The organism is Brevibacterium sp. NPDC049920 (genome assembly GCF_040656435.1).
In the GTDB taxonomy this organism is placed as follows: Bacteria; Actinomycetota; Actinomycetes; order Actinomycetales; family Brevibacteriaceae; genus Brevibacterium; species Brevibacterium pityocampae.
In genome coordinates this window covers 1-115,343 of sequence record NZ_JBFAMF010000009.1, presented here as the reverse complement: position 1 = coordinate 115,343, position 115,343 = coordinate 1, and the positions used below count along the sequence as shown (strand labels likewise).

Below are 115,343 nucleotides of genomic sequence, written 5' to 3'. Positions count from 1 at the left end.
CCGCTGGTGGAGCTTCATCGCCGCCCCGGTGCCGCGGCCCACCTGCTCGTGGCGCACGCCGGCGATGTGCGAATGCATCATCTTGCCCAGCGGCTCGCCGAAGAACCCGACCGTGACGCCGATCATCGAGCCGTCCTCGGAGTCGAAAGCCCCGGCCACGTAATTCCCGGAGTGGGCGAGCGCGATGAGCAGCCCCGGCTCGAGCTGCGTGGTGCCGGCGCGGCCGACGTTCCACACCTCGTCGAGGAGGAGGGACGCCTCGGCGGCCTCCTGCGCGGAGTGCAGTGCCCGCATGGTGATCCCGGCGGACTCCTGGGCGGCGGCAAGTTCGTCCTCGGCGATCGCGAGGACCTTCGAATCTACAGAGCTCATGGCCTCATTCTGCCACTCGTCGGCCGGTCGAGGTACCGCCCGGCCCGACGGCGGTTCCGACAACGGCTCGGTGGCGGACGGCGAGCGAGCGAGTACCCTGCTCGCATGAGCGATTCGGATCTCGATCTGACCAACGTCGACGTGCCCGCCGCCGGTGGTGCCCCGCCCTCCGGTGGATCCGATCGGCCCGCCGCCGGGAATCAGGAGGCCCGTGCCGGGCAGCCCCGGCTCGGCCCGGTGGCCGTGGTGGGCGCCGGCACGATCGGACTGTCATGGGCGCGGCTGTTCGCCTCCTGCGGGGCGCCCGTGCGGATCTTCGACCCGCGCCCCGACCTCGCCGAGGTGTGCGCCGGGATCGTCGCCGAGGCACCCGAGTGCGAGGATCTGCTCATCGTGGCCAAGTGCCTCGGCGAGGCGGTCGACGGGGTGCGCCTGGTCCAGGAGAGCGGGCCGGAGGACCCGGCGGCCAAGACCCAGCTGTTCGCCGACCTCGCCGAGTACGCCCCGGACGAGGCGCTCCTCGTGTCCTCGTCCTCGGCGATCACCGCGTCCACGATCGCAGCCCGGATGACCGATGCGGACGCCGCCCGCGTGCTCATCGCCCACCCTTTCAACCCGCCCCATGTCATGCCGCTCGTCGAGATCGTGCCGGGGGAGCGGACCGCACCGGAGTCGGTGGAGCGCGCGCTCGCGATCTACCGGCGCTGCGGCAAGGAACCCGTCGTGCTGCGGGCCGAGGCGGCCGGCTTCGTGGGGAACCGGCTGCAGAACGCGGTGCTGCGGGAGGCGGCCGGGCTCGTGCAGCGCGGCGTCGTGTCCCCGGCAGACGTCGACGCGGTGGTGCGGAACTCGCTCGGTCTGCGCTGGGCGGCCGTCGGCCCGTTCGAGGGCATGCACATGGGCGGCGGCGGGCAGGGGTTCCGCGGATTCATGGAGCACATCGGACCGTCGTTCGCCGCCATCGACATCCATGAGCCGGACATGTCGCCGGACGGGATGGCGCCGGTCGTCGAGCAGGTCGAGGAGGCCTACGGCCCGTACGCCTCGGCCGAGGCGATCCGGCGCCGGGACGCGATCCAGGCCGGCGTGCTCCGGGTGCGGGAGGAACTCGATGCGGGTCCTCCCCGCCGCTCCGGTCCCGGTGCTCAGACAGCGGCGCGGAAGAAGTAGCTCGTGCGCTTCGCGATGAGGCCGGCGTCGTCGAAGACGAAGAAGTCGGCGAACCCCTCGTGCGCCTCGGCGCCGGACTTGAGCACGCCGTCGAACCGGCCGCGGACTGCCGCCCGGTTGCCGTCGGTGATGATCTCGTCGAGCGTGTGCGCGCCGGACTCGATGACCCGCGCGTCGTGGTAGAAGTCGCTGATCTGCGCGCCGGTGAGGGTGTCGTACCCCGGCCGGTCGTAGGTGCCGTCGGGTGCGAACAGCGCCGCGGTGGCGGCCGGGTCCCCGGCATCGACGGTGTCGTAGTAGGTGCGGGCGAGCGCCTCGGCGGCGGCCATGTGAACTCCTTCGTCCGGATGCGGCGGGACTGCCGGCGCATGGTGCGCGCGAGCCGTCGTCAGCAGTCTACTCATCCGCCTCTCCCCGCGATCGCTGTGACTTGTCTCACCAGGCGGGCGTCGGTGGCTTCGCGGTTGCCAGGCCTGGAATGCGGGGCATAGCGTGGGGTCAGGACTTTCAACGCAGAGGAGCGTGCACATGTCGCAGTACCAGGTCGTCAATCCTGCCACCGGCGAGGTGGTCGAGGAGTACCCCACCGCCACCGATGCGCAGATCACCGATGCGCTCGAGCGCTCGCACCAGGCCTACGCCTCATGGCGTGAGACCCCGATCGAGGAGCGCACCAAGGTGCTGGCCCGCGTCGCGGAGATCTACAACGAGCGCTCCGAGGAGCTCGCGAAGATCATCCAGCTCGAGATGGGCAAGGCGGTTCCGGAGGGCCAGGGCGAGATCGCGCTCGTCGGCCTCATCTACAACTACTTCGCCGACAACGCGAAGGCCTTCATCGAGGAGGAGAAGCTCAAGGGCCCCAAGAACGCCGAGGCCTACATCCTCCGCCGTCCGGTGGGCTCGCTGCTCGGCATCATGCCGTGGAACTTCCCCTACTACCAGGTCGCCCGCTTCGCCGCTCCGAACCTGGCGCTGGGCAACACGATCATCCTCAAGCACGCGCCGCAGTGCCCCAAGTCCGCGGCCGTGATGGAGCAGATCTTCCAGGACGCCGGCCTCCCCGCCGACGCCTACATCAATGTCTACGCGACCAACGAGCAGGTCTCCGACGTCATCCTGCCCGACCCGCGCAACCAGGGCGTGTCGCTGACCGGCTCCGAGCGCGCCGGTTCGGCCGTCGCCGCGGCGGCGGGCAAGAACCTCAAGAAAGTCGTGCTCGAGCTCGGCGGGTCCGATCCGTACATCCTGCTCGACTCGCCGGACCTCGACGCGACAGTGAAGACCTTCTTCGGCACCCGCATGGGCAACACCGGCCAGGCGTGCAACTCGCCCAAGCGCATGATCGTCATGGACGACATGTACGACGAGTTCGTCGAGAAGCTCACCGCCGTCGCCAAGGAGGCGACGCCGGAGGACCCGACCGCGGAGGGCTCGAAGCTCTCGCCGCTGTCGAGCCTCGCGGCCAAGGAGCGCTTCATGGAGCAGGTCCAGGCCACGATCGCCGACGGTGCGACCATTCACGCCGGCGAGGGCGACTACGACACCCCCGGTGCCTTCGTGAAGCCGGTCGTGCTCACCGACGTCAAGCCCGGCAAGCGCGGCTACCACGAGGAGCTGTTCGGCCCGGCGTTCATGGTGTTCAAGGCATCGAGCGAGGAAGAGGCCATCGAGCTCGCCAACGACACCCCGTTCGGGCTCGGTTCGGCCGTGTTCTCCGCCGACGTCGACAAGGCCGCGAAGGTCGGTTCGCAGATCGACGCGGGCATGGTCTTCATCAACAGCCCCGAGCAGTCGCGTGAGTTCCTGCCCTTCGGCGGGGTCAAGCGCTCCGGCGTCGGCCGCGAGCTCGGACCGCTCGCGATGGACGAGTTCTGTAACAAGCAGCTGTTCTACAAGCAGCAGTGATCGCGCAGCTCCTCGCGCGGGCCTGATCGGGTGGACCGATCGGTTCGGGTGAGGTGCGAACCGCTCCCGAGGCGCCCGCCGGCATCGTGCCGGCGGGCGCCTTGTGCGTGGGGCGGGAATGCCTGATCGCGGGGTGCTGGGCGCTGGGACATGTCGGTGTGCCGGACGTGCTGGGCCGGGACATGTCGGGGCACCGGGCATGTTGGGGCAGCAGGCGTGCCGGGGCGCTGGGCGCGCTGGGTGCCGGGTCATGCACTACCGTGATGCCGTGACCCGAAGCGCTGACTCGCCGGCCTGGACCGCTGGAGCCTCCCGATGACCGCGGGGGCGTGGGCCGTGCTGCTCGGCACCTGGGCGGTGGCGGTCGCCTCGCCCGGGCCCGACTTCGTCGCGGTGCTGCGCGGCTCGATGGCCGGCGGCACGGCGCGCGGACTCCGCGTGGCAGCAGGTGTGGTGGCCGGGATCGCGGTGTGGATCGCCGCCGCGCTCATCGGGATCGTCGCACTGATCTCCTCGCACCCGACGGTGTTCCTCGCGGTGCGCTGGGCGGGCGCGGTGTTCCTCGTGCTCTACGGCGGGTACATCCTCAACTCGCTCGCTCGAGCGAGGAAGCAGAAGAGCGGTCACGTGGGGGACCCCGAAGCGGACCCTGCGGGGGATCGAGGCGAGAGTGCGAGCGCTGGCTCGTCGGGCTCGGATTCGGCTACCGGGTCGGCAACTGGTTCGACGGCGACATCGGTGGCCGCTTCGATTCAGATGCCCACCTCGACTCAGGTGCCTGCCTCGTCTCCGGCAACCACCCCGACTTCGGCACCCGCCTCGGCCCCGGGAACAACCCCGGCTCCGGCACCCGCCCCCGCATCCACCTCGACTCCGGCGCGGTCGGGCTGGGCCGATGTGCGCCTCGGCTTCCTCACGAACACCGTGGGCAACCCGAAGGCCGTCGTGTTCTTCGGGGCGCTGTTCGCCGGCATCCTGCCCGCCGGGATCGAGGCGGGGGAGTCCGTGGCGGTGGGCCTGGCGATGGCGGGGATCGCGCTCGTGTTCTTCGCCGCGCTCGCCTTCGCTACCGGCCGGCCGCTCGTCATCCGCGCCTACGAGCGGGCGCAGACCGCGATCGACACGGTCGTGGGTCTTGTGTTCATCGTGCTCGGCCTCGCTCTGCTGCCGTGGGGCGGAGTGTGAGAGGGTCGGCCTCCACCATCGGACCGCGCCCGTAGACTCGCATCCATGAGTGCACCGCAGGAACCCCGTCGGACGGATGAGGCGGCAGAGCCGGCCGCGACAGGGCCGGCCGACAGCCCCGGTGCGGCACCGACCCAGCTGCCGACCTCCGCAGGAGAACCCGCCTCGGGGCCGGTGAGCCGGCAGGTTGCCGATGAACCCGGCGGGCCGGTTGTCGGCGAGGACGGGAAGGCGCGGACGCCATGGGCGTACGGGCACCCGCTGCTGCTCGACTACTACGACACCGAGTGGGGGCTGCCGGTCACCTCGGAGGCGGGGATGTTCGAACGGCTGAGCCTCGAGGGGTTCCAGGCGGGGCTGTCGTGGCTGACGATCCTCCGCAAGCGCCCGCGGTTCCGCGAGGTGTTCGCCGGCTTCGACGTCGACGCGGTCGCCGAGTTCGGGAGCGGGGACGTCGCGCGGCTGCTCGAGGACCCGGGAATCATCCGGCACCGCGGCAAGATCGAGGCCTGCCTCCGGAATGCTCGCGCCACGATCGCACTGCGTGACGGAGGCGGTCTCGTGGCGTTCATCGAGTCATTCGCTCCGGAGACGACGCCGCAGCCGCGGACCATGACGGAGGTGCCCACGGTGAGCGCGGAGTCGACGGCGCTGTCGAAGGCGCTGAAGAAGCGCGGCTTCGCGTTCGTCGGTCCGACGACCATGTACGCGCTGTTCGAGGCGGTCGGGATCGTCGACACGCACCTGCTCGGTTCGCACCGACGAGGGGTGTCAGGGCGGTGGCCTGCATGAGGGCAGCTGCGCGGGCCTGGGCCGGGGCCGGGACGATCCCCGTGGATGGTGCAGCGGTTCCGAGGCGGTGGCCGGAATGAACATCGTCGTGTCCGCGCTCGTCGTCGTGCACCCGGACGGGCAAAGCCTGCTCATGGTGCGGAAGTCCGGGACGACGTCCTTCATGCTGCCCGGCGGCAAGCCGGAACCGGGAGAGACCGCAGTGCAGGCGATCGTACGGGAGATCGCCGAGGAGCTCGGGCCCGCGCTCGACCCGGTCGATCTCGAGGAGCTCGGGACGTGGACGGCGCAGGCGGCCAACGAGGCGGGGTTCTCCGTCACCGGCACGGTGTTCCTCCACGACGGGATCCCGGACGGGCTCGACGTCGAGGAACCGCAGGTGCTCGAGGAGATCGAGGAGGCCGGCTGGTTCCCCTGGGACGCGCTGCCGGCGGACACCCCGGCGCGGCAGTTCGCTTCTCTCACCCGCGACCACGTGATCCCGCACCTGCGCAAACGGCTGCGCGCTCGATCGGTGCAGGCACCACGGGATTCGACGCCGGTTTACTGGGCGTCGGACCAGGCGTAGAGGGCGCGGTAGAGCTCGACGGGTGCGCAGCCGCAGGCATCGGCGAGGGTTATGAGCGTGGAGATGTAGTCGAGGTAGTCGATCCGGGCCGGGTTGTCCGAATCGAGGTGACCGGCGGCGTGGAGTGCTCCCACGGCTCGGGCGTCCATGATCGCGAAGCGCTTGGGGTACACCGCGGACAGGAGCGAGCTGGCGAGCGGCACACCGACGCCGTCGAGGGTACGGAGGATGTCGATGCGGAACTTGTCCGGGGTGTCGTCGTCGAGCGCGACCGAGGTGATGAACCGGATGTCGTGCTTCGCGTGGTGCTCGAGGAGGTTGAGCACGGCGAGGCCCTTCCACTGACCCACGCGGAGGAAGCCCTTGCGCTTCATCCGGCCCTTCTTGCGGGCCTTCGGCCCGTCCTTCTCCAGGACGCGCTGCTCGATCCCGGTGATCTCGTAGCGCGGCGCGAACTCCGCGACGAAGGAGCTGTCGATGACGGGCGCGGCAGAGCCCCGGCCCGTGCTCGTCGCCGGCGCCGATGCGGATGTCGATGCAGACGAGCTCGGCTTCTCGGCTGCGACCGGTGCCGCGGTGGCCGGGGACTTCGATCTCGTCGGCGGCTTTGACTTCGCAGGTGCCTGCGAGGGCGGGCCGGACTTCGTCTGCGACGACGTCGCTGACGGTGTGGAGGGGGTCGACTGCGCGGTCGACTCGGCGGTCGACTTCGCCGAGGACTTCGGCTTCTTCACCGACTTCTTCGCTGACGACTTCGGCTTCGCGCTCGTCGACTTCGCACCTGCCTTCGGGCTGGACTTGGCGGTAGCGGTCTTCTTCGCGCCGGCCTTCTTCGTTCCGGCCTTCTTCGCGCCGGTCTTCTTCGCGCCGGTCTTCTTCGATGTCGAGGTCGATGTGTCCTTCTGGGGCGACTTCGCCTGCGAGGTCGTCGCCGATGCGGACGAGGCGGAACCCGACTTCGCCGATCCGGACGAGGCGGATGCAGAGGTGGGCTTCGCGGATGCGCTCGCGGTCGAGTCGGGGGTGTCAGACATGGATCAAGTCTACGCGGGCGTAGGAGCTGGTGGTCAGGCCGACGCTGGGCGAATCAGAGCATCCCGAATGCCGATGCCGCGACCGGCACCCCGAGCCCGAGGCCGCCGAGCACGGCCACGAGCAGGAAGGTGCGGATCTTCCGCGAGGGGCGCCTGCCGGCAGCGGCAGGAGTCGGCACCGAGGTGGAGCCGGGGATGACGGGAATGCCGTAGAGGTCGCGAGGGATGTCGCGCGATGTGGGGGAGTGCCGATAGTGCTGCACGGGGTCTCCTCGGTGTGGCGGCGGGTGCTGGGACCAGTCAACCCCTCGGCGCGCTTTCGAACGTGGCGAACCTGTGCCGGTTCCGACACACGGGCCGCATCGACCTGCCGATCCCGCCGACCTGCCGCTCGGGCTCGAACTCCCAGGCAGAAATCGTGCGCACATGGCAGCTCGAAGAGCCGACCGAGCATGAGTGACACCTCGACGAGCTGAGTAAGTCCTGGAATCAGCGCGCTGCTCCGCCCGAGTCCCGGGTTCGGCGAGTCGGACCGGCTGGGCACAAGTGTCAGCACTTCGGGCGGACTGACTGCCAGACTTGGCTCGCTGAGCTTCCATCAGCCCAGCACTGCATACCCGCCATCTCTGAATCACCACCAACACGCCAGCTCACGCACCCCCTGAAACCGCAATTTCCTGCGGTTTCGTTCACAGAAACCGCAGGAAATTGAGTGGTGAGTAGTGGGCCGTCGGGTCAGCTCGGGCGGGTGTCGGGGGAGACGGTCTTCGCCGGATCGGTGACTGCGAGGTTCCCGACGACCGCGTCGATGCGGGACAGGACCTCGGGCTCGAGCTTCACCCCGGCGGCGCCGACGTTGTCGGCCACCTGCTCCGGCTTCGACGCACCGACGAGCGCAGAGGCGACGTTGTCGTTCGCGAGCACCCACGCCACGGCGAGCTGCGCCATGGACAGCCCCAGATCCGCGGCGATCGGCTTGAGCTGTTCGACCCCGGCGAGCACCTCGTCGGTGAGATAGCGCTTGATGCTCTGGGCACCACCGCCCTTCTCGTCGGTCGCTCGCGATCCGGCGGGCAGCTCCCCGCCGGGAGCGTACTTGCCGGTGAGCACGCCCTGCGCGATCGGCGACCACACGATCTGGGAGATGCCGAGCTCCTCGCACGCGGGGATGACCTCGGCCTCGATGACGCGCCACAGCATGTTGTACTGCGGCTGCGAGGAGATCAGCTGCACGCCGAGGTCCTCCGCGAGCGCATGCCCGGCGCGGATCTGCTCCGCCGTCCATTCGCTCACCCCGATGTAGAGGGCCTTGCCCTGCCGGACCACGTCGGCGAAGGCCTGCATGGTCTCCTCGAGCGGGGTCTCGTAGTCGAAGCGGTGCGCCTGGTAGAGGTCGACGTAGTCGGTGCCCAGCCGCCTGAGCGAACCGTTGATCGACTCGAGGATGTGCTTGCGCGACAGGCCGGAGTCGTTGTGGCCGCGGGGCCCGGTGGGCCAGTAGACCTTGGTGAAGATCTCCAGGGACTCGCGCCGCTGCCCGGCGAGCGCGTCGCCGAGCACCTGCTCGGCACGGGTGTTGGCGTAGACGTCGGCGGTGTCGAAGGTGGTGATGCCGGCGTCGAGCGCGGCGTGCACGCACTGTGTGGCGATGTCGTTCTCCACCTGGGAGCCGTGGGTGAGCCAGTTGCCGTAGGTGATCTCCGAGATCTTGAGACCGCTGTTGCCGAGATACCGAAATTCCATGTGTTCCTCCTGCTGGTGAGGGTGGGTGCTCACGGGTGCGCGAGCGCATGCGTGCCATGTGCGAGCCTACCGAGGCGACGGCACCGCGGAAAGGGTGCCGGGCCTCAGCCGTGGTCGGGGCGCTGGGCCAGAATGACGCCGGTGCCGGTCCGGAATCCGGGGAAGAGTCCGGGCAGCGGCGGTGCCGTTCGGCCTCGGGCAGGCTCGCGCGCCATTCACCTCGGCGACTGCTGCCGGTCATCGCCGCTCGTATACTCGCTCACTGTGGACACCTCACGAACCCTCACCCCACAGATCACGCTCGAGGCGACGAGCGTGCGCCGGCCCGAGGTGCAGGCGCAGTACCAGCACGACGTGCTCGAGGAGAAGGCGATCTTCCCCGAGCGGCGCCCCTGCGCGATGGGCAAGATGATCCGCAAGGCGCGCGCCGCCGGCCTCACCGACCCGAGCGAGCCGATCCTCGGCGAGAACATCTACCCTTACGCGCACTTCGCCGACCAGGAGGTGCTCCACCACCAGCTCCTCACCCCGAGCTACCACGTGCCCGACATCGACGACCTCCGCGAGATCGACCCGGTGGCGTGGGAGAAGTTCTACCTCGAGCAGGGCGAGCTGCGCCGGGCTGGGCGCGCAATCTTCATCCACGGCCTGGGATCCTCGGCGATGTCGGTCGCCGCCCACGTGCACGCCCACGTGTTCACGCTGGGCGTGAAGATCTCCGTCTTCGACTACGACCAGGAGGAGCAACGGGTGCGGATCCGCGCCGGCGACTGCTGGCTCGTCGACACCGAATCGGGAGAGCCGCTGCCTGCGCCCGAGCCCTGGGAGCCGGAGGCCAGCGTGTGCGACCACGTCTACCAGGACCGATTCGGCTGGGCCTGAACCGCGCTCCGTCCGAGGCGCCCCGCGTGAGCTGAGACGTGCCGTGCCGCCGTCGGTGCCCGCGGTCGAGCCGGGTGGAGGGGAGGCGTCCGAGACTGTGCCCGTCGCCGGAGCGCTGTGGCCGGGCTGGCCGGGAAGCACTCTGCGAAACGAGCGCATCGCTCATCTGTGTTCGATGGGGTGGTCCGGGCATACTGGGCTCATGTCGACTGATATCGAGATCGCGTCCCGCGCCGAGCTCAAGCCGATCGGTGAGATCGCCGCGTCGATCGGGCTGAGCTATGAGGACATCGTGCCCCATGGTCACCACGCGGCGAAGCTGCCGCTGGGCGTGCTCGCGACCGGGGCCGAGGCGGTCGCCGCACCCGGCAGGCTCGTCCTCGTCACCGCGATGAGCCCGACGCCTGCCGGTGAGGGCAAGACGACGACGAGCATCGGGCTTGCCGATGCGTTCGGACACCTTGCGCGCGAGGAGAACTGGCCCCAGGTGCACGGCAAGGCGCCGGCGGTGCTCGCGCTGCGTGAGCCGAGCCTCGGCCCGGTGTTCGGGATGAAGGGCGGAGCAGCCGGCGGCGGCTGGGCTCAGGTGCTGCCGATGGAGGACATCAATCTCCACTTCACCGGGGACTTCGCCGCGATCGCGCTCGCGAACAACCTCGCGTGCACGATGCTCGACAACCACATGCACTTCGGCAACGAGCTCGACATCGACCCGCGGCGCATCACGATCCGGCGCGTCGTCGATCTCAACGACCGTGCCCTGCGGCAGATCGCGATCGGGCTCGGCGGCTACAACGGTGGGATCCCGCGCGAGGACGCCTTCGACATCGTCGTCGCGAGCGAGGTCATGGCGATCTTCTGCCTGGCGACCTCGCTCGAGGACCTCAAGGAGCGCCTGGGCCGGATCGTCGTCGCGCGCACCCGTTCGAAGAAGGCTGTGACCGTCGACGACCTCGGCGCGGCCGGGGCGATGACTGCGCTGCTGCGCAATGCACTGCGACCGAATCTCGTGCAGACGATCGAGCATACGCCGGCGTTCATCCATGGCGGGCCGTTCGCGAACATCGCCCACGGCTGCAACAGTGTGCTCGCCACGGCCGCCGCTCGCCGGTTCGGCCAGTGGGCCGTGACAGAGGCGGGATTCGGCGCCGACCTGGGTGCGGAGAAGTTCCTCGATATCACCATGCGGGCCATGGACTCGTGGCCGGATGCGGCGGTGGTCGTCGCGACGGTGCGCGCGCTGAAGTATCACGGCGGGGTGCCGCGGGCCGACCTCGAGCTGGAGAATCTCGAGGCGCTCGAGGCGGGGCTGCCGAACCTCCGGCGGCACCTGTCGAACCTGAGCGAGGTGTTCGGCGTGGCCACGGTGGTGAGCATCAATCGGTTTCCCTCGGATACCGACGCCGAGGTGGACCGCCTCGTCGAGCTGCTCGCCGCCGAGGGGATCGCGGCGGTGCCGGCGACGCACTGGGCCGATGGCGGCGCGGGCGCGGTCGACCTGGCGCGGGCTGTCGTCGGCGCGGTGGAGGGTGGCGCTGCGGCCGGGGGTGCTGCCGCCGGTGCCAGCACGGGTGCCTCTGCCGGTGCCGCGGGAGCCACTGAATCCGAATCGAATGCACCCACGTCGATTGCTCCCGCACCGAATGCTCCCACGCCGCAGTACTGCTACGACCTCGACGAGTCCCTGGAGGACAAGATCGAGGCGATCGCGGTGCGGACCTACGGGGCATTGGGCATCGAGATCCTCGCCGCCGTGCGGAAGAAGCTCGACATGTTCACCGAGGAGGGTTTCGGCGGGCTGCCGGTGTGCATCGCGAAGACGCAGTACTCGTTCTCGACGGATGCCGCGCAGCTGGGCGCGCCGACCGGCCACACGCTCACGGTGCGCGATGTCCGGCTGTCCGCAGGCGCGGGATTCGTCGTCGTCATCTGTGGTGAGATCATGACGATGCCGGGGCTTCCACGCAATCCGGCGGCGCTGAAGATCGATGTGGACGGCGACGGGCGGATCACCGGATTGTTCTGACACTGCCCGGGTGTCCCGACCGATGACGATGACGACATGAACGCACAGAGACGGAATCCACCGGGGTGCCTGGTGGCCTAGGGAGCCGTGGCCGTAGGCGGGATCATCGTGCTCCTCGTCGGGCCGCAATCTGGATCATGCTGGGGTCGTCGCCGATGTTCTACGACTCCGAAGATCCGTGGTTCGACAACCCGGTCACCTTCGACCTGGGTGGCGGCGCGGACGAGGACGGCGAATCCGACGGTGATTCCGACGGCGAGGATCCCGATGGTGACGGTTCAGGTGGTGAGGATTCCGAGGACCGCGGCCAGGGCACTGGTGATGGCGAGCAGAACCCCGGCGATGGCGACTCCGATGGTGAGGATGACAACGGTTGATGCGGTTGCACCGAAGCCACGGCTGACGAACCCGCCGCGGATCGACGTTTCCGCAGTCGTCTCCCAGGAAAACATGGGGTGGTCACGGATGGTGATCGTCGAACCCTGGGCAGGTCGGGGTTGCACCTCCCGCGCCGGGTCGGCCCGGTTCCCGGGCCCCGGCATAATAGGTCGCATGAATCGCCCCGAGCCGTCCCCCTCCTCGCGTCTGCGTCTGGCGGCCGGAATTGCCCGCTCCGCCGCCCGCGCCGGCTCCCGCCTCCTCGCCGAGCGCACCGCTGCGGCCCGGCTCCCCGCCGCCTGCCGCCCGCAGCCCGCGGATACCTTCATCGCTGCCGCCCACCATGCCGGGGACGACGGCTCGCTCTACCAGCTCGAGCAGTGGCTGTGGCCCTTCGAGCGCCTCGCCGAAAGGCTGCGGGAGGAGACCGGGATCGCCGAGCCCTTCGGGATCCTCACCCGCTCGGCCCCCCATGCCCAGCGCTTCACCGAGCGCACGGACCTGCCAGTGCGCTACTCCCGGCACTCCTCCGGGCTCGACGCCTTCATGTCCGCGCCGGGTCTGCGGGTGGTCTACTACGCCAACCAGGCGACCCAGAACTTCCAGGCCCTGCGGTACCCGCGGCCGGCCCACGTCCATCTGAGCCACGGGGAGAGCGAGAAGATCTCGATGATCTCCAACCAGCTCAAGGCCTACGACCGCGTGTTCACCGCCGGCCCCGCGGCGCGGGAGCGGCTGCTCCACACGCTCATCGAACTCCCTGCTGAGCACCTCGTCGACGTCGGCCGTCCCCAGCTCGATGCGCCGCGCGCGGTGCCGGCGGACGTGCTCACGGGGGCGAGCACCGCGGAAGGGCCAGCCACGGTCGGCGCGTCGTCGGGCACAGGCGACAGCTCCGCGATCGACCCCCGCCCCCTCGTGTTCCTCGCCCCCACCTGGGAGGGTGATTCGCCGGCGATGGCCTACGGCACCCTCCCGGAAGCGGGGGAAGCGCTCGTGACGGCGCTCCACGCGGCCGGGATGCGAGTCCTTTACCGGCCGCACCCGCGCACCGGCCGGATCGATCCGCGTTTCGCCCGCGCGCACGAGCGGGTGTCCGCCCTCGTCTCCGCCGCACCGGGCTCGCGTGTCGACGACTCCCCGAACGTGGGCTGGCAGTTCGATGCCGCGGACGCGTGCATCGCGGAGATGTCCTCGGTCGCCTTCGACTGGCTCGCGACGGGCAAGCCGCTCGTCATGCTCCGCCCCGTCCATCCCGGGGCCGAGGTGCTCGCCGGCGGGCTGTTCGACCGGGTCCCCGCCGTGCGGCCGAACATGCCCGGTGCCGCCGCCGAGGTAGTGGCGGCGCTGTCCGTTGAGCTCACCGGGGGCACCGGCCGGGAGGAGCGCCTCGCCGCCGGTCGCCACTACCTGGGCGACACGAGCCCCGGTGCCCAGCAGGCGCGCTTCGAGGACCGCAGCCTCGAGCTCCTCCGCCTGCGGGACGCGCAGCTCGCAGAGTCTTGAGGGGTGACCGCCCGGCCCCGCGGATCGGACGGTGTTCGGCCTCTCGCGGCGGCCCAGGGGAGGCCCCTGCCGCCCAGGTGAACGCACGGTGACGAAACAGGAACTATACTGCGACGTAACCATGAACGACTGAGCTCCCTCGACCGGCCGATGAAGCCGGTGCGGAGCCAGTGGAACACCACCACCGCGGAGGCACGTATGCGCCGGGTCATCACCTACGGCACCTTCGACCTGCTCCACTACGGCCACATCCGGCTGCTCCAGCGCTGCAAGGAGCAGGGCGACTACCTCGTCGTCGCGCTGTCGACCGACGAATTCAACGCCGGCAAGGGCAAGGAGTCCTTCTTCTCCTACACCGACCGCAAGAACATGCTCGAGGCCATCCGCTACGTCGACCTCGTGATCCCGGAGGAGACCTGGGACCAGAAGGAGGCCGATGTCGACCGATTCCACATCGACACCTTCGTCATGGGCGACGACTGGACGGGCGAGTTCGATTTCCTCAAGGGCCGCTGCGAGGTCGTGTACCTGCCGCGCACCCCGGAGATCTCCACGACACGGATCAAGAACGACCTCGCGAGCCAGCCGCGCTGATCGATGGCGGCAGTACAACGGACGGGAGAGGGGGACGCGATGACCATGCAGCAGGAGCTCAGCACCGCTGCGTCGCGCCCTGCCCGCCCCACGCTCGAGCAGCTCCGCGCCGTCGCCCAGCCGCCCGAGGTCCGCAGCCGGAAGAACGCCGAGCACTGGACCGCTCAGCTGTACCTGCGCCACATCTCGATCTACTGCACCGCACTCCTCGTGCGGACCCGGATCTCCGCCAACGGCGTCACCGCGCTCATGATCCTCGCGGGCTGGTGCATCGCCGCCTCCCTCCTCATCCCGGGGATCTGGGGTGCGGTGCTCGCACTTCTGTTCTCCCAGGTGCAGCTCTACCTCGACTGCTGCGACGGCGAGGTGGCACGCTGGCGGGGCACCTCGGGCGCGGCCGGAGTCTTCCTCGACAAGGTCGGGCACTACACCACCGAGGGGCTCGTCGCGCTCGCGCTCGGCGTCCGGGCCGTCGGTGAGCTCGGCGTGCTGCGCACCGACCCCGGCACCGCCTACCCGTACCTGCTCGCCGGTGCCCTGCTCGCCGCTCTCGTCCTGTTCAACAAGGCGCTCAACGACATGGTGCACGTATCGCGCGCCTTCGCCGGCTTCGGCCGCCTGGCCGACACCGCTCAGGCGACCGCCGTGCACGGGGGAGTCCTCGGTGCGGCCCGGCACGCGGTGCGGTTCGTGCCCTTCCACCGGATCTACCACTCCGTCGAGCTCTCGATGCTCGCCGTCGTGGCCGCCCTCGTCACCGCCGGCGCCGCGGTCGTGGGTGCCACCGGGCCCGTACCCGTCGTCGGCGACCCCGGCCTGCTCGGCGAGCGGTGGCTCGTGCTCCTGCTCGTGCCGCTGTGTCTGCTGTCGGTGATCGGCCACTTCGTGGCGATCATGGCCTCGAGGAGGCTGCGCGCATGAGTCCTGATAGCGCCTATCCGCTGTCCCCGGACGACCTCGGGGGCTCGCGCACCTCGCGCCAGCACGACATCGCCCGTGCGCGGCGGGCGCGCGAGCGCGCGGTGCGCGGAACCCACGAGGCCCCGGGCGCGACCCCGCGCCGAACCCCGGTGCTGCGGCCCCCGCGTTCACGGAAGTACCGGTTCGGGGTCGTCATCCTCACCCAGGGGAAGCGTCGCGGCGAGCTGTGCCGTGCCGTCGACTCCGTGCTCGCCCAGCGCGGCGTCGAGCTCGACGTCGTGTGCGTGGGCAACGGCTGGAAGCCCACCGGGCTGCCCGACGGCGTCAAGACCCTCGAGCTGCCGGAGAACATCGGGATCCCCGCCGGGCGCAATGAGGGCGTGCCGCACGTGTCCGGCGAGTTCATCTTCTTCCTCGACGACGACGCCTGGCTGTCCGACGACACGACGTTGATGAAGATGGCCCAGCTCATAAGGACGAAGCCGGGGATCGGCCTGATCCAGCCCCGCGTCCTCGACCCGGACGCGGCCACCGCGCCGCGCCGCTGGATCCCGCGCCTCTACAAGCGCTCTGCCGCGCACTCCTCCAACGTGTTCTCCGTGTGGGAGGGCGCGGTGTGCCTGCAGCGCGCAGCGTTCGATCGGGCCGGCGGCTGGCCCGCCCCCTTCTGGTACGCCCACGAGGGCATCGAGCTCGCCTGGCGGATCTGGGATGCCGGCTACCAGGTCTGGTACATGGGGGAGGTCTCCGTCGCCCACCCCGTCATCGATCAGCGACGCCACGACGAGTACTTCTACATGAACGCCCGGAACCGGGTGTGGCTGGCCCGCCGTAACCTCCCGTGGCCGATCGGACTGGCATACGTGGGCTCCTGGACGGTGATGCAGACGCTCGCCTGGTCCGGCAAGCCCGATCAGCTGCGCCCGTGGTTCGAGGGCTGGCGGGACGGCTGGAAGGACGACCCCTGGGCCGAGGGCGAAGCGCGCACCAAGCTCACCGGCATGGGCGTGATGAGAATGGCCATGCACGGCCGTCCACCGATCGTCTGACGCGGTGTGGCTGAGGCGGCTCAATTGGTTGAAGGCACGGGCGAGCTCATTCCCCCGCCTCCATGCTGATGTTCGTTCCTGCACTATCGGTCAGGATGCGCGATCGTTCGGCGATCAGCGTGTCCACCGCGGTGATGAACTGCTCGAGTGAGCTACCGGGTGCACCACTCCCGAAGTAGTATTCCTTCATCGTCCGCCGTTCGGTCGCGAGCGCGTTGCTCCGAGCGTTTTCGAGAAGACGGTGGATCCCATCGATCGAGTCCGCGTCGATGATCGGGCAGGCCGATGCGATCGGGGACTCAAAATTCATCTGATCGCGATCCGAGCGTCGGTCGGTGAGCACGAGGGGCCGCTCCGGGTGCAGGTATAGAAAGTCCAGGCCGACACTGGACACGTCGGTGATCATCATGTCGACGCCGGAGAACATCCCCAGGATGTCACCGTCCATGTGCACTTGGTGCAGGTTGGTCTGCCGAACTGAGCCTTCGGCGTTCGCCTCGGCAATGAGACGATGGATCTCTTCGTTGCCGCTGACGACGGCCGGGTCGTCGGAATCCACCACTCGCGGGTGCGGTTTGTAGATGAGACGGACGTCATTGAGTTCCAGCACCGCGCGTACAATCTCCGGACCGTACACGTCGACCGAGGTGTAGTTGTTCGACTCGTTCTCGCCCTCCCATGTGGGTGCATACATCACGGTGCGGAAGCCTGGAGGCGCCGGGGGCAGGGGGTTGTGCCGTGGAATGTCCAGCTGAGGCCGCCCTACCCGGACGAGCGCCGAGTCGTCGAAATCGAAGAGTGCTCGGTGGTGGCGGTCCACGGCAGCCTGGCCCGCTACGAACACCTTGTCGTAAGCCTTGACCTGATTGGACACCATGCTGAGCTTGTCGCTCTCCCCGTGGTTGACATGGACGTGGACCATTGGGGCGTAGCTGAGCGCCTGGAAATTGCGGACACCGTTGTTGACATAGAGCGCGAGCCGGTAGTCATTGCGGAAGAACAGCGTCGCAAGGTCGTCGAACCGGCGCACGAAGATCTTCGGCAGGTCCGTGGAGTCCTTGATCTCCCGAAGCGCTGCGAGTCGTCTGAACACGAGAAGCACGCGATGCGAACGGTGCAGCTCTTCCAAGACGGGGAGCCACTGGCTGACCTGGTAGAGCTTCGCGGCAGGATCTCCGAAGTACACGATGACCTCGGCGGGAACGTCGACCTGATCGATCTCGTGCCCGGCGGGAGCGCCGCGCGCGCTTGCACCGCGGATCCACCGGCTTGTTGCCTGCCATGCTTTCGACTGGAGGATGCCCTGTGCACGTTCTCGAAGTAAGTCCCTCACTCGGTGTCCTTCCTTGCCATGCATGTCCACGATGCCGAGACCCCTCGAGTGTAGAACAGAGACCAGTGCGCGCCGTGCGCCGGGATCCACTGACTGTCGGCCGTGACGTAGGATCGATGGCACTCCACCGAGCCGGGGGAGTCGGATTCGCGGCCCAAGGAGGGATGGCTATCACAGCCTCAGATCTTGGCGACACAAAGGCACCCGGAACGCCCGACGTCACAGTGGTGGTTCCGGCCTACAACGCCGAATCCACACTGACCCGGTGCATCGAATCCGTGTGTGAGCGGCAGGACACGAATTTTCGAATCGAAGTCCTCGTCATCGACGACGGATCGACAGACAGCACTCCGGCGGTCCTGCATGAGCTGTCCGGTCGGTTCCCCACGCTGCGCTCGGTTCGACAGGAGAATTATGGGTGGGCTGGATCCCCGCGGAATCGCGGGCTGGATGCAGCTACTGGCCGGTATGTGTTCTTCCTCGATGCCGACGACCGTCTCGCCGAGGGAGCGTTGGAGTCGCTCGTAGAATTCGCCGATCGGAACTCGTGCGACATCATTGCTCCCCGGGTCGAAGGGCTTAACAGGCCCATTCACCAGGACGTCTACGCGGAGACTCAGCTCGATGGTGATATTAGAAGGCTGATCAGGTCGAACTCAGTCCTCAAACTGTTCCGTACCGGCTTCCTCAGGGCGCATGGCCTGCGCTTCCCGGAAGAGAAGGTTCGACTCGAGGACGCCATCTTCACCTTCACCGCTTATGCGCTGTCTGCACGCACCTCGATCCTGGCGGATAGGACTTATTATTTCGCATATTTGCATGAGGGCGCATCGCACATCTTGCGCTCCTCGATCGACCCCGTCGGCTACAGCGAATCCGTGGACCGCAGTCTCGCGGCTCTGCGATTCGGGCCGTGGTCCGCGAACGAACTTGCCGAGGCCGAGGCGGACTTCTTCCGGCGAACCGTGCTGACCCGGTACAACGTCAAATTCCCTGAGCGGAACGTACAGAAGCAGCGCGCGTGGATCCGATCCAACTCCCACTTGGCCGACAAGTACGTGAGCACTCGGACCGCTCTCGACCACTACGGGCCGGTGAACCGTTCCCGCCTCTGGGGACTGCGTGCAGGAGATCCGCAGGCGATGCTGGCGGTGAGCCGCAAGAGTACGAAGCAGAAACCGCTGGTGTTCGCTCGCGCCATTGCGGTGTCGGTTGTTCCTGGGTTGATAAGGATCGTAGGTACGGTGACCCCAGCATGGGGCATCGACACCGTCGCTTCCGTCCACCTCGAGGCGAGGGCACCCTCCAGACACGTCGTCCGACGAGTCGACGCGTCTACTCGCACAGGCGAGACAGATGAACTGCTGGGGCATGGAGTCGTCGAGTTCACGGCCCATTTCCCTCTCCGCACGCTGATGGGGCGGGGGACACTGCGTCTCTACGCCATCGCCGTCAACGAGGAAGGACGCGAGGTGAGCGCCCGGTTGTCGACCGGCTCGGCCAGGTTGCCGCGGCCGAACGGGCTGCTGGGAACAGTGACGTGGTCGTCGACCCGCTTCGATGGCCTGTCGATCCGTGTTCACTTGCCCGGAGCGGACGTGCGCCGAGTAACCGGAAAAGCACTGGACGCGGCAGCGCACGTGCTGCGCGGCGCCCGAGAGTCGGAGCCACTGCGGCGGTTGACAGGTCTTCGACCGCCGGGTGACGGAATGCTGCCCGAGGGCAGGATCCTTGCGATGACATGGTCGATTCCGCGGGAGTTCGGCGGCCTGACGAACGTCCTGCTGCACCGCAGCCGGTTGTTCGTCGAGCACGGAGCCCGTGAGATCGATATCCTCACGCTCGCCGCAGGGTTCGACATCGAGGCCGCGACGAAGCAGCTGGAGGCGGACGGGAAGCTCGTTCCCGGTATGCGGCTGCGCAACCTCTGGCACGAGCTGCGCGGCATGGGGGATGATGAGCTGCTGCGGCTGGACGGAGCAGACCCGTCAGCACCCCCTGGCCCGGTTCCGCATGACCTCGAAGCCGTCGAAGCGGACCACCGGGTCGAATACCGGTCGCCCGACGGATCCCGGGTCGTCCGTACCGAACACTTCAGGGATGACGGCACGCTGCTGCTCGTCGACATGAGGGACGGTGCGACACGGCGGCTTACCCTGTTCGACCGGTCCAGAACGCCTGTCCGCGAATGGTCGGCCCCACGGGGTCTCTATTTCGCGTGGCTGGACTCCATCATTGGGCGTGAACTGACGTTCCTCATCAGCGATTCGAAGGCCGTCGGGCGATTCCTGTTCGAGTACCGTCGCGATCATGTAGTTGTCGTGCAGGCATTCCACTCGACGCACATCGACGCAAGGGCCTCAACGGTCTATGGCCCGCTCACCCCATACCATTACGGCATGCTGCGCAGCCTCGCGCAGTTCGACCTGGTCGTCTCGCTCACCGAGGCACAGCGCCGTGACATGGAGCGTGCGCTGGGTCCGGGGGCGAACCTTGCTGCGATCCCCAACTCACGCACCGCGCCACCGGTGGATCTCGGCCGTGCCCGCGACACTGGCAAGGGCATCGTTGTCGGTAGGCTGGATGAGGCGAAGCGCGTCGACCATGCGATGAAGGCGGCGATGGACCCATCGCTTACTCGCGAGGTGCACCTCGACGTGATCGGCTCCGGCCCCGACGAGGAACGACTGCTGTCAGTGCGTGAGGAAATCGGTGCTGGAGACAGGATCGCACTGCGTGGATATGTGCCCAATGCGGGGCACGAGTTCCTCAATGCCTCGTTCTCCGTGCTGTGCAGTCGATACGAGGGTATGGGCTTGGTTCTGGTTGAGAGCATGGCCGCAGGGTGCATTCCGATCTCCTACGACATCAGATACGGGCCGTCTGACATCATCACCGATGGAGTCGATGGCTTCCTCGTGCCGGATGGAGACATCGCCGCACTGGCCGCCGTGATCGAGCGCGTGACGACGATGCCGGATGCTGAACTCGACCGGATGCGCATCGCGGCGATCCGGCGCGCGGAGGACTTCAGCGATGATGTGCTCACCCGCCGCTGGGGACAAGCGCTGCGCCGTGCGCAGAAGCGCAAGCAGATTCTGTCGAGGACCGCGGTGCCTCCCCGCTCGGAAAACGTCGTCGCGGATATCCGCCTCGACCGGGACCGCGGTTCTGTCGTCTCCGGCACGCTGAAGATGGAATCGTCCCCGCGCACTGTGCAGCTTGCGCTGTCGGCTGTTGCCAGGAAGAAGAAGCCGATCGCGTTCCGTGTGCCGCTGAAGCTCTCCGGTCCTCACGGCGGTCCAGTCGCGTTCCGGGCGGAGCTCCCGCCGCTCGACGAGCTCGAGAAGCTCCCCGGGGCGGTGCTGGACCTTTATATCGACGGGATCCACGAGCGGACAGGCACCGGTACTCGGGTTCCGGCACCTGTCTCGCTCGTGGAGGAGCACGCCGGCAGGATTCGCGTCTACGCGACGGTGAAGGGAAATCTCAGTATCGAGATCCTCCCGGAGCCGACCGAGTAGCGCACCTGTCAGAAGGCGGGGATGACCTCGCCCTTGGGCCAGGTCTCCTCGATGAAGGACCGCACCGAGTCGTCGTGGGCGATCTCGTTGAGCTTTTGGATCGCCTCGTTCTCCTCGTCCCCGGCGCGCACCACGAGCACGTTCTGGTACGGGTTGCCCTCGGGCGACTCGACGAGCAGGCCGTCCTCCTTCGAGGACAGGCCGGCGTTGAGCGCGTTGTTGCCGTTGATCACCGAGGCATCGGTGTCGGCCAGAGTGCGGGCGAGCTGCGCGGCCTCGGCCTCGACGAACTCGAGGTTCTTCGGGTTCTCCGCGACGTCGTGGATCGTCGCGGTGATCGGGTCGACGCCGTCGGCCAGCTCGATCAACCCGTTGTCGGCGAGCAGCTTGAGCGCACGCCCCTGGTTCGCCGGGTCGTTGTTGATGCCGATCGTCGCGCCGTCGGGCAGCTCCGCGACGTCGGTGTGCTTCTCCGAGTAGAGCGCGAACGGCTCGATGTGGAGGCCCTGCTCGAAGTTGTAGAGCTCGTAGCCCTGGTTCTCCCGCTCGGAGTCGAGGAACGGCAGGTGCTGGAAGTAGTTCGCGTCGAGCTCGCCGTCGACGAGCGCCCGGTTGGGAAGCGAGTAGTCGGTGAACTCCTTGATCTCGAGGTCGAGGCCGGCGTCGGCGGCGAGGTTCTCGTCGATGTAGCGCCAGATGTCGCCGTGTGGGGTGACCGAGGTGCCGATGGTCAGCGTTGTGACGCCGTTCGACTCGGTGCCGACCTCGCCCGAGCCGCCGCCGGTGAGGCCGCAGCCGGTGAGGGCGAGGACGGTGGTCGCGGCGAGTGCTGCGTATGTGATCTTCATGGGTCTCCTTGGATGAGGACGGGGTGGATGAGGACGGTGGATCGGAAGGACTGTGCGCCTCAGCGGTGGTCGACGAGGCGGGCGAGGCGGTCGCCGACGAGCTGGATGATCCCGACGAAAGCGACGAGGAGCACCACGCAGGCGAGCATGACGTCGGCCTGGTAGCGGTTGTAGCCGTAGGAGATCGCGAGGTCACCCAGGCCGCCGCCGCCCACCGCACCGGCCATCGCGGTGTAGTTGACGAGCGCGACCGCGGTCACCGTGGCGCCGCTGATGAGCGCCGGCAGCGCCTCGGGGACGAGCACCTGGCGGATGATCTGCCCGCGTGAGGCACCCATCATCTGGGCGGCCTCGACCTTGCCGCTCGCCACCTCGTGGAGGGCGATCTCAACGAGCCGGGCGTAGAACGGGATCGCGCTGATGGTGAGTGCGACGACCGCCGCCTGCCAGCCGAGCGCGGTGCCCACGACGAACCGGGTGAACGGGATGAGCGCGATGATGAGGATGATGAACGGAATCGAGCGCCCGATGTTGACGATCGCGCCGAGCACCTGGTGCACGACGACGTTGGGGGCCAGGGAATCCCGGGTGGTGACGTACAGCCAGATCCCCAGCGGCAGGCCGAGCAGGATCGCGAGCGCGGTCGACCAGGCGGTCATCGCGATCGTCTCCCCGAGCGAGGGGAGGAGCTCGACGGTGATCGCGGGGTTGTCGAACCAGGTCGGTGCGTTCATCGTGTTACCTCCGCGTGGATGCCTGCCGTGGCGAGGTCCGCGACGAGCGCCTGGGCGGCGCCGGGGTCGTCCACGGTGAACTGGAGCCGGCCCACCTGGGAGCCGGTGATGGTCTCGATCGCCCCGGAGTCCACGCGCGCATCCACAGCGTGGCGGTCGACGATCTCGAGCAGCGTGCGCAGCGGCACGTCCGTCAGCAGCACCTCGATCACGGTGCCCTCGCCGGGCTGCCGGGGCGGCAGGGGGAGGAGCTCGCGGCCGAGGGGGGAATCGGTGTCCCGGATGACCTCGAGCAGGGTGCCGGTGCGGGCGATCCGGCCGTTCTGCAACAGGGTCACCGAATCGCACACCTCGCGCACCACCGACATCTCGTGGGTGATGATGAGCACGGTGATGCCCAGGCGCTCGCGCAGCGAGCGGATGAGGCCGAGGATCTGCCGGGTGGTGCCGGAGTCGAGCGCGGAGGTGGGCTCGTCGCACAGCAGGATCTTGGGGTCCGCGGCGAGCGCCCGGGCGATCCCGACGCGCTGCTGCTGGCCGCCGGACAGCTGGGAGGGGTGGTTGCCGGCCCGGTCGGAGAGCCCGACGAGCTCGAGGAGCTCCCGGGCGCGCTCGCGGCGCTCCCGCTTGCCGACCCCGGCGATCTCGAGCGGGTGCTCGACGTTGCTCAGTGCGGTGCGCGAGTCGAGCAGGTTGGCGTGCTGGAACACCATGCCGATGCTCCGGCGGGCCCGGCGCAGCTCCTCGCCGCGGCGGCCGCTGATCTCCACACCGTCGATCGCGACGGTTCCGGCGCTCGGCCTCTCCAGCCCGGTGAGGCAGCGGATGAGGGTCGACTTGCCAGCGCCGGAGCGGCCGACGATGCCGTGGATCTCGCCGGCGGGCACGGACAGGTCGATGTCCTCGAGTGCCACGACGCCGGCGAACTCCTTGCGCAGGCTGCGCAGTTCGATCACGGGGTTCTCCTGGGTCAGGTGTCGGGGTGGTCCGTGTGCCGCGTCCGTGTCGGCCCGGTGGGGGCAGGCGCCGCGAGGCGGGGACCATCGTCCATGATGCGCCGCGCGTGGGGGAGGGGAGGGCCGGAATGACACGGAACGACGCATTCGGGGGCGAACGTCGGCTAGATCACACCGATGCCAGCGACCGAGATGGGATGACACGGGTCGGCCGGTCGGTCCCGGCGCGTCCGGACGCGGTACCGTGGAGACCTATGCAGGATGAAGAGGCCCGGAGCGCCGCTGAGGACTTGGCGGACACGGCTGGACGCAATGCCGCACGCTTCGGCCGATGGCGTCGCCTGCTCACCGAGATCCTCCAGTTCCTCGCAGTCGGCGGTGCTGCCTATCTCGTCGACGTGGGGCTCTCGAACCTCCTGGTCTACGGCTTCCTCGGATTCCCCGCCGTGCTCCACGACGGGCCGCTCAAGGCGAAGATCGTCTCCACGGTTGTGTCCGTCGGCGTCGCCTGGATCGGCAACAAATTCTGGACCTATGGCAAGCGGAGCACGGGTTCGTCGACGACCGGCCTGTGGTCGTTCCTCGTCGTCAACGCGCTCGGCATGGTCATCGTCATCGCACCGCTGGGCCTCACCTGGTACGTCCTCGGGCTGCGCGACCCCATCAGCTACAACATCTCGACGAACATCGTGGGCATCGGGCTGGCAATGGTGTTCCGGTTCTGGGCCTACCGCACCTTTGTCTTCCGCGATCGCCCACGGGTGGAGAAGCTCGATCTCGACACCAGCGCGGGCGTCGAGGCGCACTCTCACTGACCAGGGCTCTGCGGAGTCGGTGGCGGCCCGTGCAGTACGGAGCATGTCCGGCCTGCGGTGTCCGGAACGCGGCTTCTTCGACTAAGAGGTCCGCGAGCTCCCTGTGACTTCGGTTACGATTAGCCGAATATCGGTGCATGACGATCAGGCACATGCCCGCCCCACCGAACTGCGGGCTCGTAACCCGCCGCGAGGAGATCTCATGCAGCGGCAGCTCGTCATCCCCCTGCTCATCACAGGCCTGGTGTTCGCGCCAGCCACCGCATCCGCGGCGACGGGCCTGCCGGAACTCGGCAGCACCGATCCCGGCGAACGCGGTACCCCTGAGGCCCCGGCCGAATCGGCCCCTCCGGAGAGCGGGTCGTCCTCGGAACCCTCGCCGGGTGCAGGCCCGCAGGAGGCGGAGGCCCGCACGGATTCTCGGGCCGTCGACGGCGATGACTCCTCGGTCATCGAACTCGACGGCGACGCCGGGGGAGGGGCGGGCGAAGACTCCGTCACCGTGATGGGAGCGGTGTGGGACGGTGCGCACACCCCGGATTCCATCAGCTACCGTACGCAGGACCCCGAAGGTGCGTGGAGTTCATGGGAGCAGTTCGAGGTAAGCGATGGTGCCGGCCCCGATGCCGGCACTTCGGAGTCCGGCGGCGCCACCGCCGGCACGGAACCGGTCGTGGTCGCCGTGGGCGTAGCCGTGGAGGTGAAGGTCGATGGTCCGGCCGACGCGGAGGTGAGCGTCGAGACCGTGACCACTCCCACCACGGGCGCAGACGAACAGATCGCGCAGAATTCGTCCTTCACCGGCGGAGCCTGGGACACCGGGATGGGTCTTGTGCCACGCAGTGAAGCTGCTGCCGCGGTGGTCGACAGCGATGCGCACCGCTTCGGCGCCGCCACGGTCGCGGTCAACGCCGGCCTGACATATGTCTCCCGTGCTGAATGGGGTGCGAACGAGAGCCTCAAGAAGTGCCGAAGCGGACACGACGTCCACGAACCGGGCGATGGTCGTGCACCACACCGCGGGTGCGACGAGCTATACCCGTGCTCAGGTGCCCGGCATCCTGCGCGGAATCCTGACTTACCACACGCAGAGCCGCGGCTGGTGCGACATGGGGTACAACATGCTCGTCGACCGCTACGGCACGATCTACGAGGGCCGATCCGGCGGGCTCGACCGGGCCGTCGTGGGAGCGCACGCCTCCGGCTTCAACTCCGGGACATTCGGGGTGTCGGTCATGGGCACCTACTCGTCGCCCGCTCCTGGGGCGGTAGTGAACGCCCTCGGCAGGGTCGGCGCATGGCAGGCGAACAAGTGGGGATGGGACCCGACCAGCCGGGTGACCCTGACCTCGGGAGGCGGCGACACCTCACGCTATCCGGCAGGTCGGAAGGTCACGCTGCCGCGGATCTTCGGTCATCGCGATACCTCCCATACGTCCTGCCCGGGTAACGGCCTCTACGGCCAGCTCCGCCAGGTGCGCACCAAGTCCCTTGCCGGGTTCACCCCGCCGACGAACGCCTCGGCCATCACGAAGTTCTACTACGCCAACACTGCGAAGACCGGCTCCCCGACCACGGACGAGCGGTGCGGCCTGAAGAACAAGGGGTGCTACCGGAAGTTCCAGAATGGCTCCGTCCACTGGAGCTCTGTATCAGGTGCTCACTTCACGAAGGCCGGCGGTCCGATCCAGCGGCAGTGGCGCGTCCAGTCGTACGAGCGCGGGAAATTGGGGTATCCCAAGAGTGAAGAGGAGCCATTCAAGTTCCGCTCCGGTGCGAATGTTCAATCTTTCATGAGCGGCATCATCTCTTACTCGGCGGGGACCGGCGCGTGGTCGATCTACGGTCCGATCGGAAGGGCTTGGAAGGCCGATGGATGGGAGCGCAGTGCGGCTAGGCTGCCGACCTCGAATCAGGATTGTGGCCTGATTCGTGGCGGGTGCTACCAGAAGTTCGAAGGCGGGTCGATGCACTGGACCCAGAGCACGGGTGCCCACTTCACTCAGGGGAGAATCCAACGTGCGTGGCGCACCCAGGGTTATGAGCGCGGTCGTCTGGGTTACCCGACGAGCGACGAATACAGTTCCGGTGCGACAAGCGCCAGAACTACGAGGGCGGCTACATCCTCTGGTCCTCGAAGGCCGGGGCGCGGATCTTCTACTCCTGAGCCGACTGATCGGGGCGGTGTCGACGCATGCGCGAACTCTCGTCGGCACTACCCCGATCTGCCTCAGGAGTCGGTGATCCTCCTGCCGATCTGCCGGGCACGGTTGGCAACAGCGCGGTAGCCGCGCACCACCGGGTCCGGGGCCAAGGTTCGGAGTTCGGCTCGGATCCGGCGGAAGTCCTGCACCCGTGCGGCGGTACGGATGTCGGGCAGCTGGCGCTCGCGGGAGCGCACCGCCAGCAGCGCGATCGAATCCGCGAGCTCGGTGCTGGGCGGGTGGAAGTAGTTCGCGAGCAGCCACTCGCGATTCGGGAATCCGATATTCCCGGCCACCAGGTCCTGCAGGGTGCCGATCGCCCCGGAACCGGCGAACGCGAGGTTGAGCATCTCCTCGCCCACCCCGAAATCTCCGAGCACGAGCGTCGGCAGGCCGTGGTCGATCGCTTCGAGCGCCGCGGTCGACGAGACCGTGACGAGCGCCGTGCCGGGGGAGAGGAACGTCGACATCGCTCCGACGCCGACGGTGAGCTCGCCGGGCTGCATTCGCCCGTCGGCGACGAGCTCGTCGATGAGGGACATGTACGTGTGTTCCTCGCGATGCGTCTCCTGCTCACCCGGGCGCGAACGCACCTTGACGATGACTTCGCTCCCAGGGTGGCGTCTGCGGTACTCCGCGAGCGCCAGCAGGATCCGCACTCGGTCCTCTTTTCCGTGCGGCACCTTCGCTTGGGTGGCGAAGACGATCCGTTCCGGGGGACGACCGAGATCGGATGCAGGAGTCGGCGGTTCAGCGGACGCCAGCAGGGGCAACCGGCTGACGATCACCTCGGCGGGAATCCGAAGCTCCCGGGTGATGCGCAGGTACTCCTCGCGCTCTCGTGAAGAGTGGGTGATGAACGTATCGCCGATCCGCCGATAGCGCATCCCCTTCGACGTGGCTGGGAGACCCACTCCGGGGAGACCGGACACGAGCCCGGGCCGCCGGGGCAGCCGTGCGGCGCTCGCGTAGATCTGCTGCACCACGGGGCCGGTGGCCGCCGCCAGGACGACATCGGGGGTGAGATTCAGGAAACCGTCCGCGAGATCGCCGCGCTTGACCACAGGAATCGTGCGTCCTGCCCACGACGATCCGAGAAGAGCATTCCGAGTCTGCTCCGCGGTGGGCAGGATGGGAGTGTCGATCAACCAGAGATGGCTGTCGGCATCAGGTCCGAGCGCGTCCATCGTGCGTGCAGCCCACTTGAGATAGGACTCGCTGTCGCACACTGCGACGATAGTGAATGGATCCACGCGCTCATCGTACTGCCGTATGTTGAATGACCTGTTCAGAGCTCGGCGGAGGCCGTCGGGAGCCGCATCTGTCCACCACGACGGCGGGATAGGTGTCACCTCGATCTGTGGGGAGTCCATGGTGAGCCGCAAGGTGCTCGCCGCCGTGGTCGGAAGGCTGAGGAGTCGTGCACCGCGCGGGGCAGATGCGAGCCGCAGCTCGACCGGCAGCCCGGGTGCAAGGACAGTGACCCCGGGCAGTGCTGCGATCCGTGCGAGATCCTCGGGCTTCTCTCTGCGGTGGGGGAGGTAGGCGCAGGTGCGGCCGGCCGTCGCCGTCTCCACCCAGGACATGTACGCGTCGTCATGGATCAGGCCGTCGACGGCCAGCGACGAGCCGAGCACGATCTCGCCGTGCAGATCCGGTGCAGGCAGATCCAACGATCGGAGACGTTCGAAATCGTGCCGGGCAACGGTTCCGCCGAGCGCGGTGAAAGCGGCGATGAGGTATCCGGGGAGCGGTAGGGCGGTGGTCCAGCTCATGCGGCCCGAGCGCAGCGCTGAACGCAGATTGAGCGCAGTGCTGTACGCCAGAGCCGCTCGAGTGGGAGACAGCTGCTGCCGCGCTCGGCGAAGCGGTGTGGGATAGGTCGTGGTGAGCAGACGAACTGCATGCTCAGTGGCCAAACCGTCATCGATGAGAGTGATGTGCTCCGGCCGCCCGAGGGATCCGTTCGCCAGCGCAGACTGGAACCGTCCCGAGCAGGGATCCCCGACGAGAAGACGCACAGGATGCCGCGCCCGGGTGACGGTGGCCTGGGGCGGTCGGGCAGGGACCTCCGGCCGGGCCATTGCTGTGCGCAAGGTCACCTCCGCGGGGAGCCACCTGGTCTCGAACGACTTGAGGAAGGATTGCATTCCACTCGCGTCGCCTCTCACCTGCAGTTCCATGAACTCACCCTCAGCGCGTGCTTCGAGTGCCGAGAGGAACTGCAGCGGTGACTCGATCCACGCGAACGACTGCATCGCTCCTGTCTCCTTCCTCGCCGTGGGGCGAATGCTCGTGGCCCGGTCGCCGGGCTGCACGCTTTCCATCGGTGTTCGGTCACATGGTCGGGCTGCTGCTGGTTCAGAAGCGGAGTGCCTTCCGTGCCTTCCGGTAGCTCCGCAGAACAGGTCGCGGTGCAGATGCGCGGATCTGCTGACGAAACCGTCGCAGTTTGTATATCTCAATCGCCCAGGGCACTGATCTCAGACGGCCTGCCGAGGCGAGTTTCGCGAGCCCGGACAGCTCTGCGTGGACTTCCTCGGTGCGCGGTTGGAAGTAGTTGTCGAGCAGCCACTCCTCACGGGCGAACTGAAACCTCCCGGCGGCCACGTCGAACAGTGATCCGATGATCCCGGACCCGATGAAAACCTTGTTCAGGTTGCGGAGGGTCACGCCGAAATCACCGATGATCAGAGTCGGCAGCCCGCGGTCCAAGGATTCGAGTGCGGCTGTAGAACTCACCGTGACGAGGGCGGTGCCCGGTTGCAGGAAGTCGGTCATCGGACCGGCCATGACGTCGATCGCGGATTCGGGGACCACCCCGTCGCAGACGAGTTCGTCGAGGATCTCGATGAAGCTGTGCTTCTCCCGGTGGGTCTCATGCTCTCCTGGGAGGCTGCGCACTTTGAGAATCGCGCGATGGTCAGGGTCTCGGCGGGCGAACTCTGCGAGCGCCAGAAGGATCTGTCGGCGCTGTCCCCTTTGGACGGGTACTTTCGCCTGGGTGGCGAAGACCACCGTCGTCACTGGGTGATCATGCTGCGACACGATGTGGGGGAGACCCGCGGACTTGAGCATCGGTAGGCGCGCCACAGCCTGTCTGGTGCCGATCCCTGCCCGTTCGGCGGCAATGGCGTACGCTTCCCGTTCGACCTCAGAATGCGCGATGAAGAGATCGCCGAGTCGGCGGTACTTCTGGCCTTTGACCGTGGCCGGCAGCCCCATCCCGGGCAGCCCCGAGACGAGGGCAGGTCGTTGCGGCCTCGAGGCTGCAACGGAGAAGATCCGTTCGACGACCGGGCCGGTCGCCGCGGCGAGGATGACGTTCGGCTGCGATTCGTCGAGTTCCTGTGTGAGCTGCTCGCCGTCGAGTACGCGCACGCGGCCGTGCGCCCACTGTGTTCCCGCGACCGCATGCTGAACCTGGGCGGCAGTCGGACGGATCGGCGAATCGATGATCGCCACGTCCACGGAAGCGTCGGCGTGGTTGTCGGTGAGCGCCTGGAGCAGGTGCGCCGCCCACTTGAGGTAGGACTCACTGTCCGCAATGGCGAGAAGACGGATCGAGGACATGTTCTCCTTCAGGGTTCTGTCGGATTCACGACTGATCTCGGGGTTCCGGGAAGATCTGGTAGGGTCCCGGCCGATGAGCGAGGTGGGGGTGTCGGCGTCCGGTCTAGCCGGATTCGGCGGCCCCATCACTGCCGCCGGCCGAACAGTCGCCGTCCGATGGACGCGAGGGGGGACCGCTCGGCGCGCTGCGCGACGGAGTTCTCACTGGGCCGGTCGAGGCCGGCGTCGGTGGGCGGTCGCGGAGATGAAGCGCTGCTCAGCAGGTCACGAGCTTCTGGGGTGAAATATCGGGTGAGAATGTCATCGTCGGCTGCATCCGCAGCTGCCGTGGCAGCCGTTCTCAGTGCTCTTCGATCCTGCGGAGACATTGCGTAGACGACCGCATCGAGAATTTCCGAAGCGCCGGAGCGCTCGATGCCCGGACGTCCTGGATCCGTGCTCGGGCCGTACAGGATGTCGAGGACCGTCAATGGCACACGGTGCGCGTCATTCATCTGTGTCAGGCCGGACAGGAGTTTCCCGGCCTCGGGCGCATCGATCCGCCGAGCGCCGGCGGATCGCGCCTCCGCCAACCCCCGCCCTGTCATGCAGATGGTGATCTCAGGTTCTGCGATCCTGTTGAGGAATGACAGTGGAACCGACGGGGATGCCACGAACAGGTCCAGACCCCGTTCTTCCGCTCTGCTGTGCATGGTCGTGGCCGGGCCCGTCGATGAGGGCGGGTCGCAGAGGATCACCTCATCTGCGCCCGCGTCTGCGGCGTATGCGAGCATCCTGTCGAGCTGGGCGCGTTCTTCGGATTCGGTAGCCAGTTTCATGCCGATGAGGTCGGCTCGCTCGATCAGGGCTCGTCGGCGTCCCGGGCGGAGTGCCGGGACGACGTCGGCATCGGGGTTCTTGCGTACCGCCTCGTCGATCACCGTTCCTATCGAATCGATGCTCCTCACCTGCCATGCAGGCGATCCCCCGCGCGGCGTGCGCGGCTCGAGCCGGGGAACGAGATCCCACGTAATGCATGCCTGCACAGGTCGCGAGAACGACCGGTTCTCAGCCGTGAGCGGGCCGTAGACCTCGGGACCGTTCATGTAGACGGTCAGCTGAGAGGAGGACCAGATGCGCGCGATCGTCTGCGCTGGTCGGTCGGAGAAGCTGTTGAGCACGAGCGCAGTGGGAGAACCGTCCAGTTGCCACGCGCGCTCGATCAAGCCTCGCAGTTGGGCAGCTCGGTTCTCGTCGTCGACGTTGAAGTGAGCTGGATGGGATGGCCAGCAGACGGCGTTCCAGTCGACGACCGCATCGAAGTGCGTGAGCATCGATTGCGCGAAAGGAGAATCCTGGAGCGGGACATTGAGCTCCGGGGCGTAGGTGCTGTCGTATGCCACCAGGACTTTCTCATCGTCGGGCGGAAGCGCAGAGCCGTTGCGCAGGAGCTCTGTCAGACAGACGAGGTCGTAGATTCCGGAAGCCAGATACAGAGTGGTCATCGGTCTGCCTTCGCGCTTTCGAGGATCGGAGAGATGGTGTCGAGCCGATCGCGACCGAAACGGAGGAGGGCCCGGTCGAGGACTTCCTCGCCGAACATCCCGATCGGGACGGGCGCGTCTTCGAACATCTTCGTGCGGAGGACGTCAGGCAGCTTCGCGACCCTCTTCTCAATATGGTTGTTCACCAATGCGAGGTAGGACCGCAGGGCCTTCGGATAGAACTCCTCCAGCTCAGGGTGCTCGATCAGGAGCTGGAAAATATGGGTGAAAGCCGGGATGAAGTCGAGCTGCCGATCATCGATGACGCTCACCAGGCTCGACTCCAGGTCTCGTCGGTGGAAGACATCTGGGCAATCGACTACAGCGAACGATTCCGCAGCAATGTGGTGGTGCCATGTCCAGGCGCGGTCCTCGCAGGTCCGGAGGTCCGGGCGCATGTGCAACAGGCCCTTCTCCTTCATCGCTCGCGAGTACAGACCGTTCCACACCTGCGGATAGTCGACCATGGTCGGAACTGTGAGCGGGTTGATGAAGTCCCGAGGGTCCAGTGCCTCGCAGCGCCGCCGCAGCGGAGCGGCGGAGAGCAACCGCTGGAACCCGCGAACACGGACGTAATCAGTCCGAATGAATTCCACGTCGAGGCGCGTGATCTCGTCGACCAGTGTTCGCAGCCGATCAGGGCCGAACCAGTCGTCGGAATCGAGGAACGCGATGTGCTCGCCACCGGCGATGTCGAGACCCTGATTGCGTGCGGTCGAGACACCGCGGGGCTCGGCATTGTCGATCACGGTGAGGTTCAGGCGCTCCGAGAACTCCGCGACGATCTCCGGTGTCCAGTCCGTGGACCCGTCATTGATGACGACGACCTCGAACGCGTCGGTGCCGATGGTTTGAATTTCAAGACTGTAGAGTGCCATTCCCAGCAGATTTCCGGCGTTCCTCTGCGGGACGATGACACTGACGAGCGGGTCGGTCATGTCAGCCCTTCTGCGCCAGGGCAGTGCCGAATGTCGCATCGGCACTGCCCTGGACCGGAGTGTTCATTTCACGACGCGGAGAGATTCGATCTTCGACTCCTCACCGGGCATGACGCGCTTCTTGCCGTCGCCCAGTGCGGTCTCCACGGTGCGGATGTCCGCCACGAGCCGGATGAACTCCTCGGGCTCCATCGAGGCCTTCTGGTCCGAGCCCCACATCGAGGTGTCCAGGGTGATGTGGCGCTCGACGGTGACCGCGCCCAGGGCCACGGCGGCGACGGAGATCGCGGTGCCGATCTCGTGTCCCGAGTAGCCGACCGGCACGTTGTAGCGCTCGCGCAGGGCCGGGATCGCCAGGAGGTTGACCTCCTCCGGGGGCAGCGGGTAGGTCGAGGTCGCGTGCATCATCACGAGGTTCTCGGTGCCGAGGGTCTCCACGGCCTTGTCGATCTGCTCGAGCGTCGACATGCCGGTGGACAGGATGACGGGCTTGCCGGTGGCCTTGACGGCCTCGAGCAGCGGGATGTCGGTGACCGAGGCGGAGGCGATCTTGTAGGTCACGGCGTCGAAGCGGTCGAGGAAGTTCACCGAGTCGATGTCCCACGGCGAGGCGAACCACTGGATCCCGAGCTCACGGGCGTAGCGGTCGATCTCCGTGTACTCCTCGTCCTCGAACTCCACCCGGAACTTGTACTCGAGGTAGGTCATCTCGCCCCAGGGGGTGTCGCGCGGCTTGGACTTCTGGTCCTCCGGGACCGCGACGTCGGGGTTCCGCTTCTGGAACTTCACCGCCTGCGCGCCGGCCTTGGCAGCCACGTCCATGAGCTGCTTCGCGATCTCGACGTCGCCGTTGTGGTTGATGCCGATCTCACCGATCATGTAGACCGGCTGGCCGGGACCGACGAGGATGTCGCCGATGGCGACCGGCTTGATCTCGTTCACAGACATGAGACCTTCTTTCTGGTGGTTGAGCGGGCTGGGTGATTCGGGTGCTGGATCATTCAGTTGTCCGGGATGAGGTCGCATACTTCGCGCACCGCCCCGTGGCCTCCGCGTTGCGACAATACCAGCCGCGCGGCGAGGAGGACCTGTGGATGGGCGTCGGCGACCGCGATCGGCCAGCCGACCACGGAGAACGCCTCGAGATCGTTGATGTCGTTGCCGACGTAGGCCACGCGGGAGGGGTCGAGGTCCTTCTCGCGCATCCATTCCAGGAGCGCGTCGGCCTTGTTGTCGATGCCCTGCGCGACCTCCACGCGGAGCTTCTCCGCCCGCCGGGTGACGACGGGATTGCGCTCCTTGGACAGGATGAGGAATGGCAGGCCGCTGCGGACCAGCCGGCTCACGCCCATCCCGTCGCCGCGGTGCACGCGGACCATCTCGTCGCCGTGCTCGTTGACGTAGCCGGCGTCATCGGTGTGGACCCCGTCGAAGTCGGTGACGAGGGCGTCGACGTCGAGGACGGTGGGCTGCCCGCCGGCCGCGGCGACCGCGCGGACGAGGGTGAGGTCGGCCATCGTGTCGATCTCACGCGCCTGCTCGAGCGGCACCTCTTCGATCTCGATGCGGCCGAAGAACCGGTGGCGGTGCTCCTGCAGACCGGAGGTGCGCATGATGTAGAACGCGCCGGTCTCGTTGTAGTGGATCTTGCGGTCCTGCCGGCGCGGGCGGTACGCGGCGTCGTGGCCGACGGCCTGCGCGTGGCCCTCGTCGTCGAGCGTCCACAGGAAGCTGTGGTCCTCGACGGCGGAGAACACGACGTCCGCGGCATCGGCGGCGACGCGCTCGATCGCGTTGTCGATCGACTGCGGGTCGATGAATGGCGAGGTGCACTGGAGGAACGCGGTGATCGCGTACTGCTCCGGCAGCTGCTCGAGGGTGTAGAGGAGGGCGTCCTCGCTGCTCGCGAGGTCCCCGGAGATCTCGTCGGGGCGGCGCACCACCGTGGCGCCTGCACGCTCGGCCTCGTCGGCGATGCCGTCGTGATCGGTGGAGACGACGACGAGGTCGACGCCGGTCGCCTCGGAGGCGGCCTCGACGGCGCGGGCGAGGAGCGTCTTGCCGGCGACCTTCTGGAGGTTCTTGAGGGGGATGCCCTTCGATCCACCTCGGGCGGGGATGATCGCGACGGTGCGCGGGAGCTCATTCTGGACAGTCACAAGGCCTCCAGGATACCTGTTCGGGTGTCAGTCGGGTGTCCGGGAGGTGGACTGCAGGTGACGTCGCCGGGTCCCACCGGGGCCGGAGGGAGACGGCCGCGGAGTCGGAGTGGGGAGGGTCACACCCAGGTGGGGTTCCACATGCGGGCGCGCCAGGCGTCGTGGGGGATGAGCTGGCCGGTGTAGATCGGGTAGAACCACGCGAAGGCGAGGATCGCCGCGGCGACGATCCCGGCGACCGCGAGCCGGCGACCGAGCAGGCGCCCGTCCGGCCGGGACCGGTCTCCGGAGGTCTCGCCCCACAGCAGACCCAGGCAGTAGGCGACGGCGAGCACGACGAACGGCGCCATGACGATGGTGTAGAAGGTGAAGATCGTGCGGTCCTGGTAGAAGAACCATGGTCCCCAGGTGGCGGCGAGTCCGGCGAGGATGCCGCCGGCGCGCCAGTCGCGGCGCAGCAGCCAGGCGCCGAGCAGGATGATGATCGCGACCGGTGCGAGGCCCCAGATCACCGGGTTGCCGAGCGAGGTGATCGCCTGGGAGCACTTCTCCACCGTGCAGCCGGCCTGCCCGTTCTCCACCGATTCGTAGAAGAACGAGGTGGGCCGCCACTGGACGATCCAGCCCCAGGGGTTCGACATGTAGGGGTGCTCGGAGTCGAGGCCCACATGGAAGGTGTAGGCGGTGTAGTGGTAGTGGCCGAGGCCGGCGAGCCAGTCGGGGAGGAACGACCACCAGCCCTCGTTGTCCGCGGCCCACTCCCGGTCCCAGCCGCCGGGGTTGAGGATCCAGCCGAGCCAGCACAGTACGTAGACGACGAACGCCACGGGCACGAGGGAGAGGAACGCCGGCACCGCGTCCTTGACGAGGACGGCGCGCCACGGACGCGCGATGCCGGCCTGCCGGCGGGCGGCGACATCCCACAGCACGGTGAGGATCCCGAACACGGCGAGCGCGTAGAGACCGGACCACTTGACGCCCATCGCCAGGCCCAGGCTGACACCGGCGGCCAGCCGCCAGGGGCGCCAACCGAGCCCGGGGCCGTGCTGGGCGGAGACGAGCCAGCGGCGGGCGGCGGCGAGCTGGCCGGCGAGGCCGCGCAGCTTCCGGGGGGAGAGGAGGTGGAGCGGATCCGTGGCGGCGGGGGTGCCGCCGTGCCGGGCGTCTGCGCGGTCCGCAGATCCCGTCGAGGACTGTCGGCGGTGCGCGGCGAGGACCGCGGGGTGGTCCTTCATCCGTTCGGCGAGGCGGCGTCGGGCCCACGCCCGGTCGCGGACCAGGCATCCGAAGCCCAGGAGGATGAAGAACATGAGGAAGATGTCGAGCAGGCCGGTGCGCGAGTGCACGAAGTGCTCGCCGTCGACGGCGAGGAGCAGGCCGGCGATCGACCCGATCCACACCGAGGAGAACAGGAGGATCGCGATCCGGGCGAGGAGGAAGATCGAGAGCGCGCCGACGAGCGCGGCGCCGAACCGCCAGCCGAACGAGGAGTCGGCGCCGAACAGCTCGATGCCCGCGCCCAGGATCCACTTGCCCAGCGGCGGATGGACGACGTAGGAGGGGGAGTCGAGGATGATCGAGGTGTCGCCGGACTCGAACGCGGGGTTGGGCTCGTCCGGCCAGTCCTTCTCGTAGCCGAACCGGGTGAGCGAGTAGGCGTCCTTGACGTAGTAGGTCTCGTCGAACACGAGGCGGTGCGGGAAGTCGAGGCGGATGAACCGCATCACCCCGCCGAGCACTGCGAGCAGCGCCGGGATCAGCCACGCGAGCGGCCCGCGCGGGGAGCGCAGGGGCAGCAGGCGGGACTCGAGGGTGGAGAAGCTCACACGGCACAGTGTAGACAGGCGCGCGGCATCCGCCGGAGGCGCGGCGGTGCGCGAGCCGCTGGTCCGCGGTCCGGACGGCACCTACGCTGGGATACAACATCCCCTTCACGAAAGAAGCTGACGCGACGATGTCGTTCAACCCGCAGGACCCGTACGCTTCGCAGGATCCCTCCGCCGGCGGCGTGAGGCAGCCGTACCCCGGTCCCCCGCAGGATCCCTCCGCGGGCGGCCCGCCGCAGCCGTACCCCGGTGCGCAGCAATCCCCGTTCGGCGCTGCGCCGCAGCCGTATCCCGGCGCCGCCCAGCCGGATCCCTACCCGGCCGCACCATCGTCGTACCCCGGGCAGCCGGGAAGCACGCCTGGACCGCAGTACGGATCGCCGCAGTACGGGGCACCGCAGTACGCATCGCCGCAGTACGCTGCGGCTACGGGAGGCATCGCCGGGCAGCAGCAGTCGAACCCGCTTGCGCTGACCTCGCTGATCCTCGGCGGCGTCGCCGCGTTCCTCATGCTCGTCGGTCTCCTGATCGGGATCCTCATCATCCCGGCCTTCCTCGCCGGGGCCGGAGCGGTCGTCACCGGCCACATCGCGCGGTCCCAGATCTCGCGGACCGGTCAGAGCGGCAGCGGCTTGGCGCTCGCCGGCATGATCACCGGTTACGTGGTCGTCGGCTTCTGCGTGCTGTTCACCGTGGTCGCGTTCATCATCGGGTTCGCCTACGGCTTCGCCGGAGCCCTCTGAGTCGCACTGCGAACGATCCGGAACGACTCGTCCTCGCCCCGGCTCCGGACAATCACCGGCGGACCGGTTCCGGCCGCACCTCGGCTCCGGGTCCATGCGGGCGCCTGCGTCAGGATCGGCGCGAGTATGGCCGATCCGTGACATCCGCCGATTGCCGCGGGACCGGTGAAGTCCTACCGTTGATCGCAGACGCCCGCAGAGAAGAAGGTCACCACCATGTCGAGCTACGGCTACCAGTCCGATCCCTACGCCACCTCCGGCGGCGGCCAGTACGACCCCTACGCCGCGCAGAGCGACCCGTACGCCGCGGACCCCTATGCCGCGCAGGCGGCCTACTCCGCACCCCAGCACTACCCGGTCGGCGGGGGATACGTGCAGCCGCCCCCGACGAACACCATGGCGCTGCTGTCCCTCATCATGTCGCTCGTCGGCATCGCGACCGGCGGCATGACCTCGATCCTCGGCATCATCTTCGGCCACATCGGCCGCAAGCAGATCAAGCGCACCGGCGAGGGCGGCGACCAGATGGCGCTGTGGGGCCTCATCGTCGGCTACGTCGTGCTCGGCCTGTGGATCCTGTTCTGGATCGTCTACATCCTGATCATCGTCGGAATGTTCGGACTCGCCATCTGGGGCTCCCAGGCCACCACCTACTGACCCGACACCGTGAACCCATGACCCCCACCCCCACCGCGCCCGAGGTGCCCGCTCCCTATCCCGGGGAGGGGCGCCTCGTCCTCGTCGGCACCCCGATCGGCAACCTCGGCGACGCCTCGGAGCGGATGCGCGCCGAGATCGCCGCCGCTGACCTCATCGCCGCCGAGGACACCCGTCGCTTCCTCGGGGTCGCCGACCGGCTCGGGATCACCCACACGGGGTCGGTCGTCAGCCTGTTCGACCACAACGAGCAGGCGAAGGCCGGCGAGCTCGCCGATGCCGTGGCCCGAGGGCAGCGTGTCGTTCTCCTCACCGACGCCGGCATGCCCGCCGTGTCCGACCCCGGCTACCGCGTGGTGCGCGAGGTCGCCGAGCGCGGGCTGCCCGTCACCTCGGCCCCGGGCCCGTCCGCGGTGCTCACCGCGCTCGCCCTGTCCGGTCTGCCCTCGGACCGGTTCGCGTTCGAGGGGTTCCTGCCGCGCAAGGCCGGGGAGCGCGCCCGGGTGCTCGCCGCGCTCGCCCGCGAGGAGCGCACGCTCGTGCTGTTCGAGAGCCCCCACCGGATCGCCGACGCCCTGGCCGACATCGTCGCGGCGTTCGGCCCCGAGCGGCGGATGACGATCTCGCGCGAGCTCACCAAGACCTACGAGGAGGTGCTGCGCGGCACCGCGGCCGAGCTCCGCGAGCGCGCCGCCGACGGCCTGCGCGGGGAGCTCACCCTCGTCATCGCCGGGCACTCCGGAGAAGCCGAGGCGCCGGCGGACCACCTGGAGGAGATGCAGCGGCTCGTCGACGCCGGGATGCGCGCGAAGACCGCTGCTGCCGAGGTCGCCGCCCGCCACGGGATGTCGACCCGCGCGATGTACGAGGAGCACCTCCGGGCCAAGGGCTGAGCGCCCGCGGACCGGGGCCCGAGGATCCCTGCGAGGTCAGTAGACTGGGTGCCCATGAGCTTCTACATCACCACCGCCATCGCGTACCCGAACGGCACCCCGCACATCGGGCATGCCTACGAGTACATCGCCGCGGACACCATCGCACGGTTCCAACGGCTCGCCGGCGAGGACGTCTTCTTCATGACGGGCACCGACGAGCACGGCCTCAAGATGCAGCAGACGGCGCAGAAGCTCGGCGTGAGCACCCAGGAGCTCGCGGACACGAACTCCGCGGCGTTCAAGGCGCTCGATGACATGCTCGGCATCTCCTACGACCGCTTCATCCGCACCACCGACGCGGACCACACCGCCGCCAGCCAGGAGCTGTGGCGGCGGATGGAGGCCGCCGGCGACATCTACCTCGACTCCTACTCCGGCTGGTACTCGGTGCGCGACGAGGCGTACTTCACCGAGGACGAGACCGAGCTCGTCGACGGCGTGCGGGTCGCGCAGTCCTCCGGCGCGGAGGTCACGTGGACGGAGGAGGAGTCCTACTTCTTCCGCCTGTCGAAGTACCAGGAGCCGCTCCTCGAGCTCTACCGCGAGCACCCCGAGTTCGTCGGCCCCGACGTGCGCCGCAACGAGGTGGCCTCCTTCGTCGCCTCCGGGCTCAAGGACCTGTCGATCTCGCGCACGACCTTCGACTGGGGCATCCCGGTGCCCGGCGATGAGAAGCACGTGATGTACGTGTGGGTCGACGCGCTCACCAACTACCTCACCGGTGCCGGCTTCCCCCACGACGCGGAGGCGTTCGAGCGCTGGTGGCCGGCCGACGTCCACATCATCGGCAAGGACATCGCGCGCTTCCACGCGATCTACTGGCCGGCGTTCCTCATGAGCGCCGGGATCGCACTGCCCCGCCGCGTGCACGTCCACGGCTTCCTCTTCAACAAGGGCGAGAAGATGTCGAAGTCCGTGGGCAACGTCGTCGACCCCTACGACCTCGTCGACGGCTACGGGCTCGACACCGTGCGCTTCTTCCTGCTCCGCGAGATCTCCTACGGCCAGGACGGCTCCTACTCCCACGATGGGATCGTCACCCGCAAGAACACCGACCTCGCCAACGAGTACGGCAACCTCGCGCAGCGCTCGCTGTCGATGGTCGCGAAGAACTGCGACGGCGCGGTGCCCACCCCGGGGCTGCTCACCGCCGAGGACGAGGCGCTGCTCGCCGCCGCCCGCGGCGCCTACATGCAGGCCCGGAAGCACATCGGCACGCAGAGCCTCCACCTCTACCTCGAGGCGTGCTGGAAGGTGCTTGCGGCGGCGAACAAGTACTTCAGCGCGCAGGAGCCGTGGAAGCTCAAGAAGACCGACGAGGCGCGCATGGCCACCGTGCTGTGGGTGACGATCGAGGTCGTGCGGATCATCACCCTGCTCGTGCAGCCGGTGATGCCGCAGTCCACCGCGCAGCTCCTCGACCTGCTCGCGGTGCCGGCCGACGCCCGCGACTTCGCCGCCCTCGACACCCCGCTCGTCGCCGGTACGCCTTTGCCCAAGCCCGTGCCGGTGTTCCCCAAGTTCCAGGAGGACTGATGGCATCCCGCGCCGCCGGAGCCTACCCTGAGGTGCCCGAACCGCTCCCGCACCCCGGCGTCGACACCCACACCCACCTCGACATCTGCACCGGGGCCCGCGGGCCGATCAAGTCCGGGGAGCCGGACCCGGAGGTCGAACCCGGCGAGGACGAGGAGTTCCCGCCGCTGTCGTTCTTCCACGACACCGCGATGCAGGCCGGGATCACCCGGATCATGCAGATCGGCTGCGACATGCGCTCGGCGCGCTGGACCGCCGAGCTCGTCGCCTCGGAGGCCGCCGCCGGTCGGGACTGGATGCTCGGCGGAGTGGCGATCCACCCCAACGAGGCCCCGCGCCTGGCCGCGGTGGGCCTCCTCGAGGAGTCGCTCACCGAGATCGAATCGCTGACCGCCGGCCCGCGGATGCGGGTGGTGGGGGAGACCGGCCTCGACTACTTCCGCACCGAGGGCGAGGGCGTGATCGCGCAGCAGGAGTCGTTCCGCGCCCACATCGAGATCGCCAAGCGGCGCGGCCTCGCCCTGCAGATCCACGACCGCAACGCCCACGCCGACGTGCTGCGGATCCTCGCCGAGGAGGGTGCGCCGGATGTCACGGTGTTCCACTGCTTCTCCGGGGATGCCGCCTTCGCCCGGGAGTGCGCCGAGCGCGGCTACTACATGTCCTTCGCCGGGAACATCACCTTCAAGAACGCCGCTGACCTGCGGCACGCAGCGGCAGTGGTGCCCGCGCACCTGCTGCTGAGCGAGACCGACGCCCCGTTCCTCACCCCGCATCCGCACCGCGGCCGGCCGGGCGGGCCGTACCTCACCGCAGTGACGTTGCGGAAGCTCGCCGAGGTGCGCGAGGCCCCGCTCGCCGAGCTCTGCGCGCAGATCACCGCCAACGCCGAGCAGGCCTTCGGCGCCTGGGAGCTGTGAGGCCGGGATCTGTGAGGCGGGGGCGCCGACTGGTGGCGCACCGACGGCAGTGACCGGGAAACGGTGAACAGGCAGCTGGGAGCGGACAGCTGGGAGCGGGCTGCGACACCCTTTCGTGACCTGCGCTGTGACCCGGTGCGAGGTCGGTAACGCGGCCCTGACCTCGGGCGTTGTCTTGCGCATGTAACAGGATTGCCATTTTGATAACGAACCGGTTACGCTTGGTGCAGTCTTTTTCCTGCCCTCAGACTCCCTCGGAGGAACACGCGTGCACTCGATTCTGCGCAATCGCAAGGTCCAGATCGCCGGCCAGGCCGTGGTCATCACGGCGCTCGTCGGCGGTGCCGGTGCGTTCGTCGCGCTGAACAAGTCGGTCAACCTCACGGTCGACGGGCAGTCCGAGCAGGTGCGCACCTTCGGGTCGACCGTGGGCGACGTGCTCGCCGCGCAGGGCCTCGAGGTCGATGAGCGCGACGCCGTGCAGCCGGGTGCCGACACCCGGATCGAGCGCGACATGAACATCGTGCTCAACACCGCCAAGGACCTCGACCTCACCGTCGACGGCATCGCCCTCGAGGAGTGGACCACCGCCAACACCGTCGGCCAGGCGCTGGCCGACCTGGGCGTCGAGGCCGAGGGCGCCGAGGTGTCCCTGCCGCTCGACGAGACCCTCACCGAGGACGGAGCCACCGTCGACGTCGTCACCCCCAAGGGTGTGACCGTGGTGGCCGACGGTGAGCAGAAGATCGTCGAGGCGACCGCCGCCACCGTGTCCGAAGTCCTCTCCGAGGCCGGCATCGAGGTGGCCGGCGAGGACATCGTGTCCGCGCCGCTCACCTCCCCGGTCACCGACGGGCAGGTGCTCGACGTGCTCCGCGTGAAGTCGGAGACCAAGTCCGTCGAGGAGAAGATCGAGAAGAAGACCACCGTCAAGGAGTCCGCATCGCTCGACCGCGGTGAGACCAAGGTCGAGGAGAAGGGCAAGGACGGCGTCCGCGAGGTCGTGTACGACATCCGCACCGTCGACGGCGCCGAGGTCAAGAAGGAGAAGGTCTCGGAGAAGGTCGTCGCCGAGCCCGTCGACGCGGTCGTCGTCAAGGGCACCCGCGCACCGGCCCCCGCCCCGGCCCCGGCCCCCGAGCGGGATTCGGGCTCGGACTCGAAGAAGGACTCCCAGGGCTCGACCGGCGGTTCGGAGAAGAAGAAGGACTCCTCGAAGAAGAAGGACTCCTCGAAGAAGACGGACTCCGACGAGGGCGGCAACTCCGGCAAGAAGGCCCCGGACGTCGATGACGGCAGCGTGTGGGACCGCCTCGCGCAGTGCGAGTCCGGCGGCAACTGGTCGATCAACACCGGCAACAGCTACTACGGCGGCCTGCAGTTCAGCTCGCAGACCTGGAAGGGATTCGGCGGTGGGAAGTACGCCCCCAACGCCCACCAGGCCACCCGCGAGCAGCAGATCGACATCGCCAAGAAGGTCCAGAAGCAGCAGGGCTGGGGCGCCTGGCCGGCCTGCACCCGCAAACTCGGGATCCGCTGAGCGGACCCGGAACACTTCCCCGCAGCCCGGAGCTGCTGAGCGCCACGGCACGACTGCACCACCGAGCACAACAGCACCACCGAGCACCACCGCACCACTGAGCACGACGACGGAACACGAACGCACCGCCCGCGGGCACCTCGGCAGGGGCCGCGCGGAGCACGGAAGCGCGACCCGGTGAGCGATCCTCACCGAGCGCATCTGGAGGAGACACATGGACATGCTGCGCAACCGCAAGGTTCAGATCGCCGGACAGGCAGTGATCATCACCGCCCTCGTCGGCGGCACCGGTGCGTTCGTCGCGCTGAACAAGTCGGTCAACCTCACCGTCGACGGGCAGTCCGAGCAGGTGCGCACCTTCGGCTCCTCGGTGGGCGACGTGCTCGCCGCGCAGGGCCTCGAGGTCGATGAGCGCGACGCCGTGCAGCCGGGTGCCGACACCCGGATCGAGCGCGACATGAACATCGTGCTCAACACCGCCAAGGACCTCGACCTCACCATCGACGGCGTGCCCGTCGAGGAGTGGACCACCGCCAACACCGTCGGCCAGGCACTGGCCGACCTGGGTGTCGAGGCCGAGGGCGCCGAGGTGTCCCTGCCGCTCGACGAGACCCTCACCGAGGACGGCGCCGCGTTCGAGGTCGTCACCCCCAAGGGTGTGACCGTGGTGGCCGACGGCGAGCAGAAGGTCGTCAACGCCACGACGACGACCGTCTCCGAAGTGCTCGCCGAGGCCGGCGTCGAGGTCTCCGGTGAGGACATCGTGTCCGCGCCGCTCACCTCCCCGGTCACCGATGGGCAGGTGCTCGACGTGCTCCGCGTGAAGTCGGAGACGAAGGCGGTCGAGGAGAAGATCGAGAAGAAGACCACCGTCAAGGAGTCCGCATCGCTCGACCGCGGTGAGACGAAGGTCGAGGAGAAGGGCAAGGACGGCGTCCGCGAGGTCGTCTACGACATCCGCACCGTCGACGGCGCCGAGGTCAAGAAGGAGAAGGTCTCGGAGAAGGTCGTCGCCGAGCCCGTCGACGCGGTCGTCGTCAAGGGCACCCGCGCGCCCGAGCCCACACCGGCCGAGGACTCCTCCACCGGCGGCGGCTCCGATTCCGGGTCGTCCGAAGACTCCGGCTCCAGCGGCTCCGGCTCCAGCGGCTCCGGCTCCGGGGATTCCGGCGGCACGATGAGCAAGCAGGAGATCATCGACATGCTCGGCGGCCCCGGCACCCGCTGGTACAAGATCGTCAAGTGCGAGTCGGAGTTCAACCCGCGCGCCGTCAACCAGCAGAACCGGGCGCACTTCGGGCTCTTCCAGTTCAAGCTCGCCACCTGGCAGTCGGTGGGCGGCAAGGGCAACCCGGTCGACGCCAGCCCGCAGGAGCAGTTCAAGCGCGCCAAGATCCTCCAGGAGAAGGCCGGCTGGGGACAGTGGGCCTGCGCCTGAGCGACTGACCCCGCGATCCGCGGCATGTGCTGCGGACTCCCGACTCCCTCGGCCCGGCACGCATGTGCCGGGCCGATAGTCTGTGCCCATGGTGGATCAGCAGGCACAGCGCGAACGGATGGGCGACACCGACCTCGACATCGAGGAGGAGCTGCTCGGCGAAGCGGCATTCACGGTGACCGAGGGCACCGAGCGTCTCAACCGGACGTGGATCGAGCTCGTCGTCACCGGGCTGTTCGGCGGCATCGACATCGGCCTCGGCATTCTCGCGATGATCCTCGTCAAGCAGGCCACCGATTCCGACATCCTCGCCGGGATGGCGTTCGGCGTCGGTCTGCTCGCGCTGAAGATGGCCCACTCGGAGCTCTTCACCGAGGAGTTCCTGCTGCCGATCAACGCGATCGTCGCCGGGCAGGGGACGTGGACCCAGCTGTTCCGGCTGTGGTCGGTCACCCTCGTGTGCAATCTGGCCGGCGGTTTCGTCTTCGCCTGGCTCACCGTGCTCGCGCTGCCGGACTACCACGACACCCTCATCGACACCGCCTACGGCTACCTCTACCCCGAATCCGTGGGGACGATGATCGGGCTCTCCCTGCTCGCCGGCGCGACGATCACGCTCTCGACGCGCATGCAGCAGGGGACCTCGAACGACGTCGTCGTCGCGCTCATCTGCATGATCTCCGGGCTGCTCGTGATCGGCCTCGGCATGCTCCACGGCGCGCTCAACGCGATCGTGATCTTCGGCGCGATGCTCGCCGGCGCATCCGTCACCGTGGGGGACTTCCTGTCGTGGTTCGTCGTCGTCATCCCTCTCAACATGCTCGGCGGGCTGCTGATCATCACCCTGCCGCGCCTGCTGCGCACCCGCCGCATCCTCTCCGCGGTGCGCCGCGGTGACCTCTCGCTCGAGGACCTCGAGAAGGAAGCGAGCTGAGGGGCCGGGCGGGGCTGCCCAGGGGCGGATCGAGCGGCCCGGAGATCCGGTAGGCCCGACCCGCCCAGCCGTCCGGTCAGCCGATCGAGCGGTCGCGGCCCTCCCAGTGCGGGGCGCGCAGCGCCTTCTTGTCGATCTTGCCGAACGGCGTCTGCGGCAGCTCGGCGACGAACTCGACGGTCTTGGGGCGGGCGTAGTTCGCGAGCTTGTCCCGGCTGAACTCGATGAGGGCGGCATCGGTGAGGGGCGCCTCGGGCACGGTGCGGGCGACGATGATGGCGTGGACGGCCTCGCCCCAGTCCGGGTGAGGGACCCCGATCACCGCGGCCTGCGCCACCTGCGGGTGGCCGGCGAGCACGTCCTCGACCTCGCGGGAGTAGACGTTGAAGCCGCCGGAGATGATCATGTCATTGCGGCGGTCCTTGAGGTAGACGTAGCCGTCGGCGTCCATCACGCCCATGTCGCCGGTGCGGACCCACCCGTCCCAGAACTTCTCCGCCGTGGCCTCCGGGTTGCCGACGTACTCGGTGAGCGCGAACGGCGTCTTCACCGTGATCTCGCCGAGCTCGCCGAGCGGCAGCTCCGCACCGGTGTCGTCGGTGACCTTGACGAAGGTGAAGAGCGTCGGGTTGCCGCACGAGGCGAGGAGGTGCGGGCGCGCGGGGTCGTGGTCGAGCTTGGACAGGCGGGTGCAGAACTGCGGCGCCTCGGTCTGGCCGAACAGCTGGATGAACACCTGACCGAAGATCCGCAGGCCGTGCTCCAGGCGGGTGGGCGACATCGGGGCGGCGCCGTAGACGATCGTGCGCAGGCGCAGATCGGGGAGCTCGTCGAGGGCGTCGATGATGTCGAGCACCCGATAGATCATCGTCGGGACCATGAAGGTCCAGGTGATGCCCTCCTCGATGAGGAGATCGACGACGCGCTGGGCGTCGAAGGCCGCGAGGATGCGCACGGTGGCGCCGCGGCCGATCCCGGCGAGCGCGAGGGCGCCGGCGGCGTGGGCGAGCGGGGACATGACGAGCATCTGCTCGCCGACGGCGATGTCCGCCTCGATCATCTGGATGTAGAACGCGGCGGCCGCCGAGCGGCGGGTGTGGGCGACCGCCTTGGGCCGACCGGTGGTGCCGCCGGTGAAGTTGAGCTGGGATCGGACGTCCGGGTCGGCCGGGATCTCGCCGGCCCGCGGGGTGTAGTCGGCTCCCGGGACCTCGGGGAAGGGGATCGCGCCGGGGATCGTGCGGCCGGCCGGATCGGAGAGCTGGACGATCCGCGGGCGGCCGGGGGTGGTGGTGCCGGCGGGGGCCTCGGGGTTGCTGGCGAGGCGCTCGGCGAGCGCGCTGCCGAGCTCGTAGTCGGTGATGACGACGGAGGCGCCGGCGAACTCGAGCTGGTAGAGCACGGTGTCGAGCGCGGACATGTAGTTCGCCGGGGTCTTCACCGCGCCGAGCCGGGCGACGGCGGAGTCGAAGACGATCCATTCGGCGCGGTTGCCCGCGTACATCGCGACGACGTCACCGGGGCCGACGCCGAGCTCGCGGAGCAGATCGATCGTGGCGTCCGACCAGGCCCAGATGTCGCGATAGGTGAACTCGCGGTCGTCCTCGCGGACGGCGGGGCGGGTGGCGTGGATCCGGAACGAGTGCTCGTAGATCTCGGCGGGCGTGGTGAACATGGGGCCTCCAAACGACTGTGTTCAGCGGTGACGGGTGGTGCGTGCGGCGGTGCGGGTGCTCGTGGACGGGGGCTCCGCCCGGCGGGCGAGCGCGAGCTGAGGCGACGTGCCCGGTGACCGGGCCGGCACCTCGGCGACAGAATCAGTGAATGATCGCTAGGGTGATTTTAGACCAGGTGTCAAGAACGCGCACTATGGTGTCCACGCGCAGGAGAGCGGTTCGCGCCACCGGGTCCTCGGCTCCATCACGCTTCTCGCTGCCTCGCGGTTCTGCCTGCATCGCGGTTCTGCCTGCATCGCGCTTCTGGACGCATGACGACCTCCGAAGGGCCCATTCGCGGGCGGTGGGTGATAGAACTCCTGCCGGAACTGCAAACTCCCGCGAAAACAGGTCTGTTCGAGTGGGCGGCAGCAGGAATCGCGGGAGTCTCCAGCCCCAGACTCGTTCCGGTCGCGCTTTCAGGTCAGGCGTGCGACGGAGTCTGCAGTGCCGGCTGCAGCCTTGACGGGCAGGGCAAAGGCCCCCATCGTCTCAGGCCCCGCCGGCCCGACCGCAGGTCCTCGCGACCCTGTTCCCTGTGGGCCGACTCAAAATCCGACACTCGATCTGGCACTCGAGTTGACCGAGTGCCAACCCCGTCCTAGAGTCGAATTAGCACAGCACACCAGTGAGTGCTAACAGGACTCAGAAACGGCTCCGGCCACTCGGCACCCGCGACGACGAGAGGTCGACCGGACGTCCACCGGTCACGCGCGCACCGTGCGCGTGCCCGTCGGACGCCCCCGGATCTGAGAATTCGGAACGACTACACACGAAGGAGAGTGCCGAACATGTCGGTCTCCATCAAGCCGCTCGAAGATCGGCTCGTCATCCGTCAGGTCGAGGCCGAGCAGACCACTGCTTCCGGTCTCGTCATCCCCGACACCGCCAAGGAGAAGCCCCAGGAGGGCGAGGTCGTCGCTGTGGGCCCCGGCCGCGTCGCCGACAATGGCAACCGCGTCCCGCTCGACGTCAACGTCGGCGACAAGGTCATCTACTCCAAGTACGGCGGCACCGAGGTCAAGTACCAGGGCGAGGAGTACCTCGTCCTCTCGGCGCGCGACGTGCTCGCCGTCATCGGCTGAACCGCTTCCGACCGGATTCCATCCGCTCACCGGATTCCACCAATCTCTAAGGAAGTGACGTATGCCCAAGACTCTGCAGTTCGATGATGACGCCCGCAAGGCGCTCGAGCGCGGCGTGGACGTCCTCGCCAACACCGTCAAGGTGACGCTCGGCCCGCGCGGCCGCAACGTCGTGCTCGACAAGCAGTGGGGTGCGCCCACCATCACCAACGATGGTGTGACCATCGCCCGCGAGGTCGAGCTCGACGACCCGTACGAGAACCTCGGCGCCCAGCTCGCCAAGGAAGTCGCCACCAAGACCAACGACGTCGCCGGCGACGGCACCACCACCGCGACCGTGCTCGCCCAGGCCCTCGTCCACGAGGGACTGCGCAACGTGGCCGCCGGTGCCGCCCCCGGCCAGCTCAAGATCGGCATCGAGAAGGCCGTCGACGCCGTCGAGGAGCAGCTGAAGAAGATCGCCCGCGAGGTGGCCGACTCCCAGGAGATCGCCCACGTCGCAGCCCTGTCCGCCCAGTCGCAGGAGATCGGCGAGCTCATCGCCGAGGCCTTCGACAAGGTCGGCAAGGACGGCGTCATCACGATCGACGAGAGCCAGGCCTCCTCGGTCGAGCTCGAGTTCACCGAAGGCATGCAGTTCGACAAAGGCTTCCTGTCTCCGTACTTCGTGACCGACGCCGACCGCCAGGAAGCCGTCCTCAGCGATCCCTACATCCTCATCAACCAGGGCAAGATCTCGAACATCCAGGACCTGCTCCCGGTGCTCGAGAAGGTGCAGCAGGCCGGCAAGCCGCTGTTCATCGTGGCCGAGGACATCGAGGGCGAGGCCCTGTCCACCCTCGTGGTCAACAAGATCCGCGGCATCCTCAACGTCGCCGCGGTCAAGGCCCCGGGCTTCGGCGATCGCCGCAAGGCGATCCTCGAGGACCTCGCCGTCCTCACCGGCGGCCAGGTCATCACCGCGGACATGGGCATGAAGCTCGACCAGGTGACCCTGGAGCAGCTCGGCAGCGCCCGCACCGTGACGATCACCAAGGACAACACCACCGTCATCGACGGTGCGGGGTCCGATGACGACGTCGCCGGCCGGGTCGCCCAGATCCGCGCCGAGGTGGCCAACACCGATTCCGACTGGGATCGGGAGAAGCTGCAGGAGCGCCTGGCGAAGCTCGCCGGCGGAGTCGCCGTCATCAAGGTCGGCGCCGCCACCGAGGTGGAGCTCAAGGAGCGCAAGCACCGCGTCGAGGACGCCGTGTCCGCGACCCGTGCCGCCATCGAGGAGGGCGTCGTGGCAGGCGGCGGTTCCGCTCTCGTCCACGCCGTCAAGGCGATCGAGGGCACCGACCTCGGACTGAGCGATGACGCCGCCACCGGTGTCGCCATCCTCCGCAAGGCCGTCGTCGAGCCGCTCCGCTGGATCGCCGAGAACGCCGGCCAGGACGGCTACGTCGTGGCCTCCAAGGTCGCCGAGCTCGAGTCCGGCCAGGGCTACAACGCCGCGACCGGCGAGTACGGCGACCTCATCGGCGCCGGCATCATCGACCCGGTCAAGGTGACCCGTTCGGCGCTGCGCAATGCGGCCTCGATCGCGGCCCTCGTACTCACCACCGAGACCCTCGTGGTCGAGAAGAAGGAAGAGGAGGACGACGACTGATCGTCGCCCCCGACACCCTTCGGTGAATCACCTGCCGAGGTGATGCCCCTGCGGGCCCGGAACTGCGGTTCCGGGCCCGCAGTGCATTTACCGGCGGGCGGCCGGCGGGCGGCGGGCAAAGGCGGCGGTCGGCGGCGGCCGGCTGGCGGGCAAGGGCGGACCGTGTGCATGGGCGGGCCGTGTGCATGGGCGGCAGGAGGGCGCCGTTTCCCGGTCGCTCCGGCGCTCTCGACTGCGTTCCGCAGCCACTTCGGCGCGGTTTGCGGAGCTTCCGCGGCCACTCCACTACGGTTGGTTCGTTCCGTGGTCTCTCCAGTGCGGTTGGTTCGTTCCGTGGTCACTCCAGTGCGGTCGTGGAGCTTCCCTGGTCATCGTGGTGCGCTTACCGGCGGGTAATCGCACTGCAGTGCCTCACGAACCGGTTGTCCCCACGCACCGTCCGTCCCCACGAACCGGCTGCCTAAGTGCCCCACGCGCCAGGTGTCCCCCGAACCGACTGCCCCCGAACCGGTTGTCTCCATGACCCGGCTGCTTCCACACACCGGCGTGAGTGAACCGAGGCCTCGTGCGGCCCTATCCTCGGGATTCCGGCGTCAGGCGGCCCGGCTCACCGTGCCGCGCCGCCGCTCGAGCGCCGAGCGGATCAGCCGGATGATCGTCTCCGGGCGCGTGGACTGCGTGACCCGGATGTATTCCCAGCCGGCCTCCCGGAACACGCGCTCCCGCACGATATCGATGTCCCATTGGCGAGGGTCGGTCCGGTGATGCTCGCCTTCGTACTCGATGGCGATGCGCAGCTCCGGGTACGACAGGTCGGGGTGCAGGGTCTCGTCGTCGAACCGCACGGGGTGCGCCACCACCGGTTCCGGAAGCCCGGCTGCCACGATGAGTAGGCGGAGGTCGGTCTCCCGCGGAGAATCCACACCTGCCCGTGCAGAGGCGAGGGCGGTGCGGAGAGCTTCGCTGCCACGGAACCGAGGGGAGTCCTCGATCATCTTTCTGATGTCGTCCGGGTGAGCTGCCGGCGGGCCGTGCCATCTGCCGCAGATCGTATCGAGCACCGTGATGAGCTGACGAGGAGTGGACGAGGCGCTGATCCCGCGCAGCACCTCGGACTGCCGGGCCATCATCACTCCGCGGTGCACCGCTGCCGCCACGTCGCGAGGTCCGTGCCCCCGCACCCCCGCCCGGCGCATCTGTGACCTCGGCGTCGTCACGTCGATCGGGCCGTGGACGGCATACGGGATGGGCCACCCGAGCAGGAACGCGGCGGTCGCGTGGGAGACCACGGCGTCCGGTCTCTGCAGCTGCAGCGCGCGAACGCGGGTGTGGACGTCGAGCCAGTGGTCGTCGACCCAGCTCGGCACGCGCAGAGGCTCGGTTGCGGACGGGTGGATGTAGACGCCCGGGAACGGCTGGGCTGTGCCGCCGCGTCCGGACAATGCGTACTCGGACAGGCCGAGGCGCTTCGCATCCTGCCGTCGTGCCAGTACCGGGATCCGAATGAGGATCTCCTTGTCGTGTCTCATCTGTCCAGGGTGCGGCTCCGAGCCCTGCGTGTCCGGTGCGGCCTGCTGCCTGTGGAAGGAGCGGTCCCGTTCCACAGCCCGACAGTGCACCGGAACGGTCGCCTGTGACCAGCGGTCGGATGTAGCCAGCCGGCTCCGGCGGTGCCGCGCCCGGGCGCAGGATGGTTCCAGGCGCAGTGGGCGTTGGGCTGTCCGTGGCCGAGGTGCGGCTCGGCTCCGGACGGCGACGTTCGTGGACCTCGGGGGCGCCCGGGATTTCGTGCTTCGAGGCCTCGGGGTTTCGGAGGCGCCAAGGTGCCGGGGTTCTGGGGGCGCCAGGATGCTGGAGTTCGGGGAGTGCCGGGGTTCCGGGGGCGCCAGGATGCTGGGACCGAGGGGCACCCGGGTGCTGGGTGCTGACTGGGTGCCGGAGATTCGGTGCGTCAGGGCGCCAGGATGATGGAGTTTCGGCTCGCGATGACCGACTGCGCCTGGGGTTCCGGTGAGTTCTGCTGAACCACGGCGGCATCTGCGATCCTGGGGGTATGTGGATGGGATGGATCGAGATGGACCTCCGCCTGGGCGATGTGCATTCCCTCAAGGACAAGCGCTCGGTCGTCCGGCCGATCATCGCCGAGGTGCGCAAGCGCTTCCAGGTCAGCGTCGCCGAGGTCGACCACCTCGACCTGCACCGGCGGGCGGCGATCGGGGCGGCGGTGGTGAGCGCAGACCATCAGCACACCGTCGAGATTCTCGATGCCGTCGAGCGTCTGGTCGCAGCCCGGCCCGAGATCGAGCTGCTGTCGGCCCGACGCGGACTGCGCACGAGCGACGACGAGTAACAGCAGGAGCCGAGCGCCGGAACCTCAGCGCCAGGCGCCCAGTGCCGAGCGCCCGAACAGTCTCTGCATCCTCGCTCAAGCCGTCCGGTACCCGGCACCAACGGTTTCGAAGAGCAGTTCAGTGCGGATACCCGCGAGTATTCGCACTGGATTGACCGCGGAACCGGGGAACCGCACTCTGGTGGCTGCGGAACCGGGGAACCGCACTGGATTGGCCGGGGAACTTCGAGCCACTGAGTTGGCGTACCGACCCGGCCGGAGACGCAGCGCAGGATGCGGGATGGGATTCCAGGTGCAGTTCAGTGCGGATACCCGTGAGTATCCGCACTGGATTGGCTGGGGAACCGGCGAACCGCACTGGATTGACCACGGAGCTCGGGGGCCGCACCGCGGCGGCTGGGGAGCCTCTGAAGCTTGGCACCTCTAGCAGCCCGGTCAGCGGACCTTCGCCCCTCCGACCTCTACTTCGCCTTGGTCTCGAAGTCTCCGAACCGAGGATTCTTTCCGAAGTAGAGCAGGCCTGCGAGGATCGCGACGACGAGCAGGACGCTCATGCCGATGAGGAACGGGATCGGCCCGAACTGCACGATAACCGGGATCGCCGCGGCGGTGATGATGCCGCCGCCGAAGAACGGCTCGAACACGAGCTGCTTGTAGCCGAACGATTCGTAGGCCGGGCTCTTCCGGTTGGGGTCCGCCATCCGCATGAGGAGCAGGCCGGTGGCGGTGACGCCCATGGACTGGCCGAAGTCGCCGATTCCGCGCTCGAACCAGTAGCGGGAGATGAAGCGCGGGGCGAGCACGAAGAGGACGAACACGTTCCACGCGATGCCGGCGACGGCGAGGATCGCGAACGGGCCGAAATTGTTCGCGATCGTGTCGAGGGACAGGGTGGCGAGCGCGGCGATGATGAGGAGGTCGAGCGAGGCACCCTGGATGCGCTCCATCGTGCCGCGGTCGAGCAGATCGCCCCGGCCGGTCCTGTCGACCACGAGCTGGATGATCACGCCGCCGAGCATGGCGAGCGGGAACAGCGGCACGTAGCTGAAGATCTCGACGACGTCGGCCCAGAGCGCACCCTCGATCGCCTGCAGGGCCATGAGGAGCAGCTGGCCGATGACGATCGCGAGCCCCACGATGCCGAGGTGGAGGGTGAGGGATTCGAGCGAGGAGGCGCGCACGGTGAGCCTGCCGCCGGAGGGCCGGTCGTCGCCGACGTAGAGTCCGCGCAGCTCGTCCTCGGGCAGCTCCGCCTTCGAGTCGAGGAACTCGGAGTGCCCGGTGCGCGCGGCCCAGTTCACCGCGACGACACCGATGAGGATCCCGCTGACGATGCCGACGGTGGCCATCGCGAGAGCGAGGTCGCCGCCCTCCACGAATCCGAGCTCGGTCAGCACCGGGGCCATGCCGGCGGCGGTGCCGTGGCCGCCCTCGAACCCGATCTCGATGAGCGCGCCGACCATCGGGCTGATCCCGAACAGCGGGGCGAGGAGCACGACCGCCAGCAGGACGCCGATGACGTACTGACCGGCGCCGAACGTCACGCCGAGCGACAGCTGCGGGCCGAGCAGGGTGACCGCACGCTTGGGGGAGGGGATCGCCTCGCCGAGGAACAGGGTCGCGAACACCACGGAGATGAGGAGCCCGGGGAGCTCCGACCACACGCTGAGCACATCGGCGCCGAACACGCCGCCTTCGGCGAGCGCATCGAGCCCGACGAGTCCCGCGAGCCGCCCGAGCACCTCGGGCCCGAGGATGAGGGCGACGAACCCGGCGATGATCGACACCGGGAGGAAGAGCTTCTGGGTGATGCGGGTCCGCACCCGGATCACCGTGCCGACGAGCGCGACGATGCCGAGGAGGATGAGGGCCAGTCCGACGATCGACGGTGACATCACAGGAACCTTTCAGCTGACGGTCCGGGTGCACACAGACTACAGGGCGGGTTGCGGACTGCATCAGGCGGCGGCCCGGTCCGGTTCGACCCGCTGATCCCTCCGGCCGGTTCGATCCGCTGGTCCCTCCGCCCGCCGCCCCTGTCCTCGCCGCCCCCGGCGCCCCTCGGGCACCAGCCTGGTTCGGTGCTGTGATCGTGATTACACTGGTCCCACCTGCACCCACCGGGACATCGCCGTCCGCCGGGTGCACGCCTCGACCGAGGCGCGGATCCAGACCCCTGTGAGGTGCCGACGATGGCGAACCAGTCGAACGTGCTCAGAGCCCACGAGCAGCTCGACACCGGAGAGCTGACCGCGGTCAGCGGCCTGCGTGAGATCGTGCGCTCCTCCTGGCAGCGCTCGCTCGAGCACCGGCGCGACCCCGACCGCAGCAGCCCTGCCCATGCCCTCGACGCCCGGGCGCTCGCCGAGGCGCGCAGCGCCCACCCGCTGCGCCTCGTGCTGCCGGTGTTTGAGCAGCTCCTCTCCGCCCCCGCCGCCGGCACCGGCCTGCTCGTCGCGATCGCCGACGAGCACGGCCGCATGCTCTGGGTGCTCGGCGACGACGACGCGCTGCGTCGCGCCTCGGGCATGGGGTTCGAGGCGGGGATGGACTGGTCGGAGGAGTCGATCGGCACGAGCGCCCCCGGCACTGCGCTCGTCACGGGGGAGTCGGTCCAGATCACCGGGCCGGAGCACTTCGCGCGGTCCGTCCACCCGTGGAGCTGCACCGCGGTGCCGATCCGCGATCCGCGCACCCGCCGGCTGCTCGGCGTCGTCGACCTCACCGGTGACGAGAAGGCCGTCGCCCGCCACAGCCAGCCGCTCGTCGAGGCCGCCGTCGCCGCCGCCCAGGCGGAGATGCGGGTGCTGCTCCACGACAGCGCGCCGGCACCTGAGCCCGGATGGCCGCCGAGGTCGGTGCGGGACCCAAGCTCGGTGCCGGTCGCGAGGCCGGGGCCGGATGCGAGGCCGGTGCGGGTCGGTCCGTCCACCTCGCCGCGCCATGCAGGATCCCTGCATGCGGTCGCCCCGGAGAACTCGCCCGCCCCGGAAGCCCCGCTCGCCCCGATGCCCTCGCTCACCCCGGATCCCCTCGCCGCACCCCGTGACCAGGCCCCATCCGGCGACCCGGCCCCATCCGGCCACCAGACCGCACCCCACCGCCGAGGCGCGCAGGACTCTCCCCGGACCGTCGCGGTGCTGCGGGCGACCGGGCTGCAGGTGCCGCTCCTCGACGTCGAGGGCGGGCCGGTGCAGCTGCGCCTGCGCCATGCGGAGATCCTCTCCATCCTCGCGCTCCACCCGGGCGGGGTGTCGAGCGCCGAGCTCGCCGCGCTGCTCGCCACCGACGGGGAGCCGCTGGCGGCAGTGACCCTGCGCGCGGAGATGACGCGCCTGCGCAAGGTGCTCGAGCGCTGGTGCCCCGAGCTGCCGCTGCTGTCCCGGCCCTACCGGCTGCCGGCCGGGATGAGCGCGGACTTCCTCCGCGTCACCCGCGCGATCGCCGCAGGCGAGCTCGGCGCCGCGCTCGCCGACTACCGCGGCGAGCTGCTCCCGGGATCCGATTCCGCCGCGATCGACGCCGAGCGGCGCCGGCTCAGCACCGCGCTCCGCAGCGCCGTGCTGGAATCCGGCAGCGCCGAGGAGCTGTGGGAGTACCTCCAGCTCCCGGAGGCGGCCGCGGACGAGGAGGCCTGGCGGCTGGGCCTGCGGATCCTGCCCGCCCGCTCGCCCAAGCGCAGCCTCGTCGTGTCCCACCTCGAGGAGCTCCTCGCCGGCGCCTGACCCGGCCTGACCTCGCCGGGGCGTGACCCGGCCGGCGCGCACCTCGGCCCCGGCCCCCGCCTCGGCGCCCGTGCCCCTTCTGCGGGCGTGCGCACCGCTCCCACCTCGCCTGCAACCTTGAGGCAACCCCCGTCGCATTAGCGTGGACGCATCTCCCGGCAACGAGGCCGGACGAGTACACGATGACGACGAAGGAGTTGGCATGGTCGTATACGCACAGCCCGGCACCGAGGGTTCGAAGGTCACATTCAAGTCCCGCTACGACAACTGGATCGGCGGCGAATGGGTCGCCCCGGTCAAGGGGAACTACTTCGAGAACATCAGCCCGGTCACCGGCAAGCCGTTCTGCGAGGTCGCCCAATCCACCGCCGAGGACATCGAGGTCGCCCTCGATGCCGCGCACGGCGCCGCACCCGCCTGGGGGAGGACCTCGCCGGCGGAGCGCGCGGTGATCCTCACCCGGATCGCCGACCGCATCGAGGAGAACCTCGAGATGATCGCCGTCGCCGAGACCTGGGACAACGGCAAGGCGATCCGGGAGCCGCTCAACGCGGACCTGCCGCTCGCCGTCGACCACTTCCGGTACTTCGCCGGGGCGATCCGCGCGCAGGAGGGGACGCTGTCGCAGATCGACGAGGACACCGTCGCCTACCACTACCACGAGCCCTTGGGCGTCGTCGGCCAGATCATCCCGTGGAACTTCCCGATCCTCATGGCGGTGTGGAAGATCGCCCCCGCGCTCGCCGCCGGCAACGCGATCGTCCTCAAGCCCGCCGAGCAGACCCCGGCCTCGATCCTCGTGCTCGTCGAGCTCATCGGCGACCTGCTGCCCCCGGGCGTGCTCAACATCGTCAACGGATTCGGCGTCGAGTGCGGCAAGCCGCTCGCCTCGAACAAGCGGATCCGCAAGATCGCGTTCACCGGTGAGACGACCACCGGCCGGCTCATCATGCAGTACGCCTCGCAGAACCTCATCCCGGTCACCCTCGAGCTCGGCGGCAAGAGCCCGAACATCTTCTTCGCCGACGTCGCGCAGGAGAAGGACGCCTTCTACGACAAGGCGCTCGAGGGCTTCGCAATGTTCGGCCTCAACCAGGGCGAGGTGTGCACCTGCCCGTCCCGCGCGCTCGTCCAGAAGTCGATCTTCGACGACTTCGTCGCCGCCGGTATCGAGCGCGTCAAGTCCGTCAAACAGGGCAACCCGCTCGACACCGACACCCAGGTGGGCGCGCAGGCCTCGAACGACCAGCTCGAGAAGATCAAGTCCTACCTCGACATCGGCAAGCAGGAGGGCGCGAAGGTGCTCGTCGGCGGTGAGCAGGCGCAGCTCGACGGCGACCTCGCCGACGGCTACTACGTCGCCCCGACGGTGTTCCAGGGCGACAACTCGATGCGGATCTTCCAGGAGGAGATCTTCGGCCCGGTCCTCGCGCTCACCTCGTTCGAGGACTACGACGAGGCAATCTCCGTGGCCAACGACACCCTGTACGGCCTCGGCGCCGGCGTGTGGAGCCGCAACGGCAACATCGCCTACCGGGCCGGGCGGGCGATCCAGGCCGGGCGCGTGTGGGTGAACAACTACCACAGCTACCCGGCGCACGCGGCGTTCGGCGGGTACAAGAGCTCGGGCATCGGCCGCGAGAACCACCTGATGATGCTCGACCACTACCAGCAGACGAAGAACCTGCTGGTGAGCTACTCGGACAACGCGCTCGGCTTCTTCTGAGCCGCGTCCTCCGAGCCTCCGGCCGGGCTGCGTGACGCCTGCGCGGCGCGGCCGGAGGGCACCGGTACCACCCCTCGGTCCCGGGCGCGTCCCCGGACCGCCCCCGGACGGGGCCACCCGTCCCACCCCGATCCACCTGTCCCCGGGCGGCTCCGCCGTCCCCGACGTGACCCCTTTCCATCCCTGAAGTGAACCGCTACGAGAAGGATTCAGTGACATGTCCACCATGAGAGCAGCAGTAGTCGAGCAGTTCGGCGACTCCATCACCGTCGAAGAGAACGTCGAGACGCCCACCCCCGGGCGCGGGCAGGCACTGGTGAAGCTCATCGCCAGCGGCGTCTGCCACACCGACCTCCACGCCCTCCACGGCGACTGGCCGGTCAAGCCCGAGCCGCCCTTCATCCCCGGCCACGAGGGCGTGGGAGTCGTCGAGGCCGTCGGTGAGGGCGTGACCTCACTCGCGGTCGGCGACATGGTCGGCAACGCCTGGCTCGCCTCGGGCTGCGGGCAGTGCGAGTACTGCCGCACCGGCTGGGAGACCCTGTGCGAGCAGCAGACCAACGGCGGCTACTCCGTCGACGGCTCGTTCGGCGAGTACATGCTCGTCGAGGCGGACTACGCCGCGAAGATCCCCGAGGGCGCCGACCCCTACGAGATCGCCCCCGTGCTGTGCGCCGGCGTCACCGTGTACAAGGGCCTCAAGCGCACCGAGGTGCGGCCCGGCCAGTGGGTCGTGATCTCCGGGATCGGCGGCCTCGGGCACATCGCGGTGCAGTACGCGGTGGCGATGGGCATGCGTGTGATCGCCGTCGACGTCGCCGACGACAAGCTCGCGCTGGCGAAGAAGCACGGCGCGGAGATTACCGTCAACGCCTTCGCCGTCGACCCGGCCGAGGAGATCCAGTCGAAGACCGGGGGCGCGCACGGCGTGCTCGTCACCGCCGTCCACCCGGCGGCGTTCCGCCAGGCGATCGACATGACCCGCCGCGGCGGCACGATCGTGTTCAACGGGCTGCCCCCGGGCGAGTTCCCGGCGCCGATCTTCGACATCGTCCTCAAGGGACTGACGATCCGCGGCTCGATCGTCGGCACCCGCCAGGACATGGAGGAGGCGCTCGAGTTCTACGCTGCCGGAAAGATCAAGCCGACGTACAGCAAGCGCCCGCTCGGCGACATCAATGCGATCTTCGACGAGATGGAGCACGGCAAGATCGAGGGCCGCGTCGTCATCGAGTACTGACGCACGTCCCGGCCGAGGCGCCGGCCCGGCTCCTGCCGGCCGGCGCCTCGGCGCCGGGAGCGCTCAGGTGGTCACAGTTCCACGATTCCGAGCATGCGGATCGAGGATCTGTGACCACCTGAGTGCGTTCAGGTCCCGGCGACCGTGTCGCGCAGCCGGTTCTTCAGCAGCTTGCCCGAGGGGTTGCGGGGCAGCTCCTCGGTGACGATGACCTCGCGGGGGAGCTTGTAGCGGGCGAGCTTGTCGGACAGGTGGTCGCGCAGCGTCTCGAGGTCGACCGGGGAGCCGTCGGCGGTCGTCACCACGGCCACCACCTGCTCGCCCCAATCGGGATCGGGGCGGCCCACCACCGCGACATCGACGACGTCGGGGTGCGCGATGATCGCCTCCTCGACCTCGAGCGAGTACACGTTCTCCCCGCCGACGATGATGACGTCGTTCTTCCGGTCGACGATGTAGAGATAGCCGTCCTCGTCGAGGCGCGCGATGTCCCCGGAGCGGTACCAGTCGCCATCGAAGGCCGCCGCGGTCGCCTCGGGATTGTTGAGGTAGCCCTGCATCCGGCAGTCCCCGGAGAACCAGATCTCCCCGGTCTCGCCCGGGCCGGCATCGGTGCCGTCGGCCTTGACCACGCGCATCTCGTTTCCGAGCATCGCTGATCTGCCCACGGAGCCGGCCTTGCGGATCTGGTCCTCCGGCCACAGCAGGCAGCCGGTCGGGCCCATCTCGCTCATCCCGAACAGGTTGTAGAACTGATCCGTCCGATAGGTGTCGATGAGCATCTTCGCCGTCTCGCGGTCGATCGGCGCGCCGCCATAGGTCCAGCGCCGGATCGAGGAGAAGTCGTAGGCGGAGAAGTCGAGGCCGAGCTTCTTCGCGGTGAGGATCGGGGCGACGTAGGCGATCGTCGGCCCGAAGAACGTCGTGATCCGCTCCTCGGCGATGATCTTCATCGACTCGACCGGGTGGTACTCGCGCTGGAGCACCGCGGTGCCTCCGACGAGCATCATCGGCAGCAGGCAGATGTTCAGCGGCGCCGAATGCCAGATCGGCATGCAGATGAGGTACCGCTCGTCGGGCCGGAGCGCGAGGTTGAGCGAGATGAGCGTGGCGACCTGAGCGATGTTCCGGTGCGAGTGGACGCAGCCCTTGGGAGCGCTCGTCGTGCCCGAGGTGTAGAGCACCTGGGCTGTCGTGCTGTCGTCGAAGTCGGCCGGTTCCGCGGGTTCGGCCGCAGTGAGCAGGCTGTCGAAGGAGTCCGCTGCATCGGACTCCGTCTCGAGCCACGTGATGCCGCCGGCGCCCTTGCGCGCGATGTCGGCGAGCTCGGCGCTGACGATCCCGAGCTGCGCGCCGGAGTGCTCGATCGTGTACTTCACCTCCGGCGCCTGCATCTTGTGGTTGACCGGCACCACGGTCGCGCCGAGGTACCACGCGCCGAACGCGGCGAACACGAAGCCCGGCACGTTGAAGGTCATGATTCCCACGGTGTCGCCGGTGCCGATGCCGTGATCGGCGAGCACGCGAGCGGCGCGCAGAGCCTTCTCCCGGAGCTCGGCATAGGAATAGCGCTCTGTGCCGTAGACCAGGGCCTCTTTGCCCGGGTCGCGGCGGACGGAGGCGTCGAGCAGTGTGCTGAGCTTCATTGCTTCTCCTTGTGATCGGTGCCACACTACAAGCATTGAACCACGATTCAATTCTTAGGGGAAGCGAGGACGCGTGTATCGGGAGACAGCGCGGACGCGGGCCAACGCGGCGCAGCGCCGAACCCGGATCCAGCGTGCTGCGAGGCATCTCGTCGCCGAGGGTGGATTCGGTGCCGCGAGCGTCGCGGCCGTCGCGTGCCGCGCCGGGTGCAGCGCCGGGCTCGTCTACTCGTACTTCTCCAACCGGGATGCGCTGCTCGCTGCGGTGTTCGCCGATGCCGCCGGCTACGAGCTCGCCGCCGTCGAACGCGCCATCGCCCGGGCGACCACGCCGGAGGAGTGTGCGAGTTCGGTGACCCGGACCTTCGTCGAGCGCGCCGTCGCCGGACGTCGGCTCGCCCACGCCCTCCTCCTCGAACCCGTGCCCGAGGCGGTCCAGCGCGAGCGCTCCCGCTTGCGCCGCGGGTACGCCGTGGTGATCGCCGCCGGCCTCGAGAGGACGAGCGCCGCGGGGGCTGTGCCGATCACCGGGGACGACGCGGTCATCGCCGCCCGTGCCCTCGTCGGCACGATCTCCGAGAACCTCCTCGACATCCTCGATCACGACATGCCCGCACCGGATCCGGCGCGGATCGAGCACCTCATCGCCGCGATCACCCTCTACTCCCGACGAGCGCTAGGAGCCTCATGACCGTCACCCACACCGTCCTCAACCAGGCCGCCCCGCGCCGCGACGTCGACGAGTTCGCCCTCGACACTGCGCTCCGGGAGGCCGTGGCCCGCTACGCGCCGGACGCGGACACGGGGGAGCTCCACCGGATCGGGGAGCTCGTCGGCAGCGCCGGGTTCCAGGAGGACGCGCGGCTCGCGAACGTCCACGGCCCGCAGCTCCACACGCACGACCGCTGGGGCCACCGCGTCGACGACATCGAATTCCACCCCGCCTACCACCGGATCATCGGGGAGTCCTTGCGCGCCGGAACCCACTCGCTCGCCTGGACGCAGGACGGGCCGGGTGCCGACGCCGAGCGCGCCGCCCGGTTCATGCTGTTCTCCCAGATCGAACCGGGACACGCCTGCCCGGTGTCGATGACCCATGCGGTCGTCCCCTCGCTGCGCACCGACAGTGCGCTCGCGGACTTCTGGGTGCCCCGGGCCACCGCTGCGGACTATGACCCGCGGCTCATCGACCCGGCGGAGAAGACTGCGGTGACCTTCGGCATGGCCATGACGGAGAAGCAGGGCGGCTCAGACGTCCGCGCCAACACCACCCGGGCCGTGCCGGCCGGAGACCATCACCTCATCACCGGCCACAAGTGGTTCTGCTCCGCTCCGCAGTCCGACGCCTTCCTCGTCCTCGCCCAGCTGCCGGAGGGGCTGAGCTGCTTCGTCGTGCCGCGCGTGCTGCCCGGCGGGGAGCGCAACCCGTTCCGGATCCAGCGCCTCAAGGACAAGCTCGGTAACCGCTCCAATGCCTCATCGGAGGCCGAGTTCGACGGCACGCACGGCTGGCTGCTCGGCGATCCGGGACGCGGTGTGCGCACGATCATCGAGATGGTGTCGCGCACCCGGCTCGACTGCATCCTCGGCTCCGCGGCCGGCATGCGCCAGGGCGTGGCCGAGGCGGCCTGGCACGCCCGGCACCGGGCGGCGTTCGGTGCGACGCTCATCGATCAGCCGCTCATGCGGTCCGTGCTCGCCGACCTCCAGCTCGAGGCCGAGGCCGCGACCTGGACCGCCCTCCACATCGCCGCCGCGCACGACGACGATGCCGCGGCCGAGGGCGGCGGGGGTTCCGACCGGGCCGACTTCCGCCGGCTCGCCACCGCGGTGGCGAAGTACTGGGTGTGCAAGCGCGGGCCCGAGCACGCCTACGAGTCGCTCGAGTGCCTGGGCGGCAACGGCTACACCGAGGCGTTCCCGCTCGCCCGCCGCTACCGCGAGCAGCCGGTGATGGCGGTGTGGGAGGGATCCGGGAACGTCATCGTGCTCGACGTGCTCCGGGCGCTGGCCCGGGAGCCGCATACGGCGAAGGCATTCCTCGGGTACCTCGAGAACGGGCTGGGGCGGCACGCGGACTTCGACCGCGCCTATGAGGGTCTCGCCGCCGCGCTGCAGTCCGCGCTCACGGCGGTGTCCGGCGGCGACGCCTCGGAGCTCGCGCGGGTGCAGGGCGGCGGCCGTGTGCTCGTCGAGCAGATGGCGCTCCTCCTCCAGGCCGCGATCCTCCTCGAGTCAGCACCCACGGAGGTGGCCGAGGCGTTCGTCGCCGCGCGCCTGGGCGCGGACCGGGGACGCGAGTACGGGACACTGCCCGTCGGCACCGACATCGACGCCCTCGTCGACCGGGCATAGCGGCGACCGCGGCACTCCCGTGCCCGAGGTGCCGCGGCCAACCGGTTCAGGCGGGGGAGCCGGAGAAGGCGGGCGCCGGTGTGGGGGTCGTCGCCTCGGTGTCGCCCGAATCGGTATCGCGCGACTCGCTTCCGCCCGCCCCGGCTGCTCCTGCTGCCCGATCACCGAAGGCGCCGCGGTAGCGGGCGGCCGGGTGGCGGTCGGGGAGCCGGTCGTGACCGAAGATCCGGCCGCGCAACGTCGTCGCCTCGCCGTAGGAGGTCTTCGCCAGGCCGCGCTCCTGCAGGGTCGGCAGCAGGTGGTCGATGAAGTCGGTGTACGACTCCGGCAGGCGCCAGTTGACGACGTTGATGCCATCGACCCCCGCCCGCTGCCACTCGGCGAGCCGGTCGGCGATCTGCTCCGGGGCCCCGGCGAGCGACTGGCCGATCATCCGGTTCCGCGCGAGATCGCCGAGCACCGGCTCGCGGCCCGGGGTCGCCGCCCGCAGCCACTCGACGTGCCCGCGGCCGCCGTTGTTCGGGATGTCCTTGAGCGGGGTGTCGGCCGGCAGGCGCGTGCCGTCGGGCAGGACGCCGATCGAGGCGTGCGTCGCGTACCCGGTGTCCGAGGCGTAGTCGAGGAGGTCGCGGTTCTTCGCCTGCGCCTCGGCCTCGGTGCTGCCGATGACGAAGCTCATGCCCTGGAAGAACCGGATGTCGTCACCGTGCCGGCCGTTCGCCACCGCCTGCTCGCGCGCCCCGTCGATGTGCTGCCGGGCGACATCCGGGTTCGGGGTGGCGATGAACACCGCCTCCGCGTGTCGGGCGGCGAACGCGATGCCGCGCGGGGAGCCGCCGGCCTGGAACAGCAGCGGCGTGCGCTGCGGGCTCGGCGCGGGCAGGTGCGGGCCCTCGACCCGGTAGCGCTCGCCGACATGGTGGATCTTGTGGATCCGGGCGGGGTCGGCGAACCGGCCGCCGGCCCGATCCTTGAGCAGCGCGCCCTCGTCCCAGGACCCCTCCCACAGCTTGTACACGACGTCGACGTACTCGTCGGCCCAGTCGTAGCGGGCGTCGTGCTCGACGAGTCCGGGCAGCCCGAAGTTCCGGGCGGCGTTCTCCTGCGTCGAGGTCACGATGTTCCAGGCGATGCGGCCCTTCGACAGATGATCGAGGGTAGAGATCTGGCGGGCGAAGTTGAACGGCGGGTTCTGCATGACGTTCGAGGTCGTCGCCAGCCCGATGTGCTCCGTCACCGCCGCGAGCGCGCCGAGCAGCACGGTCGGGTCGTTGCTCGGGATCTGCAGCCCCTCGTGGACGTTGTCGACGTAGGAGCCGTCGGCTGGCCCATAGAGCCCGGACACGTCGGCGAAGAACATCGCATCGAACAGTCCGCGCTCGAGCGTGCGCGCGAGGTCGAGCCACAGGTCGAGGCCCTGGTACTCGACCTGGCCGGCGTCCGGGTGGCGCCACTGGCCGTGCTGGATGTGCGAGGGGGTGTTCATGAGGAACGCGTTGAAGAGCAGCGGGCGGGTCATGGTGGACTCCTTCGTGACTGTCGGTGGACGTCGGAAGACGGTGTCGGTGGGTGTGGGGTGGTCCGTGTGTGACGGACGATCGGTGGGGTCAGAAGGTCACAAGGTCAGGAGGTCAGTGGGGTCAGGAGGCCAGCGGGCTCAGGAGGTCAGTGGGGTCGGGCGGATGCCGGTGCCGTCGCGGCGGCGGCCGAGCGGTCGAGCGTGTGGAGGGACTCGACGAGCGTGCGGGTGTAGGGGTGCGCGGGGGCGTCGAAGATCTGCTCGGGCGTGCCGCACTCCACGACCCGGCCGTCCTTCATCACGAGCACCCGATCGCTCAGGTGGCTGATGACACCGAGGTCGTGGGAGATGAAGAGGCAGCTCGTGCCGAGGTGCCGCCGCAGGTCCGCGAGCAGGTCGAGGATCTGGGCCTGCACGGACACGTCGAGCGCGGACACCGCCTCGTCGAGCACGAGGACATCAGGCTCCGGGGCGAGCGCCCGGGCGATCGACACCCGCTGGCGCTGCCCGCCGGACAGCGTGGCAGGATTCCGCCCGGCGACCTCCGGGGCGAGCCCGACGAGGCCGAGGAGCCGGAGCACCTCGGCATGCGGCCCGGCGCCGCTGCGCCCGGCCGGATCGGCGCCGGAATCCGCAGCACCCGACCCGGCTCCGCCCGAACCTGCAGCGTTCGAACCCGCAGAGTCCGAGCCGGAGGAGCGCACGGAGAGCGCGTCGCGGAGGATCCGTTCGACGCTCCAGCGCGGGTCGAAGGAGCTCAGCGGGTCCTGCTGGACGACGGAGATCCGGGAGCGCAGGGCCCGCCGCCTCCGCTCGGGGAGGGCCGACCAGTCGTGGCCGAGGAGGGTCACGGTGCCGGAGTCCGCGGACTCGAGGCCGAGCGCGATCCGAGCCGTGGTCGACTTCCCCGACCCGGATTCACCGACGATCCCGAGGACCTCGCCCCGGTGGAGCCGGAAGGACACGCCGTCGACCGCCCGGTGCACCCTCCCGCGGCGTCCGCGGAAGGTCCGGGTCAGCTCGCGCGCCTCGAGCACGATCTCCGTCGGGGTGCCCACCGGACCCTGAGCGCCCACCGGACCCTGAGCGCCCACCGGACCCTGAGCACCCGCCGGGCCCGGGGCGCCCACCGGAGCCGAGGTGCGCTCCGGCCGGGCACCGATCGCCGCCCGGCCGGAGGCGCTCACGGAAGCGGCGTCCGCCTCGTCCGGTCCCGCGCTGAGGCGCCGGCCGCGGGTGGCCGCGCTCGGCACCGCCCGGATGAGCGCCCGGGTGTAGGGGTGCGCGGGCCGGGCGAGGACCTCAGCGGTGGGCCCCTGTTCGACGACGTGCCCGCCGCGCATGACGAACACCTCGTCGGCGAGGTGCGCCACCACGGAGAGGTCGTGGCTGATGAGGATGAGCGATTCGCCGGCCGCCTTCATCTGCTCGAACACCCCCAGCACCTGCGCCTGGACGGTGACGTCGAGCGCGGTCGTCGGCTCGTCGGCGACGAGCACCTGGGGGCCGAGCGCGATCGCCGAGGCGATGAGGGCGCGCTGCCGCAGCCCGCCGGAGAGCTCTCCGGGGCGCTGCCGGGCGCGGACCTCCGGGGTGGGGACGCCGGCGGCGGCGAGCAGCTCGACGGCGCGCCGGGCGCGGACCGCGCGCGGACCGACGCCGTGGAGGCGCAGCGCCTCGGCGATCTCCGCCCCGACCGGGCGCAGCGGGTCGAGGGAGACGAGCGCGTCCTGGAGGACGAAGCCGATCTCCGCGCCGCGGATCCGCTGCCAGGTGCGCTCGCCGGCGGTGAGCAGGTCGTGGTCGCCGAGGCGCAGGGCGTCGGCGCGGACCTCGGCGCCGTGGCCGGGGAGGCCGACGAGCGTGCGGGCGGTGACGCTCTTGCCGGAGCCGGACTCGCCGACGATCGCCACGCACCGCCCCGGGTGGAGCTCGAAGGACAGGCCGTGGACGATCTCCCGGAGCTCGCCCTCCCGGCGGAACCCGACGCGGAGGTTCTCCACCCGGAGCCGCGGCGCCCCGAGGTCCGAGGAGCCGGCGGGCGCGCCGGCGGGGGAGTGCCGGGAGCCGCCGGGCGCCTCGGCGCCGGTGCGGGCAGGGCCGGTCCCGGCGGGCCCGGTGCCCGTGGACGGCCCGGCGTGACCGCTGCCGGGCCGACCGTCGGCGGGGGTGATGGTCGTGAGGAGTTCGGAGGTCATGTCAGCGTCCTGTCTCGAGGCGGGTCTGGATGTGCTTGCCGAGCGTCGTGGTGGCGAGCGCGAGCACGGCGATGACGTGGCCGGGGATGACGACGAGCCAGCCGGCGGCGGTGAGGTAGGCGCGCCCGGCGTCGAGCAGCGCACCCCATTCCGGCGACGGGGGTGCGACCCCGAGGCCGAGGAACGCGAGGCTCGAGGCCCACACGATCGACTGGCCGATCGACATCGTGAAGATCCCGACGAGCGGGCGCAGCGCGTTCGGCAGGATGTGCGCCGCGACGATCCGCAGCCGCCCGTGGCCGAGCGCGGTGGCCGCCTCGACATAGCCGGAGGTGCGGGCCGAGAGCAGCTGCCCGCGCACGATCCGCGCGTACCCCGGCGCGGTGCCCACCCCGACGGCGAGCACAAGGCTGAGCGGCGAGGGGCCGAGCGTGGCGATGAGGAGCAGCGCGAGGAGCAGGGTGGGGAAGGCGAAGAGGATCTCGATCGTGCGGTCGGCCGCGCCGGACAGGATCCGGCCGGTGAGCGCAGAGGCCGCGGCGAGCAGCACCGCGAGCGTGAGGCTCACCGCCGCCGCCCCGAGCCCGATGAGGAGCGACAGCCCGGTGCCGTGGACCACGCGGGTGTAGAGGTCGCGGCCGAGTTCGTCGGTGCCGAACCAGTGCGCGGCCGAGGGCGCCTGCAGGGTGGCGCCGAGGTCGAGCGCCTCCGGGCTGCCCGGGGCGAGCAGGCCCGGCGCCACCGCGGCGAGCGCGAACACCGCGAGCGTCGCGGTGGCCGCGAGCGGGCCGAGGGGCGGGCGGCGGCGCGGACGCCGCGGGGCGCCGGCCTGGGGTGCGAGGGTCGCCTCGGCGCCGGGCACCGGGGTGGAGGACGGCGGGACGAGCGAACCCGGGGCGCCGGTCGGGGGTGCGGTGCGGGCGGGGATCAGCGGCGGGGTGGTCATGCTTTCAACCTCGGATCGATGAGGGCGGCGAGCGCGTCGACCGCCAGGTTGACGAGGACGTAGAGGGCGGCGATGAGGACAATGATCCCGGTGGCGACAGGCAGGTCCTGGGCCTCAATCGCGGACACGAGGACCCGGCCGATGCCGTTGCGGTTGAACACCGACTCGACGATCACCGCCCCGGACACGGTGGCGCCGAGCGCCCAGCCGGACAGGGTGAGCGGCGGGATCGCGGCATGGCGCAGCACATGCCGCAGCCGCACCCCGAGGTCGCCCATGCCGCGCACCCGGGCCGACAGCACGAACGGCCGGCTCAGCGCGAGCTCGAACTCCGCCCGCGTGGCCTGCCCGAGGAACCCGGCGAGCGGGATCGCCAGCGTGAGGGCGGGCAGGACGAGTGCCGCCGGTCCGCTGCCGCCCACCACCGGCACCCAGCCGAGCTCGAGGGCGAACACCAGGAGCAGGAGCACCCCGAGCCAGTACTGGGGCACGCTCGCGGCGAACACCTCGACCGTGGAGGCGAGACCGCGGACCCGCGGGGACCGGCCGGCGGTGAGCGCCACCCAGGCCACCATGAGGACCCAGGCGAGGGCGAGCGCGGTGAGCGAGAGCGCCACGGTCGCGCCGAGCTGTTCGGCGATCATGTCCCACACCGGCCGGTGCTGCTGGTAGGAGACGCCGAGGTCGCCGCGGAGCAGCCCGCCGAGGTAGGACAGGTACTGCTCGAACGGTGGGGCGTCGAAGCCGTACTCGGCGTTGACCGGGGCGAGCTCGGCCGGGGTGCGCTCCTGCGTCTGGCCGGTGCGGAGGTTGCGGATCACCGCCGCCCGGTCGCCGGGCTGCGCGAGCTGGGCGAGGAACGCCACGGTGACCGCGCCCCACATGACGAGGAGCGCCGCGGCGAGGCGTCCCGGCCAGCGGCCGAGGCGCCGGGTCCACGTGACGAGGCGGGCGGGCCCGGTGCGGGGCCGGGAGGGCCGGGAGCCGAGTCGGCCTGCGGCGGGGCCGGTGCCATCGGGCAGGGCGCCTCGGCGGCGGCCGGGGTCCGTGGTGCCTGCCGGGTGCGTGTCAGTCGACGAGGTGGGCGTCATGGAAGACCGGTCCTCCCTGTGAGTTCTCCTGGCGGATGCCGTCGACGTGCGGACCGACGGCGAGCGTGCTCAGCCGGTCGTACACGCCGATCGACAGCGCCCGGTCGGCGATGTACTCCTGAGCCTGCCGGTAGAGGGCGTCCTGCCCGTCGGGGTCGACGGCGGAGTTCGCCTCGCGGATCGTGGCCTCGAGCGCGGGGTCGTTGTAGAAGGCGGAGTTGGACGGGTTGGGCGAATCCGGGAGGTTCTGCCGCCAGTTGACGAGCAGGATGCCGGCGTTGACGGAGGTCCAGTAGCCGATGCTGACGTCGTAGTCCTCGGGCCCGGAGTAGGCGCCGGCGGCGGCCGCGCTCGGTGGGAAGGGGATGAGCTCGACCTCGAAGCCCACCTCTTCGGCGTACTGCTGGAGCCCCTGGATGATCGCCGCGCCGTCCTGGTTGATCGTGCGGTTGATCGCGTAGGGGAAGTCGATGTGGAGGCGCGCGCCGTCCTTGACGCGCACCCCGTCCGCGCCGACCTCCCAGCCGGCGTCGTCGAGGAGTTCCCGGGCGCGCTCGGGGTCGTAGGAGTAGCGGGCCGCGGCCTCCTCGCTGTAGGCCGGGGTGGAGCGGCTCACCGGGCCGTTGCCCTCGTAGGGGATGACCCCGCGGCCCACGGCCTCGACGACGGATTCGCGGTCGAGGCTGTAGGCGAAGGCCTGCCGGACGCGCTCGTCGGCGAACGGCCCGCGGCTGGTGTTGAAGCTCAGCTGCTGGGGGCGGCCCGGGGTGACGTAGCGGTGGAGCTCGTAGCCCTCGGATTCGAGAGCGGACCATTCGAAGGCCTGGATGTCGTAGATCGCGTCGACCTCGCCGGAGCGCAGGGCCGCGGTGCGGGCAGTGGGGTCGGTGATGAAGCGCCAGTCTACGCGCGCCACCCGGGCCGGTCCCTGGACGGCGGCGTTCGCCGGCGCCCAGTCGTAGTCGTCGCGGCGGTCGAGCACGATGTTCTGTCCGCGGTTCCATGCGGCGACGGTGAACGGGCCGGAGCCGATCGGCTGCCGGCAGTTCTCCTCCGCGGTCCGCTCCGCCAGTGCGGCCGGCGACTGGAGACCGAAGTAGGGCTGGGTGAGGTTCTCCGCGAACCGGGGGTAGGGCTGGGAGAGCGCGACCTCCACCGTGGTGGCGTCGAGAGCACGGGCGGAGTCGACGTAGGGGCCGATCCACACCTGCGCGGTGCCGTTGCCGCCGGCGAGCCAGTAGTCGATGTTGTCGACGACCGCCTGCGCGTCGACCGGTGTGCCGTCGGAGAAGGTGGGCCCCTCCTGCAGGGTGAAGGTCCAGGTCAGGTGGTCGGCGGACTCGTGCCAGTCGGTGGCGAGCCAGGGGACCACCTGCCCGTCCTCGTCGAGGGAGACGAGGGCGTCGAGCACCTGGTGGGACAGGTAGCCCTGCTCGATCCAGCCGCCGTGTACGCAGGGCGGCTCCTGCTGGTGGCCGTAGACGAGCGTGCCGCCGGCGGAGTCGGCTGAGCCGGGGCCGGTGCCGGGCCGGGAGGCGGCGGCGAGCTCGGTGCCGGGTGCAGCGCAGCCGCCGAGCAGCGCGAGCATCGCGAGGCCGGCTCCGAGGAGCGCGGACGGTCTCGGTGTGCGCATGGGCTGACCTCCTGGTCGGTGGGGGCGGTGATGTCGGGTGGCCGGTGGGGTGCTGTCGTGCGATCGGTGGGGTGCTGTGCACTCCTGTGCTCGGTGTGAGCTGTGTCGCCACCGTAGGGAGGCGGCGGGGTCCGGTGGAGCGGACCGGGACGCAGAGCGACGCGGTGCGTCACACCGGCGTCATCCCTCGTCGCACAGTGACGATGGATGACGGCATGCGTCGCCCTGACGACCGGCTGGGGGCCGGCTGTGGCACGGCAGCCGGCGGACGCCTCGGCGGCGGGGCCGGGCAGGTGCGGGGCCGGGGGAGCCGGCGGGCGCCTCGGCGGCGGGCGCCGTCGATAGACTGCCCGCATGGCTGATTTCGTCGACCGCCGCTATGCCGCCGTCCGCTCCCTCGCCGCCGAATCCCTCATCACCGCAGAGCAGCCGGTCGTCGGGATCATCGACACCGAGGCGGTCGAAACCCAGATCGAAGCGCTGAGCTGGGCATTCAGTTCGATCCCGGACACGATCCACCTCGTGGCGTGCAAGGCCGTCACCCTCGTCCCGCTGCTGCGGTTCCTCGCCGACCGCGGGATGGGCGTCGAGGTCGCGAGCCCCGGGGAGTTCGCGATGGCCGAGGCCGCCGGCTTCCCACCGGAGCGGATCGTCCTCGACTCGCCGGCGAAGACCGTGCCGGAGATCCGTCACTGCCTGACCGTGGGCGCGGCAGTGAACATCGACTCCTACCAGGAGCTCGCCCGGATCGAGGAGCTGCGGGCGGAGATCGACACGCGCTCGGTGATCGGAGTTCGGGTCAACCCGGTCGTCGGCTCCGGGTCGATCGGCGAGATGAGCACCGCGACGACCACGACGAAGTTCGGCATCCCCCTCATCGACGAGGAATCCCGGCAGGCGCTCGTCGACACGATCGTCGCCCGCCCCTGGATCACCCAGCTCCACGTCCACTCCGGGTCGCAGGGCGTCGGGCTCGACCTCGCTGCGGAAGGCATCAGCCGGATCGTGTCGCTCGCCGAATCCGTCACGGAGGGCGCCGGGTTCCAGCAGATCACCCGGATCGACATCGGCGGCGGGCTGAGCGTGAACTTCGGCTCCGACGAGATCACCCCGACGTTCCACACCTACGCCGAGGTGCTCGAGCGCGCGGTGCCGGAGCTGTTCAGCGGCAGGTACACCGTGCTCACCGAGTTCGGCCGCTCGCTGCTCGCCAAGGCCGGGTCGATCGCCACCCGCATCGAGTACACGAAGAACGTCGGGCAGCGGGCGTTCGCGATCGGTCACGCGGGTGCGCAGACCGCGACCCGCACGGTCTTCATGCCGCAGGCCTGGCCGCTGCGGGTGAGCGCCTTCCACGCCGACGGCACACCCAGCCGGAACCCGAACCGGATCCAGGACCTCGCCGGGCCGTGCTGCTTCAGCGGCGACATGATCGGCCGCGAATTCGTGATCCCCGGCCTCGACCCCGGCGACATCGCGCTCATCCACGACACCGGTGCCTACTACTTCTCCACCCCCTTCGCCTACAACGCGCTGCCGCGCATCCCGGTCTACGCCTACACCTCGGACGGGTCGACGGCGAAGTTCACCTGCATCCGCCGTCAGCAGACCGTCGCCGAGCTCCTCGCCGAGGCGGGGGAGGACGTCCGCCTGTGAGGCGCGGTCAGGCTGCTTCGAAGGGACCGCCCGAGGTGCCGCCGTGCCGGTGAGCCCGCTGCCGCCGCGTCAGGGGATCTCCGCGAACCGGCTGCGCGCCCCCGGCGGCCACCAGACCCACACGCGGTCGGGCGATCCTGTGCCGGCGACTGTCGGGGAGTGGCTGCGCGCGGAGTTCCCGGACGCCTCCGCGGCGGACATCGCCGGGCTGCTCGCCCAGGATCCGCAGACGGTCTCGGACGCCGGGTGCCTGTGCGACGGGACCGGACGCCCGATCGCGGCGACGGATCCGGTGATCCCCGGCGGGTTCTACTGGTTCCACCGCCCGGTGCCGCCGGAGGCCCGGATCCCGTTCGAGATCGGCATCGTCCACTCGGACGCCGACCTCCTCGTCGTCGACAAGCCCCACTTCCTCGCGAGCACCCCGAACGGCCGGTTCGTCCGCGAGTGCGCCGTCACCCGGCTGCGGGTCGAGCGCGAGGAGCCCGACCTCGTGGCGATCCACCGCCTCGACCGCGTGACGGCCGGGCTGCTCGTGCTGTCCCGCCGGCCGGAGACCCGCGGCGCCTACCAGCGGCTGTTCCAGGACCGGCGGGTGCACAAGACGTACCGGGCGCTCGCCGAGCTGCCCGCCGGGTTCGGTTCCGGCGGCTGGGAGGCCGCGCGGCCCGGTGAGGAGTGCGTGCGTCGGGTCGAGCGGTGGAGCCGCCTGGAGAAAGAGCCGGGGACCCGGCAGATGCTCGAGGTGCCCGGCGAGCCGAACGCACACAGCACCATCGAGTACCTGGGCGCGGCAGGTCGCCTCGGCGATTTCCGACTCACCCCGCACACCGGGAGGACGCACCAGCTGCGGGTCCACATGAATGGCCTGGGCCTGCCGATCCTCGGCGACCCCGTGTACCCGGTGGACCTCGCGCCGGACCCCTACGACTTCTTCTCGCCCCTGCAGCTGCTCGCCGAGCGGCTCGCCTTCACCGACCCGCTCACCGGCGAGCCCCGCGAGTTCACGAGCCGGCTGGGTCTGAGCGGCTGGGGCTGACCGGCTAGGACCGACCCGCGGTGCAGCCGAAAGGGCTGCTGCGGGTGTCGGTGCAGATCCGCAACACCCTCGCCACACCACAGCCGGCCCCACACGGAATACTGGACGCATGACCGATCGCCACGGACCGCCCTCGCACCCGGACCCAACCCGACGTCCGCGGCAGGGTCGACCCGGGCCCGTGCCCGGTCGCAGTCCGGGCGTTCCCGGCTCGCACCCCTCTGTGCCGTTGCCCCCGCGGCCCCCGGGACCACCCGCGATCACTCCGCCCCACGGATCTCCATCGCAGCAGCGCGGGTCGGGCCACCGCACTCCCTCGCCTCGGCGGCCTCCTGACCGGCGGGGCTCGGCGGACCGCATCCCGCTGCCCGCGCCGGCTCGCGAACCGGACGGTCACGGTGCGGGCAGAAGCGTGAAGCCCCGAGCACACGACGACACCCGGACCCCGGCCTGGGGTCACGACCTCGGCCGGAACGTCATCCTCTCCGTCATGGTGACCGCGCTCGCCGCCTTCATCGTCTTCGCCACCTCGTCGGGCCTCATGAAGGACAAGCAGTGGGAGGAGATCACCGAGGTCGGTCTGTTCGCGGCGATCATGACAGCGGTGTTCGGGTGGATGTTCCCGTTCCTCATGGCCGAGCACAAGCGCGAGGACTCCGGGTTCCGGAGCGAGGGGCTGTTCCCGCTCCTCCTCGTATCCGCTCTGCTCGGCACCGTCATCCTCACCGCCTCGAGCGTCCTGTGGCCGTGGATCGGGACCCTCCACCCGGAGACCGGGCAGCTCGCCGAGCTCGTCGGTCACCACCCGGTGGGCCTGTTCTACACCGCGGCGATGTACTTCACCGCCGCGATGATCTCCTGCGCGTTCTTCGTGCTCATGGCGACGGCGCCGTTCGCAGTCATGGTCCCCGCATCCGCACCCTGGCTCGGGATGGTCCTCACACTGCTCGGCTATTTCGGGCTCAGCGGCGGGTACATCGGCGTGGCGATCTGGCTCGGACTGCGCGAACCGAGTGCCGGGGGCCTCCTGTTCCTCGCGGTGTGCGTGCCGGTGAGCGTGCTCCTCTGCGCCGCCGGCATCGGACTCGTCCAGCGCCTGCGTCGCCGTCTCCCCGACACCGTGGTCAGATGGTGAACGGCCCGGCACCCCGACCACCCCGACCGCCGCATCCTCGCCGGCCGCTGCAGCACGGTGGTCCGCCGAGCCCTCCCCGAGTACCGGCCCACCGGCGACAGCCGGGTCCCGACCTCGGATACGGTGACCCCGCGCCGGTTCTTCGTGCTCCTCAGCGTGTTCCCGTTCCCGCACCCCGGGGCCTGGCTGGGCCTGCTCGGCTGGCTGGGTGTGAGCGGAGTGTTCGCCGTCATCGCGCCCTAGATCGGCCTGGGTCCGCCCACACACGGCCGTCTGCTCGTGCTCGCGGCGTGCGTGCCGGTGGCCGCGCTCGTCTGTGTGCTCGGCCTCGGCCTGGCCCAGGGCCTGCGGGTGCGGAGCTCTGCCGCGATGCCGTACCGGGCCTGAACCAGCCAGGAGTCAGCTCAGGCGCGCGAGCCGGTGCTCGAGCCCGAGCTTCACCGTCGGCCACTCGGCAGCGATGATCGAGTAGACCGCGGTGTCGCGCAGCACCCCGTTGAACAGCTGGTGCGAGCGCAGGACCCCGTCCTGCTTGGCACCGAGCTTGGCGATCGCCGCGCGCGACTGGAAGTTGTGGAAGTGCGTGCGGAACTCCACCGCGATGCAGTCGAGCTCCTCGAACGCACGGGAGAGCATGAGCAGCTTGGCCTCGGGATTGACCCGAGTGCCCTGCACCGCCGGCGACAGCCAGGTCGAACCGATCTCGAGGCGCCGGTTGGCCGCATCGATGTTCATGTAGGTCGACATGCCCACCGGGGTGCCGCCGTCGAGCACGGTGAACGGCGCCATCGCGCCCTGCTCCTGCAGGCCCAGGCGCCGGTCGATCTCCGCCGGCATCGCCTCGGCGGTGGGCACCGAGGTGACCCAGGTCGAGGTGAGCTCGCCGGCCGCCCGGCTCAGCGCCTCGGCGTGGGCGGGGGTGAGCTGTGTGAGGGTGACGCGCTCGCCGGTGAGATCCGGGGCGGAGGCGAAGGCGCGGGCATCGGGCGAGGTCATGCTCGCAGTGTACGCGCGGACCGCCGCCCAGGGAAGGACGCCCGACCCGGTCCCGAGGCGGCCCGCCGGGGGCGATGCCGAGGCGGGGGCGCCTCAGCCGATCATCGCACCGGCCATCCCGGTGAAGTAGGGGACGAGCCAGATCGCCCACACGATGAGCGAGAACCGGTGGAAGGTGGCGCGGGCCTGCTCGGTGCCGCGGATCATGACGACGATCGCCCAGATGAGGTGGACCGCCATAAGGACGAGCGCGAGGGCCCCGGTGATCGCCATGACCGAGGTGAGGATGCCGGCGGTCGAGCCGGAGAAGTCGGCGCCGCCGGAGGCCGCGATTCGCCGCATGAGCTCGGTACCGGTGACATCGCAGACGAGGCCGAGGGCGAACAGGACGACGTGGGACCAGCGGAGCTCCTTCTTGAGGTGCTCGGCCCAGACGCCGGCGGTGTAGAAGAGGAGGGCTGCGGTGATGAAGACGATAGCGGGTGTGAGCATGTCTCCATGCTCGTCCGCAGGCGGGGGCCGGCACATCAACCGGAAGGTTGATTCCCGGACGCTGCGACGGCGCGAAGAGGGCCGCCGCTGGGTCCCGGCGTGCGCCTCGGGAGCGGTCCGCGCGGCCGGGGCGCGTTCCCGCCGTGACGCGTGCGGGTGCCCAGCATCACAGCGGGCGGGCGCCTCGTGCTGTTCCCGGAATCGGAGGGACGGCATAGGATGGCCGATACCGAAGTCGAGCGCGTGGAAGAGGTCATTCATGGGTGATGTGGAAGAACACTTCAGGGCGGCCGGAGACCCGTTCTCCCTGACCGGACTCACATACGACGACGTGCTGCTGCTGCCCGGAGACACCGACGTCATCCCCTCCGAGGCCTCGACCCGCACCCGGCTCACCCGCGAGATCGACATCAACATCCCGCTCGTGTCCGCGGCGATGGACACCGTCACCGAATCCCGCATGGCGATCGCGATGGCGCGCATCGGCGGCATCGGCATCCTCCACCGCAACCTCAGCAAAGAGGACCAGGCCGACCAGGTCGACTACGTCAAGCGCAGCGAGTCGGGCATGATCACCGACCCGCTCACCATCACCGCCGACCGCACGCTCGCCGAGCTCGACGAGATCTGCGGCCAGTACCGGATCTCCGGGCTGCCCGTCGTCGACGAGAACGACGTGCTGCTCGGCATCGTCACCAACCGCGACCTGCGCTTCGTGCCGCGCCGCGACTACGCCACCACCACGGTCGGCGAGACGATGACGAAGATGCCGCTCATCACCGCGCCCGTGGGCGTGCAGCCCGAGCGCGCGCTCGAGATCCTCGCCGAGCACAAGGTCGAGAAGCTCCCGCTCGTCGACGAGAACAACGTCATCCGCGGCCTCATCACCGTCAAGGACTTCGTCAAGAGCGAGGAATACCCGCTCGCCACCAAGGACGACGAGGGCCGCCTGCGCGTGGGCGCGGCCGTCGGCTTCTACGGCGATGCGCTCGACCGGGCAGGCCTGCTGGCCGAGGCCGGCGTCGACGTGCTCGTCGTCGACACCGCCAACGGCCACGCGCGCGGCGTGACCGAGATGATCCGCACCCTCAAGTCCGACCCGGCGTTCTCCGCGGTCCAGGTGATCGGCGGCAACGTCGCCACCCGCGAGGGCGCCCAGGCGCTCATCGACGCCGGCGCGGACGCGATCAAGGTCGGGGTGGGCCCCGGCTCGATCTGCACCACCCGCGTGGTCGCCGGCGTCGGCGTGCCCCAGGTGACCGCGATCCACCTCGCCTACCAGGCCGCAGCCGAGGCGAACGTCCCGGTGATCGGCGACGGCGGCCTCCAGTACTCCGGCGACATCGGCAAGGCGCTCGTCGCCGGCGCCGAATCCGTCATGCTCGGCTCCCTGCTCGCCGGCTGCAACGAGAGCCCCGGCGAGCTCGTACTCGTCAACGGCAAGCAGTACAAGGCCTACCGCGGCATGGGATCGCTCGGTGCGATGGCCCCGCGCAAGGGCAAGTCGTACTCGAAGGACCGCTACTTCCAGGCCGACGTCGCCACCGACACCGACCTCATCCCCGAGGGCGTCGAGGGTCGGGTCGCCTACCGCGGCGAACTCAAGAACGTCGCCTACCAGCTCACCGGCGGCCTGCGGCAGACGATGTTCTACGTCGGCGCGCGGACCATCGACGATCTCCGCTCGAACGGCCGGTTCGTCCGCCTGACCTCCGCCGGTCTCAAGGAGAGCCACCCGCACGACATCCAGATGACGGTAGAGGCTCCGAACTACACCGTGCGCTGACGCGCGCCGTGGGCCGAGGTCCACCGGAACATGAATGGAAGCGGCCCCTGCACGCGCGTGCAGGGGCCGCTTTCGTGCGCCCAGGGGTGCGGTGGGGTCGGCCGTGCCGCAGGCAGGACGGCGCTCACCGGGCTGTGCTCATCGGAGAGTGCTCACCGGACCCTGCGGAACAGCGCCTCCTGCGCGACCGAGGCGACGAGGGTGCCGTCAGCGGTGGTCATGTCGCCGGTGTAGAGGCCGCGGCCGCGGGCGGCGGAGCGCGGCGCGAAGTCGGTGAGCACCCACTCGTTCATGTTCACCGGTCGGTGGAACCACAGGGAGTGGTCGAGGCTCGAGCCCGACTTGTACTCGTCGGTGTTGAAGGCGCCGAGCCCGCTCGAGATGTCCGACAGGTAGGCCAGAGCGCAGTAGTGCATGAGCGGGGAGTCGCCGAGGTCCTCGGTGCACCGGCCCCAGAACCGCACCGGGTAGTCGGTGACCTCGAAGGCCTGGTCGGTGCTGCGGCCCTCGAAGGAGAACATGCGGGGGATCGGAGTGGGCTCGCCCATCCGGATCTCCGTGCCCTGGGCGGCGGTCGTGCTCTGGAGGTCGGGGCTGTCGGTGCCGCTGGTGAACGAGGCCGACATGTTGAAGATGACCTTGCCGCCCTGGAGCGCGATGACGCGGCGGGCGGAGTAGGAGCGGCCGTCGCGGTCTCGGAACACTTGGAACACCGTGGGCTGGGCGGCGTTGCCGGGCCGCAGGAAGTAGCCGTGGAGGGAGTGCGGCGGGCGGCCGTCCTCGACGGTGAGTGCAGCGGCGAGCAGCGACTGCGCGGCGACCTGGCCGCCGTAGAGCGCGTAGGGCTCCTCGAAGACGTATCCGGCGCGGTAGATGTTCGTGTCGATCTCCTCGAGCTCCATCATCGCGGTGAAGGACCCCTCGAGGGGCTCGGCATTGCTGAACAGGACGTCGCTCATCGGTTCCTCTTTCTCGGTTCGGGCGGCTGGCCCGATTCTGGTTGTGCTTAACCAGTGAGACGGGTGCGCCTGGATGCGATCCTAACCGGCCCGGCCGCCCGGCCAGCGAGAGGTGCCAGAACTTGCTAGGGTGAGCGTCAGTGACATGGGGTGCTGAGCACCTGCGGACCGGCCCGAGCCGGACCGTGGGGAATCGGCTGAGATCACACCCATCGAACCTGATCTGGATAACTCTAGCGAAGGGATCGTCATGCAGACGCCTCATTCGAATGCCCTCGACATCGTCGCCGCACGGGCGCGCGTGCGCACCACCACGCCGCTCATCCAGTGCATCACCAATACCGTCGTGCAGCAGTTCACGGCGAACGTGCTGCTGGCGATCGGCGCCTCTCCGGCGATGCTCGACCACGAGGCCGACTCCGGCCAGTTCGCCTCGATCGCGTCGGGCATCAACATCAACTTCGGCACCGCCTCCTCCCACCAGTTCCTCGCCGCCGACGCCTCGATCGAGGTCGCGAACGCCGCCGGCACCCCCTGGGTCCTCGACCCGGTGAGCGTGGGCGGCGTCGAGTACCGCACGAGTCGCATCCGCGCCGCCGCCGCCCAGCACCCCACCGCCGTGCGCGGCAATGCCTCCGAGGTCGCCGCACTCGCGGGGATGGGCCTGGGTGGCCGCGGGGTCGACGCCACCGACGCCGTCGACGACGTCATCACCGCCGCCTCGGCGCTGTCGGCCACCACCGGAGGCGTCGTCGCGATCTCCGGCGAGGTCGACGCGATCGTCCTCGCCGAACCCGGCGCCGCACCGGGCGACGATGCAGGCACCGCGACAGTGGTCCGCGTCCACGGGGGGCACGGGCTCATGCCGCTCGTCATCGGCACCGGCTGCTCGATCGGCGCCGTCACCGCCGCCTACCTCGCCGCCGCGAAGGCCGCCGGCCTGCCGATCACCGGCCCCACCGGGCTCGAGGCGGTCGTCGCCGCGCACGCCCACTTCGCCGCCGCCGGGCTCAAGGCCGGGCAGGTCGCGCAGGCACCGGGCAGCTTCGCCGTCGCCTTCCTCGACGCGCTCTACTCCGTCACCGACTCCGAGCTCGCCGCCGTCGAGATCACCGCCGCCGCAGTCGAGGTCCCCGCATGAGCGCGCCGGCCCCGCACCTGCCCGTCGGCACGGACCCGTCCCTCTACCTCGTCACCGACACCCGGCAGTGCACGGACGCCGGCCGGACCGTCGCGGCGACCGTCGCCGAGGCCGTCGCCGGGGGAGCAGGCATCATCCAGATCCGCGACAAGCACGCGAGCGACGCGGAGTTCCACGAGCTCACCCTCGAGGTCCTCGCCGCGATCGCCGAGGTGCGCGAGGCCGAGTCGATCACCCGCCCGATCCCGGTGTTCGTCAACGACCGGGTCGCCGTCGCCCGCGTGCTGCGTGCCGCCGGCCACGAGGTCCACGTCCACGTCGGCCAGTCCGACGAGCCGCCCGCCGAGGTGCGCGCGGCCCTCGGGACCGATGCGCTCATCGGGCTTTCGGCCGCGACGCCCGAGCAGTTCGCCGCGGCCCGGGAATGCGGGGCCGTCGACCTCCTCGGCGTCGGCCCGGTATACGACACGAGCACGAAGGCCGACGCCCCGGCCGGGATCGGACCCGCACGCCTGCGCACTCTCGTCGCCGAGGCCGGTCTGCCCTGCGTGGCGATCGGCGGGATCACCGCCGAGCGCACCCGCGAGCTCACCGACACCGGGGTGATCGGCGTGTGCGTCGTCTCCGCGATCTGCGCCGCACCGGATCCGCGCGTTGCGGCCCAGGAGATCCGCGTCGCGTTCGCACAGGGACGGGCCGCGGGAGACCCCGGGGCGGGCACCCCCGCCCGTTCCGCCGTTCCCGGCCGGCCCGCCGATTCCGGGCAGGAGGCCTGATGCGCCCGCCCGTCGCACTCACCATCGCCGGCACGGACCCCTCCGGCGGCGCCGGCATCCAGGCCGACCTCAAGACCTTCACCGCGCGCGGCGCCTACGGCACCTCCGTCGTCACCGCGCTCGTCGCGCAGAACACCCACGGGGTGAGCCGCGTGTACGGCATCGATGAGGACTTCGTCGCCGACCAGATCGCCTCGGTGTTCGACGACATGCCCGTCGACGCCGCGAAGATCGGCATGCTCGGCACCCGCGGCCTCGTCGAACTCATCAGCGAAGAGCTCCGCACCCGCCGGCCCGGCCGCCTCGTCGTCGACCCCGTCATGGTCGCCAAGTCCGGCCACCGGCTCCTCGATGCGGACGCCGTCGACGCCGTGCGCACCCTGCTGCTGCCGCTGGCCGACCTCATCACCCCCAATCTGCCCGAGGCCGCGCTCCTGCTCGGCGACGACGTGCCCGAAGCCGGGACACCGGAGCAGATGCGCGCCCAGGCCCGCGAGCTGCTGGACCGCGGGGCCCGCGCCGTGCTCCTCAAGGGCGGGCACCTGCCATCCGGTGAGCTCGTCGACATCCTCGCAGTCGGCACGGACACGGGCCCCGAGCTCACCGAATACACCCACCCGCGGCTCGACACGCCCCACACCCACGGCACCGGCTGCACGCTGTCGGCCGCCATCGCCGCCGGCCTCGCGCACGCCCACCACGGTGACTCCGCCGCACCGGCGGCGGACCACATGGCCGACGCCGTCGGGCCGGCGCTCGACTACCTGGGCCGGGCGATCGCCTCGGGCGCGGAATGGGACCTCGCCCACGACCCGGAGGGCTCTCACGGCCCCGTCGACCACCTCGTCGACCTCCGCACCTGATCCACTCCCACCCCGACACCCCGACATCACTCGCAGCCGACGCCCGCCACCGGCACCGCCGCCGGTGATGCCGCACACCATCAGGAGACGCACCGATGACCCGCACCTACCACTCCGGCCCGCACTCGCAGGAGGTCTGGGACTCCGCAGCCGACACCCTGCGCGCGATCGAGGACCTGCCGTTCCTCGCCGAGCTCGCCGCCGGCACGCTCGACGCCCGGGTGTTCACCCACTACATCCTCCAGGACGAGATCTACCTCGCCGGCTACGCGAAGGCGATGACGATCCTCGCCTCGAGGGCCGCCACCCAGGAGCAGACCCGCTTCTGGGCCGAGGCCGCCGGACTCGCCGTCCATGAGGAGCAGCTCATGCACGCCCAGCTGCTCGGCGCAGACCGCCTGGGCCCGCACGTCACCGCGCTCACCGACGGCACCGGCGTGCCCACCGCCTCGCCGACCACCCTGGGCTACACCTCCTACCTCATCGCACAGGCCGCGACCGCGCCCTACGAGGTCGGGGTCGCGGCCGTGCTCCCGTGCTTCTGGGTCTACGCCCACATGGGCAAGGTCCTCACTGCGCGCGTCGGGGAGGGGATGGGCGAGCACCCCTACCGGGAGTGGATCGAGACCTACGACTCCCCGGAGTTCGACTCCTCCGTCGACCGGGCCGTCGCGATCTACGAAGACCTGGCCCGGTCCGCCGGTCCCGAGGTGCGCGCTGCGATGGCCGCCGCGTTCCGCCAGGCGACCGTGTACGAATGGCACTTCTGGGCCGCCGCCCACGTCCGCGAGAGCTGGGATGCGCCCCGCTGCTGAGGGGTGCAGCGATCCCGCGGTCGCCGAGGGGCCCCGTCGCCACTCGGCGGCCGCGCACGCCTCCGTGTTCCCGAACGGTGACAGCGCGGTCACGTGTGCAACCCCGGGGTGCGACAGGGTGGAACCATGATCTGGATCGCCCGCATCACCGCCACCGCCGCACTGCTCATCCAGCTCGCCGCGGTCCCGCTCCCGGCGCTCCGCTACCCGAACCGCGACTTCGCCGGCAGCGACTTCGGCCTCGCCGAGGCGGCCGTCGCCTCGTCCGGCGGCCTCCTCCTCATCCCCGGGTTCCTCCTCACCGTGGCCTGCGCCGTCCTCGCGTGGTTCGGCCTGCGCTCCCGAGCCTGGGGGTGGCTCGCGGGGACCGCGAGCCTGATGCTCATCTTCGGCGCGATCTCCACGGTGTCGGCGGCGGACCAGTTCGTCATCATGTGGGACGGATTCGACGAGGAGCACGGCCTGCCGATCGGCGGCATGGAGGTCCCCGAGCCGAGCTGGGGCCTCGCGCTCATCGGGCTCGCCGCGGTCGCGCTCGCGATCGGCGCGATCATCCGCCTGCTCGCCCACCCGGGGAAGGCCGCCGGCCGGACCCCGCGGGGCCGGTCGGCCTCGACCTGAGCAGGCGCTGGAAGCCGTGTCCGGGCCCTGGGATACCCTGGAAGGGTGAGCAACGAAATCGAGATCGGCAGAGGCAAACGGGGCCGCAGGGCCTTCTCACTCGACGACATCGCCGTCGTCCCGGCACGGCGCACGCGTGACCCCAGGGACGTCTCCCTCGAGTGGCAGATCGACGCCTACCGCTTCGACCTCCCCTTCATCAGCGCCCCCATGGACTCGGTCGCCTCGCCGGCCACCGCGATCGCCCTCGGGCGGCTCGGCGGGCTCGGCGTGCTCGACCTCGAGGGCCTGTGGACCCGCTACGAGGACCCGCAGCCCCACCTCGACGAGATCGCCGCGCTCCCGGCGGACCGCGCCACCGCGCGCATGCAGGAGATCTACTCCGCCCCGATCCGCGCGGAGCTCATCACCGCCCGCCTCGCGGAGATCCGCGAGGCCGGGGTCACCGTCGCCGGCGCCCTGACCCCGCAGCGCACGCAGGAGTTCTGGCGCACCGTCGTCGACGCCGGGGTGGACCTCTTCGTCATCCGCGGCACCACGGTGTCCGCCGAGCACGTGTCGACGAACACCGAGCCGCTCGACCTCAAGCGCTTCATCTACGAGCTCGACGTCCCCGTGATCGTCGGCGGGGCCGCGACCTACACCGCCTCCCTCCACCTCATGCGCACCGGCGCGGCCGGCGTGCTCGTCGGGTTCGGCGGGGGAGCGGCGGCCACCACGCGCCGCACGCTCGGCATCCACGCCCCCATGGCCTCGGCGATCGCGGACGTCCACGCCGCCCGCCGCGACTACATGGACGAGTCCGGCGGCCGCTACGTCCACGTCATCGCCGACGGCGGCCTGGACACCTCGGGAGACATCGTCAAGGCCTTCGCGATGGGTGCCGACGCCGTCATGCTCGGCACCGCGCTCGCCCGCGCCGCGGAGGCGCCGGGCGGCGGATTCCACTGGGGTGCGGAGGCGCACCACTCCCAGCTGCCGCGCGGCCACCGCGTCGAGGTCGGCAGCGTCGCCCCGCTCGAACAGCTCCTGTTCGGCCCCGGCACCACCGCGAACGGCGAGGTCAACCTCGCCGGCGCCCTGCGTCGGGCGATGGCGACCACCGGCTACCTCGATCTCAAGGAGTTCCAGCGGGTCGACGTCGTCGTCTCCCCGTACCAGCCGCAATCGGAGATGTGACCGGTGCTGCGTCTGGCCCTGACCCCGCGCTGGCTGGGGTTCCTCGCCCTGGTGCTCGTGCTCGTCACGGCCTTCGTCGGCCTGTCCGCCTGGCAGGTCAACCGCGCGCAGCACAAGAACGAGGTCCTCTCCGCGCAGGACGTCGACGAGGTCAAGGACTTCAACTCCGTCATGGCCGCCCAAGTGCCGCTGCCGTCCTTCCGGCTCGACCAGCGGGTGGAGCTGAGCGGGCACTATCTGCCCGAGGCCCAGGTCGTCGTCCCGGACCGGCTGCTCGACGGCGCCGACGGCTTCTGGGTCGTCACGATGTTCGTCCCCGACGGCGCCCGGCTCGGTGAGGAGGCAGTCGTCGAAGGCGAGCCGGACAAGGACATCGCCGTCCCCGTGCTCCGCGGCTGGACCGCGGACGAGCAGACCGCCATGGAGTCCCGGGCGAGCTCCGGGGAGACGACGATCGTCGGCCGGATCGGTCCCGTCGACGCCCCGCAGGACACCCGGGACCTGCCCGCCGGCCAGGTGCGCACCGTCTCCACCTCGCAGCTCGTCAACGCCTTCGATGTCTACTCCTACTCCGGCATCGTGTTCCCCGAACAGGACACCGGCCCCGGTGCCTCCGCCGCCACCGGTGGCCTCGACCTCGTGACCCTGGAGAAGCAGGAGGACGGCGGCCTCGATCTGCAGAGCGCCGCCTATGCCGTCGAATGGCTCGTGTTCGCCGCCTTCGCCCTCTACATCTGGTGGCGGCTGCTCCGCGACGCCTACGTCACCCAGCGCGCCCGCGCCGCCGAGGCCGGGCCGGTGGAGTACGTCGTCGTCAAGGCCGCGGGCGAATCCGAGCTCCGCCCCGAACGCACCGCCGCCGCTTCGGGGCCTGCCGCACCCGGCCCCACCCATTCCGGCCGCGGTACTCCCACCGCACCGCACCCGAATCCGAAGGACACGACCCGTGGTGACTGACCCGCAAGACGCCCGCCCGGACTTCGACGAGGACGCCGTCTGGACCGTCAAGCGCTTCACCTCGGCGCGCAGCGCGCTGCGGTTCTACCGCGTGATGGCATTCATCACCGGCACGCTGCTCCTCGTCCTCACCGTGGAGATGATCTACAAGTACCTCATCGCCGCGGACCCGGAGACCGCGCTGATGTTCGGCGGCTTCAACCTCGCCGCGGCGATCGCGATCAGCCACGGCTGGTGCTACGTCGTCTACCTCATCTCCTGCTTCTGGCTCAACCAGCAGATGCGCTGGACCCTCGGTCGGCTCCTCGTGCTCGCGCTCGCCGGGGTGGTGCCGGTGATGTCCTTCATCGTCGAGCGCCGGGTCCACCGGCAGGCCGAGCAGGAGCTCGACGACGCCGTCGTCGTCGCTCCCCGCGGCGAATTCTGACCTCCCTGCCCCGGATAGGATGACCCCCATGACCCCCACTCCTCAGAGCACACCTGCGCCCGCGTCGGAGACCACCTCGCCCGGTGCGGCGGGCACGCCGGCCGTCACCGCGGTGCCGCCCGTCCTCGTCGTCGACTTCGGCGCTCAGTACGCCCAGCTCATCGCCCGCCGCATCCGCGAGGCCGGCCTCTATTCCGAGGTCATCCCGCACTCGGCGAGCGCGGCGGAGTTCGCCGCGCGCAAGCCGCTGGCCATCGTGCTGTCCGGCGGGCCCTCCTCGGTCAACGAGCCGGGTGCCCCGGCGCTCGACCTCGGCGTGTTCGACCTCGGCGTGCCGATCTTCGGCATCTGCTACGGCTTCCAGATCATGGCGACCTCGCTCGGCGGTGCGGTCGCGCGCACCGACAAGCGCGAGTACGGCTCCACCCCGCTGACCGTGACCCAGCCCGGTGCGCTGCTCGCCGGGCAGCCGGGGGAGCAGACCGTGTGGATGTCCCACGGCGACTCCGTGTCCCGCGCGCCGGAGGGATTCACCGTGCTCGCCACCACGCCGGGCACCGAGATCGCGGCCTTCGAGGACCGGGCGCGCCGGTGCGCAGGCGTCCAGTGGCACCCCGAGGTGCTCCACAGCGAGCACGGTCAGCAGGTGCTCGAGACCTTCCTCCGCGACATCGCCGGGCTCAGCACCGACTGGACCTCAGAGAGCGTCATCGCCGAGCAGGTCGCCCGGATCCGGGAGCAGGTGGGCGACAAGCAGGTGATCTGCGGACTGTCCGGCGGGGTCGACTCCGCGGTCGCCGCCGCGCTCGTGCACGAGGCCGTGGGCGACCAGCTCACCTGCGTGTTCGTCGACCACGGGCTGCTGCGCCAGGACGAGCGCAAGCAGGTCGAGGAGGACTACGTGCAGTCCACCGGCGTGCGGCTCGTCACCGTCGACGCCGTCGACACCTTCCTCGGTGCGCTCGCCGGGGTGAGCGACCCGGAGGAGAAGCGCAAGATCATCGGCCGGGAGTTCATCCGTGCCTTCGAGGGCGCGGCCGCGGACCTCGTCGCCGAGGCCGCCGAGGGCGCGGGGGAGGCCATCGAGTTCCTCGTCCAGGGCACCCTGTACCCCGATGTCGTCGAATCCGGCGGGGGCTCGGGCACGGCGAACATCAAGAGCCACCACAACGTCGGCGGCCTGCCCGACGACCTCACCTTCGCTCTCGTCGAACCGCTGCGTGCGCTGTTCAAGGACGAGGTGCGCGCGATCGGCCGCGAGCTCGGCCTGCCCGAGGTCATCGTCTCGCGCCAGCCCTTCCCGGGTCCCGGCCTGGCGATCCGGATCATCGGCGAGGTCACCGAGGAGCGCCTCGACATCCTCCGCCGCGCCGACGCGATCGCCCGCGCGGAACTCACCGCCGCCGGTCTCGACGCGGAGATCTGGCAGTGCCCGGTCGTGCTCCTCGCCGACGTCCGCTCCGTGGGCGTGCAGGGCGACGGCCGCACCTACGGCCATCCCGTGGTGCTGCGCCCGGTGTCGAGCGAGGACGCGATGACCGCGGACTGGACACGCGTGCCCTACGACACGCTCGCCCGGATCTCGAACCGGATCACCAACGAGGTCGACGAGATCAACCGCGTCGTCCTCGACGTCACCTCGAAGCCCCCGGGCACCATCGAGTGGGAGTGAGCGGACTCCGCTGAGCTGCGACCGGCGGCCGAGGCTCAGAACCTCCGGGGCCGAGCGGGAGCCCCGGGCGGCCGGTGGAAGGGCCGGGAGTGGCCGGAATACTCTCCTGAACACTGTTCAGGTACGCTGTTCCGAGACCAGCGTCCGAACAGGAGAACCTTCATGCCCGACACCACCACCGCACCCGCCCCGAGCTCCGGCACCGCCCAGCGCGGCTGGCGCGCCGCCGACCTCGCCCTCGTCGCGGTGTTCGCCGCGCTCGTCGCCGTGTTCGCCGCCCTGCCCCCGATCCCGGTCGGCGGCGCGGGCGTGCCGATCACCCTGCAGACCCTCGCGCTCGCCCTGTGCGGCCTGTGCCTGGGCCCGCTGCGCGGGTTCGCGGCGGCCTCGCTCTACGTCGTGCTCGGCCTCGTCGGACTGCCGATCTTCTCCGGGTTCTCCGGCGGCCTCGGCGTGCTCGCCGGACCGTCGGCCGGCTACATCGTCGCCTTCCCGTTCTTCGCCCTCGGCTGCGGGCTCGTCGCGAAGTTCGCGCTCGCCCGGCTGCGCGGCCCGAAGCTGTGGCTCGTCCTCAGCCTCGGCGCACTCCTCGTGAGCTTCCTCGTCGTCCACCCGCTCGGAATCCTCGGGATGTCGCTCAACCTCGGCGTCGGACTGCCGGAGGCGCTCGTCTTCGACATGCCGTTCTGGCCCGGGGACGTCGTGAAGAACCTCGTCGCCGGAGGGCTCGCCGCCACCGTGCACCGGGCCTTCCCGCAGCTCCTCGGACGCCGGTGATCGCACTCGACGCGGTGGGTGTCGGCGTCCGGGACACGGGCGCCGACTCCCGCACGCCGGTCCACCGGCAGATCCTCCACGACATCACCCTGCGCCTCGACGCGCCGGTGGTGAGCATCATCGGGGCGAACGGCTCCGGCAAGTCGACGCTGCTCCAGCTCCTCAACGGCCTCGTCCTGCCGGACACCGGCCGGGTGCGCGTCGACGGCCTCGACCCGGTGACCCACGGGCCCGAGGTGCGCCGCCGCGTGGGCTTCGTGTTCACCGACCCCGCCGCCCAGCTCGTCATGCCCACCGTCATCGAGGACGTCGAGCTCTCCCTGCGCCGCAGCGTCCGCCGGCCGGGCCCGCGACGGGAGCGGGCGCTGGCCGTGCTCGCCGAGCTCGGCGTCGCCGACCTCGCCGAGCGCAGCGTCTACGAGCTCTCCGGCGGGCAGCGCCAGCTCGTCGCACTCGCCTCCGTGCTCGCCGTCGACCCGCGGATCCTCGTGCTCGACGAACCGACCACCCTCCTCGACCTCCGCAACCGCGAACTCCTCCGCGACACCTTGGACGGGCTCGTCGCCCGGCGCGGGATGCGGCTCGTCGTCTCCACCCACGACCTCGAGGTCGCCGCCGACGCCGCGCACACCGTGCTCATCGCCGACGGCCGGGTCTCCGCCGAGGGGCCGCCCGCCGAGGTCATCGCCGAGTACCGCCGGCAGGCCGCGGGAGACCGCGAGGTCAGGCCGTGAAGCGCCGGCAGCAGTTCCTCGGCCGGTACCAGCCCGGCGACGGGTGGCTGCACCGGACCCCGGCCGGGGCGAAGTTCGCCGGCCTCGCCGCGCTCAGCCTCGTCGTGCTGCTCGCACGCAGCCCGTGGGCGAGCCTCGCCGCGCTCGGCCTCGTGCTGCTGCTCGGGGCGAGCGCGCGGATCCCGCTGCGCGCACTCGTGTCGCCGGTGCGGCGGGTGTGGCTCATCATCGCGTTCATCGTCGTGTTCCACCTCGTGTTCTCCGACCCCGTCACGGCGCTGCGGGTGGTGTCGACGATCCTCGCCTGCGTCCTCGCCGCGGGCCTCCTCATGCTCACCACCCCGGTGACCGGGCTGCTCGCGGTGTTCGCCGCGCTCGCCCGGCCGCTCCGGGCGTTCGGCGTCGACCCCGACCGGGTGGCGCTCACCGCCGCGCTCATGGTCCGCAGCCTGGCCTACCTCGCCGACCTCACCGCGGTGACCGGGGACTCCGCGCGCGCCCGCGGGCTCGAGCGCAGCCTCCGCGCCCGGACGGTGCCGGTGCTGCTCGGCGCGGTGAAGTACGCCACCGACACCGGCCGTGCGCTCGACGCCCGCGGCCTCGGCGACCCCGACCCCGAACGCCCCTGACGCACCAGACGCACCTGACGCAGCCGTAGCCCATTCATCCGCAGCAGCCTCGTCCGCAGCAGGCTCATCGACCTGCCGTTTCTGCTCGATCGCCACGTCGACCTGCCGTTTCTGCTCGAGATCCGGGCCGCAGATCGAGCACGAGTGACAGCTCGATGGATGGGCCGAGCACACGTGACAGCTCGATGGGTTCGGTCGATGCGACGCTCAGCCGATGTGGCGGAGGAAGCGCTCGGGGCTGTCGAGGAACAGCCGCCAGTCCTGCACGAGCCGCAGGTCGTCGTAGCTGCTCGCGCGCAGCCCCCACTCGCCGACCTCGTAGAGCCGTGCCCCGGGGAGCGCAGCGAGGATCGGCGAGTGCGTCGACAGGATCACCTGGGAGCCCGCCGCGACCGCCTCGCGCAGCACGCCGATGAGGGCGAGGCAGCCGGGCAGCGACAGCGCCGACTCCGGCTCGTCGAGGAGCCACAGCCCGGTGACCGACGCACGGCTGGTGATGTAGTCGAGGAACGACTCGCCGTGGCTCTGTTCGTGGAGGCCCGCGTCCCCGCCGCCGAGCGACTCGAGGTACGTGAAGTGGCTGTGCATGGTCTCCGCGCGGAGGAACACCCCGCGCTTCGAGGCACCGGCGCCGCGCACGAGCTGGAGGTGCTCGGCCAGGGGCGACTCCGTGGGGCGGCTGGCGTGGCGGGCGGTATGCGTGCCGCCCTCGGGGTTGAGCCCGAAGGCGCCGGCGATCGCCTCGACGAGCGTCGACTTGCCGGCCCCGTTGTCGCCGACGAGCACGGTCACGGGCCCGAGGTCGAGGCCCTCGTCGAGGAGCTGCCGCACCGGGGCGAGGGTCGCCGGCCACACCGTGCGCGCGAGCGGAGCGCGGCGGTGCTCCTCGATGCGGCGGACCGGCAGCCGGCTGAACTCCTCCATGCCCCCACTGTCGCACGCCGCACGGACGCACGCTGCACGAACGTGCACCGGAGGCGCCGGCCGCCGTGCAGACCCTGCGTACGGCCGTCGACCTGTCACTGCTGCTCGAGAACACCTCGAGGAATCGAGCGTGCGTGACAGTTCGACGGGGAGATCGAGCAGAGGCGACAGCTCGGCGCGGCTCCGACTCGACGGCCCGCGGCGGCTCGAGCTCAACCCACGCGCCTACTTAACCCACGCGCCTGCTCAGTCCATGCTCCGGCTCAGCCCATGCTCCGGCTCAGCCCACGCGCTCCTGGGCCCAGCGGGGCGCACCGGAGTACGAGCGGCCGATGACCTGCGGGGCCGGGTTCTCGATCGCATGTGCGTAGTGGCCCACGAGCTGGGAGCACACGCTCTTCCACGTCCGGCCGAGCACCGTCGCCCGCGCGGTCGCCCCGAACGCCAACCGCTTCGACTCGTCGCCGGTGAGGTCGCGCACGTGGTCGCGCATCGCGGCGAGGTCGCCGGGCTCGTACAGCCAGCCGGTGCGCGAGAAGTCGACGAGGTCGAGCGGGCCGCCGCGGGCCGGCGCGACGACCGGCACGGCCGAGGCCATCGCCTCCTGGATCGTCTGGCAGAAGGTCTCGAGCTCGCCGGGGGACACCATGACGTCGAAGCCGGCGACGGCCTGGGCGAGTGCGTCCCCGCCGAGGAACCCGGTGAAGTGCGCCGCGGGCAGGAGCTGTTCGAGGCGGCGGCGCTGCGGTCCCTCGCCGACGACGACGAGCCGGATGCCGGGCAGGTCGGCGAGCGCGCGGAGGTCCTCGACCTGCTTCTCCGCGGCGAGCCGGCCGACGAACCCGACGATCTTCTCCCCGCCCGGCGCCATGCGGGCGCGCCACTGCGCGCACCGGTGCGTGGGGTCGAACCGGGTGGAGTCCACCCCGCGCGCCCACAGGCGGATGTTGTCGACGCCGTGGTCCTCGAGCTGGGCGACGGTGTAGGTCGACGGGGCGAGGGTGAGCGAGGAGTGCTGATGGATGTTGCGGACGTGGTTCCACAGCATCGCCTCGATCCCGCGCATGCCGTAGCGCGCGGCGTAGGCGGGCACCTCGGTCTGGTAGACCGCGACGGAAGGCAGCCCGAGGTCCTGGCAGGCGAGCGCGGCCCGCCAGCCGAGGACGAACGGCGAGGCGAGGTGCACGACATCGGGTTCGAAGTCCTCGAGCAGGCGGCGGATCCGGGGCACTCCGCCCGGCGCCACCCGGACCTTGCGGTACTTCGGCATCGCGAAGGACGGCACCCGCACCACACGGGCCCCGGCGACGGAGCGGGGGCGGTCATGGCGGGACCCGGGGGAGATGACGAGCACCTCGTCCCCGCGCTCGGCGAGGTGGTCGAGGACGCGCAGCAGACTGTGCGTGACCCCGTTCATCTGGGGCAGGAACGATTCAGCGGCGATAGCGACTCTCACGCTCCCCGACTCTCGCAGGCGTCGGTGACCGGCAGCGCCCCCGCGGGTGACGCGTCGACCAATCCGAGACGACATCCTGGGGCCGAACCGACCTCCAGGTGGCCGGCGCATGCTGCGCAGATGGCCGAATGTCCTCCCCGTGCTGCCCGAACGACGTCCGGGAGGACAGGGAGTGAACCGGGGGTAAACTGGCGCTCGGCGGAGCAGAACGACCGGTCCGCCCGGGTCCGCAGGGTGACGACCGTGCGGCACCCGTCGAGCACGACCATGAGGAAGCACTGCAGTGGATTGGGTGATGATCACGGTCGCCGTCGCGGGTCTCGCGGCGGCGGGCTCGGTGCTGGTGCGGCTGCTGCTGCGGTACAACCAGCTCAGCCTCGCGGCCGACCTGTGCGCCGAGGGGCGCCGTCAGCTCACCGCCGACATCGCCGACCGGCACATCCTCATCCCGCCCTTCGTCGAGGCGACCCGCTCGCGCCTCGGGGACGTTCCCGCACTCGACGAGCTCACCACCGCGTTCGCGACCGCCCGCCGCAGCCTCGACGCCGGCGAGTGCGACCGGATCGGTGCCGCCGAGGAGGCCCTCACCGAGGCCACCGCCGGGCTGGCCGCAGCCGTGCACGGCGAGCTCCGCGGCGCCGCGGTCCCGCCCCCGGGTTCGCAGGAGGAGTCCGTGACGGAGACCCTGCGCTACCTCTACAGCCAGATCATCGCGATCGAGGGCAGGATCGCCGCCGCCGCCCGCTACTACAATCGCAACGTGGACCGCTTTCACGAACGCCGCGCCCTCCCGCTGTCCGCCCCGCTCCGCGGCTTCTTCCGCCCCTGCGAGCCCATCCGCTACTCCGACCTCACCCTCGACCCGCTCGACTCCTCCGAGGACGCGCTGCGGGTGATCGACGAGGACTACCGGCCCGGTCGGCTCAGCGAGGAGCTGTGACCCGGTTCCGGGTCGAGCTCGGGTACCGCGGCACCGGATTCCACGGCTGGGCGACCCAGCCGGGCCTGCGCACGGTGCAGGGCAGCCTCGAGGCTGCGCTCGCCACCGTCTGCGGGGAGCCCGTCCGCACCGTCGTCGCCGGGCGCACCGATGCCGGGGTCCACGCCCGCCGCCAGACCGTCCACCTCGACCTCACGGACCCCGCGCTCGTGCGCCTCCGGGGCCGCTCCGACCGGCCCACCGGGGTCGCGCTCGCCAGCCGGCTGCGCGGCGCGCTGCGACACCTCGCCTGCCCCGACGTCGTCGTCCACACCGCGGCCGAGGTGCCCGCCGACTTCGATGCCCGGTTCGCCGCGACCTGGCGCGCCTACACCTACCGTCTGGCCGACGACCGCTCCTTCCACGACCCGCTCGCGCTCGACACCACCGTCGCCCACCGCGGCACCCTCGACGAGGCGGCGATGGCCCGGGCGGCCGCGGAGCTGCTCGGCCTCCACGACTTCCTCCCGTTCTGCCGGCCGCGCCCGGACGCGACGACGGTGCGCACGCTCCTCGCCCTCGACCTGACGCGCGACCCGGACGGGGTGATCGTCATCGGCCTGCGCGCCGACGCGTTCTGCCACCACATGGTGCGCGCGCTCGTCGGCGGACTCGTCAAGGTCGGCTCCGGGTCCTGGCCGGAGACCCGGCCGGCGGAGCTCCTCGCGCGAGCCGATGCCGGGCAGACCGACCTCGGCCCGATGTTCGTCATGCCCCCGCACGGCCTCGTCCTCGAGGAGGTCGGCTACCCGCCGGCCGGGGAATGGGCCGCCCGGGCCGAGCGCACCCGCGCGCGCCGCACCTGACCGCCGGTTCTGCCCGGCCCACGTCTGCCGGTCCAGCGCTATGCGTGCCGACATCCGATCCTCCGTGTTTCATGTGCAATTCATACAGTTTTTCCGATCGCCCGGCCGGATGTGGGGCAGAGTGGATGCAGACCTGACGTTCGTTCGCCCGTGTGCCACCGCGCGGGCCGGATACCGGAAGCAGACACCACATGACCAGACGCATCACCGCTCGGCTCGCGGTCGGCACCGCCGCGGCCGCCGGCCTCGTCCTGCCGCTCGGAGCAGTCCCCGTGCTCGCAGAGGCACCCGCCGGCACGCAGATCCAGCTCCTCGGCATCACCGATTTCCACGGCCGCCTCGACAGCACCGGCGCGAACGTCGCCTCGGTCGTCGAGCGCGAGCGGGCCGCCCACGCGGACATCGGGACCGCGCTGCTGTCGACCGGCGACAACATCGGCGCCTCGACCTACGAGTCGTCCTCCCAGCAGGACACCCCGACGCTCGAGTTCCTCAACGCGATCGGCCTCGACGCGACCGCGACCGGCAACCACGAGTACGACCGCGGGATCGACGACCTCACCGGCCGCGTGAGCGACACCGCGGACTTCCCGCACCTCGCTGCGAACGTCTACACCGAGGGCACGCAGGACGTGGCCCCGGGCCTCGAGTCCCACACGATGCTCGACGTCGAGGGCGTGCGCGTGGCGGTCATCGGCGTCGTCACCGAGGACACCGAGTCCCTCGTCAGCCCCGACGGGATCGCCGGACTCGACTTCGGCGACCCCACCGCCGCCGTCGACCGCGTGGCCGGCGAGCTCGAGGAGCTGCCGGAGGCCGAGCGCCCCGACCTCACCGTCGTGCAGGCGCACCTCGGCCCGAGCGACACCTCGTCCCTCGATGCGGCCGTCGCCTCGAACTCCGAGTTCGGCACGCTCGCCACCGAGGGCCACGAGTCGGTCGACGCGATGTTCTTCGGCCACTCCCACACCGATTTCGCGTTCGAGGCGCCCGTGCCCGGCACCGAGCGCACCCGCCCGCTGCTCCAGTCCGGCTACTACGGCGAGGCGGTCGGACAGCTCGTCCTCACCTCGACCGGGGACGGCACCTGGACCGTCGACACGCAGGAGATCCTGCCCACCGAGGACGTCACCCACGACTCCCCGGTCGTCGATGAGGCCCAGCGGATCATCGACGAGGCCGTCGCGAAGTCGAAGGAGATCGGCTCCGAAGTCGCCGGCTCCATCACCGAGGACATCACCCGCGCCTTCACCGAGGAGGGCCGTGAGGACCGCGGTGCGGAGTCGACGCTCGGCAACCTCGTCGCCGACGCACTCGCCCAGGGCACCGGGTACTCGCAGCTCGCCCCGGCCGACTTCGGCATCACCAACCCCGGCGGCCTGCGGACCGACCTCAAATGCGACGACCAGTTCGGCAGCGAGGAGCGCTGCGAGGTCACCGTCGGCGAGCTCAACCAAGTGCTGCCCTTCGCCAACGACCACGGCGTCGTGACGCTCGCGGGCTCGGACGTCATCGGCCTGTTCGAGGAGCAGTGGCAGCCCGAGGGCGCCTCGCGTCCGTTCCTCCACCTCGGCATCTCCGATGAGCTCGACGTGGTCTACGACTCCGAGGCGCCCCGCGGCGAGCGGGTGCTCTCGGTGCTGGTCGACGGCGAGGAGATCGATCCGAACGCGGAGTACCGTGTCGCGACGCTGAGCTTCCTCGCCGCCGGCGGCGACAACTTCACCTCGTTCACTGGCGGCACCTTCGAGCAGTCGGGACTCACCGACTTCGAGCTGTGGGAGCGCTACTTCAACGAGAACTCACCGATCGGCCCGGACACCGACGAGCGTCAGGCCGACGCCGCGCTCGACATCGTGCACAACGGCACCGCGGAGGTCGGCATCAGCTACTCCGATGACGACTCCGGTGAGTACGTCATCGAGTCGACGAACACCGAGGCTGTCGAAGGGCCGTTCCTCATCACCCTGTCCCTGCCCGAGGGCGTGACCGCCGACTTCGGCGAGCGCGCCGGCGAGCAGCCGAACACCGCGCTCGTCACCGAGCTCCCGGCGGGCGCGGAGATCCCGTTCTCGCTGAGCGGGGGAGAGCCGGGCGAGCACACCTTCACCGCACGGATCACCGCCGACCCGGCGTCGGAGTGGTGGGACGACAACCCGATGCCGCTCGTCCACTCGGCCGAGGCCGCCTACCGGGTGACCGAGGACGACGCCCCCGGTGACGACGACAACGGCAGCGACGACGGGAACGAGGACGACGGGAACGACGACGGGAGCGAGAGCCCGCGGCCGAGCGACCCGGCTCCCGGCCCCGGCGGCGACGACGGCCGCGGTGACGGCGGCAACGGCGGTGACGACGGGCGCGGCGGTCAGGACGACGGTCGCGACGACCGCGCCGACGGATCGCTGCCCCGCACCGGATCCGAGATCGCCGGCGCGCTCGCCGCAGCGCTCGTGCTCCTCATCGCAGGATCGGCAGCCGTCGTGGCAGTGCGGAGGAAGACCGCACAGTGATCCGCACCGGCTGATCCGGCTCGGTTGATCCGGTCCGGCTGAACGGCACAGGCTGATCCAGCTGAACGGCCCGGCTGCACAGCGCAGGCCGACGGCCGCATGCGTCAGCTGTACGCCGGCCACCGAACCGGGCACTGCAGTTCCGGCCCCCTCCCGACCCACACGGTCGGGAGGGGGCCGGAGTCGTTCGGCGATGGAGCTCGCCCGGACCGCCCGCGCGATCCGGCCCGGCCCCCGAGCCTCGGCGCTGCTCACCTGGCGATGCAGCCGTTCCTGCTCGGGGCGCTCACCCGCCGATGCGGGTGTTTCTGCTCCGGGCGGCTGAATTCAGTCGCATCGGGGCCGACCGACCGGAGAGACAGGTGCAGTTTGCAGAAAGAGTTGCATCGGCGGGGGAAAGGCCGAGGTCAGTGCTCCTCGCGCCCGCCGGATCGTTCGGTGCGGATCGCTTCCGCCTCGGCCTGGCCGACGAGGTGGGCGAACGCGGGGATGATGAAGAGGATGCCGACGGCCGGCACGACGATGCCGGAGTCGTTGATCACCGTACCCACCGCCAGGAGCACCGCGAGCGAGGCCATCGCGGCGCGCATCATCGGATACCGCCGGTACAGCTCGGGCAGATGCGGGACGGAGACGCGGCGCGGGCTGAGGATCACCCAGAACACCCCGGCGATGATCACCGGCAGCAGCAGCGTCATCCAGCTCTGCGTGAGGATGTCGATGTTCATCCCGATCTTGCGCATGAGCACCGCGCCGGCCTCCCCGCTGAGGATCGAGTCGAAGAACCGGCCGAAGTGTGTGCGCTGCTCGGCCGGCCGCAGCCAGTCGAGCACGAGCACGAGCAGCATGGCGAGCCCGGCCGCCCCGGTGATGAGGAGCAGCCGCTTGATCGACAGGCGGACCCCGGCGGCGGCGAGGGCGAGCACCGCGAGGCCGATGATGAGCGTGGGCACGGAGCCGAACTTCGTCCCCAGACCGGGGGTGGCGAGCAGGATGCAGGCGGCGAGCGTCGTGACGAGCACCGTCGTCAGCCGCACCCAGCGATTGCCGATCGCCTGGCACACGACGCCGAGGAGGAACACGAGCGCGGTGCAGAACAGCGCGAGCGCGGAGTTGCCGATGCCGTAGAAGCGCGAGGCGATGAGCAGCGGCTCCCCGAGCAGCGTCGACATCTGCAGGGGCGATCCGGCGATGACGTCGGCGGCGAGGACGAGCACGGTGGCGGCGGCGATGACGGTGATCGGACCGAGCACCCGGTGCCGCCACGGCCCCAGCAGCCCGAGGAGCGTGAGCGCGAGCGCCCAGCCGGCGAGCGCGGCGAGCATCGCGACGTCCGGGCTCGTCGAGCGCTCCCAGGGGACGAGGTTGACGAGGTAGGTCGACACCGGCAGCGCCGCGAAGAACAGGCCCAGGCCGCGCAGCGGGCCCCGCACCCGATCCATGTCGCGCCGGCCCACGAGCACCGCGATGACGAGGAGCACAGCGAGGATCGACGCCATGACCGGGAAGAACCACACCGACAGTGCGGCCTGCGTGGCCACTGCGACCTGCCGGTCGAGCATCTGCTGGTACCGGGCGGGCGCCTCGGCGTCGGATCCGGTCTCCTCGAGCGGGGCACCGGCGAAGTTGCGCTCCGGCACGGCCGGGGCGTGGCGGACCAGGGTGGGGAGGATGTCGGTGGTCTGCACGAGGCCGGGCTGCTGGGTCGAGGTCGAGGTGAGCACACCGGAGTCGTGGAAGGGGCCGACGACGGCGGAGAACTGCATCGCGCTCGACTCGGACCAGCCGTCGGAGATCGAGGCGACGATGAGCGTGGGGGCGCCGTCGGCGGGGCGGGCACCGGGCTCGGGGGTGTGGGCGAGCGCCTCGCGCACCTCGCCGATCTGCGCATCGAGCGCGATGAGCGAGTACCCGGGCTCCTGGGTGTTGCCGAGGTCGAGTACGGTGAGCGGGTGCTCCGCGGCGGATTCCCCGACCTGTGCGGCGAGGTCCTCGGATACCGGGGCGTAGGAATCGACCCGGCCGTCGGCGCCGGCGGCGGCGATCGCCGCGCCCGGGCCGATCGCGTGGACGTCCGCGATCGCCTCGTGCAGGGTGCCGAGCGGGGCGTCGTAGTTGTCCTGCTCGGCCTGGAGGCGGTAGACGGCCCAGTCGGGCACCCACGACTCGACGGGCTCGCCGGGGTCGCGGCAGATGCGGTGGGCCTCGTCGGCTGCGCGCCGCCCCGAGCCGATCGCCAGCCAACCGTCGACCGGGCAGCTCGTCGAGCGGACGCTGCGCGGCGTCATCGTGCCGATCGCGCCGTCCTCGACGAGCGACCACAGGTGCGGGGTGTGGTACGGGTCGATCTGTTCGAAGGTCAGGCCGCTCACCCCGACGAACACCGTCGGTCCGGCGACGACCGGGGGGATCGCGTGCGCGGGCGTCCCACCGAGCGCGGACCCGGCCGATGCCGACCCCGGGACTCCGGCTGTCGAGGCAGCGGATCCCTGGGCCCCGGCTGCTGAGGCAGCGGCACCGATGGGCACCGAGGGCCCGGGAGACGCGGGCGCCGCGGCCCACGGCATCCCGGTGACGAGCGCGCAGGTGGCGAGGAGGACGAGGAGCAGGCGACGGATCATGCGCGTCCCCCCGAGGCACCCTGCGAGCCGGAGCCCGAGGTGCCCCGCAGGCCGGCAGTGCCGGCGGCACCCGCCGGCCCGCCGCCCGCATCTTCGGCACCCGCGGGCCCGGCACCCGCAGGCCCGGCGCCCGCCGCGCGACGGGCCTCACCGGCCTGACCGTCCTCCCGGCCCCGGCCCCGGCCCCGGCCCCGGCCCCGGCCCCGGCCCCGGCCCGGCACGGTGTCGGCGCACAGCGCGAGGAGCAGCGGGAGGAACATCATCGCGCCGGTGGCCGGGACCGCGATGCCCGAATCGGTGATCGCCCCGCCCACCGCGAGTCCGACGGCGACGGCCAGGAAGCCGGCGTGCAGCGTGGGGTCCGCGAGCACCTCGGGAAGCCGCCCCGCCCAGGGCCGGGTGAGGCGGCGGGTGGGGGCGAACCGGGCGAGGTAGGCGAGGAAGAACAGGATCGCGACGACCGCGAGCGGCACGATGACCGCCAGCGCGGGGTTGATGACCATGATGTTGAGGTTCGCCGCGAGCTTCCGGCCGATCACCGTGAACAGCTGGCCGTCGAGAATCTGACCGAAGAAGGCGCCGAAGTGGGAGCGCGCCGCTGGGGGCCGCAGGTAGTCGAGGCCGGCGATGCCGAGGATCGCGGCGAGCGACACCGCGCCGATGAGGGCGAGGCGCCACAGGTTGAGGCGGATCCCGAGGAGCAGCGCGAGGAGGACGAGGAAGCCGGCGAGCGTGGCGATCGTCCCGCCGAACTTCGCCCCCCACGCCGGATTGCCGAGCGTGGCGACCGAGGCGAGTCCGACGAGCGCGACGAGCGCGATCGCCCAGCCGCGCCGGCCGCGCGCGAGCAGCCGGCGGGAGACGATCGCCAGGCCGAGGAACACCGCGACGATGAAGAGCGCCGCGCCCTGGTTGCCGAGCCCGTAGAAGCGCCCGGCGACGATCGGGTTGTAGCCCATGAGCGCGTTGAACTGGAGCGTGGAGCCGAGCGCGATGTCGACGGCGAGCACGACCGCGGTGGTGACGGACACCGCGGCGACCCGCCCGGCGAAGGTGCGCCGCCACGGGCCGGCGACGGCGATCGCGAGGAGCGCGGCGGACCCGGCGAGCACCGCCAGGCCGAGCCCGGCGGCCGGTGATCCGAAGCGCGCCCAGGGGAGCAGCCCGGCGAGGAACGAGCCCATGGGGATCACCGCGAGGCCGAGTCCCACCCAGCCGAGGATCCGGTGCACGCGCGCGCTGCCCGCTCGGCCCAGGCGTTCGTGGAGGGTGACGAGGAGCAGCCCTCCGAGAGCGAAGAACAGGAGGTAGTGGAGGACGTCGAGGAGCACGGAGAAGGTCTGCGCGTGCTCGTGGACCGTGGCCGCCTCCGCCGCCGAGGCGCGCAGGGTGTCGAGGCGCTCGGCCGCTGATCCCTCGCCGGGTGCGACGCTCCAGGCGGCGTCGGCGGCCTCCGGCGGGGCCTCCTGGCCGGCCACCCGGGTGAGGGCGGCCGAGGCGACGTCGCTGAGCTGGGCGGTGCCGGACTGGCGGGTCGAGGAGCTCGTGAGGATGCCGGCCTCGTAGCTCGGGCCGGCGGCGAGCAGCGCGCGCAGCCGGGAGGGGCTCGAGGTGTCGCCCACCCCGGCGATGACGACGTCGGTGGTCTCGAGGTCGATGTCCTCGAGGTACATGCCGATCCGCTGGTCGATGCGCGCGAGCTGGCTCGCCCCGTCGAGCGCGGTCTCCTGCGGGATCCAGCCGGGGTCGCCGACCGCGCCGACGTCGATGAGCGTGAGCACGCAGCCCTCGAGCGGGGTGCCGCCGGGCCCCCAGCGCTCGACCGTGCCCTCCGGCCCGGCGACGGCGTACCCGGCGCCGCGGCCGATCGCCTGCGTGCACCCGCCGGAGTCGCGCACCTGGGCCGCGAGCGCGCCGAGGTCGGCGGTGTAGCCGGAGGCGGCGTTGACGGTGGCGATGCGGTCGAACTCCGGGATCACCGCGTCCTCGACGGGCGCCTCGGGCTCGGTGAGGGCGAGCGGGTCCGGGGAGCTGGAGTCCTCCGCCGCGGCGAGGGCGTCGGCGGCCACCGGGGTGCGGATCTCCGGGCAGGCGGCCGCCGGCCGGGGCGGGACCCGGACGTAGTTCGTCGGCTGGGCCTTCGCCTCGGGCGCCAGCGTGGGCTCGGGCTCATCGGGCTCGACGACGGGGTAGCCGGCCGGTCCGGGCGGCGGAGGGAGCGGCTCGGCCTCCTCGGCGGCCACATCGGGCAGGTCGACGGCACCCGCGCGGGCGCCGGAGCCCAGGGTGAGCCAGCCCGAGGCGGGGCAGGTCGCGGCGGCGAGGCTGCGGACGCTGAGGTTGGCGAGCGCGGCGTCCTCGGCGAAGGCCGCGAGCTGCGGGGTCGCCTCGGGATCGATGTCGTCGAAGGTCAGGCCGGAGGCGCCGATGATGACGAGGGACTCAGCAGCAGGAGCGGAAGTGGCGCCGGACCCCGGGGTATCGGAGGCGAGGGAGACGCCCTCGCCCGGGCCAGCGCCGGCTCCCGAAGCGACGCCCGAGGCGTGGGCCGCCCCGGGAGAGCCGAGGAGTGCGGCGGCGGCGGCGAGCAGCGCGAGCAGCGTCGCGAGAAGTGCCCGCCGGGGTCGGGTGCCGACGCTCCGGCGGGCACCGGGGGAGCTCCTCGGCAGTGTCCGCATCACCTGTCGATTCTACCGAGACCCACCTGAGCATTTGCGTGGACGCGGCTGGCCGAGGTAGATTTGTCGGTCGTTGCGTACGTCCTCTCACGCTCCCCTCAGAAGCCTCTATTCGCGTTGCAGGCAGGTGGGGTCGGGTCAGCCGTGGTCGGTCGTACCGAGCACCGAAGAGCGGTGCGCATCTCCCGTGATCACGGCCTTGTGGAGATGCGAACCTGCCGCTGCTATCCATAGACGAAAAGAAGGCTACTTTGCGTACGTACACCCCCAAGCCCGGCGATGTTCAGCGCCAGTGGCACGTCATCGACGCCACTGACGTCGTCCTCGGTCGGCTTGCCTCGCAGACTGCGAAGCTGCTGCGCGGCAAGCACAAGGTGACTTTTGCACCGAATGTCGACTCGGGTGATTTCGTGATCATCATCAACGCCGACAAGGTTGCGCTGACCGGCGCGAAGCTCGAGAAGAAGCGCGCCTGGCGCCACTCGGGCTACCCGGGCGGCATCAAGAGCATCAGCTACTCCGAGCTCCTGGCCAAGGATCCCGAGCGCGCTGTCGAGAAGGCCGTCGCCGGCATGGTCCCCAAGACCCGCCTCGGTCGTGCCCAGATGCGGAAGCTCAAGGTGTACGCGGGTGCCGAGCACCCGCACGCCTCGCAGAATCCGCAGCCGTACGAGATCAGCCAGGTCGCGCAGTAAGCGCCCCGGCAGCAACGAACTTACCGAGGAGAACCGTGGCTGATACCACCAATGATGTCGAACTGACCGAATATTCCACCGAGACCCCGGCTTCGGCCGGTCTGGGCGAAGCCGTGGCCGGTGGCCGGGGCCAGTCCCTGACCGCCCCCGGTGCCGCCGTGGGTCGTCGCAAGCAGGCCATCGCCCGCGTCCGCCTGGTGCCCGGCACCGGCGAGTGGCTGATCAACGGCCGCGACCTGGAGACCTACTTCCCGAACAAGCTGCACCAGCAGCTCGTCAACGAGCCCTTCCGCCTGCTCGACCTCGAGGGCCGCTTCGACGTCCACGTGCGCATCAAGGGCGGCGGGCCTTCGGGTCAGGCCGGTGCCGTGCGCCTGGGCATCGCTCGCTCGCTCAACGAGATCGACCGCGACAACAACCGCGCCGAGCTCAAGAAGGCCGGCTTCCTCACCCGTGACGCCCGCGTCCCGGAGCGCAAGAAGGCCGGACTCAAGAAGGCCCGCAAGGCGCCGCAGTTCTCGAAGCGCTGATCGCACTTCCGGTGTCTGCGCCCACCCCGGCCTGACCGCGCTCAAGCCCTCGGACCCCGCGTCCGAGGGCTTGAGTCGTATCCGGACCCGGTACCGGCAGCGATTCCCGCCGGCGCACGACCGGGCAGGTGCTCCACCGCCCGGCACCGCCCGGGCCGGCGCACCCGAACCGCCTGTATCCCGACCGACAATGAGGAACCCATGTCCCGTCTCTTCGGAACCGATGGTGTCCGCGGCCTCGCGAACACCGACATCACCGCCGCGCTCGCGCTCGACCTCGCCGAGGCCGGTGCGCGCGTGCTCGCCGGACCCGCCCGTGAGGGCGATCCGCGGCCCTTCGCGATCGTCGGGCGCGACACCCGCGCCTCGGGCGAGTTCCTCGCCTCGGCCGTCGCCGCCGGCATCGCCGCCGCCGGGGTCGACGTGCTGCTCGCCGGCGAGCTGCCCACCCCGGGTGTGGCGCACGTGGTGAAGAACTCCGGCGCGGACTTCGGCGTCGTCCTCTCCGCCTCGCACAACCCGATGCCGGACAACGGCATCAAATTCTTCGCCCGCGGGGGCACCAAGCTCGACGACGCGCTCGAGGACCGGATCACCGAGCTCCTCGGCCAGGACTGGGACCGCCCGACCGGTGCCGCGGTGGGCCGGATCTCCCGCTTCCCCGCCGCCGTCGACGAATACGTCGAATACCTCGTCGACCGACTCAACGGCGACCGCGAGGCGCCCCTGTCCGGGCTCACCGTCGTCGTCGACTGCGCCCACGGCGCGGCGAGCGTCGTCGGCCCGGCCGCGCTGCGCCAGGGCGGGGCCGAGGTCATCGTCACCGCCGCCGAGCCCGACGGCTACAACATCAACGACGGGGTGGGCTCGACCCACATCGCCGGCCTCGCCGAGGCCGTGACCGAGCACAACGCCGACCTCGGCGTGGCGTTCGACGGCGACGCCGACCGCTGCCTCGCCGTCGATGCGCTCGGCCGCGTGGTCGACGGCGACCAGATCATGGGCATCCTCGCCCTCGGCCTCCACGAAGACGGCACGCTCGCCCGGGAGACCCTCGTCACCACGGTGATGTCGAACCTCGGGCTGCGCCTGGCGATGGAGAAGGCCGGGATCGCCACCGTGCAGACGAAGGTCGGGGACCGCTACGTGCTCGAGAAGATGCTCGCCGAGGGCTACACCCTGGGCGGCGAGCAGTCCGGGCACCTGCTCATGCTCGATCACGGCACCACCGGCGACGGTGTGCAGACCGCCCTCCACCTCATGGACCGGATGGCCCGCACCCGCCGCTCGCTCGCGGACCTCGCCGCGGAGATCCCGCGCCTCCCGCAGGTGCTCATCAACGTCAAGGGCGTCGACAAGACGAACACCGACCATCCGGTCGTCGCCGCCGAGGTGTCCGCCGTCGAATCCGAGCTCGGGCGCACCGGCCGGGTGCTGCTGCGGGCCTCGGGCACCGAACCGCTCATCCGTGTCATGGTCGAGGCCGAGACCGAGGAGACCGCCCAGGCCCAGGCCGAACGGCTCGCCTCCGTGGTCCGCGACGAACTGGCACTCTGAGGGGCGCATGATGACGAGGGACCCGGCGAGCGCGCCCGATCCCGGTGCAGCCGGCGACGGCGCGTCCGATCCCGGGATGCCGGGCGACGGGGCCGGGCGGACCGGCCGTCCGCTCGCCCGGCCGGCGCGCGTCGGCCGGATCGCAGGCGCCCTCACCGCCGTGGCGACCCTGCTCGTCGCCGGACTCACGCTGCTCGTCGGACTCGCCGACGGCCTGCCGTTCGTGCTCGGCTGGTTCGCCGACGCCACGCTCCTCGTCCTCGTCATGGGCGGGATCGCGACGCTCGGGAACCTCCTCGTCGGGGCGCTCGCCTGGCGCTCGGAGACCTCCGCCGCGCAGCGTGACCGCAGGCCGGTGCGCACCTGGCCGCTCGTCGGCTTCGTCGCACTCACCATGCCGATCGTCGTCTACGTCGTCGCGGTGATCATCACCCAGCCGGTCTCGCTCGTCCTCCTCATCGGGCTGCTCCTCGTGTGCCTGCCCGCCGCGGCACTGCTGGCCGCCGTGGCCCGCCTGCTGCGCTGAGGCGCGGACCACCGGCGCGCGCCCGCCCGCGCAGGCGGCCGGGGCGGGACCACGCATCGGGTCACCGCGCGCCGCCGCTCCTCGCAGAGTGACCGGCCGCATGCTCAGCCGCGGGCTCAGTCATGTGGCCGGCTCAGGTGTTGAGCATCCCCGACATCGTCTCCCGCATGCGCCGGCTCGCCGCGTTGAGCCCGACGACGGTGACCTCGGTCCCGCGCTCCTCGTACTTCGTCGTCACCGAATCGAGGGCGGCGATCGTCGAGGCGTCCCACAGGTGGGACCGGGTGAGGTCGATGACGACGCGGGCGGGATCCTCGGCGTAGTCGAACATCGTGTAGAGATCGTTCGAGGAGGCGAAGAACAGCTCGCCCTCGACGGTGTACGTCGCAGTCGGGACCCCGTTGACCTCGGCGAGCTCCCGGTCGACGCGCACGAGGTGGGCGACCCGGTTGGCGAAGGCGATCATCGCGACGACCACGCCGAGCACCACCCGATCGCGAGGTTGTGCGTCCACACGGTGGCGACGACGGTGACGAGCATGACCGCGGTCTCCGACTTGGGCATCCGGCGCAGGGTGCGCGGATCGATCGAGTGCCAGTCGAAGGTCGCCCAGGACACGAAGACCATGATCGCGACGAGCGCGGCCATCGGGATGAGCGCGACGACGTCACCGAGCGCGACGACGAGGACGAGCAGGAAGACGCCCGCGCAGAACGTCGAGATCCGGGTGCGCGCCCCGGAGGCGCGGACGTTGATCATCGTCTGCCCGATCATCGCGCAGCCGCCCATCCCGCCGAACGCACCGGTGACGATGTTCGCCACGCCCTGCCCCCAGGACTCACGGGTCTTGTCCGAGCGGGTGTCGGTGATGTCGTCGACGAGCTTCGCCGTCATGAGCGACTCCATGAGCCCGACGAGCGCCATCGCGAGCGCGTAGGGCGCGATGATCTGCAGGGTCTCGAGATTCAGCGGCACCTCGGGGACGAACAGCGTCGGCAGCGAGTCCGGCAGCTCGCCCTTGTCGCCGACGTCGGGGACGTCCCAGCCGAAGGTGAGGACGAGCCCGGTGAGCACGACGATCGCGACGAGGGGCGCGGGCACGATCGCGGTGAAGCGCGGCAGGAGGAACACGATGAGCAGTGCGAGGGCGAACAGCGGGTAGACGAGCCAGGGGACGCCGAGCAGCTCGGGCACCTGGGCGATGAAGATGAGGATCGCGAGCGCGTTGACGAAGCCGACCATGACCGAGCGCGGGATGAAGCGCATGAGGCGGGCGGCGCCGAGGACGGCGAGGAGGATCTGGAACACCCCGGCGAGCAGCACGCAGGCGATGAAGTAGTCCATCCCGTGCGAGGCGACGAGGGGCGCGATGACGAGTGCGACGGCGCCGGTGGCCGCGGAGATCATCGCCGGCCGGCCGCCGAGGATCGCGGTCGTCACCGCCATGGTGAAGGAGGCGAACAGGCCCACCCGCGGGTCGACCCCGGCGATGATCGAGAAGGCGATCGCCTCCGGGATGAGTGCGAGGGCGACGACGAGCCCTCCGAGCACCTCGGTCCGGAGCCAGGCCGGCCGGCGCAGGGTCGCGCGCACGCTCTGCCGCTCCTCCGGCGTGGACGCGGGGCGGGTCGGGGTGGCGGGCATGAGGCTCCTCGGGCACGGAAAGGGGTGAGCGGTGGGCCGCGGCGGGCAGGTGCCCGCGAGCGCGCTGTGCGCGGGCGGGACCCGGCGTCCACTCTATCCCCGCGCCCTCACCGCCCGGACACGGGATGCCGGGGCCGCGCCGGCACCCACCCGGGGCTCACTCCTGGGAGGCGAACTGGGTCTCGTAGAGCTCGGCGTAGCGTCCGCCGGCGGCGAGCAGCTGCTCGTGGGTGCCGCGCTCGGCGATCCGCCCGCCCTCGATGACGAGGATCTCGTCCGCGCTGCGGACGGTCGACAGCCGGTGGGCGATGACGAGCGCGGTGCGGCCCTCCATCGCCTCGGCGAGCGCCTGCTGGATCGCCGCCTCGTTCGTCGAGTCGAGCGCTGAGGTCGCCTCGTCGAGGACGACCACCGGGGGAGCGGCGAGGAGCAGCCGGGCGATGGTGAGGCGCTGGCGCTCGCCGCCGGACAGCCGGTAGCCGCGCTCGCCGATCACCGTGTCGATGCCGTCGGGGAGCTCGGCGATGACCTCCTCGAGTCGGGCACGCCGGATCGCGTCGGCGAGCTCGGACTCGGTGGCGTCGGCCCGGGCGAGGAGCAGGTTGTCGCGGATCGACTCGTGGAAGAGGTGCCCGTCCTGGGTCACCATGCCCACGGTCCGCTTGAGGGTGTCGAAGCTCAGGTCCCGCACATCGGTCCCGCCGATGAGCACCGCACCGCCGGTGACGTCGTAGAGGCGGGGCAGCAACGAGGCGATCGTCGACTTGCCGGCCCCGGAGCTGCCGACCAGCGCCACCGTGGACCCCGGTGACACGGTGAAGTCGATCCCGTGGAGCACCTCGGTGCCGGCCCGGTGGTCGAGCACGGACACGTCCTCGAGGCTGGCCAGCGACACCTCGGCGGCGGACGGGTAGGCGAAGCGGACGTCGCGGTAGGTCACGGCGACCGGGCCCGGGTCGAGCGACTGCGGCTCCGCCGCCTCGGTGAGCAGCGGCCTGAGGTCGAGCACCTCGAACACCCGCTCGAAGCTCACGATCGCGCTCATGATGTCCATCCGCGCGTTGGCGAGCATGGTGAGCGGGGTGTAGAGGCGGGTCAGCAGCATCGCGAGGGTGACGACCTGACCGGCGTTGAGGTTGCCGAGCACCGCCTGGATGCCGCCGAGGCCGTAGACGAGCGCGAGCGCGAGCGCGGACACGAGGGTGAGCGCGGTGACGAAGGTCGTCTGGAGCATCGCGGTGCGCACCCCGATGTCGCGCACCCGGCCGGCGCGGTCGGCGAACTCGCGGGACTCGGTGTCCGGCTTCCCGAACAGCTTGACGAGGGTGGCGCCGCCGGCGGAGAACCGCTCCGTCATGCGCGTCGACATCGCGGCGTTGTGGTTCGCCGCCTCGTGCTGGAGGAGGGCGAGCTTCCCGCCGAGCATCCGGGCGGGGACGAGGAAGATCGGCAGGAGGAGGACGGAGAGCAGGGTGACCTGCCAGGAGATCGTCACCATGACGCCGACGGTGAGGACGAGGGACACGACGTTCGACACGACTCCGGAGAGCGTGTTGGAGAAGGCGCGCTGGGCGCCGATGACGTCGGTGTTGAGACGGGACACGAGTGCGCCGGTGCGGGTCCGGTTGAAGAACGCGATCGGCAGGGTCTGCACGTGGTCGAACACCGCAGTGCGGAGGTCGAAGATCAGGCCCTCGCCCACACGGGAGGACAGGTAGCGGTTGACGAGGCTGAGGCCGGCGTCGAGGATCGCCAGGCCGGCCATCGCGATCGCGATCCACATGATCACCGAGATCGGGCCGCCGCCGGTGATCGCGTTGACGACGTCGCCGGCGAGGATCGGGGTGATGACGCCGATGACGGAGACGAGGACGGACACCGCGAGGAAGCCGATGAGCTTGGCGCGGTGGCGGGAGGCGAAGCGGAAGATCCGGCGCACGGTGGCGCGCGAGATCTTCCCCGACCCCTTGGCCGAGGTCGAATGGGACCCGATGGTGCGGCGCATGATCATATGCGTCGAGGGCATGCTCATAGGAGCCTCCTGGGGTGCAGAGGGGAGTCGGTGGCGCCGGGTGTCGCGGTTCCGGCGCTGGGAGTACCGAGGCCGGGAATGCCGGTGCCGAAAGTGCTGGTCCCGCGGCTGCCGGCTCCGGACGTGCTGGTGCCGGGGCTGATGGCTCCGAAGGTGCTGGTGCCGGGGGTGTGGCGCGCGGCCCGCCGGGCGGCGCGACCCGTGGCGGGACGGCCGGCGTGCGAGGCTGGACTCGCGGCGGGCCGAGCACGACATCGGTATCAACCGGCGGCTCCGCGGATTTGTTCCCCGGGCTGTGCTCGACTGCACTGTGCTCGACTGCCCGGGCTGTGCTGGACTGCACTGTGCTCGATGGGTTGCGCTCGATGGATTTGCACTCGTCAGCACTGCACACCTCGGCACTGCATACCTCGGCACTGCATACCTCGGCACTGTGCGTGTCGGTGCTGTGCACCGCGGCGGCAGGCGCTCCGGAACCGGGCACCAGAGAGGTGTCCGGCCGTCCACGCGCCGTAGTTCCGGAGCCGCTTCAGTGCGGATACCGGCGGGTATCCGCACTGAGGTGACCCCGCAGTCAGAGAACCGCACTGGGGTGCGCCTGGAACGGGCAGAACGCACTGGATAGCGCCCGGACCGGGCAGACCGCACTGGAGCGGCCCCGGAACCGGGCGGCGGTCGTCGGACGGGGTGCCGCGGCTCGCGTGCGGGGGTGCTCAGAGCTTGCGGAGGCGGATCCGGCGGATCTCGTGGTCGGCGGCCTTGTGCATGATGAGGTCGGCGCGGCCGCGGCTGGGCAGCACGTTCTCCCGGAGGTTCGGGGCGTTGATCGAGCCCCAGATCTCCCCGGCGAGGGTCCGCCCCTCCTCCTCGCTCAGCCGGCTGTAGCGGTGGAAGTACGAGTCGGGGTCCTGGAACGCGCCGTGCTTGAGCTTCATGAAGCGCGCGATGTACCAGTCGCGGATGTCCGAGGTCCGTGCGTCGACGTAGATCGAGAAGTCGAAGTAGTCGCTCACCGACATGCCTACCCGGCCGTCGGGGCGGGGGCGCGCCGGCTGCAGGACGTTGAGGCCCTCGACGATGAGGACGTCGGGGGAGCGCACGGTGATCTGCGCGCCGGGCACGATGTCGTAGGTGTGGTGGGAGTAGACCGGTGCCCGCACCTCGGGCGCCCCGGACTTCACCGCGGACAGGAAGCGGAGCAGCGCGCGGCGGTCGTAGGACTCCGGGAAGCCCTTGCGGCCGCTGAGCCCGCGGCGCTCGAGCTCTGCGTTGGGGAACAGGAAGCCGTCGGTGGTGAGGAGCTCGACGCGCGGGGTGTCGGGCCAGCGGGCGAGCATCTCGCGCAGCACGCGCGCCGTCGTCGACTTGCCCACCGCCACGGAGCCGGCGACGCCGATGACGAACGGCGTGCGCCGCGGTGCCGGGTCCCGGCCATCGGCGCGGAGGGGGGCGAAGAACTCACGGGTCGCCTCGTGCTTCTGACCTCGTGCGGAGACGTAGAGGTTGAGGAGGCGGGAGACCGGGAGGTAGATCGTGGCGACCTCGTCGAGGTCGATCGTCTCGCCGAGGCCGCGGAGCCGCTCGATGTCCTGCGCGGTGAGCGGCAGCGGCATGGTCTCCGCGAGCTTCGACCACGACTCCCGGTCGAACTCGCGGAACGGCGAGGCGAAGGATTCGAGGTCCGCGCGCGGGCGAGCGGTGTGGAGGCCCGCTAGCCGACGCGCCGGATCGAGGTCGGGGCTGTCGCCGCTGCGGGACCCGGCGGAGCGGTCGCTCGACTGCGCGGTGCGGTCCGGCTGCGCGGCACTGCCGAGCTGCACTGCAATGCCCGACTGCGAGGTGCGGTCCGGGTGACCGACGCCGTCGAGTCGGTCGCCGCTGTCCGGCCGGTCGGTGTCCGCGGAGCGCTCGCCTGTGTCGGCGGCGCGCGCGGACCCGGCGGAGTGGCTGTCGGGCGCGGATTCGGTCTCCTGGGACATTGTGCCATTGTGTCACGGGCCACTCCGGTCCTCGCCGACAGGCCCACCTGTCGAACTCCGCGGTGCAGGGAAGCCGGCCTGCTCACGCTCGCCGACCCTGAGCGTCTGCGCGTACTCGCCGGGGCGATCCTCGCCGAGATCGTGCCGGCCGAGCAGGACCTCGCCGCCACCTCGGCCCAGAACCCGGCCCAGGGGCACGCCGCCCCGGCCCCCGCCTTCCAGATCACCCCCCTCCACCGGTGTCCTCGTCGGGCAGGTCCGCGAACCCATCGCCTCCCAGCGGTTCATCGCCGGCGACCTCGACGCCGAGGTGCTCCGCGGCGGGGGCCGGACCGCGGACATCATCGAGCTCGCGCTTGCCACCGACGAGCACCTGCGCGCCGAGCGGGCCGCCGAATGGGAGCGCCTGACCCCGACGATCGTCGAATTCGAGGAGATCGCATGACCGCCACGCTCACCCCCCGCCTCACCGCACTCACCCCCGCCCACTCCCAGCGGATCTTCCGCACCTGCCTCGACGTGCTCGCCCGCCCGGGCACCGTGGGCACCTGGGCGCCGGAGTGGACCGCCGCCGTCACCCGCGCCGAGGCGCCCGTCGCCCTCGCCCCGCTCCTCGCACTGGCCGACCTCATGGCCCCCGCGGCGCTCGCCGAGCTCAACCGCAGCACTGCCGCCGCCCCGCACCGGGCCGCGCTGCTCGTCCAGCGGGTCACCCACCTCGGCACGGCCGGCACCTCGGTCACCGGGCGCTCCGCCGACCGCACGGACCACGCCGAGCGCACCGACTACGCCGACCGGACTGACCGCACCGAGGATCCGGTCGGGGCCCTCGTGCTCCGCCTCACCGGTCCGGGCATCGCGGACACCGCGCAGCGGGCTTCCAGCACCAGATGGCCCGCGGGGTCGCCCGCTCCGTGTCGCGGGCGCTCGAGCTCTGCGCGGCCGTCGACGCCGAGCGCTCGAGCCGGGTCGAGCACCGGATCCTCCACCGCCTCGACATCCTCTCCGAGGCCGGGGCGCAGGCGCTCGCCGACAGGCTCGCCGCATTGCCCGCCGGCTGCCCGGTGCCGCTCGTGTCCCACGAGGACCACACACCGGGGCAGGGCCAGTACGCCGACCCGACGAAGCTCAAGGACTACATGATCTTCGCCGACGGGCTGAGCGAGGAGGAGGCCGACGCGCAGCTCGACCGCCTCGTCGCCGAGGGCCGGGAGGGGGAGGCCGTGCGGCAGAAGCACTTCGCGTGGCTGTCCGAGCTCGCCGCCGCCGGGCGGATCCGGCTGCTCGGGCACGACCCGGACACCGCGCAGGCGATCGACGAGCTCGCAGAGCGCGGCGGGTCCGTCGCGGAGTTCCCGACGACCGTCGAGGCCGCCCGCCGCGCCCGCGAGCGCGGGATGCCGATCGTCGCCGGCGCCCCGAACGCGCTGCGCGGCCGCTCCCACTCCGGGAACGTGTCCGCCGGCGAGCTCGCCGCGCTCGGCCTCGCCGACGCGCTCGCCTCGGACTACCTGCCGGCCGCCCTGCTCGGCGGGGTGCGCACGCTCGTCGACGAGGGGATCATGGACCTGCCGCAGGCGATCGGCCTCATCACCGCCGGACCCGCCCGGGTCGCCGGGCTCGCCGACCGCGGCACCATCGCCGCCGGGCAGCTCGCCGACTTCGCGTTCGTCAGCGATGCGCGCGGCGGCTGGCCGCACGTCGTCGCGACCTTCAAGGCCGGGGAGCCGCAGCCGGCGGGAGACTCCGGGGCCGGCGCGGGGCTGCCGTCATGACGACCGCCGTGCAGACCCTCGTGCCGTTCCGGGCGCCGGAGCCGCGGATCCCGGCGGGCGCCTCGGCGGTGCTGCGCGAGCTCGCGCTCGCCGCGGTGGCCGGGGCCAACCGGGCGTGGTCCCGGTACGACCGCGCGGGCCTCGTCGCCGAGGTCACCGTCGGCGCCGACGGCACACCCACCTGCTGTACTGACCGGGGACGTTGATTGACCGGCCCTGCGCCAGCCAGCCATGTCCTCATGCAGAAGGATGCGAAGAACCCCGGGCCCTCCGTGCCAGGTATGTGCCTGTCAGTGTTGGCGTCATGGGCGTAGCGCCGCTGGCGGGGCCGGTTCCAGGCGTCGCCGGATGGCGGCGAAGGCGTCGCCTAGTTCGGCCGGCTCGACATCCGTGAGGTCGGCGTCGAAGGTGATGAACAGACCGGCTACTCCGGCCCAGGACCACCCCCCGATCGTCAGCCGGCAGGAGTGGCGGTCGATGGGGGCGACGACTGACCCGCCTGGGGCCCAGCGGGCGACGACGTCGGCGGGCAGTGCGAGGGTTGCGGCGCCGACGCACTGCCACTGGCCGGGGGTGTCGCCTCGTTCTGGGTTCCGCACGACGAGCCGGTTCAGGTCTTCGGCGTCGAGCGGGGCGGGGGTGAAGGGGCCCCCGGCGGGGGTCTTGGGGCGGATGCGGTCGACCCGGTAGGTGCCCCAGGTGCCGCGGTTGCGGGCGACGAGGTACCAGCGGCCGGCCCACACGACGAGGTGATGGGGCTCGACGTCATGGGGCGGGCGGAAGTCGGCGTCGCCCGGCCCGGGGACCCGCCCGTCGGGGTCTGCGTAGTCGAACCGCAGGCACGAGCTCGTGCGGATCGCGGACCCAACGGCCTGCAGCGTCGCGACGTCGATGGGTGGCGCCGAGAATTCCCAGTAGTTGCGCAGTGCGGTGACCTCGAAGGCTTCGCTGGCGGCGCGAAGGCGTGCGGGCATGACCTGGCGCAGGGTCGTCAGCGCTCGGGCGACGGCGTCGTCGATTCCGGTCACGGTCGCTGGTGCGGTCTGCAGGGCCAGCGCGATGGCGATGGCCTGGTCGTCGTCCAGCACCAGGGGCGGGAGCTTGCCGGCGGCGCCGAGCCGGTAGCCACCACCGGGGCCGGTGACGGCTTCTACGGGGTAGCCGAGCTCGCGCAGCGTGTCGATGTCCCGGCGCACCGTCCGCGCCGACACACCGAGCCGCTCGGCGAGGTCGCCACCGGGCCAAGCGACGCGCGCCTCGAGCAGGGACAGCAGCCGCAGGAGGCGGGCGGAAGTATCGGCCATTCCACCAGCATGGCGCGAGTTGCGGTCATTCTGTGTCCTGAACCGGCGTCACGATGAGTCCATGACTTCTCCTCAAGACACCGCCGCGGATGCTCGGGTCGGCGGCCGGGCTGCATCGCTCGCGCTGCTGGTCGTGCTGTTCGCCTCCTTCATGGACCTGCTCGACGTCACCATCGTCACGGTCGCGGCCCCGGACATCGCGGCAGATCTGAACGCCTCGCCAGCGCAGCTGCAGTGGATGCTCGCCGCGTACACCCTCGCGCTGGGCTCGGGCCTGATCACCGGTGGCCGCATCGGCGACGACTACGGACGGCGCCGGGTGTTCCTGGCCGCCTTGGCGGCCTTCGCCGTCGCGTCCGCAGCGTGCGCCCTGGCCCCGACCGCAGGCGCGCTCATCGCCGTTCGGGCGGTCCAGGGACTCGCGGGCGGGTTCATGGTCCCGCAGGTCTTCGGGATCATCCGCTCCTCCTTTGAGCCGGCGGCCATGGCCAAGGCCTTCGGGGCCTACGGCGCCGTCCAGGGGCTGGCCTCGGTCGCCGGACCCCTGATCGGCGGAGCGCTGGTCGACGCCGACCTGTGGGGCCTGGGCTGGCGCACGATCTTCTGGATCAACATCCCCGTCGCCTTGGTCGCTCTCGTCATGGGTTGGTGGGTCCTACCCGACTCCCGCGCTGCCGCCCGCTCTCACCTGGACGGAGTCGGTGCGCTCCTTGCCGCCGTCGGGGTGTTGCTGGTGCTGCTGCCCCTCGTCCAGGGCCGCGACTGGGGCTGGCCCACGTGGGGATGGGCTCTGCTCGCCGCCGGGGTGCTCGTGCTGGCCGGGTTCCTGCGCTACGAGAGCGCCCTCGCGCGCCGCGGCGGGGAGCCGGTGCTCGACCCCGACCTGCTCAGGGTCCGCCCGTTCGTCGCGGGCCTGGCCGCGTCGGTGCTGTTCTTCGGTGGCCTGGCCTCGTTCTTCCTCGTCGTGTCGATCTACCTGCAGGCCGGAACCGGTCGCTCGGCCTGGGACACGGGTCTGGTGATCCTGCCGTACGCCATCGGGTCGATGCTCACCTCCGGTGCGGGTGTCGCCCTGGCCGCGAGGGCCGGGCGGGCCCTGCTCTTGACCGGGTCCCTGACCCTGGCCGCGTCGCAGGCGCTGCTGTGGTGGCTCGTCCGCGACGGTTCCACCACCCCCGGCTACTGGCCCCTGGCCGGCGCTATGTTCCTCGGCGGCCTCGGCCTGGGACTTGGCGCCCCGATCCTGGTCAACGTCGTCCTGGCCGGGGTTCCCGGCCGCCGCGCCGGCGCCGCCGGCGGCGTGCTGTCCACCATCAACCAGATCGGCGGTGCAGTCGGCGTCGCCGTCCTGGGCACCGTCTTCTTCAACGCCGCCTCGAGCGCCGGCCCCGCGACCGCGCCGGCCGAGCTGTTCGGCGACGCATTGGCCCAGGTGATGCCCTGGCAGGTCGCCACCTACCTGCTTGCGGCTGTCGCGATGCTCGCCCTGCCCAAGACCGCAGCGCCCCACCAGGACTGAACCGATGACCTCCACGACCCACCACCAGGAGCAGCCCGTGTCGAACCGCGACGTCATCAGGGTGCGCGGCGCCCGCACGAACAATCTGCGCGACGTCGACGTCGACATCCCGAAGAAGCAGCTCACCGTGGTGACCGGGGTCTCGGGGTCAGGCAAGTCCTCCCTGGCCTTCGACACCATCGCAGCTGAGTCCCAGCGGCTCCTCGCCGCGACCTACCCGGCCTTCGTCCAGAACCTCATGCCCCACCTGCCGCGCCCCGACGTCGACACCCTCGAAGGTCTCAGCGCCTCGATCGTCGTTGACCAGGCTCCCCTGGGCGCCAACCCCCGCTCCACCGTCGGGACCGCGACCGATGCCTGGTCCCTGCTGCGCCAGCTCTACGCCGGGCACGGCACCCCGCCGGTGCCCGGTCCCCACGCGCTGTCCTTCAACGCTGCCACCGGGATGTGCCCGGCCTGCGAAGGCACCGGGCGCACCGCCACCCTCGACGTCGATCTCGTCCTGGACCGATCCCTGTCATTGAACGATGGCGCGATCACCTTCCCCAACTTCACCGTCGGGTCCCTGTTCTGGAAGGTGTACGCCCGCAGCGGGGCGTTCGACAACGACAAGCCGGTGCAGTCGTACACCCCGGCCGAGCTCGAGCACCTCCTGACCGGCACCGGACCCAACGTCGACACCGGCACCTACCCCATGGCCTACGAAGGAGTCCTGACCAAGATCACCCGCCTGTACCTGTCCAAGGACCCCGCCGCGCTCAAACCACGCCTGCGCGAGGCCCTCGAGCTCGCCGCCACCACCGGGCCCTGCCCCGGCTGTGCCGGCACCCGCCTGAACTCAGCCGCCCGCGCCTGCACCATCGACAACACCCCCATCACCACCTGCCACACCATGCCCGCCACGGACCTGCACTGAATCGTCCTTGGTTTGATTGAGGGTAAGCCAAACATCCTGAAAGGACATCGATTCTCTGATGGCCCCGTCGAAATACCCCCAAGAACTCCGT

96 protein-coding genes, 1 pseudogene and 1 riboswitch (1 of these 98 running past the window's edge) are annotated in these 115,343 nt (G+C 70.5%); of the genes and pseudogenes, 60 read left to right on the top strand and 37 right to left on the bottom strand.

The window, feature by feature from the left end; genetic code table 11:
• Positions 1-372, bottom strand: the beginning of a protein-coding gene (locus tag AB0I45_RS10780; protein WP_247423228.1) for a hypothetical protein. It extends 540 nt beyond the left edge of the window; the window shows 372 of its 912 coding nt (coding positions 1-372); the start codon lies at positions 370-372; its stop codon lies off the left edge, out of view.
• Between the two features lie 105 nt (positions 373-477).
• Between AB0I45_RS10780 and AB0I45_RS10775 the strand changes: the two genes are divergently transcribed.
• Positions 478-1,542 carry a 3-hydroxyacyl-CoA dehydrogenase NAD-binding domain-containing protein gene (locus AB0I45_RS10775; protein ID WP_360318291.1) on the top strand — a complete coding sequence of 355 codons (1,065 nt, stop codon included), beginning with the start codon at positions 478-480 and terminating at the stop codon, positions 1,540-1,542.
• Here the strand turns inward: AB0I45_RS10775 and AB0I45_RS10770 are convergent.
• Complete coding sequence (locus tag AB0I45_RS10770; RefSeq protein WP_265808349.1) at positions 1,518-1,871, bottom strand: nuclear transport factor 2 family protein; 354 nt, start codon at positions 1,869-1,871, stop codon at positions 1,518-1,520. The two genes, AB0I45_RS10775 and AB0I45_RS10770, sit on opposite strands and share 25 nt — an antisense overlap.
• Positions 1,872-2,070: 199 nt before the next feature.
• On the opposite strand from AB0I45_RS10770, the gene AB0I45_RS10765 reads away from it, so the two are divergent.
• From AB0I45_RS10765 to AB0I45_RS10750, 4 genes are all read left to right on the top strand, one after another.
• Positions 2,071-3,447 carry an NAD-dependent succinate-semialdehyde dehydrogenase gene (locus AB0I45_RS10765; protein ID WP_265808348.1) on the top strand — a complete coding sequence of 459 codons (1,377 nt, stop codon included), beginning with the start codon at positions 2,071-2,073 and terminating at the stop codon, positions 3,445-3,447.
• A gap of 315 nt (positions 3,448-3,762) precedes the next feature.
• The gene (locus AB0I45_RS10760) at positions 3,763-4,632 is read left to right on the top strand and encodes a LysE family transporter (protein ID WP_360318287.1); all 870 of its coding nucleotides are present in this window, start codon (positions 3,763-3,765) and stop codon (positions 4,630-4,632) included.
• A 45-nt stretch (positions 4,633-4,677) separates the two neighbouring features.
• Positions 4,678-5,424 (top strand): DNA-3-methyladenine glycosylase I, encoded by a 747-nt coding sequence (locus tag AB0I45_RS10755; RefSeq protein WP_360318284.1) that lies wholly within the window; start codon positions 4,678-4,680, stop codon positions 5,422-5,424.
• A gap of 76 nt (positions 5,425-5,500) precedes the next feature.
• Positions 5,501-5,992, top strand: coding sequence for an NUDIX domain-containing protein (locus AB0I45_RS10750; RefSeq protein WP_295688206.1), 492 nt, complete (start codon positions 5,501-5,503; stop codon positions 5,990-5,992).
• Here the strand turns inward: AB0I45_RS10750 and AB0I45_RS10745 are convergent.
• From AB0I45_RS10745 to AB0I45_RS10735, 3 genes are all read right to left on the bottom strand, one after another.
• A complete protein-coding gene (locus AB0I45_RS10745; protein ID WP_295688210.1) occupies positions 5,968-7,026 on the bottom strand; it encodes a hypothetical protein in 1,059 nt (352 codons plus the stop codon). The genes AB0I45_RS10750 and AB0I45_RS10745 overlap by 25 nt on opposite strands.
• 53 nt (positions 7,027-7,079) lie before the next feature.
• Complete coding sequence (locus tag AB0I45_RS10740; RefSeq protein ID WP_247423218.1) at positions 7,080-7,289, bottom strand: hypothetical protein; 210 nt, start codon at positions 7,287-7,289, stop codon at positions 7,080-7,082.
• Between the two features lie 472 nt (positions 7,290-7,761).
• Positions 7,762-8,769 (bottom strand): aldo/keto reductase family protein, encoded by a 1,008-nt coding sequence (locus AB0I45_RS10735; protein WP_247423216.1) that lies wholly within the window; start codon positions 8,767-8,769, stop codon positions 7,762-7,764.
• A 264-nt stretch (positions 8,770-9,033) separates the two neighbouring features.
• Between AB0I45_RS10735 and AB0I45_RS10730 the strand changes: the two genes are divergently transcribed.
• The 7 genes from AB0I45_RS10730 (at position 9,034) to AB0I45_RS10700 (ending at position 16,125) form a co-directional block, all read left to right on the top strand.
• Positions 9,034-9,651, top strand: coding sequence for a hypothetical protein (locus AB0I45_RS10730; RefSeq protein ID WP_360318279.1), 618 nt, complete (start codon positions 9,034-9,036; stop codon positions 9,649-9,651).
• Between the two features lie 202 nt (positions 9,652-9,853).
• Positions 9,854-11,677 carry a formate--tetrahydrofolate ligase gene (locus AB0I45_RS10725; protein WP_360318276.1) on the top strand — a complete coding sequence of 608 codons (1,824 nt, stop codon included), beginning with the start codon at positions 9,854-9,856 and terminating at the stop codon, positions 11,675-11,677.
• A gap of 137 nt (positions 11,678-11,814) precedes the next feature.
• A complete protein-coding gene (locus AB0I45_RS10720; RefSeq protein ID WP_360318273.1) occupies positions 11,815-12,054 on the top strand; it encodes a hypothetical protein in 240 nt (79 codons plus the stop codon).
• 175 nt (positions 12,055-12,229) lie between these two features.
• Positions 12,230-13,561, top strand: a complete 1,332-nt coding sequence (locus AB0I45_RS10715; RefSeq protein ID WP_360318270.1) for a CDP-glycerol glycerophosphotransferase family protein — start codon at positions 12,230-12,232, stop codon at positions 13,559-13,561.
• Between the two features lie 198 nt (positions 13,562-13,759).
• Positions 13,760-14,155 carry a glycerol-3-phosphate cytidylyltransferase gene (tagD, locus tag AB0I45_RS10710; RefSeq protein WP_295688297.1) on the top strand — a complete coding sequence of 132 codons (396 nt, stop codon included), beginning with the start codon at positions 13,760-13,762 and terminating at the stop codon, positions 14,153-14,155.
• Between the two features lie 39 nt (positions 14,156-14,194).
• The gene (locus AB0I45_RS10705; RefSeq protein ID WP_360318266.1) at positions 14,195-15,076 is read left to right on the top strand and encodes a CDP-alcohol phosphatidyltransferase family protein; all 882 of its coding nucleotides are present in this window, start codon (positions 14,195-14,197) and stop codon (positions 15,074-15,076) included.
• Positions 15,073-16,125 carry a glycosyltransferase gene (locus AB0I45_RS10700; RefSeq protein WP_360318263.1) on the top strand — a complete coding sequence of 351 codons (1,053 nt, stop codon included), beginning with the start codon at positions 15,073-15,075 and terminating at the stop codon, positions 16,123-16,125. Before AB0I45_RS10705 ends, AB0I45_RS10700 begins: the two co-directional genes overlap by 4 nt.
• 46 nt (positions 16,126-16,171) lie before the next feature.
• Here the strand turns inward: AB0I45_RS10700 and AB0I45_RS10695 are convergent, their stop codons facing one another.
• Positions 16,172-17,458: a CDP-glycerol glycerophosphotransferase family protein gene (locus tag AB0I45_RS10695; RefSeq protein ID WP_360318260.1), complete on the bottom strand. Its 1,287-nt coding sequence runs from the start codon at positions 17,456-17,458 to the stop codon at positions 16,172-16,174.
• Between the two features lie 164 nt (positions 17,459-17,622).
• On the opposite strand from AB0I45_RS10695, the gene AB0I45_RS10690 reads away from it, so the two are divergent.
• Positions 17,623-20,982 (top strand): glycosyltransferase, encoded by a 3,360-nt coding sequence (locus AB0I45_RS10690; RefSeq protein ID WP_360318257.1) that lies wholly within the window; start codon positions 17,623-17,625, stop codon positions 20,980-20,982.
• An 8-nt stretch (positions 20,983-20,990) separates the two neighbouring features.
• Here the strand turns inward: AB0I45_RS10690 and AB0I45_RS10685 are convergent, their stop codons facing one another.
• From AB0I45_RS10685 to AB0I45_RS10675, 3 genes are read right to left on the bottom strand one after another with little or no spacing between them, the layout of a single operon-like run.
• On the bottom strand, positions 20,991-21,830 hold the full coding sequence (locus AB0I45_RS10685) for a MetQ/NlpA family ABC transporter substrate-binding protein (protein ID WP_360318254.1): 840 nt from the start codon (positions 21,828-21,830) through the stop codon (positions 20,991-20,993).
• 59 nt (positions 21,831-21,889) lie between these two features.
• Positions 21,890-22,564 carry a methionine ABC transporter permease gene (locus tag AB0I45_RS10680; RefSeq protein WP_360318252.1) on the bottom strand — a complete coding sequence of 225 codons (675 nt, stop codon included), beginning with the start codon at positions 22,562-22,564 and terminating at the stop codon, positions 21,890-21,892.
• Positions 22,561-23,520, bottom strand: coding sequence for an ATP-binding cassette domain-containing protein (locus tag AB0I45_RS10675; protein ID WP_360318249.1), 960 nt, complete (start codon positions 23,518-23,520; stop codon positions 22,561-22,563). Before AB0I45_RS10675 ends, AB0I45_RS10680 begins: the two co-directional genes overlap by 4 nt.
• 254 nt (positions 23,521-23,774) lie before the next feature.
• Here AB0I45_RS10675 and AB0I45_RS10670 point away from each other — a divergent pair, with 254 nt between their 5' ends.
• On the top strand, positions 23,775-24,335 hold the full coding sequence (locus AB0I45_RS10670; RefSeq protein ID WP_137318989.1) for a GtrA family protein: 561 nt from the start codon (positions 23,775-23,777) through the stop codon (positions 24,333-24,335).
• A gap of 583 nt (positions 24,336-24,918) precedes the next feature.
• Here the strand turns inward: AB0I45_RS10670 and AB0I45_RS10665 are convergent.
• Positions 24,919-25,326 (bottom strand): hypothetical protein, encoded by a 408-nt coding sequence (locus tag AB0I45_RS10665; RefSeq protein ID WP_360318245.1) that lies wholly within the window; start codon positions 25,324-25,326, stop codon positions 24,919-24,921.
• A 10-nt stretch (positions 25,327-25,336) separates the two neighbouring features.
• Here AB0I45_RS10665 and AB0I45_RS10660 point away from each other — a divergent pair, with 10 nt between their 5' ends.
• Positions 25,337-26,623: an N-acetylmuramoyl-L-alanine amidase gene (locus AB0I45_RS10660; protein WP_247423193.1), complete on the top strand. Its 1,287-nt coding sequence runs from the start codon at positions 25,337-25,339 to the stop codon at positions 26,621-26,623.
• Here AB0I45_RS10660 and AB0I45_RS10655 read toward each other — a convergent pair.
• The 7 genes from AB0I45_RS10655 to AB0I45_RS10625 all read right to left on the bottom strand — a co-directional run bounded on the left by AB0I45_RS10655 (position 26,566) and on the right by AB0I45_RS10625 (position 36,558).
• Positions 26,566-28,797: a DUF6716 putative glycosyltransferase gene (locus tag AB0I45_RS10655; RefSeq protein ID WP_360318242.1), complete on the bottom strand. Its 2,232-nt coding sequence runs from the start codon at positions 28,795-28,797 to the stop codon at positions 26,566-26,568. The two genes, AB0I45_RS10660 and AB0I45_RS10655, sit on opposite strands and share 58 nt — an antisense overlap.
• Before the next feature lie 103 nt (positions 28,798-28,900).
• Positions 28,901-30,112: a DUF6716 putative glycosyltransferase gene (locus tag AB0I45_RS10650; RefSeq protein ID WP_137318992.1), complete on the bottom strand. Its 1,212-nt coding sequence runs from the start codon at positions 30,110-30,112 to the stop codon at positions 28,901-28,903.
• Positions 30,113-30,237: 125 nt separating this feature from the next.
• Positions 30,238-31,596, bottom strand: a complete 1,359-nt coding sequence (locus tag AB0I45_RS10645) for a hypothetical protein (RefSeq protein ID WP_247423191.1) — start codon at positions 31,594-31,596, stop codon at positions 30,238-30,240.
• The gene (locus AB0I45_RS10640) at positions 31,593-32,573 is read right to left on the bottom strand and encodes a glycosyltransferase (RefSeq protein ID WP_360318238.1); all 981 of its coding nucleotides are present in this window, start codon (positions 32,571-32,573) and stop codon (positions 31,593-31,595) included. Before AB0I45_RS10640 ends, AB0I45_RS10645 begins: the two co-directional genes overlap by 4 nt.
• 63 nt (positions 32,574-32,636) lie before the next feature.
• Positions 32,637-33,521, bottom strand: a complete 885-nt coding sequence (locus tag AB0I45_RS10635) for an N-acetylneuraminate synthase family protein (protein ID WP_360318235.1) — start codon at positions 33,519-33,521, stop codon at positions 32,637-32,639.
• A gap of 53 nt (positions 33,522-33,574) precedes the next feature.
• Positions 33,575-34,732 carry an acylneuraminate cytidylyltransferase gene (locus tag AB0I45_RS10630; protein WP_360318232.1) on the bottom strand — a complete coding sequence of 386 codons (1,158 nt, stop codon included), beginning with the start codon at positions 34,730-34,732 and terminating at the stop codon, positions 33,575-33,577.
• A 119-nt stretch (positions 34,733-34,851) separates the two neighbouring features.
• Entirely contained in the window at positions 34,852-36,558 is a 1,707-nt protein-coding gene (locus AB0I45_RS10625; RefSeq protein WP_360318229.1) for a phospholipid carrier-dependent glycosyltransferase, read from the bottom strand.
• 128 nt (positions 36,559-36,686) lie between these two features.
• Between AB0I45_RS10625 and AB0I45_RS10620 the strand changes: the two genes are divergently transcribed.
• From AB0I45_RS10620 to AB0I45_RS10585, 8 genes are all read left to right on the top strand, one after another.
• Positions 36,687-37,301, top strand: a complete 615-nt coding sequence (locus tag AB0I45_RS10620) for a DUF4190 domain-containing protein (RefSeq protein WP_360318226.1) — start codon at positions 36,687-36,689, stop codon at positions 37,299-37,301.
• A gap of 216 nt (positions 37,302-37,517) precedes the next feature.
• On the top strand, positions 37,518-37,958 hold the full coding sequence (locus tag AB0I45_RS10615; RefSeq protein WP_360318223.1) for a DUF4190 domain-containing protein: 441 nt from the start codon (positions 37,518-37,520) through the stop codon (positions 37,956-37,958).
• A 17-nt stretch (positions 37,959-37,975) separates the two neighbouring features.
• A complete protein-coding gene (gene rsmI, locus AB0I45_RS10610; protein ID WP_360318220.1) occupies positions 37,976-38,851 on the top strand; it encodes a 16S rRNA (cytidine(1402)-2'-O)-methyltransferase in 876 nt (291 codons plus the stop codon).
• A 54-nt stretch (positions 38,852-38,905) separates the two neighbouring features.
• Positions 38,906-40,429, top strand: a complete 1,524-nt coding sequence (gene metG, locus AB0I45_RS10605; protein ID WP_360318217.1) for a methionine--tRNA ligase — start codon at positions 38,906-38,908, stop codon at positions 40,427-40,429.
• Entirely contained in the window at positions 40,429-41,349 is a 921-nt protein-coding gene (locus tag AB0I45_RS10600) for a TatD family hydrolase (RefSeq protein WP_360318214.1), read from the top strand. Before metG ends, AB0I45_RS10600 begins: the two co-directional genes overlap by 1 nt.
• A 268-nt stretch (positions 41,350-41,617) precedes the next feature.
• Positions 41,618-42,889 carry a transglycosylase family protein gene (locus tag AB0I45_RS10595; RefSeq protein ID WP_360318211.1) on the top strand — a complete coding sequence of 424 codons (1,272 nt, stop codon included), beginning with the start codon at positions 41,618-41,620 and terminating at the stop codon, positions 42,887-42,889.
• Between the two features lie 214 nt (positions 42,890-43,103).
• Positions 43,104-44,327 (top strand): ubiquitin-like domain-containing protein, encoded by a 1,224-nt coding sequence (locus AB0I45_RS10590; protein WP_360318208.1) that lies wholly within the window; start codon positions 43,104-43,106, stop codon positions 44,325-44,327.
• 88 nt (positions 44,328-44,415) lie between these two features.
• Positions 44,416-45,261 carry a formate/nitrite transporter family protein gene (locus AB0I45_RS10585; protein ID WP_345031834.1) on the top strand — a complete coding sequence of 282 codons (846 nt, stop codon included), beginning with the start codon at positions 44,416-44,418 and terminating at the stop codon, positions 45,259-45,261.
• A gap of 76 nt (positions 45,262-45,337) precedes the next feature.
• On the opposite strand, the gene AB0I45_RS10580 is transcribed toward AB0I45_RS10585, so the two are convergent.
• On the bottom strand, positions 45,338-46,936 hold the full coding sequence (locus tag AB0I45_RS10580) for an AMP-binding protein (RefSeq protein ID WP_360318204.1): 1,599 nt from the start codon (positions 46,934-46,936) through the stop codon (positions 45,338-45,340).
• 831 nt (positions 46,937-47,767) lie between these two features.
• Here AB0I45_RS10580 and groES point away from each other — a divergent pair.
• Both groES and groL read left to right on the top strand, forming a co-directional pair.
• A complete protein-coding gene (groES, locus tag AB0I45_RS10575; protein ID WP_247423169.1) occupies positions 47,768-48,061 on the top strand; it encodes a co-chaperone GroES in 294 nt (97 codons plus the stop codon).
• A 61-nt stretch (positions 48,062-48,122) separates the two neighbouring features.
• Positions 48,123-49,715, top strand: coding sequence for a chaperonin GroEL (gene groL, locus AB0I45_RS10570; protein ID WP_360318200.1), 1,593 nt, complete (start codon positions 48,123-48,125; stop codon positions 49,713-49,715).
• A 593-nt stretch (positions 49,716-50,308) separates the two neighbouring features.
• On the opposite strand, the gene AB0I45_RS10565 is transcribed toward groL, so the two are convergent.
• A complete protein-coding gene (locus tag AB0I45_RS10565; protein WP_295689810.1) occupies positions 50,309-51,244 on the bottom strand; it encodes a hypothetical protein in 936 nt (311 codons plus the stop codon).
• Between the two features lie 524 nt (positions 51,245-51,768).
• Between AB0I45_RS10565 and AB0I45_RS10560 the strand changes: the two genes are divergently transcribed.
• Positions 51,769-52,065 carry a DUF503 domain-containing protein gene (locus AB0I45_RS10560; RefSeq protein WP_295689812.1) on the top strand — a complete coding sequence of 99 codons (297 nt, stop codon included), beginning with the start codon at positions 51,769-51,771 and terminating at the stop codon, positions 52,063-52,065.
• Between the two features lie 461 nt (positions 52,066-52,526).
• Here the strand turns inward: AB0I45_RS10560 and AB0I45_RS10555 are convergent, their stop codons facing one another.
• The gene (locus tag AB0I45_RS10555; protein WP_360318196.1) at positions 52,527-53,960 is read right to left on the bottom strand and encodes a sodium/glutamate symporter; all 1,434 of its coding nucleotides are present in this window, start codon (positions 53,958-53,960) and stop codon (positions 52,527-52,529) included.
• Between the two features lie 297 nt (positions 53,961-54,257).
• Here AB0I45_RS10555 and AB0I45_RS10550 point away from each other — a divergent pair, with 297 nt between their 5' ends.
• From AB0I45_RS10550 to adhP, 3 genes are all read left to right on the top strand, one after another.
• Complete coding sequence (locus AB0I45_RS10550; protein ID WP_360318193.1) at positions 54,258-55,790, top strand: hypothetical protein; 1,533 nt, start codon at positions 54,258-54,260, stop codon at positions 55,788-55,790.
• Between the two features lie 202 nt (positions 55,791-55,992).
• Positions 55,993-57,516: an aldehyde dehydrogenase family protein gene (locus AB0I45_RS10545; RefSeq protein WP_295691198.1), complete on the top strand. Its 1,524-nt coding sequence runs from the start codon at positions 55,993-55,995 to the stop codon at positions 57,514-57,516.
• 217 nt (positions 57,517-57,733) lie between these two features.
• Positions 57,734-58,756, top strand: a complete 1,023-nt coding sequence (gene adhP, locus AB0I45_RS10540) for an alcohol dehydrogenase AdhP (protein WP_360318190.1) — start codon at positions 57,734-57,736, stop codon at positions 58,754-58,756.
• Between the two features lie 128 nt (positions 58,757-58,884).
• Here the strand turns inward: adhP and AB0I45_RS10535 are convergent, their stop codons facing one another.
• Entirely contained in the window at positions 58,885-60,402 is a 1,518-nt protein-coding gene (locus AB0I45_RS10535; RefSeq protein WP_295690456.1) for an AMP-binding protein, read from the bottom strand.
• Between the two features lie 73 nt (positions 60,403-60,475).
• Between AB0I45_RS10535 and AB0I45_RS10530 the strand changes: the two genes are divergently transcribed.
• Together AB0I45_RS10530 and AB0I45_RS10525 are read left to right on the top strand one after the other, a co-directional pair.
• Positions 60,476-61,093: a TetR/AcrR family transcriptional regulator gene (locus AB0I45_RS10530; RefSeq protein WP_295690454.1), complete on the top strand. Its 618-nt coding sequence runs from the start codon at positions 60,476-60,478 to the stop codon at positions 61,091-61,093.
• Entirely contained in the window at positions 61,090-62,757 is a 1,668-nt protein-coding gene (locus AB0I45_RS10525) for an acyl-CoA dehydrogenase family protein (protein WP_360318186.1), read from the top strand. The genes AB0I45_RS10530 and AB0I45_RS10525 overlap by 4 nt, the downstream gene beginning before the upstream one ends.
• A gap of 46 nt (positions 62,758-62,803) precedes the next feature.
• Here AB0I45_RS10525 and AB0I45_RS10520 read toward each other — a convergent pair whose 3' ends face one another.
• From AB0I45_RS10520 to AB0I45_RS10500, 5 genes are all read right to left on the bottom strand, one after another.
• Entirely contained in the window at positions 62,804-64,276 is a 1,473-nt protein-coding gene (locus AB0I45_RS10520; RefSeq protein WP_295690449.1) for an LLM class flavin-dependent oxidoreductase, read from the bottom strand.
• Positions 64,277-64,422: 146 nt separating this feature from the next.
• On the bottom strand, positions 64,423-66,474 hold the full coding sequence (locus AB0I45_RS10515) for an ABC transporter ATP-binding protein (RefSeq protein WP_360318183.1): 2,052 nt from the start codon (positions 66,472-66,474) through the stop codon (positions 64,423-64,425).
• A gap of 1 nt (position 66,475) precedes the next feature.
• Positions 66,476-67,420 (bottom strand): ABC transporter permease, encoded by a 945-nt coding sequence (locus AB0I45_RS10510; protein ID WP_360318180.1) that lies wholly within the window; start codon positions 67,418-67,420, stop codon positions 66,476-66,478.
• Entirely contained in the window at positions 67,417-68,511 is a 1,095-nt protein-coding gene (locus AB0I45_RS10505) for an ABC transporter permease (protein WP_360318177.1), read from the bottom strand. The genes AB0I45_RS10510 and AB0I45_RS10505 overlap by 4 nt, the downstream gene beginning before the upstream one ends.
• Complete coding sequence (locus AB0I45_RS10500; RefSeq protein WP_345031860.1) at positions 68,489-70,144, bottom strand: ABC transporter substrate-binding protein; 1,656 nt, start codon at positions 70,142-70,144, stop codon at positions 68,489-68,491. The genes AB0I45_RS10505 and AB0I45_RS10500 overlap by 23 nt, the downstream gene beginning before the upstream one ends.
• Positions 70,145-70,498: 354 nt before the next feature.
• Between AB0I45_RS10500 and AB0I45_RS10495 the strand changes: the two genes are divergently transcribed.
• The 4 genes from AB0I45_RS10495 (at position 70,499) to AB0I45_RS10480 (ending at position 74,217) form a co-directional block, all read left to right on the top strand.
• Positions 70,499-71,800 (top strand): diaminopimelate decarboxylase, encoded by a 1,302-nt coding sequence (locus tag AB0I45_RS10495; protein ID WP_247423140.1) that lies wholly within the window; start codon positions 70,499-70,501, stop codon positions 71,798-71,800.
• A 43-nt stretch (positions 71,801-71,843) separates the two neighbouring features.
• Positions 71,844-72,839, top strand: coding sequence for a pseudouridine synthase (locus tag AB0I45_RS10490; RefSeq protein ID WP_360318173.1), 996 nt, complete (start codon positions 71,844-71,846; stop codon positions 72,837-72,839).
• Positions 72,840-73,251: 412 nt separating this feature from the next.
• Entirely contained in the window at positions 73,252-73,974 is a 723-nt protein-coding gene (locus tag AB0I45_RS10485) for a hypothetical protein (protein ID WP_247423137.1), read from the top strand.
• A 57-nt stretch (positions 73,975-74,031) separates the two neighbouring features.
• On the top strand, positions 74,032-74,217 hold the full coding sequence (locus tag AB0I45_RS10480; protein WP_360318170.1) for a hypothetical protein: 186 nt from the start codon (positions 74,032-74,034) through the stop codon (positions 74,215-74,217).
• Between the two features lie 156 nt (positions 74,218-74,373).
• On the opposite strand, the gene AB0I45_RS10475 is transcribed toward AB0I45_RS10480, so the two are convergent.
• Together AB0I45_RS10475 and AB0I45_RS10470 are read right to left on the bottom strand one after the other, a co-directional pair.
• Entirely contained in the window at positions 74,374-74,970 is a 597-nt protein-coding gene (locus AB0I45_RS10475) for a GNAT family protein (RefSeq protein ID WP_247423133.1), read from the bottom strand.
• Between the two features lie 93 nt (positions 74,971-75,063).
• Positions 75,064-75,462: an HsmA family protein gene (locus AB0I45_RS10470; RefSeq protein ID WP_247423131.1), complete on the bottom strand. Its 399-nt coding sequence runs from the start codon at positions 75,460-75,462 to the stop codon at positions 75,064-75,066.
• A 259-nt stretch (positions 75,463-75,721) separates the two neighbouring features.
• Between AB0I45_RS10470 and guaB the strand changes: the two genes are divergently transcribed.
• Positions 75,722-77,248 carry an IMP dehydrogenase gene (gene guaB / locus AB0I45_RS10465; RefSeq protein ID WP_360318166.1) on the top strand — a complete coding sequence of 509 codons (1,527 nt, stop codon included), beginning with the start codon at positions 75,722-75,724 and terminating at the stop codon, positions 77,246-77,248.
• A gap of 152 nt (positions 77,249-77,400) precedes the next feature.
• Here the strand turns inward: guaB and AB0I45_RS10460 are convergent, their stop codons facing one another.
• Complete coding sequence (locus tag AB0I45_RS10460) at positions 77,401-78,207, bottom strand: acyl-CoA thioesterase domain-containing protein (protein ID WP_345031871.1); 807 nt, start codon at positions 78,205-78,207, stop codon at positions 77,401-77,403.
• A gap of 136 nt (positions 78,208-78,343) precedes the next feature.
• Positions 78,344-78,470, top strand: a riboswitch (TPP riboswitch).
• Between AB0I45_RS10460 and thiM the strand changes: the two genes are divergently transcribed.
• The 12 genes from thiM (at position 78,458) to AB0I45_RS10400 (ending at position 88,798) form a co-directional block, all read left to right on the top strand.
• Positions 78,458-79,348 carry a hydroxyethylthiazole kinase gene (gene thiM, locus AB0I45_RS10455; RefSeq protein ID WP_360318162.1) on the top strand — a complete coding sequence of 297 codons (891 nt, stop codon included), beginning with the start codon at positions 78,458-78,460 and terminating at the stop codon, positions 79,346-79,348. It overlaps the preceding riboswitch by 13 nt.
• Entirely contained in the window at positions 79,345-80,124 is a 780-nt protein-coding gene (thiE, locus tag AB0I45_RS10450; protein ID WP_360318159.1) for a thiamine phosphate synthase, read from the top strand. The genes thiM and thiE overlap by 4 nt, the downstream gene beginning before the upstream one ends.
• The gene (gene thiD, locus AB0I45_RS10445) at positions 80,124-80,987 is read left to right on the top strand and encodes a bifunctional hydroxymethylpyrimidine kinase/phosphomethylpyrimidine kinase (protein WP_345031878.1); all 864 of its coding nucleotides are present in this window, start codon (positions 80,124-80,126) and stop codon (positions 80,985-80,987) included. The genes thiE and thiD overlap by 1 nt, the downstream gene beginning before the upstream one ends.
• Positions 80,988-81,082: 95 nt before the next feature.
• Positions 81,083-81,802: a TenA family protein gene (locus tag AB0I45_RS10440; RefSeq protein WP_247423120.1), complete on the top strand. Its 720-nt coding sequence runs from the start codon at positions 81,083-81,085 to the stop codon at positions 81,800-81,802.
• 126 nt (positions 81,803-81,928) lie between these two features.
• Positions 81,929-82,423: a hypothetical protein gene (locus tag AB0I45_RS10435; protein ID WP_360318155.1), complete on the top strand. Its 495-nt coding sequence runs from the start codon at positions 81,929-81,931 to the stop codon at positions 82,421-82,423.
• Positions 82,424-82,468: 45 nt separating this feature from the next.
• Entirely contained in the window at positions 82,469-83,602 is a 1,134-nt protein-coding gene (locus AB0I45_RS10430; RefSeq protein ID WP_265808312.1) for a GuaB3 family IMP dehydrogenase-related protein, read from the top strand.
• A 3-nt stretch (positions 83,603-83,605) separates the two neighbouring features.
• Positions 83,606-84,559 carry an SURF1 family protein gene (locus AB0I45_RS10425; RefSeq protein ID WP_247423112.1) on the top strand — a complete coding sequence of 318 codons (954 nt, stop codon included), beginning with the start codon at positions 83,606-83,608 and terminating at the stop codon, positions 84,557-84,559.
• Complete coding sequence (locus AB0I45_RS10420) at positions 84,552-84,986, top strand: DUF3817 domain-containing protein (RefSeq protein WP_247423110.1); 435 nt, start codon at positions 84,552-84,554, stop codon at positions 84,984-84,986. The genes AB0I45_RS10425 and AB0I45_RS10420 overlap by 8 nt, the downstream gene beginning before the upstream one ends.
• Positions 84,987-85,005: 19 nt before the next feature.
• A complete protein-coding gene (gene guaA, locus AB0I45_RS10415) occupies positions 85,006-86,658 on the top strand; it encodes a glutamine-hydrolyzing GMP synthase (RefSeq protein ID WP_345031885.1) in 1,653 nt (550 codons plus the stop codon).
• A 162-nt stretch (positions 86,659-86,820) separates the two neighbouring features.
• Complete coding sequence (locus tag AB0I45_RS10410) at positions 86,821-87,435, top strand: biotin transporter BioY (protein WP_265808311.1); 615 nt, start codon at positions 86,821-86,823, stop codon at positions 87,433-87,435.
• Positions 87,432-88,169 carry an ABC transporter ATP-binding protein gene (locus AB0I45_RS10405; protein ID WP_265808310.1) on the top strand — a complete coding sequence of 246 codons (738 nt, stop codon included), beginning with the start codon at positions 87,432-87,434 and terminating at the stop codon, positions 88,167-88,169. The genes AB0I45_RS10410 and AB0I45_RS10405 overlap by 4 nt, the downstream gene beginning before the upstream one ends.
• Positions 88,166-88,798 (top strand): energy-coupling factor transporter transmembrane protein EcfT, encoded by a 633-nt coding sequence (locus AB0I45_RS10400; RefSeq protein ID WP_265808309.1) that lies wholly within the window; start codon positions 88,166-88,168, stop codon positions 88,796-88,798. The genes AB0I45_RS10405 and AB0I45_RS10400 overlap by 4 nt, the downstream gene beginning before the upstream one ends.
• Before the next feature lie 207 nt (positions 88,799-89,005).
• On the opposite strand, the gene AB0I45_RS10395 is transcribed toward AB0I45_RS10400, so the two are convergent.
• Positions 89,006-89,722, bottom strand: coding sequence for an AAA family ATPase (locus AB0I45_RS10395; RefSeq protein ID WP_247423102.1), 717 nt, complete (start codon positions 89,720-89,722; stop codon positions 89,006-89,008).
• Positions 89,723-90,002: 280 nt separating this feature from the next.
• Entirely contained in the window at positions 90,003-91,178 is a 1,176-nt protein-coding gene (locus AB0I45_RS10390) for a glycosyltransferase family 1 protein (RefSeq protein WP_247423099.1), read from the bottom strand.
• Positions 91,179-91,473: 295 nt separating this feature from the next.
• On the opposite strand from AB0I45_RS10390, the gene AB0I45_RS10385 reads away from it, so the two are divergent.
• From AB0I45_RS10385 to AB0I45_RS10375, 3 genes are all read left to right on the top strand, one after another.
• Positions 91,474-92,118 carry a hypothetical protein gene (locus AB0I45_RS10385; RefSeq protein WP_247423097.1) on the top strand — a complete coding sequence of 215 codons (645 nt, stop codon included), beginning with the start codon at positions 91,474-91,476 and terminating at the stop codon, positions 92,116-92,118.
• Positions 92,115-92,963 carry a tRNA pseudouridine(38-40) synthase TruA gene (gene truA / locus AB0I45_RS10380; protein ID WP_360318147.1) on the top strand — a complete coding sequence of 283 codons (849 nt, stop codon included), beginning with the start codon at positions 92,115-92,117 and terminating at the stop codon, positions 92,961-92,963. Before AB0I45_RS10385 ends, truA begins: the two co-directional genes overlap by 4 nt.
• Positions 92,964-93,154: 191 nt before the next feature.
• The gene (locus AB0I45_RS10375) at positions 93,155-95,476 is read left to right on the top strand and encodes a bifunctional UDP-sugar hydrolase/5'-nucleotidase (protein ID WP_137319023.1); all 2,322 of its coding nucleotides are present in this window, start codon (positions 93,155-93,157) and stop codon (positions 95,474-95,476) included.
• Positions 95,477-95,883: 407 nt separating this feature from the next.
• Here the strand turns inward: AB0I45_RS10375 and AB0I45_RS10370 are convergent, their stop codons facing one another.
• Together AB0I45_RS10370 and AB0I45_RS10365 are read right to left on the bottom strand one after the other, a co-directional pair.
• Positions 95,884-98,097 carry a hypothetical protein gene (locus tag AB0I45_RS10370; protein ID WP_360318143.1) on the bottom strand — a complete coding sequence of 738 codons (2,214 nt, stop codon included), beginning with the start codon at positions 98,095-98,097 and terminating at the stop codon, positions 95,884-95,886.
• Positions 98,094-100,775: a hypothetical protein gene (locus tag AB0I45_RS10365; RefSeq protein WP_360318140.1), complete on the bottom strand. Its 2,682-nt coding sequence runs from the start codon at positions 100,773-100,775 to the stop codon at positions 98,094-98,096. The genes AB0I45_RS10370 and AB0I45_RS10365 overlap by 4 nt, the downstream gene beginning before the upstream one ends.
• Positions 100,776-101,026: 251 nt before the next feature.
• Here AB0I45_RS10365 and rplM point away from each other — a divergent pair, with 251 nt between their 5' ends.
• From rplM to AB0I45_RS10345, 4 genes are all read left to right on the top strand, one after another.
• Entirely contained in the window at positions 101,027-101,470 is a 444-nt protein-coding gene (gene rplM, locus AB0I45_RS10360; RefSeq protein WP_137319025.1) for a 50S ribosomal protein L13, read from the top strand.
• 35 nt (positions 101,471-101,505) lie between these two features.
• The gene (rpsI, locus tag AB0I45_RS10355; protein ID WP_137319026.1) at positions 101,506-102,000 is read left to right on the top strand and encodes a 30S ribosomal protein S9; all 495 of its coding nucleotides are present in this window, start codon (positions 101,506-101,508) and stop codon (positions 101,998-102,000) included.
• Positions 102,001-102,201: 201 nt separating this feature from the next.
• Positions 102,202-103,557 (top strand): phosphoglucosamine mutase, encoded by a 1,356-nt coding sequence (gene glmM, locus AB0I45_RS10350; protein ID WP_360318135.1) that lies wholly within the window; start codon positions 102,202-102,204, stop codon positions 103,555-103,557.
• Between the two features lie 7 nt (positions 103,558-103,564).
• Complete coding sequence (locus AB0I45_RS10345; protein WP_360318132.1) at positions 103,565-104,083, top strand: hypothetical protein; 519 nt, start codon at positions 103,565-103,567, stop codon at positions 104,081-104,083.
• A 133-nt stretch (positions 104,084-104,216) separates the two neighbouring features.
• Here AB0I45_RS10345 and AB0I45_RS10340 read toward each other — a convergent pair.
• From AB0I45_RS10340 to coaA, 3 genes and pseudogenes are all read right to left on the bottom strand, one after another.
• Positions 104,217-105,727, bottom strand: a pseudogene (locus AB0I45_RS10340) (SulP family inorganic anion transporter).
• Between the two features lie 157 nt (positions 105,728-105,884).
• Positions 105,885-107,759 (bottom strand): ABC transporter ATP-binding protein, encoded by a 1,875-nt coding sequence (locus tag AB0I45_RS10335; protein ID WP_137319030.1) that lies wholly within the window; start codon positions 107,757-107,759, stop codon positions 105,885-105,887.
• A 713-nt stretch (positions 107,760-108,472) separates the two neighbouring features.
• The gene (gene coaA / locus AB0I45_RS10330) at positions 108,473-109,738 is read right to left on the bottom strand and encodes a type I pantothenate kinase (RefSeq protein WP_247423078.1); all 1,266 of its coding nucleotides are present in this window, start codon (positions 109,736-109,738) and stop codon (positions 108,473-108,475) included.
• A 310-nt stretch (positions 109,739-110,048) separates the two neighbouring features.
• Between coaA and AB0I45_RS10325 the strand changes: the two genes are divergently transcribed.
• The 3 genes from AB0I45_RS10325 (at position 110,049) to AB0I45_RS10315 (ending at position 111,719) form a co-directional block, all read left to right on the top strand.
• Entirely contained in the window at positions 110,049-110,183 is a 135-nt protein-coding gene (locus AB0I45_RS10325; RefSeq protein ID WP_360318127.1) for a hypothetical protein, read from the top strand.
• A gap of 445 nt (positions 110,184-110,628) precedes the next feature.
• A complete protein-coding gene (locus AB0I45_RS10320) occupies positions 110,629-111,513 on the top strand; it encodes an amidohydrolase family protein (protein WP_360318124.1) in 885 nt (294 codons plus the stop codon).
• Positions 111,510-111,719, top strand: a complete 210-nt coding sequence (locus tag AB0I45_RS10315) for a hypothetical protein (protein WP_360318121.1) — start codon at positions 111,510-111,512, stop codon at positions 111,717-111,719. Before AB0I45_RS10320 ends, AB0I45_RS10315 begins: the two co-directional genes overlap by 4 nt.
• 96 nt (positions 111,720-111,815) lie before the next feature.
• On the opposite strand, the gene AB0I45_RS10310 is transcribed toward AB0I45_RS10315, so the two are convergent.
• On the bottom strand, positions 111,816-112,817 hold the full coding sequence (locus AB0I45_RS10310; protein WP_360318118.1) for a WYL domain-containing protein: 1,002 nt from the start codon (positions 112,815-112,817) through the stop codon (positions 111,816-111,818).
• A 61-nt stretch (positions 112,818-112,878) separates the two neighbouring features.
• On the opposite strand from AB0I45_RS10310, the gene AB0I45_RS10305 reads away from it, so the two are divergent.
• Both AB0I45_RS10305 and AB0I45_RS10300 read left to right on the top strand, forming a co-directional pair.
• Positions 112,879-114,336 carry an MFS transporter gene (locus AB0I45_RS10305; protein WP_360318115.1) on the top strand — a complete coding sequence of 486 codons (1,458 nt, stop codon included), beginning with the start codon at positions 112,879-112,881 and terminating at the stop codon, positions 114,334-114,336.
• 4 nt (positions 114,337-114,340) lie between these two features.
• On the top strand, positions 114,341-115,252 hold the full coding sequence (locus AB0I45_RS10300; RefSeq protein WP_360318112.1) for a hypothetical protein: 912 nt from the start codon (positions 114,341-114,343) through the stop codon (positions 115,250-115,252).
• The last annotated feature ends 91 nt before the right edge of the window (positions 115,253-115,343 follow it).

Coding starts and splice junctions, on each gene's coding strand:
- AB0I45_RS10775 (WP_360318291.1), top strand. CDS start 478: ATGAGCGATTCGGATCTCGATCTGACCAACGTCGACGTGCCCGCCGCC.
- AB0I45_RS10770 (WP_265808349.1), bottom strand. CDS start 1,871: ATGGCCGCCGCCGAGGCGCTCGCCCGCACCTACTACGACACCGTCGAT.
- AB0I45_RS10765 (WP_265808348.1), top strand. CDS start 2,071: ATGTCGCAGTACCAGGTCGTCAATCCTGCCACCGGCGAGGTGGTCGAG.
- AB0I45_RS10760 (WP_360318287.1), top strand. CDS start 3,763: ATGACCGCGGGGGCGTGGGCCGTGCTGCTCGGCACCTGGGCGGTGGCG.
- AB0I45_RS10755 (WP_360318284.1), top strand. CDS start 4,678: ATGAGTGCACCGCAGGAACCCCGTCGGACGGATGAGGCGGCAGAGCCG.
- AB0I45_RS10750 (WP_295688206.1), top strand. CDS start 5,501: ATGAACATCGTCGTGTCCGCGCTCGTCGTCGTGCACCCGGACGGGCAA.
- AB0I45_RS10745 (WP_295688210.1), bottom strand. CDS start 7,026: ATGTCTGACACCCCCGACTCGACCGCGAGCGCATCCGCGAAGCCCACC.
- AB0I45_RS10735 (WP_247423216.1), bottom strand. CDS start 8,769: ATGGAATTTCGGTATCTCGGCAACAGCGGTCTCAAGATCTCGGAGATC.
- AB0I45_RS10725 (WP_360318276.1), top strand. CDS start 9,854: ATGTCGACTGATATCGAGATCGCGTCCCGCGCCGAGCTCAAGCCGATC.
- AB0I45_RS10720 (WP_360318273.1), top strand. CDS start 11,815: ATGCTGGGGTCGTCGCCGATGTTCTACGACTCCGAAGATCCGTGGTTC.
- AB0I45_RS10715 (WP_360318270.1), top strand. CDS start 12,230: ATGAATCGCCCCGAGCCGTCCCCCTCCTCGCGTCTGCGTCTGGCGGCC.
- tagD (WP_295688297.1), top strand. CDS start 13,760: ATGCGCCGGGTCATCACCTACGGCACCTTCGACCTGCTCCACTACGGC.
- AB0I45_RS10705 (WP_360318266.1), top strand. CDS start 14,195: ATGACCATGCAGCAGGAGCTCAGCACCGCTGCGTCGCGCCCTGCCCGC.
- AB0I45_RS10700 (WP_360318263.1), top strand. CDS start 15,073: ATGAGTCCTGATAGCGCCTATCCGCTGTCCCCGGACGACCTCGGGGGC.
- AB0I45_RS10690 (WP_360318257.1), top strand. CDS start 17,623: ATGGCTATCACAGCCTCAGATCTTGGCGACACAAAGGCACCCGGAACG.
- AB0I45_RS10685 (WP_360318254.1), bottom strand. CDS start 21,830: ATGAAGATCACATACGCAGCACTCGCCGCGACCACCGTCCTCGCCCTC.
- AB0I45_RS10680 (WP_360318252.1), bottom strand. CDS start 22,564: ATGAACGCACCGACCTGGTTCGACAACCCCGCGATCACCGTCGAGCTC.
- AB0I45_RS10670 (WP_137318989.1), top strand. CDS start 23,775: ATGCAGGATGAAGAGGCCCGGAGCGCCGCTGAGGACTTGGCGGACACG.
- AB0I45_RS10660 (WP_247423193.1), top strand. CDS start 25,337: ATGGTCGTGCACCACACCGCGGGTGCGACGAGCTATACCCGTGCTCAG.
- AB0I45_RS10655 (WP_360318242.1), bottom strand. CDS start 28,797: ATGCAGTCGTTCGCGTGGATCGAGTCACCGCTGCAGTTCCTCTCGGCA.
- AB0I45_RS10650 (WP_137318992.1), bottom strand. CDS start 30,112: ATGTCCTCGATCCGTCTTCTCGCCATTGCGGACAGTGAGTCCTACCTC.
- AB0I45_RS10645 (WP_247423191.1), bottom strand. CDS start 31,596: ATGACCACTCTGTATCTGGCTTCCGGAATCTACGACCTCGTCTGTCTG.
- AB0I45_RS10640 (WP_360318238.1), bottom strand. CDS start 32,573: ATGACCGACCCGCTCGTCAGTGTCATCGTCCCGCAGAGGAACGCCGGA.
- AB0I45_RS10635 (WP_360318235.1), bottom strand. CDS start 33,521: ATGTCTGTGAACGAGATCAAGCCGGTCGCCATCGGCGACATCCTCGTC.
- AB0I45_RS10620 (WP_360318226.1), top strand. CDS start 36,687: ATGTCGTTCAACCCGCAGGACCCGTACGCTTCGCAGGATCCCTCCGCC.
- AB0I45_RS10615 (WP_360318223.1), top strand. CDS start 37,518: ATGTCGAGCTACGGCTACCAGTCCGATCCCTACGCCACCTCCGGCGGC.
- rsmI (WP_360318220.1), top strand. CDS start 37,976: ATGACCCCCACCCCCACCGCGCCCGAGGTGCCCGCTCCCTATCCCGGG.
- metG (WP_360318217.1), top strand. CDS start 38,906: ATGAGCTTCTACATCACCACCGCCATCGCGTACCCGAACGGCACCCCG.
- AB0I45_RS10600 (WP_360318214.1), top strand. CDS start 40,429: ATGGCATCCCGCGCCGCCGGAGCCTACCCTGAGGTGCCCGAACCGCTC.
- AB0I45_RS10590 (WP_360318208.1), top strand. CDS start 43,104: ATGGACATGCTGCGCAACCGCAAGGTTCAGATCGCCGGACAGGCAGTG.
- AB0I45_RS10585 (WP_345031834.1), top strand. CDS start 44,416: ATGGTGGATCAGCAGGCACAGCGCGAACGGATGGGCGACACCGACCTC.
- AB0I45_RS10580 (WP_360318204.1), bottom strand. CDS start 46,936: ATGTTCACCACGCCCGCCGAGATCTACGAGCACTCGTTCCGGATCCAC.
- groES (WP_247423169.1), top strand. CDS start 47,768: ATGTCGGTCTCCATCAAGCCGCTCGAAGATCGGCTCGTCATCCGTCAG.
- groL (WP_360318200.1), top strand. CDS start 48,123: ATGCCCAAGACTCTGCAGTTCGATGATGACGCCCGCAAGGCGCTCGAG.
- AB0I45_RS10565 (WP_295689810.1), bottom strand. CDS start 51,244: ATGAGACACGACAAGGAGATCCTCATTCGGATCCCGGTACTGGCACGA.
- AB0I45_RS10560 (WP_295689812.1), top strand. CDS start 51,769: ATGTGGATGGGATGGATCGAGATGGACCTCCGCCTGGGCGATGTGCAT.
- AB0I45_RS10555 (WP_360318196.1), bottom strand. CDS start 53,960: ATGTCACCGTCGATCGTCGGACTGGCCCTCATCCTCCTCGGCATCGTC.
- AB0I45_RS10550 (WP_360318193.1), top strand. CDS start 54,258: ATGGCGAACCAGTCGAACGTGCTCAGAGCCCACGAGCAGCTCGACACC.
- AB0I45_RS10545 (WP_295691198.1), top strand. CDS start 55,993: ATGGTCGTATACGCACAGCCCGGCACCGAGGGTTCGAAGGTCACATTC.
- adhP (WP_360318190.1), top strand. CDS start 57,734: ATGTCCACCATGAGAGCAGCAGTAGTCGAGCAGTTCGGCGACTCCATC.
- AB0I45_RS10535 (WP_295690456.1), bottom strand. CDS start 60,402: ATGAAGCTCAGCACACTGCTCGACGCCTCCGTCCGCCGCGACCCGGGC.
- AB0I45_RS10525 (WP_360318186.1), top strand. CDS start 61,090: ATGACCGTCACCCACACCGTCCTCAACCAGGCCGCCCCGCGCCGCGAC.
- AB0I45_RS10520 (WP_295690449.1), bottom strand. CDS start 64,276: ATGACCCGCCCGCTGCTCTTCAACGCGTTCCTCATGAACACCCCCTCG.
- AB0I45_RS10515 (WP_360318183.1), bottom strand. CDS start 66,474: ATGACCTCCGAACTCCTCACGACCATCACCCCCGCCGACGGTCGGCCC.
- AB0I45_RS10510 (WP_360318180.1), bottom strand. CDS start 67,420: ATGACCACCCCGCCGCTGATCCCCGCCCGCACCGCACCCCCGACCGGC.
- AB0I45_RS10505 (WP_360318177.1), bottom strand. CDS start 68,511: ATGACGCCCACCTCGTCGACTGACACGCACCCGGCAGGCACCACGGAC.
- AB0I45_RS10500 (WP_345031860.1), bottom strand. CDS start 70,144: ATGCGCACACCGAGACCGTCCGCGCTCCTCGGAGCCGGCCTCGCGATG.
- AB0I45_RS10495 (WP_247423140.1), top strand. CDS start 70,499: ATGGCTGATTTCGTCGACCGCCGCTATGCCGCCGTCCGCTCCCTCGCC.
- AB0I45_RS10475 (WP_247423133.1), bottom strand. CDS start 74,970: ATGACCTCGCCCGATGCCCGCGCCTTCGCCTCCGCCCCGGATCTCACC.
- AB0I45_RS10470 (WP_247423131.1), bottom strand. CDS start 75,462: ATGCTCACACCCGCTATCGTCTTCATCACCGCAGCCCTCCTCTTCTAC.
- guaB (WP_360318166.1), top strand. CDS start 75,722: ATGGGTGATGTGGAAGAACACTTCAGGGCGGCCGGAGACCCGTTCTCC.
- AB0I45_RS10460 (WP_345031871.1), bottom strand. CDS start 78,207: ATGAGCGACGTCCTGTTCAGCAATGCCGAGCCCCTCGAGGGGTCCTTC.
- thiM (WP_360318162.1), top strand. CDS start 78,458: ATGCAGACGCCTCATTCGAATGCCCTCGACATCGTCGCCGCACGGGCG.
- thiE (WP_360318159.1), top strand. CDS start 79,345: ATGAGCGCGCCGGCCCCGCACCTGCCCGTCGGCACGGACCCGTCCCTC.
- thiD (WP_345031878.1), top strand. CDS start 80,124: ATGCGCCCGCCCGTCGCACTCACCATCGCCGGCACGGACCCCTCCGGC.
- AB0I45_RS10440 (WP_247423120.1), top strand. CDS start 81,083: ATGACCCGCACCTACCACTCCGGCCCGCACTCGCAGGAGGTCTGGGAC.
- AB0I45_RS10435 (WP_360318155.1), top strand. CDS start 81,929: ATGATCTGGATCGCCCGCATCACCGCCACCGCCGCACTGCTCATCCAG.
- guaA (WP_345031885.1), top strand. CDS start 85,006: ATGACCCCCATGACCCCCACTCCTCAGAGCACACCTGCGCCCGCGTCG.
- AB0I45_RS10410 (WP_265808311.1), top strand. CDS start 86,821: ATGCCCGACACCACCACCGCACCCGCCCCGAGCTCCGGCACCGCCCAG.
- AB0I45_RS10395 (WP_247423102.1), bottom strand. CDS start 89,722: ATGGAGGAGTTCAGCCGGCTGCCGGTCCGCCGCATCGAGGAGCACCGC.
- AB0I45_RS10385 (WP_247423097.1), top strand. CDS start 91,474: ATGATCACGGTCGCCGTCGCGGGTCTCGCGGCGGCGGGCTCGGTGCTG.
- AB0I45_RS10375 (WP_137319023.1), top strand. CDS start 93,155: ATGACCAGACGCATCACCGCTCGGCTCGCGGTCGGCACCGCCGCGGCC.
- AB0I45_RS10370 (WP_360318143.1), bottom strand. CDS start 98,097: ATGATCCGTCGCCTGCTCCTCGTCCTCCTCGCCACCTGCGCGCTCGTC.
- AB0I45_RS10365 (WP_360318140.1), bottom strand. CDS start 100,775: ATGCGGACACTGCCGAGGAGCTCCCCCGGTGCCCGCCGGAGCGTCGGC.
- glmM (WP_360318135.1), top strand. CDS start 102,202: ATGTCCCGTCTCTTCGGAACCGATGGTGTCCGCGGCCTCGCGAACACC.
- AB0I45_RS10345 (WP_360318132.1), top strand. CDS start 103,565: ATGATGACGAGGGACCCGGCGAGCGCGCCCGATCCCGGTGCAGCCGGC.
- AB0I45_RS10335 (WP_137319030.1), bottom strand. CDS start 107,759: ATGAGCATGCCCTCGACGCATATGATCATGCGCCGCACCATCGGGTCC.
- coaA (WP_247423078.1), bottom strand. CDS start 109,738: ATGTCCCAGGAGACCGAATCCGCGCCCGACAGCCACTCCGCCGGGTCC.
- AB0I45_RS10320 (WP_360318124.1), top strand. CDS start 110,629: ATGGCCCGCGGGGTCGCCCGCTCCGTGTCGCGGGCGCTCGAGCTCTGC.
- AB0I45_RS10315 (WP_360318121.1), top strand. CDS start 111,510: ATGACGACCGCCGTGCAGACCCTCGTGCCGTTCCGGGCGCCGGAGCCG.
- AB0I45_RS10310 (WP_360318118.1), bottom strand. CDS start 112,817: ATGGCCGATACTTCCGCCCGCCTCCTGCGGCTGCTGTCCCTGCTCGAG.
- AB0I45_RS10305 (WP_360318115.1), top strand. CDS start 112,879: ATGACTTCTCCTCAAGACACCGCCGCGGATGCTCGGGTCGGCGGCCGG.
- AB0I45_RS10300 (WP_360318112.1), top strand. CDS start 114,341: ATGACCTCCACGACCCACCACCAGGAGCAGCCCGTGTCGAACCGCGAC.